Genomic DNA, 110,633 nt, shown 5'->3' with positions numbered 1-110,633 from the left:
CCTGATCGGCGTTCACATTGACGTAGCCGACGGGGATCTGCGCATAGGTCTTGCGGCTCTTCATGCTGACGGGGTCCGCCAGCACACGGCTGCGATCGGTGAGATGACTGCCGTCGCGCCGCGCGAAAGCGCAGACGATCTCGACATCCTTTACGGCATAGTCATTGTCGTTTCGCAGCGTGAACGTCACCAGCGCCTTCGAGCCGAGGCCGCCGCGGCGCCAGGTCTGCGATGAAATCCTGAGACGACCGAGTTCTGCCATTGCCGGCGCCCGAGCTTCGGGGGCCGGCGCGCCCGCGCCGGCCGAATCGCCCGAAGGAGCCGTCTCGACGGCTGCCAGCTCCGACGTCCCCGACTCAGCGCTATTGCTTTTGGAGAGAGGCAGCAGCATCCAGATTCCGCAGCCGACGATGATCGCTGCCAGCAACCACAGCAAACTTCGGCCAAACGAGACGCTCGCAACCGTCACGGTCCGCGCCAATCGCTCGCCGATTCCGGCGAAACGCCTCAACCCGATCCGGTCAAGCCCAGCGTTCATGGTTTTCGTCACCGACAGCGGCTTACGCCCGTCCGACGACGGACCGAGCCGCTGGATACCTTAATCGGGAACACGAACCAAGGTTCCCGGCCGTTGCGAATCGGCAACGACGGTGGTGATCACCGGCAGGGGCCGTTAACATGCGGCGCAACATCCGAAGGTCCCATTGGGAGAGAATGAAATGCCAGTCGTCACTTGGGATCACGTCCATCTGCGCAGCCCTGATCCGGAGGCCACGGCGGCCTGGCTGCGCGACATCCTCGGTGGCGAGATCGTGCGGGCGCCCGGACGGATCGACGTGAACCTTGGCGGGGCCAGGATATTCATCGCGCCGCTCGAAGGCGACAGCGCCGTCAGCCCGCCGCCCGCGCATCCGCATCAGGGCCTCGACCATTTTGGTCTGACGGTAAAGGACATCGACGCCGTCGCCGCCGAGATCAAGGCCAAGGGCGTCACTTTCACACGCGAGCCGACGACGATCAGGCCCGGCGTACGCATCTGCTTCATCCGCGGCCCCGAAGGCATCTCCATCGAACTGCTCGAGCGCGACACCAAGTATACGTGACGCGGCGCGGGCGGCATCAGGCATCAGCCCTCCGGGCGAAGCGTCGCTTGGTGGCCTATGTCATGCTACCAGGCATAAAGCAGCGGATGGTGACGCCCATGGGGCCGTAGATCGGCCAGACCATGGTTCGTCCGACCCGGTTGGGCTCCGAGATCACGGCCTCCTCGGGCACGTCCACCCAGACGAGCTCTTGCGGCTGGCCGTCGATGCCCGAGCCGTAGCGCGGGATGCGGACACGATAGTGCCCGTCCTTGCTGTCCCAGTCGGAATCCGAGACGGCCGAGCCGTCGGCGTCCGAGCAGCAAGGCCCCTTGCCGCTTCGCAAGCCGTCGAACCAGGCCTTCAAGTCCGGATTGGTGTTCGCGAATTGGCCACGGTCACGCGCGTGCCCGAAGGAGGCCGCAAGCGCACTCAGGCCCAAGGCGCACGCGAGCCTTATCAAGCTTCGCCAGCGTGTCGCGGTGCCGCTCCGCCGTCGTTCGCTTTTGCAATTCGCGGGACGCACACTGTACAGACGCGGCTCAACGCCGCCGGAATCGATCCAGTTGCTCACGTTCGTCTTGCTCCAGCACTCCGCGGCCAGTGCGATAATGGCTATGCATTTCGCGGGCCAACTCCAATGCGCAACGTCCGGCCTCGCCTCATCATCAGAGCGTCATGACGGCGTCACGCACAAGCCGGAACAATCACGGCTCGCGACGGCGATGCCCCTGCCGCCCGCTAAACTGCCGCGTTGCGCGTGCGGATGCGCTTTGGCATAAATGCTCTACCGCTTACGCCGTTGGGCGATGGCGGCCGGCCTGCGGGACGTGATGAAGAACGGCCTCTATTCGATTCACGTGAGCCTGCTCGACGGTCGGGTCGGCAAAGGCAGCGGCGTGATCCTTTTCCGCGACGGCAAGATTCTTGGCGGCGACGCCTACCTCTATTACACCGGCAGCTACACCGTGAAGGACAACACCTTCAAGGGCGAAGTGCTGGTGCAGCGCCACACCTCGCCGCGGGGCGACGACAATCCGCTGTTCGGCGGCCCCGCCCCGGTCGGCATCGGCGTCAGTGGCACCTTCACGGAGACGCGCGGGGAGATGACCGGCACGGCGCTGGTCGGCAAGGCCAGCCAGATCTTCGGCGCGACGCTGCACAGGCTCGCCGACGTCGATTAGGGCGTGCCAATAAGTCACGACGCACGGCTCAAAACCAGTCTGCAGCAGCCTCCTGACATCCTGAGCAATAGATCGTATGCAGTGAGGATGCCTAGATCGTGGACATATCGCCCATGGGCACGTGACTCGGCGATCGAGTTCGGCCACCTCGCGGCGGCACAGGCGGTCGCGCTCGCCTGTCACCTTCACCCGAATGTCCAGGTCGCCGCCGTCCACAAGGGATGGCGCATGTACATGACCACATTCGGAGAGTTTCTCGCCATCGCGGGCGATATCGTCGTCATCCCGGCGGGCGTACCGCACGCCTCGCAAGGCGGCGCGGGCTCGATCGTCAACCATCTCTATTTACCGGGCGTTCATGCGGCGGTGAGAAGGATCTCGGGGCCGTTCTGCATCCGTAACTCGCGGGCAACCTTGCCAGAGGAGATGCTCGACGCGATCGGCTCGCATGATCCGTGCCCGAGACGTCTGACGCTGCCGGCCAAACGTGCCGCGCTGACGGAGCTGGTTTCGTGCGACGATCTCGACATCCGCACGATCGCGGCACGCCAGGGCCGATCGACCGACGGCTTCATTCGGCAGTTCAAGCGAGAGATTGGAATGACCCCTGCCGCCTATCGTCTTGCGCTGCGACTGGCAGCGGCACGCTCACGTTTGAAGTGCGGCGACACCGTCGCGGACGTGGCTTATGCCGGCTCGTTCTCCGACCAGAGCCACCTTGGTCGCCTGTTTCGGCGCGCTTACGGCGCAACGCCTGCCGCCTACCGCTGCGCGTTCGCAGATTGAGGCGGTCGATTTCGTTCCAGACGTGAATTGGCTCCAGGCGCTAAGCTGGCGCCACTTCCCATGCCATTACGAGCCGCGCATGAACCTTCTGGCAGCCTTCGTCGTCCTCTCCGCGGGCCTGAGCCTCGCCTTTCAGCAGGTGCTGAACGCCAGTCTTGGCAAGGCCATGCAATCAGGGAGGTGGGCGGCGTTCGTGAGTTATCTTGGCGGGACAATCGCATTACTGCTGGTCCTGATCGTCGTGCGCGAGCCGATACCCGCTGCCGCCCTGGCCGGACGAGCGCCTTGGATCGCATGGACCGGGGGAATTTTCGGCGCGATCTTCATCGCGACCAGCATCCTCATGGTGCCGCGCCTCGGCGTGGCGACGGTGTTGACGTTGATCGTCGTGGGTCAGTTGCTTGGTTCATTGGCGTTCGACCACGTCGGCCTGTTCGGCCTGCCGCACCATCCGATCACGTTGACACGGGCGTTGGGCGCCGGGTGTCTCATCCTGGGCGCGGCTCTCGTTCGCGGGTAACGATCGCCGGCAGCGCGGCGCGCTAGCGAGTCCGCGACCTGATCATTCCGCCGCTTGCTCGAGCGGCGCTGTGCGCGGCAGGATCATCTGGATGCGCGTGCCACCGCCCGGCTCGGAATCTAGGTCGAGCCGGCCGCCGAGCCGGTTGGTGACGATGCTGTAGACAATGTGCAGGCCGAGGCCGGTGCCGCCCTGATCGCGCCGCGTCGTGAAGAACGGATCGAAGGCACGGCGGCGGACGTCGAGCGACATGCCGCAGCCATTGTCGGAGAAGACGATCTCGACATTGTCCTTGCCGGACTCGCGCACCTGGATGTCGATGGTCCCCGGCCGGCCGTCCGGAAAGGCGTGCGCCACCGAATTGAGAAACAGATTGGTCAGCACCTGGCCGTACGGGCCGGGATAGCTGTTCATGGTGAGATCCGGCTGACACTCGACATTGAGCGTCAGATTGTGCTTTCGCAGACCGGGCCGCAGGCTCATCACCACCTGCTCGGTGAGGTCGCCAAGGTCGAAGCTGCGCTGGTCCGAATAGTTGCGGTCGGCCGCGACCTGCTTGAAAGACTGGATCAGCTCGGCGGCGCGGTTGAGATTGGAAACGAGCTGCGAAGAGGCATCGCGGCTGGTGTTGAGAAACTCGTTGAGCGTGGAGCGGCGGAGCTCGCCGCGCTCCACCTCGGCGGTGAACATCGCGGTCTTGCGCTCCAGCGCGGACGCGACCGTGAGGCTGATGCCGACCGGATTGTTGACCTCGTGCGCGACGCCGGCGACCAGGCGCCCGAGCGCGGCGAGCTTCTCCGCCTCGATCAACGAGGCCTGGGTCTCGCGCAGATTGCGCAGCGCGGTCTCGGCAGCTTCCTTGGCTTTGCGCATCTCCTGCTCGCCGCGCTTGCGCTCGCCAATGTCGAGCGCGACGGTGACGATGCGTTCGATCTCGCCTTCGGCGTCGAGCAGCGGCAGCTTGTTGACCAGCCATTGCCGCATGTTGCCGGAGGCGTCCTTGTACTCCTCCTCATAGAAGCCGAGCCCCTTGCGGAGCTTGAGCACGCGCTTGTCGCTCTCGTCAGACTTGGCTGCGCCGTAGCGCGACATCAGGTCGGCCGTGGTGCGGCCGAGCGCGTCGCTCGGCTCGATGCCGAAGATACCGGCCATGTAACGGTTCATCAGCACATAGCGCAGGTCGCGATCCTTGACGTTGATCACCGCCGGCACGGTGTCGATGACCTGCTGGAGCAGGCGCCGGCCTTCGGCGATGGCATCTTCCGCCCGCTTCTGGTCGGTGATGTCGCGCAGCGTGCCCTCGTAGCGGACGATGTTGCCCTGCTCGTCCCGCACGCCCGTGGCGCTGTCGGAGAGCCACAGGATGTTGCCGCTGCGCTGGCGAACCTGATACTCGAACTCGCGTACCATGCCGTCGCGCGCCATTAGCCGCTGATATTCGGCACGCGCCTCGGGGTGGACGTAGATCGTGTGGGCGATGTCGTTGATGCTGTCGATGAGGTGCTGCGGGCTGTCGTAACCCATCATCCGCGCCAGCGCCGGATTGGCGTTGAGGAGGTCGCCGGCCGGCGTCGTCACGTAAATGCCATCGACCGAGCCCTCGAACAGTTTTCGGTAGCTCTCCTCCGCGAGGCGCTGCTCGGTGAGCGCGCGCACCGCCGCCTCGCGCGCCGTGTCGGCCTCCTCGAGCGCGCGGCGGAACACTTCGGCCGCGCGCGCGATATCGCCGATCTCGTTGTCGAGGTCGGCCGAAGGGATCGACGTGTCCTTCTGGCCCGCTGCAAGCGCGCGAATGGAGCGCGCGATCTGGGCGAGCGGACGGACCGTCCTTCGCACCACGAACAACGCGGCGCCGATGCCGATCAGCACGCCGACCGTGCCGAGCACGATGCTCTGCCACCGCGCCTCGGTCAGCGTGCGGGCAAAATCGCGCGACAGCACGTGGCCGCGGCGCGAACTGACCTCGCGCAGCAATTCGGTGACGCGGCCGATCAGGCGGCCCTCGGTGCCCAGCACCTCGCGGTCGATGTCGGCGATCTGCCGCTCGCGGACGGCGACCGCCATGATTGCCTCGGCGTAATCGTTGACAGCCGACCTCAGCTTGCTATCGGCGGTGTCCATCGCCCGCATTCCCTCCGCGGCCTGCTCGGCCGCGGAAGGGTTGCGCGCCAGCAGCCCGAGCGCGATCCGGCTCTGCGCCTCGGACAGGCGGGAGGCCAGCTCGCGGTCCGCGGTGCCGGCGACGGCCGCGTCGAAACGGTCGCGCAGCGGTGGCAGGCCGGCGAGCAGCTGGGCGCGGCGGTCGATCAGGGTCGAGATCCGCTCCAGGCCGGTCCGATAGGTCGCAAGCCGCTCGGTGACCCCGTCGATCATGTCCTGCTGCTCGGGCGCGAGCTCGATGCGGGTCTTCTTCAGGATATCGCTTAAGGCGGAGGCCGCCTCGCCCACCTGCTGGAACTGGATGCCGGCGCCGGGATCGGTGACGAAGTCGCGCGCGGCAAGGCGCAATTCGTTCATGCGGCGATCGATGTCCTCGGCAAGGTCCCCGACGCTCTGGAGCCGCTGCAGCTCGGCGAAGGTGGTGTCGATATGCCGGATCGCAATCACGCTCGCGGTCGAGGTGACGATGATCACCGCCAGCACCAACAGGAAGCTGCCGAAGGTGAGCTGGCCGATGGAGAGCGAGAAGGTTCGCTTTTTCTCTGGGGTCGGCATCAATTCGGCGGACATTGGGGCTTTTGAGGACCAGGCTGCTGGAGGCCCAATATACGACGTATTGCGCCCCCGGGGGAACATGCCTCTGGCCGCCGAATATCCTTAATATCCGGAGCCTGCCGCCCCTTCTTCGTCTCGGACTAAGAGCTCTTGACGCTTGCCGGCCGCCCGGCCGGGATCGTCATGGCGGCAACGCCGAGGACGACGCAGGCCAGACCGATCCAGGCGGTGTGGCTCAAGGTCTCGCCGAGGAACGCGACGCTGATGGCAACCCCGATCGGGACGCGCAGATAGGCCTGCGCCGTGGTCCCGACCGAGCCCAATGTCTGGATCAGGCGGAAGTAGATCGCGAAAGCCGCCGCAGTCGAGAACACGGCCAGCGCGAGCAGCGCCAATACGGAAGTCGGCGAAGGCGACAGCCTCCAGGGCTGTTCGATCGCGAGCGAGGCCGGAATCAGCACGGCTGCGCCCGCCAGCAGCGAGCCGGCGGCCGGCGCCATGGGGTCGAGCCCCTTAAAACTGCGGCCGAAGATCGCGGCGCAGGCATAGCAGATCGTCGCGGCGACGATCGCCGCCTCCGCCAGCAGGCCGCTGTCGATGTCATGGAAGGCATTGACGCCGACGATCAGCAGGATGCCGGCCATGCCGGCGATCACGCCAAACAGCTTTCGCGGCGTCGTCGGCTCGTGACGGGTGATCAGCGCCGTGAGCAGGAAGGTGAAGATCGGTCCGGCCGAATTGAGGATCGTAGCAAGCGCAGCATCGACATGGCGCTCGCCCCAGGCGATCAACGTCCAGGGGATGACGCTGTTGAGCACGGCCTGGAAGGCGAAGCGCTGCCAGGTCTCGCGGTCGGTCGGCATCCCGATGCCGCGCGCCCGCATGACGGCCAGCAGCAAGAGGCCTGCGATCGTGGTGCGCGCCGCGATCAGCGTGACCGGCGGAATGGTGGCAACGCCCAGCTTGATGAAAGTGTAGGAGCCGCCCCAGAGCGTTGCGAGCGCGACCAGCAACGCCAGCTCGACGGCGATGTTGGTACCCTGCCGGTTGTCCATGACTTGCGTCCCATCCATTCGCGATGGACAGAACCTAGCGTGTCCGCGGCCGCCGATACTTCGTTTGGCGTCGAAGTATCTAGCCGACCGCGCCGACCTCGAACACCTCGCCATCGTAGCCGGCCTCGCGGGGGATGCGGAGCTGGCGGCCGGTTTCGGTCTTGGTCATCACAGGCATGACCGTGACGATCGACATCCCGCGGGCGTGCTCCAGTGCAGCACTCACGCTGCCCTGCTTGGCAAGCCGGATCAGATTGCGGGTGGTCGGGAACGGCAGCTTGAAGCGGCCGCTCGCCCCGCCCTCCACCGCCTCGCGCGGCGAGACCCAGATGGAATCGGTGGACTCGCGACCATCATGGGCGCCGAGCTGATCGGGCGGCGCGGCCGCAAGGAAGAACCAGGTGTCGAACCGCTTCGGCATGCCCTCTGGCGTAATCCAGTGCGCATACGGCACGAGCGTGTCGAGCGCGAGCTGAAGACGGTTATCGGCAAGGATATCGAGGAAGCTGACCTTGTGCTCGTTGAGCGCGACGCGATGCGCATCGGCGATCTCGCCGGCACGCTTGGCATCGACCGGTGCGCCCGAATCCTTCGATCGCGCCAGGAGGATGCCGCTCTCTTCAAAAGTCTCGCGGATTGCCGCGATCCGAAAGCCGCGGTCCGCCTCGCTTAAGCCCTCGCCGCCCGAATAGAGGTCGGCGCGGACCACGATCTCCTTGTCGCCTGCATCGACGCTGCCGCCGGGAAATACCAGCGCGCCCGAGTTGAACTCGATCTGATGATGGCGGACCATCATGAAGACCTCGATCTCGCCGCGGTTCTTGCCGTCGACATCCACGCCGTCGCGCAGCAGGAGGATCGTCGAGGCAGGGCGTGATGCGGCGGCTTCAGGCATGCGGCTAACCTGCGGCGCTGGATTGCGGGCCGAGATTGGCGCGCTTGTCGATTCGGGCGACGCGCGACAGCAGGTATTCGACCTCCGCCTTCGCCGCCGGCGTGATTGTCGCGCCGGGCTTGCGCTGCGCGCTGGAGGCGATGATGCCGCGCTTCTGGAGCACGTATTTGCGCACGGCAAGGCCGGCGCCCGGCTGCTGCTCGTAGCGGATCAACGGCAGATGCGCGTCGAACAGATCATGCGCGGCATCGCGCTTGCCTTCCTTCGAGAGGCGCACGACATCGATCAGGAGCTCGGGGAAGGCATAGCCGGTCATAGCGCCGTCGGCGCCGCGCTCCATCTCGAAATCCAAAAAGAGCCCGCCATTGCCGCAGAGGATCGAGAGCGGACGGAGCGAGCCGTCCTTCTGGAAATTGCGCAGCGTCGAGATCTTTTCCAGCCCCGGCCAGTCCTCGTGCTTGAGCATCACGCAGTTCGCATTGTCCATAACGATCTTGCGGATCACGGCGGGGGTGAACACCACCGAGAGCGTCAGCGGATAATCCTGAAGCACCCAGGGCACGTCAGGCCCGATCGCCTCGGCAGCCTGCTTGAAATAGCCGACGATCTGGTCGTCGGTGCGGAGCGATGGTGGCGGTGCGATCATGACGCCGGCCGCGCCGGCGTCCATCGAGGCCTTTGCCAGCGAGCGCATGGTGGCAAAACCCGGCGCCGAGACGCCGACGATCACCTGCATCTTCTTGGCCCGCTTGACGAAGCGCACCGCCACCTGCTCGGCCTCGGCGGCATCGAGCTTCGGCGCCTCGCCGAGAATGCCCAGCACCGTCACGCCGTCACAGCCGACCTCCTCGTAGAAATCGGTCAGGCGGTCGATCGAGCGCTCGTCGATCCGGCCGTCGTCATGGAACGGCGTCGGCGCGATTGCGAAAGTGCCCTTGGCGTCGGCGGTGAGTTTCATGTTCGTCTCGTCTCTCTTTCTTTTGTCATTCCGGGATGGTCCGAAGGACCAGACCCGGAATCTCGAGGTTCCGGGTTCGATGCTTCGCATCGCCCCGGAACGACAACTCAGCCTAAAACCGCCGCGCCCCCATCTTGATCTGCTCATCGGAGAAGAAGATCTCCTTGGCATGATCAACGATGTCCTGGGCCTTCCAGCCCGAGTGCGGCGGTTTCCAGCCTTCCATCTCCATCATCCGCATCTCGCGCACGCCGCGGGGCCCGGACACACCCAGCACCTTGCCGGTCTGGCCGCCCGACAAGTCGCTGACCATGTATAGCACGGCCGGCGCGATGCCGTCCGGCCCCAGCGCCGCGCCGGGGTTCTCCTTATAGCGGGGCAGGTCTGCTGTCATGCGGGTCAGCGCGCCCGGCGCCAGCGTCCATATCCGGATGTTGTACTTGCGGCCCTCGATCGCCAGCACGTTGGACAGGCCCCAGATGCCGCCCTTGGCCGCACCGTAATTGGTCTGGCCGAAATTGCCGATCAGGCCCGAGGTCGAGGAGGTGTTGACGATGACGCCGCCGCCGTTTTCCCGCATCCAGCGAAACACCGGCAGGGTGCAACAGAAGGTGCCCTTCAGATGCACCTTGATGACCTTGTCCCAATCCGCCTCGGAGGCTTTTGCGAAAGTCTGGTCACGCAGGATACCGGCATTGTTCACCAGGATGTCTGCCCGGCCAAAGTGCTTGATGGCGTCGTCGAACACCGATTGGCCGCCCTCCATGGTGGAGATGTCGGCGCCGTTGGCGACGGCCTTGCCGCCCTCGGCCTTGATCGCGTCCACCACCTTCTGGGCCATCGAGGTGTCGGCGCCGGAGCCGTCGCGGGGCCCGCCAAGGTCGTTGACGACGACCGAGGCCCCTTCCCGCGCGAACAGCTTTGCATAGGCCTCACCGAGCCCCCCGCCCGCACCAGTGATCAGCGCAACCTTGCCGTCGAGTAGTCCCATGGTGGCGTCTCCCTGTTTTGTTTTCGTGTTCCGGACAAGATGCAGCGTGAACGCTGCATCGCAGAGCCGGGACCCAGTTCTTCGTCGAGCATTCCCTGCCCCGGCTCAGCAGCGCATCACTGAGTGCTGCGCTGCGCCCGGGGCACGAGACCGACCTAACCCAGCACCGTCTTGCCGTTCTTGATCACGGTGACCCCGCGCGACTTCACCTTGGCTTCAAACGAGATCACGTTGCCGTCCTTCCAGAGGTCCATGGTTACGGTCTCGCCGGGATAGACGGGCGAAGAGAACCGGGCAACGTGCTGGCGGAAGGCCGAGGCGTCGTAATCGGCATAGGTCTGGAGCACACCGCGACAGGTGATGCCGTAGGTGCACATGCCGTGCAGGATCGGGCGCGGGAAGCCGGCCTTCCTGGCGAACTCGGGATCCGAGTGCAGCGGGTTACGGTCACCGCAGAGGCGATAGACCAGCGCCTGGTCTGGGCGCGTGGTGATGTCGATGGTCTTGTCGGGTGCGCGCGATGGAATCTTGTGCGGATCCGGCTGCGTCAGGTTCGGCCCGCCGAAGCCCCCGTCGCCACGGGCGAAGCGCGAAGCGACCAGCGTTGCCAGTTTCTCGCCCTTCTCGTTCTTTAGCACCGTCTGGTGGCTGATCACGACGCCCTTGTCCTTGCCCTTGTCGTAGACCTCGAGCACGGAGGAATCGGCGGTGATGTTCGCGGCGACCGGCAGCGGCTGGTGGAAGGTGATGTCGCGCTCGCCGTCGACCACCATCACGCGGTTGAGGTTCATCTCGCCGGGACCCGAACCCCACGCTGCGACGGACGCAAACGTCGGCACTACCTTGAGCGGCCGCGGCGTCAGCGTGCCCTCGTTGACGAAGGCAAGCTCCTTCTCGTCCATGGGATCGGCGCCTAGGCCGATGCCATAGGCGTAGAGCATTACGTCGCGGTCGGTGTAGGCGTATCTCTGGCCGATGTTTTTCAGGCATTTGAGTTCTTCGTATCTGGCGGACATGTTGTTTGTCTTCCTCCCGAATGTCTTCGGCACCGCCAGTTGAAGTGCCCTCTCCCCTTGTGGGAGAGGGCAGCGAGGACGGTGCGGCAAACTCGTTTGGGTGAGGGGTTGCTTCCGCATCGAGCAATCTCTTCGCGGAGCGATACCCCTCATCCGGCGCCAAAGCCGAAGCTTCGCTTCGGCGTCTTTAAGGGCGGCCGCCGGAGGCGGCCTATGCCACCTTCTCCCGCAAGGGGAGAAGGAAGAAAGCAATCAGGCCGGCGTGAAGAACGGCAGCGGTGCGCCGTCGGTCGGCTTGAACACCACCTTCACCTTTTGACCGATCTTCAGCTTATCGAGATCGCAGTCGACGAAGTTGGTCTGCACCGACGGCCCCTCCTTCAGCGTGACGTAGCCGATCGCGTAAGGACCGCTCGGCGACTTCCGCATCAGGCTGTAAGTGTAGATCGTGCCCTCGCCCGAAGCCTCCTCCCACACCGTCTTGTCCGAATAGCAGAACGGGCAGATCGCGCGCGGGAAGTAATGCGCTTCGCCGCAGGCGGTACAGCGCTTGATCATGAACTTGCCGCGGCCAGCGGCGTCCCAGAACGCTGCGGTCTCGGGATTGGTCACCGGGGCCGGGTATTTTTTTGCTTCGCTCATCACACGCGCTCCAGAATGGCGGTCGAGGCGGCGTGGCGAACACCCAAAAGGCCGCCCGTGCCATGGGCGATGGCGAGATCGCAATTCTTGACCTGCACCTTCGGATGCGCCTCGCCGCGCAGCTGCCTGACGGCCTCGATGATCTTGGTCATGCCGCCGCGGTTGACGGGATGATTGCTGCACAAGCCGCCGCCGTCGGTGTTGAACGGCAGCTTGCCGACGCCCGAGATCAGATTGCCATCGGCGACGAACTTGCCGCCCTCGCCCTTCTTGCAGAATCCGAGATCTTCGAGCTGCATCAAGACGGTGATGGTGAAGCTGTCGTAGATCGAGGCGTATTTGATGTCCTTCGGCGTGATGCCGGCTTCCTCGAAGGCGCGCGGGCCGGACCAGATACCCGCGGAATAAGTGAGGTCGAGATCCTTGCCGCCGCGCGGGCCCTTCATGGCCTCGCCATGGCCGATCAGGCGCACCTGAGGCTTCTTCAGGCTCTTGGCAATCTCTGGCGTCGTCACAATCAGCGCGCCACCGCCGTCGGAGACGACGCAGCAATCCATGCGATGGAGGGGATCGGAGATCATCGGCGAGTTCAGGACGTCCTCGACGGTGACGACGTCCTTGAGCATCGCATGCGGATTGTATTGCGCATGATGCGAGGCCGCGACCTTGATCCAGGCGAGCTGCTCGCTCGTGGTGCCATAGTCGTGCATGTGGCGCATGGCACACATGCCATAGGCATTGTGCGTGGTCGCGCCGTAAGCGGATTCGAAATCAACCTCTGCGCCGGCCGCGCGCGGCGGCATCACGCCGGTGCGTGGCTTGCCGGCCAGCGTGATCAGCGCGATCGAGCACTTGCCTGCCGCGATCGCTTCGGCGGCGTGGCCGAGATGGATGATGTAGGAACAGCCGCCGGTCTCGGTCGAATCGATATGGCGGAGTTTTTTGGTGTTCAGGCCGAGATAATCGACCATCGGCCAAGCGCCGCCGGGCGCATCGCCCGCGCAGAAATAGCCGTCGACATCGTCTTTGGAGAGCCCGGCATCCTCGATCGCGCCCTTGGCGACCTCGGCGTGGAGCTGGGCGGTGGATTTGTCCGGCGCATGCCGGGTCGGGTGTTCAAAAATCCCGGCAATGTAGGCCTTGCCCTTGATGGTCAAACTTCAGGTCTCCGCTCGCGTTTTTTCTTGCTCCGTTTTTCTGAACCGCGGTGGCCTGCTTGGCAAGCGCGGAAATATTCCGCCCTGCGAGAGGGTAGCGGGTGGGCCCAAATGGGGTCCGCCTCTTGTGCTGGATTGCGTCGTCGCAAGAGCTCCTCGCCAATGATGCAGGCGACAGCAGAATCCTAAAGCTGCTTTGCCCGACCGCGCAAGCGATTTTCTTTTTTAACGAAAACAACCCCATGCACAGTAGAACGGGGTTGATTTCAAAGAGGAAAATCGCAGAGCTAGGAGACCTACTCCGCCGCGATCTGCCTTGGCGCGGGCGGCGGGTTGGCGAGGTCAGCGGCGAGCTGGGCGTAGCGGGCCTTGGCGTCGTTTACGGCCTTCTCCTTCACCGGGCCGTAGCCGCGAATGCGGTCGGGCAGCGACAGCAGCTCCACGGCGGTGTCGTGCGTGACCGGCGACAGCAGGCCGAGCACGGTTGAAACGTCCTTCTCGTAGCCGGCGATCAGGTCGCGCTCGAGCTTGCGGTCGGCGCTGCGGCCGAAAATGTCGAACGGCGTGCCGCGCAGGAATTTGAATTTGGCCAGCACGCGGAAAACGTTCAGCATCCACGGGCCGAAGGCGCGCTTCTTCGGACGGCCGAGCGCATCAACGCCGCGGCTGAGGATCGGCGGCGCCAGGTTGAAGTTGAACTTGAACTCGCCCTCGAACTGGTCGCGGAGCTGCTGCTCGAAGGCGCCGTCGGTGTAGAGGCGCGCGACTTCGTATTCGTCCTTGTAGGCCAACAGCTTGGCGTAGTTCACCGCGACCGCGCGCGGCAGCGCTTCGCCATAGCCACCGTTCACCGCAACCTCGCGGACCTGGTCGACCAGCTTGCGATAACGGTTTGCCAGGCGAGCATTCTGATAGGCGGTGAGGTGCTTGGCGCGATGCTCGATGACCTCGTCCAACGTCATCGCCTCCAGCGTCTTGGGTGCAACGACCTCGTCCGTCCCCTTCAGCATGTCGGCGAGGCGCTTGGGATCGGCGACCGCGAGGCGGCCGAGGCGGAAGGCCTCCTTGTTCATCTTGATCGAGACGCCGTTGACCTCGATAGCTTGCTCGATCGACGCCGCCGACAGCGGGAACAGCCCTTTTTGATAGGCATAGCCCATCATCATCATGTTGGTGGCGATAGCATCGCCGAGCAGCTGCTCGGCCGGCTTGGTGAAATCGAAGAACACGGAGTCCTTGTGCAGCGCCGTTTCCAGCACCGCGTTGAGCTTGCGGGTCTGGAAATTGAAGTCGCGGTTGAGGACGAAGTCGGCGGTCGGGATGACGTGGCTGTTGATAATGCCGCGGGTGCGGCTGGAGTCGCAGAGCGAGATCGTGTCCTTGGCAACCGCGACCACCTCGTCGGCTGCGAGCACAAGATCGGCCGTTCCAGTGACGATGCGCGAGCAGGTCACCTCGGCCGGATGATCGGACAGGCGGACGTGGCTGAGCACCGCCCCGCCCTTCTGCGCGAGACCCGACATGTCGAGGATCATCGAGGCCTTGCCCTCGATATGGGCGGCCATGCCGAGCAGCGCGCCTATGGTGAGCACACCGGTGCCGCCGACACCGCCGACCGCCATGTTGTACGGCTTGTCGAGGATCGGGCGTGAGGCCGGCTCCGGAAGCTCGCCGATCTCGCTGAGCTCCGCCGGCGCGCGATGGCGCGGCGCACCGCCGTCGATCGTGACGAAGGACGGACAGAAGCCCTTCAGGCAGGAATAGTCCTTGTTGCAGGAGGACTGGTTGATAGCCCGCTTGCGGCCGAACTCGGTCTCGAGCGGCTCGACCGAGATGCAGTTCGACTGCACCGAGCAGTCGCCGCAGCCTTCGCAGACCGCCGGGTTGATCATGACGCGGCGCGGCGGGTCTTCCATCAAGCCGCGCTTGCGGCGGCGACGCTTCTCGGCCGCGCAGGTCTGCACGAATACGATGGCAGACGTGCCCTTGTATTCGCGGCACATCTTCATGACATTGTCGAGCTCGTCGCGGTGATACTTCTTCACGCCGGGCGCGATGGTGTCGGCCGGGTAAGCATCGGGGTTTTCCGAGACCAGATAGAGCTCGCGGATGCCTTCGGCGTAAAGCTGCTGGGTGATCTGCTGCGGCGAGAGATCGCCGTCATGGCGCTGACCGCCGGTCATGGCAACGGCGTCGTTGTAGAGGATCTTGTAGGTAATGTTCGCCTTGGAGGCGATCGCCTGGCGGATGGCGAGAATGCCCGAATGGAAATAGGTGCCGTCACCGAGATTCGCGAAGATGTGATTCTCCTTGGTGAAAGGCGCGATGCCGACCCAGGGCACGCCCTCCCCGCCCATATGCGTAAACGTTTCGGTCGAGCGGTCCATCCACAGCGCCATGAAGTGACAGCCGATGCCGGCCATGGCGCGGCTGCCTTCGGGGACTTTCGTGGATGTATTGTGGGGGCAGCCTGAGCAGAAATACGGGGTACGGGAGATGGGCGCGACCGCCTGCATCTGCGTGGCCTGGCGGCCGTTGAACCAGTCGGCCTTGACGCGGAGCATCTCCGCAATTTCAGGGTTGAGATTAAGTCGAAGCAGCCGCTCGGTCAGCGAGGTCGCAAGCGAGGCGACGCTGAGCTCGGCGGCGAAGGTCAAAAAGCGCTTGTCGTGCTCGTCCATCTTGCCGACGATGCGTGGGCGGACGTCGTCACGCCAGTTGAACAGCTCCTGCTTGACCTGGTTCTCGACGATCTCGCGCCGTTCCTCGACGATGAAGATTTCTTCGAGCCCCACAGCGAACTGCCGTACGCCCTCCGGCTCCAGCGGCCATGGCATGCCGATCTTGTAAAGGCGAAGGCCGATCTTGGCGGCGACCTCCTCGGTGATCCCGAGCTCGCGCAGCGCTTGGCGGACGTCCTCATAGCTCTTGCCGGATGCCATGATGCCGAAGCGGGCGTTTGGCGAATCCATGGTGACGCGGTTGACCTTGTTGGCGCGCGCAAAGGCGATCGCCGCAAAGCCCTTGTAGTCCTGTAAGCGACGGTCCTGCTCGAAGCGGTCGTCGGGCCAGCGCAGATTGAGGCCGCCGGGCGGCAGCTCGAAATCGGAGGGGATGATAAAGGGCTTCATCTCGTCGGTGAGGTCGATCTCGGCCGTGGTCTCCACCGTCTCCGTGATCACCTTCATGCCGACCCAGCAGCCGGAGTAGCGCGACATCGCGATGCCGAGCAGGCCCATCTCGATCATCTCGTGGATGCTCGAGGGATAGAGATACGGCATCAGCGCCGAGATGAAGGCATGGTCGGACTGATGCGGGACGGTGGAGGATTTTGCGCCATGGTCGTCGCCGGCAAGGCAGAGCACGCCGCCGTTCTTGGCCGAGCCGGCGGCATTGCCGTGGCGGAAGACGTCACCGCAACGGTCGACGCCGGGGCCCTTGCCGTACCAGATGCCGACCACGCCATCATATTGGGCGCCGGGCGAGAGGTTGAGCTGCTGCGAGCCCCACACGGCGGTCGCCGCGAGATCCTCGTTCACGCCGGGCTGGAACTTGATGTTGTACTGTTCGAGATGCTTCCGCGCGGCGAAGAGCTGCTGGTCATAGCCGCCGAGCGGCGAGCCGCGATAGCCGGAGATGAAGCCCGCGGTGTTGAGGCCGTTGGCGCGGTCGCGCCGGATCTGGGCCATGGGCAGGCGCACCAGCGCCTGGATGCCCGTGGTGAAAACGTGTCCGGTTTGCTGGGTGTATTTCTGATCGAGACTGATCGGACCCTGGTTGATGCCCATGCTGTCCTCTTCCGCCCTTCTTGGCCTTTGGCCACTTAAGCCGTTGCCTGCCCGTCATTTTTAGCTAGGGCGCGCCGACCATCTCCGCCACTCTATGTCGGAAATTTCACGCTCCGCATCACAAATCTGGAGCAAAGGGAGCGCCGGGTAAAAATAGCAATTTCGTGGCCTGAAACACGCTGGGCGTTTTCAATTTGTGTCACCATACCCCCGCCGTCGCGAAATGACGTGAGGCCCCTATACTGCGGGACGACGTCGATTGGTCGCAGGAGAGGCTTTCGATGCGGACGATTCTGGCTGGCTCGGCTCTCGTGGGTTTGGCGTTGTGCAGTGCAGTTGAAGGCGCAGCCCGCGCCGCCGAGCCCTCGCCGGAGCTGATCGCCTACGGCAAGACGCTGGTCGAAGCCGGCAACTGCGCGGGCTGCCACACCGCCGATCCGGCAAAGCCGTTCGCCGGCGGAAAGCGCATCGATACGCCCTTCGGTGCGATCTACGCGCCAAACCTGACGCCAGACCGCGACGTCGGGATCGGCGCCTGGACCGATGCCGACTTCACGCGCGCCTTGCGCTATGGCCTCGCGCCTGACGGTTCGAACTACTACCCGGCGTTTCCCTATCCCTATTTCACGCGGATGACGAAGGACGACACGCTGGCGATCCGGGCCTATCTGGGAACGCTGGCGCCCGTCGCCAACCGCAACAAGCCGCCGGAGCTGCGCTGGCCGTTCGGTTATCGCGGGCTGATGCGGGTGTGGAACTATATGTACTTTAAGCCCGGCCTGTTCGAGCCGGACCAGAGCCAGAGCGCCGCGTGGAACAGAGGCGGCTATCTCGTCACCGGTCTCGGCCATTGCGGCGCCTGCCACACGCCGAAGAACTATTTTGGCGCGGACAAGCAAGCGCAGGCGCTGTCCGGCAACGAGGTCGGCGGTTGGTATGCCCCAAGGCTCGACGGCGCCGCGCGCACCGGGCTGAAGTCGTGGAGCGCCGACGATATCACCGAATATCTGCAAAGCGGCCGCAACGCCAAAAGCCATGCCGGCGGGCCGATGGCGGAGGTGATCGTCAACTCGACCTCGAAGATGAGCGATGCCGACGTGCGTGCGATCGCGGTCTACCTGAAGAGCCTGCCGCCGGCGCGGCGCGAGACCATCGTGACGCCGGCTGACGTTGCCGAGATGAAGGCCGGCCAGGCGGTCTACGCAAAGCTCTGTGTCGCCTGCCACGAGGCCGACGGCACAGGCAGCCCACGGATCTATCCGCCGCTGCCCGGCAACGCCCTGCTGCAATCGGTCAATCCGTCCTCCACCTTGCGCATCATCCTCGATGGCGCCCACACCGTGACGACGGCGCGCGCGCCCAACACCGCCGAGATGCCGGCCTATGCCAAGCAATTGTCCGACGACGAGATCGCGGCAGTGACGAACTACATCCGCAATTCCTGGGGCAATGCGGGCCCAATGGTGACGCCGGCGCAGGTGGCAAAGGCGAGGAAGGAAGAGCCGTAAATCCGCGCCGTCGCCTTCTCTCGGTCATTGGCGAGCAATCCAAAGTCTTTCGCGGAGGGATTCTGGATTTGCTTCGCGGAGCCTGTCATCGGGCCGCGCTTCGCGCGTCGGCCTCTCGCAAGCGGAGCGAGGCGAAGAAAGCGCGCTATTTCTTTTCATCCCCGGTGAACACGAATTTCGGCATCTCCCATCTGTAGCGGACCGCGAGCAGACGGAAGCTGAGGCCGAGCACGAAGGTCAGGATCGTCCAGAGCTCGGCATTGAGATTGAGAGCGAAGGCGGTGGCGTAGAACAGCCCGGTCACGACCGAGACGCTGGCGTAGAGTTCGGATCGGAACAGGAGCGGCACGTCGTTGCAGAGCACGTCGCGCAGCACGCCGCCGGCGCAGCCTGTCACCATGCCCGAGACGATCACGATCGGCAGCGAGGCATCCATCTGCCAGCCGACATTGCAGCCGATCATGGTGAAGACGACGAGGCCGATGGCATCGAGAACGATGAAAGCGAGGTGCAGCCGATGCACCAGCCGCGCGATCAGGATCGTCAGCAGCGCTGCCCCGCCCGGCAGCGCGAGGTAGATCGGGTTGGCGACCCACACCAGCGGATAGTGACCGAGAAACAGGTCGCGCAGTGTGCCACCGCCAAGCGCGGTCACGCAGGCGAGAAGACAAACGCCGACATAGTCCATGCTCCCTCGACCGGCGGCCAGCGCGGCCGTCATGCCCTCCGCCGTCAAGGCGACCAACGCCAGAAGATGCAGGACGCCGTCCGTCGGCGGCAGGCTCCACATGGATTTGTTCTCCCTCTGTGGAACCTGGTCCACGGTTCCCGTAGACAAGGTCCTGATTCCCGCGGCGGGAGCAACATGCGACGAAAGCATAAAGCGCCGGGAACGGAATCTCGCATCCACGGGTTGTCCCGCGGCAATAACCCGAGGAGACCAATCGATGGCTGACGACCGTTTTCCCAACGATCCGTACCGCCCGAACCTCGCCGACGATGAGTATCTTCGCGCGGCGCGCCGGGATGCCGACCTTCAGGCCGATCCCGAGCTTGGCGAAGGCCCCGCCTCCAGCGGCAAGGTTGCGCTGTTCGCCGTTGCGATTGCGCTGGTGCTGGGTGCCGTGTTCTACGGCCTGAACAATACCAGCACGACCAACCAGGCCAGCAACGCGCCGACGTCGCAGACCGCGCAGACGCAGCCGACCAATCCGACCGCGCCTCCCGGCATGCGCGACGTGACGCCGCGCAACAACACCGGGCCGGGCGTGACCACGGGTGCAGCACCGAGCAAGCCGGCGCCCGATACGCAGACGCCGTCTGACGGCGCGAAGTAAAAGTAACACGATAGCTCGCCCGCTGACCTGGCGGGACCCAGCACTCCGAGACCGTCGTGGCCAAATCAAAAGCCGCGGCGTACTGGATGCCCGGCCCGTGCGCAATTGCGCACTAGGCGGGGCAGGACACCGAGAGGCTACGAGAGCGGCGGGACCCAAAAAGGTCCCGCCGCTTTTCCTTTGGGTCAGCTGAACATCTTGTTGAGCTCGCCGCCGCAATAGCCATTGCCGAGCTCGGTGAAGGTCCCCTGCTCCGCCATTTCCTTGGCCGCGCGCATGAAACCGCCCCAGGCGGCGCGGGCGAGCGATCCGCCGACGCTGATGCGACGCACGCCGAGATCGGCCGCCTGCTGCAACGACAGGCCGGAGCCGCCGACCAGGAGATTGAACGGTTTTGGATGCACCGCCTTCACCACCGCCGCAATGTCCTCGCGGCTCTTCAGGCCCGGCGCATAAAGGCAATCAGCGCCGGCGTCCGCGTAGGCGGTGAGCCGGTCGATGACGAGCTTGAGATCGGTCGCGCCCCAAAGATAAGCCTCGCAGCGGCCGACCAGCAGCGTGCCGCTGTCGCCGATCGCCTTGCGCGAGGCCTTGATCCGCTCGACCGCGAGCGCGCGGTCGTAGAGCGGCTTGGCCTTGTCACCGGTGGAATCCTCGATCGACAGGCCGGCAACGCCGGTGCGGACACAGCGCTCGACATTGTCAGCGACCTTGTCCGGCTCGACGGCAAAGCCGCCCTCGAAATCCGCATTCACGGGAATGTCGACGGCGGAGCTCAATGCTGCCAGATGCTGACAGACCTCCTCGACGCTGACGTGATTATCGGCCTTGCCGATGGTCCAGGCAAAGCCCGCGCTCGATGACGCAATCGCCTTGAAACCGAGATGCTGCAACGCCTTGGCGCTGCCGACGTCAACCGGATTGGGCAGGATGAAGCAGCCGCTCTCGTGCATCTTCCTGAACGTCGCGCGCTTGTCAGCGGTTGTCACGTGCATGTTTCTCTCCCTTATTGGCCGCGAAGACATAGGCGCGCATTCAGGGCAGCGCTAGTGCGCGCCCGGCAGCACTAGTGCGCGCCCGGCAGCGCAAGTGCGCGCCCGGGCAGCGCTAGTGTGCATCGTGCACGGCGCGGCTGTCCTTCGGCGCCTGCTCGCGATCATTCATGCCGTAGTCACGGATGACGCTGGCGATGCGCAAATGATAATCGGCGAAGATCTTCGCCCTGCCTGTGGCCTGGGTACGGCGATGCTCCATCGTGTTGCGCCAGGCTTGCACGGCCGCCTCATCCCGCCAGAACGATACCGACAGGATCTTGCCCTTCTCGGTCAGGCTCTCGAAGCGCTCGACCGAGATGAAGCCGTCGATGGTTTGCAGGATGGGCTTCAGATCGGCCGCGAGGTCGAAATAGTCCTGGCGGTGTTCCGGCTTCGGCCAGACTTCGAAGATCACGGCGATCATGGGCGTCTCCTGCTAACGATGTCGTGGCCTACAATACCACCTTGCGCAGGAAGGTGCGCTCTTCCGCGAGGATGAACTTGTTCTCCTCGGCGAAATGGAAGTTCGCCATGCCTTCGGCGTCCTGCCGCAGCCGCGCCCGATAGGCTTCATAGGCGGCCAGACTCTCGAAGGTGATCAGCGCGAAGGCGATGTTGTTGGTGCCCTCATGCGGCATGAAGTAGCCGATCAGGTCGCCGCCGCATTTCGGGATGATGGTGAGCCAGCGTTTCGAATATTCCTCGAATTGGGCGCGCTTGAATGGATCAAGCTGGTAGCGGATGAAGACGGTGATGGACATGATGGGCTCCTGTGTTTCCGTCGTCGTTGCGAGCGCAGCGATCACCAAAGTCAGCCCCTCACCCTGAGGAGCCGCGTGCGCGGCGTCTCGAAGGGCGAGGCCACCATCCGGGCCTTCCTCCTTCGAGACGCGCGCAAAGGCGCGCTCCTCAGGATGAGGGTTAAGTAGTGAGGATCGCTTCGCCGTCGTTCGCAATGACGATTTGGTGAAAACCTACCTCCTTGCCGGACGTTGATGCTTCGGCTACCATCGAAGCATGAAATCAGGTCCTGACATCGCCATGGTCGCCTCCCTGGTCGGCGATCCCGCGCGCGCCAACATGCTCACCGCGCTGATGAACGGCCGTGCGCTGACCGCGAGCGAATTGGCACAGGAGGCCGGCATCACGCCGCAGACTGCGAGCTCGCACCTGTCGAAGCTCGAGGCCGGCGGCCTCGTCGAGCCGGAGAAGCAGGGCCGGCATCGCTACTACCGCCTCACCGATGACGACGTCGCCGGCGTGCTCGAGGGCCTGGCGGGGCTTGCCGCGCGGACCGGCCACATGCGCGTGCGCACCGGGCCGAAGGATCCGGCGTTGCGGCGCGCGCGGATCTGCTACGACCATCTCGCCGGCGATCTCGGCGTGCAGATGCTCGACACCATGCGCGCGCGGCAGCTGGTCAGGCAGAAGAAGCAGGAGATCGAGCTGACGGCGGAGGGCGAGCGCTTCCTCGCCAAGCATTTGCAGATCTCGCCCGACATGCTGACCCATCCGCGCCGCCCGGTGTGCAAGGCCTGTCTCGACTGGAGCGAGCGGCGGCATCATCTCGCCGGCACACTGGGGGCGGCCATGATGCAGCGCTTCGCCGAACTCAAATGGGCCGCACGCGACGCCACGCCCGGAAGCCGCGTTGTGAATTTCACCCGCACCGGCGAGAAACAGTTCGCTGCGCTGTTCGGGAATGGCAAGGACTGATCACGAAGCTGCGTGACGGCACACAATGCCGTGTGAACTCCCATTGTTGTCATGGCCGGGCTTGACCCGGCCATCCATCACTTTATGCGCACTGTCGTCCCGGGGCGATGCGGTGCAGCGAACTCGGAACCTCGAGATTCCGGGGTCGCGTCGTCGACGCGCCCCGGAATGACGGCTCCAAACACGAGACCCCCAATGAACCGCTTCCTCCGGGCCGCGCTCTGCGCCGCCCTCCTCGCATTCCCGCTCACATCCGCCCGCGCCGCCGACACCGCGCCGCGCGAGCCCTATGGCGCCGCGCTCGAAGGCTTTGCCTATCCCTATCCCGTGCACCTCTTGCCGCTCGTCAATGACGGCGAGCAGCTCAGCATGGCCTATATGGACGTGTCTGCCGCGGAGCCGAACGGCCGCACCGTGGTGCTGCTGCACGGGCGTAATTTCCCGTCAAGCTACTGGGCCCCCGTGATCAAGATGCTGAGCGAGGCGGGTTATCGCGTGGTCGTGCCGGACCAGGTCGGCTTCGGCAAATCCTCCAAGCCGCAGGGTGAACTCCATTTCGACACGCTGGCGCGCAACACGATTGCGCTGCTCGATCATCTCAAGATCGACAGGGCCGAGATCGTCGCTCATTCGCTCGGCGGCATGCTCGGTGTGCGCCTCGCCCGCGCCTATCCCGACCGCATCGCCCATCTGGTGCTGACCGCGCCGATCGGACTGGAGGACTACCGCCTCTACGTGCCGCCGACGCCGACCGAGAAGATGATCCAGACCGAGGACAAGCTCACGGCGGACGGCTATCGCAAGCAGCTCCAGACCAACTATTCGATCAAGCTGCCGCCGGAGGCGATCACCCCGTTCATCGATGCCCGTTTCAACATCAAGGGCAGCCCCGATTATCCGCGCTGGCTGCGCGCCTTCGTCAGCTCCGGCCAGATGATCTATCGCGAGCCGGTGGCACACGAGATCCCGCTCATCACACTGCCCACGCTGTTTGTGATGGGCGCCGACGATCACAACGCGCCGGGACGAGTGAGCGCGCCGGAGGCGCTGCGCGCCAAGATGGGGCAGAATGCCGAACTCGCGAAAGCGTTCGCCGCAAAGATGCCGAATGCGCGGGCCGAGGTGATCCCGGACACCGGCCATCTCGTCTTCCTGGAGGCGCTGGAGAAGTATCGGGAGCTGGTGCTGGAGTTTCTTGGCCGCTAGTGCCGTCGCCATCGCGTGAAGCGGCATGCGGAGCAATGTTCATGCCGCATTCAGGTCATGATTGGCAGGCTTGGATCGCGATGTGTCGGCACGTCCCCGATTTAACGTGTCGAATCGTGTCTGTTGATTCATTGTTCGCCGCAAGCGCCATCCCCTAAGCCTCTCCCGAAGGACCAGAAGGAAGATCAAATGAAATACCTGTTCGCCGCCGTCATGCTCGCCAGCGCGGTCGTCGGTTTCAGCGAAGCGGCCAGCGCCGCCGGCGGCTGCGGCCCCGGCTGGTATCGTGGCCCCTATGGCGGCTGCCGTCCGATGCGCGGGGCAGTCGTTGTGCGCCCCGCGCCCGTAGTGGTCGCCCCGGCGCCGGTCGTCGTGGTGCCCCGCGCACGCGCGTGCCCCTATGGCTTCCGCTGGTACGCCGGCCGCTGCCGTCCGTTCTGATCCTTTCGCATTGCAAAATGGCCGCGCGGGACCGCCTGCGCGGCCAATTTCGTTTTGGCGCTAGTCGACGGTGTCCCTTGAGCGCGAGACGGGGACCGCCAGCGGCGATCCCCGGTCCAATTCGCGGTTGCCGCGGGCTTACCAGTAACGGCGGCGGTGCCAGCGCCGGCGACGCCAGCCCCAATGGCGGTGGCGCCAGCCCCAATGCCGGCCGCGCCCACGCCAGTGCACCTGCTCAGGTTTCGCCTGCCCGGCTTCTTCGCTGGTAGTGACTGCGGGATGAGCGTCTGAGTGACCTTGCGGCATGCGGGTGGGATCAGCGAGTGGCTGCGGTGACAGCGGCGCGGCCTGCACGGTCGCAGCGAAGGCGGCGGCTCCCGCCGTCACCCCCAGTGCAAGTTTCAAAAAATTTCGGCGCTCCATGACTTCTTCCTCTTGGATCATCGTGCCCGTGATGCCGAGTAAGTCTCGCGGTGACGACATGAACCGAAGCTGAATCATGCGTTCAGTTTCGATGAGAAGCGGACGGTATCGCCTGTCGCCTACGTCGCGAACTCCTGCGCCAGCACCAGCGTCTCGCGCGTGCGCCTCACTTCGGGCCAGTCGCGGTTGAAGTCGGCCGTCAGGCGCTTCAGCGCATCACCTTTCAGCATCGCCGCGAGCTTCGCCTCGTCATCGAACTGATACATGGCCTGATGCAGCGAGGGATCGTCCAGGCTCCAGAACCGCCAGGCCTTGGCTACGCCGAACGCCCTCACCGCATCGGGCAGATGTTCCGTCTCGTACCATCTGTCGAAGGCGGCGCGCTTGCTCGCGTCGGTGAGGGTGGCGCGGACGACGAAGAACGCTGATGGCATCGGGTTTCCTCCCATTGTTTGAGCGAAGACTAGCCGCTTCACTCGCCGGCGACAAAAACAGTTGTCACCGGTGTCGGAATGCGTGCCCTTTGCTCGTCCTTGGTCTGAGCCAAGATACGGAGAGACGACATGGCCGACCTCACGCTGACCACCTTCGACTGGGTTCCCGAGATGCCCAGGGGTTTCGTGCGCGACCTCCGTGTGCGCTGGGCGCTCGAAGAAGCCGCTTTGCCCTATCGCGTCGCGAGCGTGCCGTTCGAGGACCGCGGCGCCGCACATCTCGCGCACCAGCCCTTCGGCCAGGTGCCGTGGCTGACCGATGGCGACCTCTCGATCTTCGAGAGCGGCGCGATCCTGCTGCATCTCGGCGAGCGCAGCGACAAGCTGATGCCATCGGATCCGCGCCGCCGCAGCCAGGCGACGAAATGGGTGTTCGCCGCGCTCAATTCGGTGGAGATGGCGAGCCTGCCCTGGGCGATGCTGAACTTCATGGGCAATGCGGACGGCACGCCGGGATGGAAATTCCTAGACGGGTTCCTTACGGTTCGTCTCAAGCATCTCGAACCGGTGCTGGCCCGCCGCGAATGGTTGGCGGGGTCCTTCTCCGTCGCCGACATCCTGATGTCGGACGTGCTGCGCCCCGTCGACCGTTTCGAGGGACTTGCGAACCACCCGGCCTGTCGCGCTTACCTCGCCCGGGCCACGGCCCGCCCGGCCTTCCTCAAAGCCCGCGCGGACCAAATGGCGCATTTCGCCGCGGGGGATGCGGCCCGCCGAGCGTGACCTGCCGCACATCATTAACCCGGTGGTAAGCGTACGCTCATAGCCATCGGAACGAAGCAATTTGCCTCAAATTATTCGAGGCGAAAGGTGACCCATGGCCCGTATCGCGTATCTCAAAGAACAGATTGCCCGCGCCGAGCGCTTGGCAAAGGCGATCCTCGACCAGCAAACCGCGGAACGCCTTCAGGCCTTCGCAGCCGAATGCCGCGCGGAGTTGCAGGTGCTGACGCTCAGGACTGCGGCGTAGGGCGTGCGACGCGTCGCGTCACACCAGCTTCAGCGGCGTATCGGCAACGACGCGAAGATCGATGCTTCCGATCAGCGCCGAACGACGCGCCTCCGCAGCACTGATGGCCTCGTCCGTCTGCCGCAACGTGCTGACGTTCGAGCCGAGCGAGACGATCCCACCCAACACCAGAGCGATCGATCCGAGCGCGGCGGTCTGGCCTAATCCCAACAGACCGAGGATCGTGACGAGCAGCAGCGCGGTCCCGCCGCCGATGGCGATCTTGGACGCCAGAATGTATTTCCGGCACCGCTCGGCAATCTCGGCGAGCGCTTCGATCCGCGCCTCGATATCGGAGATCTCATCGATCGGATCGTCTTCGGTCATGCGAATTCAGAAGATATTGGTAACCCGCATCAGCGAAGCGAGATGCGGGGCTTAGGCAAAGATCCGGATGTCGCTGCGCGCATCCGGGCTGTGTGCGCTCACAACGGCAAATTGTCGTGCTTCTTCGCCGGCATTTCCGTCTTCTTGTCCTTCAGCATCGCCAGCGCCCGGGCGATCCGCTTTCTTGTCGAATGCGGCATGATGACGTCGTCGATGTAGCCGCGCTCGGCGGCGATGAACGGCGATAAGAACCGGTCTTCGTATTCCTTGGTTCGCGCCGCGATCTTGTCGGGGTCGCCGATGTCACTGCGGAAGATGATCTCGACCGCGCCCTTGGCGCCCATCACCGCGATCTGTGCGGTCGGCCAGGCGTAGTTCATGTCGGCGCCGATCTCCTTGGAGGCCATGACGTCGAAGGCACCACCATAGGCCTTGCGGGTGATGATGGTCACCAGCGGCACGGTGCATTGCGAATAGGCGAACAGCAGCTTGGCGCCGTGCTTGATCAGGCCGCCATATTCCTGCGCGGTGCCCGGCAGGAAGCCCGGCACGTCGACGAAGGTGACGATCGGGATGTTGAAGGCGTCGCAGAAGCGGACGAAGCGCGCCGCTTTCCGCGACGCATCAGAGTCGAGCACGCCGGCCAGCACCATCGGCTGGTTTGCGACGAAGCCAACGGTGCGGCCCGCGATGCGGCCAAAGCCTGTGACGATGTTCTTGGCGAAGGCCTCCGCGATCTCGAAGAAGTCGCCCTCGTCCACGACCTTCAGGATCAATTCCTTCATATCGTAGGGCTTGTTCGGATTGTCGGGGATCAGCGTGTCGAGCGACATGTCGATGCGGCCGATGTCGTCGAAGCTCGGCCATTCCGGCACGCCGTCGGTGTTGTTGGATGGCAGGAAGTCGATCAGACGGCGCATCTGGAGCAGCGTCTCGACGTCGTTCTCGAAGGCGCCATCCGCGATCGAGGAGCGCGTGGCGTGCACCGAGGCGCCGCCGAGCTCTTCGGCCGTGACGACCTCGTTCGTTACCGTCTTCACGACGTCGGGGCCGGTGACGAACATGTAGCTGGTGTTCTTCACCATGAAGATGAAGTCGGTCATTGCGGGTGAATAGACGTCGCCCCCGGCGCACGGGCCCATGATGACGGAGATCTGCGGGATCACGCCCGAGGCGAGCACGTTGCGGCGAAACACGTAGGAATAGCCGGCCAGCGCGGCGACTCCCTCCTGGATACGGGCGCCGCCGGCGTCATAGAGGCCGATGATCGGCGCCCGCGCCTTCATCGCCATGTCCTGCAGCTTCGTGATCTTCAGCGCGTGGGTCTCGGACAGCGAGCCGCCGAACACGGTGAAATCCTTGGCGAAGACGAAGGTCTTGCGGCCATTGACGGTGCCCCAGCCGGTGACGACGCCATCGCCCGGGATCTTGTTCTTCTCCATGCCGAACTCGGTGGAGCGATGCTCGACGAACATGTCGAATTCCTCGAACGATCCCTTGTCGAGCAGGAGCTCGATGCGCTCGCGCGCGGTCAGCTTGCCGCGGGCGTGCTGCGCCTCGATGCGCTTCTCCCCGCCGCCGAGCTTGGCACCGGCACGACGATCTTCAAGGGCGTCCAGGATGTGTTTCATTTGCTCCCGCCAGTTCTTAAGCCTTAAGCGATGCCGGGTTCTAACACGGCATTTTGCGGCCCGGAAAGCGCCTTTCGGCGCCGCAGGGCTGCCCTGCCGCAGCGTGAAAGCGCAAGGAATTACAAAGTTTTGCCTGGGAGGCGAGCATGGCCAGGGGCATCGCCAGGACAGGCCGGGTTCGGCTTCGCCCCTCTCGGCGGGAGCGCCCGATCCTGGCCGTCGCCCGCAAATTGCCGTCCAGCCCGGTTGACCAGGCCAGCCGATTCAGGCTTGCTCCGAACCCACGATCAGGCGCCAATGTTGCGTGAGCCGAGTTGGTACGGCGGCGGTCCTCATGTCTGGCGCAAGCATCGCGCAATGTCCACGATGATCGTCCCAGCGCGCGAGCCTGTTGTTGCACCCGATCAAAATCCTGAGAGGAGATCCGATGCCGAGGGCATTCCGCGTTGCTGTGGCGCTCTTTATATCGACTCTGTTCGCGGGCATTGGCGCCAACGCACAATCGCTTCCGAAAGAGGTCGCCACCCGCGCCGAGATCTACCCGATCCCCTCGCTCACCCTCTCCGACCAGCAATTCCTCAGTGGTGATGCGGCGGCCGGCAAGCCGGTGACGGTCGCGGGCGAACTGCGTGTCGCGCAAGGGACCGGAAAACTCCCCGTCGTGGTGCTGATGCACGGCTCGAGCGGCGTCGGCGCCACTACGGAAGCCTGGGTGCACGCGTTCAACGCTATGGGCATCTCCACCTTCGTGATCGACGGCTTTACAGGGCGCGGCCTGACGGTGGTCGGGCCGAACCAGGCCTTGCTGGGCCGACTCAATTTGATCGTGGACATCTACCGGTCGCTGGAGATTTTGGCGAAGCATCCCCGCGTCGATCCTGACCGCATCGTGCTGATGGGCTTTTCACGCGGCGGACAGGCGACGCTCTATGCGAGCCTCGAGCGCTTCAACAAGCTGTGGAATAAGTCAGGCATCCAGTTCGCGGCCTATATCCCGTTCTATCCGGATTGCTCGACGACCTATGTTGGCGATAGCGAAGTCGTCGCGCGACCGATCCGCATCTTCCACGGCGCGCCCGACGACTACAATCCCGTGAAAAGCTGCAGGGCTTTCGTCGAGCGGCTCAAGGCGGTCGGGCGACGTGGTGCTGACCGAATATCCTGACAGTGCACATGGGTTCGACAGCGGCCTGCTCGGCCTCAACACCGTCACTGTGTCCGCCAACGCGCAAACCGTGCGCAACTGCCATATCAAGGAAGGTGACGGCGGCGTGTTGATGAACGGCGATACCAACGCGCCCTTCTCCTACAAGGACGCCTGTGTCGAGCTCAACCCGCATGTCGGCGGCAATCCGAAGACAGCCGCCGAAGCGCGCAAGGCCGTGGAGGAGTTTTTGCAGGTGCTGTTCAAATTGGGGTGAGACTGTTTGCTCCGCCCCAGCTCTCGTAGGGTGGGCAAAGCGGAGCGTGCCCACCAATCACAGTCATGAGACGAAGGTGGGGCACGGCGCTGCGTGCCTTTGCCCACCCTACGGTACTGCAGTTTGTCGCGAGCTCCTCGCAATGGCGAGCCTTACGGCTCCCCTGGCTTGAACGGCTCCTCCTTGCCAGGCGGCACCGTCTCCTCGGCCATTGCCAGCAGCATCGCGACCATCACGTAATTGCCGGCAACTGCAGTGAGATCGACAATCTGCTGGTCGTTGAACACCTTCTTCGCGCGCGCATAAGTCTCGTCGGTGACTTTCTTGGTGGTGGTGAGCTCGGTGACGAAGTCGTAGACCACCGCCTCGTCATCGGCCATCTTCGACGGCCGCTTGTTGGCCTTCAGCTCCGCGATGATGTCGGCCGACAGCCCTGCCTTCGCCGCCAGCGGCGCGTGCGCGTACCATTCCACCTGCGACCGCCATTGACGCCCGATGATCAGGATCGCGAACTCGTTGAGCTTGACCGGGACCGAGGTCTCCCAGCGCAGATAGTGGAACAGGTCGAACAGGCGCTGGCCGAGCACGGGGCTGCGGATCATCGAATTGTAGGGTCCGCCGATGCCGACGCTCGACACCTTCATGATCTGCTCGCCGAGCGGCTTCTGCCTGGCGTCGAGCTGATCCATGGTGAGCTGCGGAAACCGTGGCTCCTTGCTGGTGGCGGGGCCGGCAAACATCGTGGCAGCGAACCAGCCGCTTGCTGCGGCAAGCGTGAGCGACGACAGCCAGAGCGGCGTTGCATTCATTTTCCATCCTCCCGGTTTTCTTTGGCGGGAGGATGCTAGTCGAGCGGCACCAGCGCGGTAGCGCTAGATCGCACCAATATCGGCAAGGCAGGCTTGCGTCAGCGTCATGCGGGCTTCGATGTGGCGTGGCTCGCGGCAGTCGATGTTGAGCGCGAACACGGTGTGCGCTTCGCCTTTCTCGGCCCAGCCCACCATCCAGCCGAGCGACGGCTCGCCGCGCTCAGCACCAAGCAGGCCGGACTTGGCGCGAATGACGCTTTCGCCCACCTTGGTCACCGGCAGGATGTCGCAGACGAGATCCTGGCTGCGCTTGCTGATCGGCAGCGCGCGCCGGCGCAGCCGGTCGACGAAGTCGATCTGCTCGACGGCATCGATGCGCAAGGCCCCGGTGAGCCAGAACTGGTCGATGCCGCCGCCGATGTCGCGGTTGCCGTAGTCGAACTCGTCAACATACTTTTGCATGCGCTGCTGGCCGATGCGGCGCGCGATCTCCTGATAGACCGGCACCGCACTGACTGCAATCGCAGTCCGCAGCGTGTGATCCTTGTTCCAGGCCTCGATCGGACGCTTCACGCCGTCCCAGGGAAACACGTCCTTGTCGGGGTCAGTGACCACACCGGTCTCGAGCGCAATCAACGAGTTTGGAATCTTGAAGGTCGAGGCCGGCAGCTTCCCCTCGCCCGAGCGCTCCTTGTCGCTGGCGACGATCAGATAGTCCTCGACCTTGTAGCCGACGAAGGTGCCCGATGTGCCGAGATCGGTGAAGCGTTTGGCCAAGCTGTCGCGGATTTCGTTGCGCGGCGGCGCGACGTGAGCGAGCGCGCGTGACGGCACGGTGGCGGCTGCGGCAAGCAGACCGAGGGTGGAACGACGGGTCAGCAAGAGCGGTATCCAATGATGATGAGAGTGGTCGCGACAATGCCGCCGATATCTGGTGAAACGATGACAGGTTATTTCTTGAGCACGATGTTTTTTCGGAAGACCGCTCCACACTTTGCGCTAACGCGGTCCTCCGGGGTCCGGATCATGCTCTACCGCCCGCGACCCGAAAGCCGCAGCACGAACACCAGCACTTCGGCGACGGCCTTGTAGAGGTCTGGAGGGATCTCCTCGCCGAGCTCGAGCTTGGAGAGCGCGCCGGCCAAGACCTCGTTCTCCTCGATCGGAATGTCATGGGCCTTGGCGATCTCGACGATCTTTTCACCGATCGTGCCCTTGCCCTTGGCGACGACGACGGGGGCGTTGGTGCCCTTCTCGTAGTGCAGGGCAATCGCAAGCTTGGAGGCGTCGCTCATGTGGCCCGATCCAGGAAATGTCCGGCGCGGGCCGGCGCCGGTTGCGGCGGGGTGCCCTCGCGCACCACGATATCACCGGGCTTGAGCTCGGCTCTCGTCAGTGCCTGGTTGAGTTCACCGATTCCGGCGCGGAGCTGCTGCGCCGTCGCCGGCCGCTCCGCCCACATCCGCACAAAAGTCTTGTCGCCGCTCAGCGTGATCAGCGCATGCACGGGACCTGCCGGCTCGACATTAAGTGAGAAGCGCGCGCGCCAGGCACGCGTGGCGGGATCGGCGGATTCGTTGCCGCCGTCGCGCGAGATCTCGAACTGCGCCATCGCGGTGCCCTGTTGGGTTGCGAAGGGAATTTCGAAACTCCATTGCGGCACGGCCGGGTCGATGCGATGGCCGGAGGCATCGGCGCGATCGGGGAGCGAGGCGACCTGAAGCAATGTCTGCCGCGCGATCGCGGCATCGGTGTCGTCGAGCAGACGGTGCACGGTTGCAGCGAGCGGGGTATCGGGCGCGAGCGATGGCGAGGCGATGGATTGGGGCACCGGCAATGCGCTGCGGAACGGCGGTGGCGTGGTCGCAGGGGTGGCCACCTCGAAGATGTGGCCATCCGGTACGGCCTTGTTGGAGCCGGGCACGTTGCCGATGATCCGCGGCAGGTTCTGCGTCATCTCCTGCAAGAGGCTGGCGGCAAGGCCGGCCGTCACGGTTCGCGGCATCGCCATTTGTGGCGCCTTGGCAGCCATGTCGGCGAGGACCGCGGCCGCGAGATTAGCGCCGCGCGGATGTTGCGCCGTTTGGGCAATATCGGGGGCCGCTGACGACAATGCGGCCTGCGCGGCCTCACCTGCTGCCTGCGCCGGCGCGGCGTTGACCTGCGGTGTGCCCGTGGCGCTGGCAGGAATGGCGGCGCCTTGCGTCTGAGGCGAGGTTGTCCCGAGCGCGGCCAGCGTCTGGCGCAGCACGAGCAACGCCGCTTTCAAATCGGGCGTTGCGCCGGACGCCGGCGTGCGGCCGGCGGCCAGCGAGGCTTCGAGGAAGAGGCCAGACTTTTGGAAGGCAGTCTCGATATCGCCGCCGTCGAGCCCGGCGTTGAGCGGCGTCTGCTGCGCCAGCACGTCCAGCACGGCCTGCTTCAGCCCCGCCGGCAAATCGCTGCCGACGACGACCGCGGCGAGATTGGCGAATAGCGGCGCTTGGCTGCCCTGCCTGGTCACGGCCTCGGCGGACGCCGCAGTGACGGCAATCTGCTCCGCTGGCGTCAGCGTATTGCGCGCAGCGCTCGTCGACGGCGCAAGCGGCGGGCTATCCATCAGCGAGGCCGCAGCCGGCGTCAGCGTAATCTGATCGGACGCCGCCCCGTCTGCCCCGCCCACGACGACGGCGAGCCGGATGGTGCCGTCGTTCTGCGACACCGCGAGCTGGAGATTCTGCCCCGGCGACAACGCCACTTCCGACATCACGTCCATCGAAAGGTTGGCGATTGCGATCCGCACGAGATTGTCGGCGAGCACGCTGACCACTTTGGCGTCGACAACGCTGCCGGCCTGAAGCACGAGATCGGGCGTCGCCGCGTCAGCCACAGGGCTGGCGGCGCTGATCGGAACGATCGAGCTTATCGGCGTCGGCATCTCGAAGGGCCCAGGGAATGCTGGCGCCACCCTAAGGCCGCCTCGTAAACCTCTCGTTAAGGACCTTCCGGTGCTTGCGGCTTTACCGTCGCCAAGACCGTCACGGCGGCCTCGAAATCCCGCAGGCGCGTGGCGCGGCGAGCGGCCGCTTCCTCGTCCACGCCCCATTGGTCGATGTTCCAGTCCTCATCGACATGGGCGGCGGCCCAGACCTGCCCAGCATCGCGCACGCCATGGGCCAGGGCCAGCGCCAGCAGCGCCGAGCCGGTCAACGTTGTCACCATATGGAGCGCCGCGACCGACCAGGCATCCCCCGGCAGCGCGGCGCGCGCGGCCCTGACCGCCTCGTCCGGCTGCTTCACATGCATGATGCCTTCGGACAGGATGAAATGCGCGCCCAGCGTCTCTGCGGCCCAAAACAGCACGGGGTCCCAATGCGCGGCCTCGCGGGCAACCAGCCCTTCGGGGTGGCCGGCGCGATAGAACAACAGGTCGGTCTCGAAGTATTTTGCGAGGTCGTCGCTGACGAGATCGATCCGGTCGATCACACCCTCGACTACACTGTTGGCGATCCGCGTCAGTGGCATGGTCACGGGATCGATCGTCTCGCCCTGTGCCGCCCATTCGGCAGCAACCGCATCGGCGAGCTCGCGCGAGGGAATCAGCACCTGGCGGCCGGAGGGCGTGCGGATCGGCTTGCCGTCGAGGGCGATGGCGAAACCGCCCTCGGCCTCGACTGCGCCGGCATCCTTGTAGAAGCGCTTGCGCAGGGGCGCGCGCGCGGAGGCGCGCGCCGATTCCTGCGGATCCGACGCGGGTTGCCCCGCAGCTTCTTCGAACAATTCGCGCATGTGAGTCTTCGGTCCCGGTCGCTGAGTGCTAAGCTTTCAAAGATAAGGGCGGCGGGCGACAAAGCGAGCGGCAGGCATAAGGGAACTTGCGGGCATTGCGGCCCGTTCGCCGGGCTTCGGCTTGCCGCGGCGCCTAGCCCTACTCCTCCGGCGCGTTCTCGATCGGATCAAACCGGGTTGCGTCGAGCCCGAGCAGATTCCACGATTGCTGCATATGCGGCGGCAGTGGTGCCGTGGCGTCGATCACGCCGCCGCGCGGATGCGGAATGACGATCCGGCGTGCCAGGAGATGCAGACGGTTTTGCAAGCCACCCGGCAGCTGCCAGTTCTCGATGTTGAAATATTTGGGGTCGCCGACGATGGGATGGCCGATATGGGCCATGTGGGCGCGGAGCTGGTGGGTGCGTCCCGTCACCGGCTTCAGCGACACCCAGGTCAGCTTGTTGCCGGCGGTCTCGACCATCGCATAGTAGGTCACCGCGTGGCTTGCACCCTCATCGCCATGCTGGGCGATGCGCATGATAGTGTCGTCCTCGCCCTCCTCCTTCGCGAGAAAGGTCGAGATGCGGCCCTGCTTCGGCTTCGGCAGGCCCGGGACCAGCGCCCAATAGACCTTTCGCGCCGACCGCGAGCGGAACGCGCCGGTCAGATGCGAGGCGGCAAAGCGCGTCTTGGCGATCAGGAGACAGCCCGACGTCTCCCGGTCGATACGGTGCACGAGGCGCGGCTTCTGGCCTTTGGAATCGCGCATCACCTCCAGCATCTGGTCGATGTGCCGCGTCATGCCCGAGCCGCCCTGCACGGCAAGTCCGGCGGGCTTGTTGAGCACGAGCACGTCATCGTCCTCCCAGATCGTCATCTCCTTCAGCGCGGCCAGCGTCTTCTGCGCGGCTTCCGAGAGTGGGCCGGCGGCCTTCGGCGTGTCGAGCTTCAGCGGCGGAATGCGGACGCTCTGGCCCTCCTCCAGGCGGTCCTTGCTGTCGACGCGCTTGCCGTCGACGCGCAGCTCGCCTTTGCGCACGACGCGCTGGATGTGGGAGAACGACAGGCCGGGAAAGCGTGCTTCGAGAAAGCGGTCGACGCGCATGTTGTTCTCGTCGGCCGTGACGGTGACAGTCTGCACCTTGGTCGGCAGCAATGCCTCGACGGACTTTTCCGGCGCGGTCTTTTCCAGCGCAGCTTTGGGTGCGCGCCGCTCGGCGCGCTCGCCTGCAAAGCGCGGCGGCTTGCTCGCTGCCTTGCCGCCCGGCCGCGGCCCCGCTTTCTGCGCGCTGCGCGCCTTGAAGGGACGCGCGTCACCGCGCTCGTCGCGCGAACGGGGCTTTGGGTTCATTCTCTTGATGCGGCGGCTCATGGCTGCCTGCCTATCCCAAAAGAGCCCTTTCGTCACGACGAAATGGCGATTGGGCCTCAGCCACCCCGCTCCTTGCGCAGCTTGGCCCAGTAATCCAGCCGTGTTCTGATCTCGCGCTCGAAACCGCGCTCGGGCGGGTCATAAAAAGTCTGGCGGCCCAGGGCTTCCGGGAAATAATCCTGGCCGGAGAAGGCTTCCGGCGTGTCGTGGTCGTATTCGTAAGCTGCGCCGTAGCCTTCCGACTTCATCAGCTTGGTCGGGGAATTGAGGATGTGTTTTGGCGGCAGGAGCGAGCCGGCCTGTTTTGCCACCTGCATCGCCGTGCCGAAGGCAGTGTAGACCGCGTTCGATTTCGGCGCGGTGGCGAGATAGACCACGGCCTGCGCGATCGCGAGCTCCCCCTCGGGATGGCCGAGAAAGTCGAAGGCGTCCTTAGCCGCATTGGCGATGACGAGCGCCTGTGGATCGGCAAGCCCGATGTCCTCCACGGCCATGCGCACGACGCGGCGGGCCAGGAACAGCGGATCCTCGCCGGCATCGAGCATGCGCGCGAGGTAATAGAGCGCGGCATCGGGATCAGAGCCGCGCACCGATTTATGCAGCGCCGAGATCAGGTTGTAATGGCCATCGGCCGACTTGTCGTAGATCGGGGCGCGGCGCTGCAAAATCTCCTGCAGCTGCGCGGCGTCGAAAATCTCGTCCTTGCGCGCGGCGCGCCAGACTTCCTCGGCGAGCGTCAGCGAGGCACGTCCGTCGCCGTCGGCCATGCGCACCAGAACCGCGCGTGCCTCGGCATCGAGCGGCAGCTTCTTGCCCTCGACCGCCTCGGCATGGGCGAACAGCTTTTCGATCGCGGCAGCATCGAGCGAGCGAAACACCAGGACGCGCGCGCGAGAGAGCAACGCCGCGTTGAGCTCGAACGACGGATTCTCGGTGGTGGCGCCGACCAGGACCACCGTGCCGTCTTCCATCACAGGCAGAAACGAATCCTGCTGGGCACGATTAAATCGATGCACCTCATCGACGAACAGCAGCGTGCCCTTGCCCGTCTCGCGGCGGGCGCGCGCGGCATCGAAGGCCTTCTTCAAATCGGCGACACCGGAGAACACCGCGGAAATCTGCTCGAAATGCAGGTCGGTTGCATCCGCCAGCAGCCGCGCCACCGTGGTCTTGCCGGTACCCGGCGGCCCCCAGAAGATGAGCGAGCCGAGCGTGCGCGTCTCCAGCATGCGCGTCAGCGCACCGTCCGGACCGAGGATGTGGTCCTGGCCCACAACCTCCGACAGCGCGCGCGGACGCAGCCGGTCCGGCAGCGGATGTGGAGCGTCGTGATCGAGCCCCGCCGCGGCGAAGAGAGTTGGCGTCTCCTGTGGTCGCTTCGAACTCATCCGCCTAGCGTGACGTTGATCTGCTGGCCGCCGCGCACCAGCGTGATGCGCCAGATCCGCGACCGCTCGCCGGCAGCCTTCTCGAGGTCCCCGGTCTTGCTGATCTTTTGGTTGTTGACGGCCAGGATGATGTCGCCTTTCTGAAAACCGACATTTGCGGCCGCGGTATCGCCGCCGATATCGGTGATCACGACGCCTTCGGTGTCGGCATCCAGATGCAATTCGTCGGCGAGCGCCGGCGTGATGGTCGAGACTTTCGCGCCCTGGAATGGTGAGCGCGCGGTCACGACGAGCTCGTTGCGGCCGGTGTCGGGGGCAGTCTCCAGCGTCACCGTCAGCTTGACCGGCTTGCTGCCGCGCTGCACGTCGATCTGCGCGGTACCGCCCAGCGGACGGGTTGCGAAGCGGTAGTCGAAGGCATTGGGATCGTCCACGATCTGGCCGTCGATCCCGGTGATGAGGTCGGAGGATTTCAGGCCGGCCTTCGCCGCGGGGCCATTCGGCACCACGCTTGCGACCAGCGCGCCGGTCGGCGAACGCAAGCCGAGGCTTTCGGCGATCTCGGGCGTCACCGCCTGCAATTTTGCCCCCAGCCACGGCCGCTTCACTGCCTTGCCGCCACTCTTGGCGGAAGCGACGACGACGCGCACCATGTTGGCGGGAATGGCAAAGCCGATACCTTGCGAGCCGCCGGAGCGCGAATAGATCGCAGTGTTGATGCCGGCGAGCTTGCCGCTCATGTCGACCAGCGCGCCGCCGGAATTGCCGGGATTGATCGCCGCATCGGTCTGGATGAAGAACTGGTAATCGGTGATGCCGACCTGCGTGCGCGCCAGCGCCGAGATGATGCCGTGGGTCACGGTCTGGCCGACGCCGAAGGGATTGCCGATGGCGAGGACGACGTCACCGACCAGCAATTCGTCGGAATTGGTGAAGTCCAGGGTCGGGAATTTCTCCTTGGAGTCCTTCAGGCGGAGCACGGCGAGATCGGTGCGGGAATCCTTCAGCAGGATCTCGGCCTCGAATTCGCGCTTGTCCGACAATGACACTTTCACCTGGTCCGCGCCCTCGATGACGTGGACGTTGGTGACGACGAGGCCGGAGGCATCGACGATGACTCCGGAGCCGAGCGAACGCTGCATCTGCTCGGGCTGCTGGCCCGGCACGCCGAAGAAACGGCGGAAGATCGGGTCGTCGAGCAGCGGATTGCGGTTCTGCACCACCTTGGCGGCATAGACGTTGACGACGGCCGGCTGCACACGCTGCACGATCGGTGCATAGGACAGCCGCAGCTCGGCCGGCGACGATGGCACCCGACGGTCCTGCGCAGCAGTCGGATTGAAGTGGGCTGAAAACGCTATGCACAGGGCCGCGACGACGGCGCTCCAGGTCGATCGAAACATTCCTACCTCTTGGAAAAGACGCCGGAATATAGGCGCGTTCGCCCGCCAATAGAAGGGCGCCGGGCGGCAATATTCGGCCTCTTCCCCGTGGTGTCCGAGATGCAAGCACAGCGTACTAAGCGGCAATTTGCCAGAGTGATGGATTGGCATGATGCGCGTCATCCACCATTGTAGTGTCGAGCGGATTCGGTTGCGGCGAATTGGCATCAGTGGGAACCGCGCAACCGGGCGCAGCGTCGCGGGGCAGTCATCGATCACACCTAGGCTCCGCCAGCGACTTGGGGAAGTTCGTCAAACGATGGAGTCATGACATGAGCAGAACAAGGATTGCGGCCACGGCGATCGGTCTCGCCGGCGCGCTGGCGGCCTCGCAGGCCCAAGCCCAGACCCAAACGGTAAGCAGCAGCGAGCAGGAGATCGCGCTGTTGAAGCAGCAGCTGAAGATGCTGGAGCAGAAGCTCGACAAGCTCCAGAGCCAGACCGCGGCGAACACGGCGGCTACGGCGAAGGCCAGAGCCGAAGCGAAGGCTGAAGCCAAGGCCGAGGCGCGCTCGGAGGCAAAGGCCGTCGTTGCCAACGCCAATGCGGCAATCCCCGTCAAAGGACCGGCGCCGGCCTCCGGTGTGGTCGTGACGATGCCGAACAACCGGCCAACTGTCTGCACCGCCGACCAGGCCAATTGCGTCGCCATCACCAGCCGCCTGCACTGGGATGTCGGTGGTTATGACTATCGTCCAAACACCGCGGCGACCGTGCCGCAGAAGCTCGACAGCGGCCAGAACGTTCGCCGCGCGCGCATCGGCCTGACCGGCAAGTTCTTCAACGACTGGAACTTCGCGCTGGTCTACGACTTCGGCGGCTCGTCCGATGGATTTGGCGGCGCGGCGCCGGGATCCCTTCCGGGCGGTGGCGTCTCCGGGGTCGAGAACGCCTATCTCAGCTACACCGGCTTGAAGCCGTTCGGCGGACGGATGGCGATCGAGGCCGGCATCATGGACCTGCCCTACACCATGGACGAGGCGACGAGCTCCAACGACATCATGTTCATGGAGCGCGCCTCGCCCGGCGTGATCGCCACCAACATCGCGGCCGGCGACTTCCGCTCCGCAGCCGGTGCGCGCTGGTTCAACGACCAGCTCTGGATCGGCGGCTATGTCACGGGACCGTCGACCGGTGCGATCCACTCCGCGTCGAGCGCGGCACCACCCGGTACCAGCGAGCAATATGGCGCCGTGGCGCGCGTGGCCGGCAATCCGATCAGCGGCAAGGACTATTCGGTGCATATCGGCGCCGACGCGCAATGGCTGATCCAGCCGCCGCGCAACCTGATCGCCAACACGCAGACGGTCACGCTCAGCGACCGTCCGGAATTGCGTCTCGACCCGACCACGCTGATCTCCACCGGCGCTATCGCCAATGCCTCAGGCGCGCAGGTCTACAGCGTCGAGGCAGCGGCGACGTACGGCCCGTTCATCGTTCAGGGTGAGTACTTTTGGTACAATGTCGATCGCACAGCCAATACCGGCGTGCCGCTGGTCGGCGCACCGAGCCTGAAATTCCAGGGCGGCTATGCCCAGGCCGGATACGTGCTGACGGGCGAAGGCCGGACCTACAATGCGGCGAACGCGGCTTATAGCGGCGTCAAGCCGGCGCACCCGTTCTCGCTCGACGGTGGCGGCTGGGGCGCCTGGGAGATCGCGGGACGTTTCTCCACCATCGATCTCAACGACCAGCTGGCAACCGCCAACGGCGTCGCCGGCGGACGGCAGACGGTCTACACGCTCGCGCTCAACTGGTACGTCAACGGCAACGTCCGCTTCATGCTCGACTACCTGCACGGAACTGTGTCACGGCAGGCCTCGCCGATCTCGACCGCCGATGTCGGCTCGAAGTTCGACGCCGTCGCGATGCGCACACAGTTCGCGTTCTGAGGCAATCTCATCCGGGAGCAGAACGATCCGCTCCCGGATGTTTACGCCGCGCGCTTCGGCTTCTTCACCACGACCGGCGGCGGCGCACAGGACAGCCGCTGCTGGTGGCTCTCGCCCCAGGCCTTCAGGATGTCGATGACTGGCTTGAGGCTCTCGCCGAGTTCGGAGAGGCAATACTCCACGCGCGGCGGCACCTCCGCATAGACCTTCCGAATCACGAGCTTGTCCTCCTCCAGCGCGCGAAGCTGCTTGGTCAGCATGCGCTGGGTGATGCCGGGCATCCGGCGGCGCAATTCGCCGAAGCGCTGGGTGCCGCTCTGGAGGTGGTAGAGGATGACACCCTTCCACTTGCCGTCGATCAGATCCAGCGTCGCCTCGACCGAGCAGCCGGGGCGCCGGGCAAAATTGCGCCGTTTCATGCGTGTTTTCCCGATAGTATCCAAACAGGGACTATATCCCCAAATTTACAGTACTTGCCAAATCGGGGCCAGAGCGACAGTTAGGGCGGCGAGCGAACAGAAGCCATCTGATGGAGACAAGCCATGAAGGCCGTCGGCTACAGGAAATCGCTTCCGATCGAGGACGCGGATTCACTCATTGATTTCGAGACCGCAAAACCCGAGCCTGGAGGGCGCGACATCCGCGTCGCCGTGAAGGCGATCTCGGCCAACCCGGTCGACTACAAGGTGCGCAAGCGCGCCGCCCCGCCCGAGGGCGAGATCAAGATCCTCGGCTATGACGCGGCGGGCGTGGTCGATGCCATCGGTCCCGACGTCACGCTGTTCAAGCCAGGTGATGAAGTGTTTTACGCTGGTTCTATTCTGCGTCAGGGCACCAACTCGGAATACCACCTGGTTGACGAGCGCATCGTCGGCAACAAGCCGAAGAGCCTGTCGTTCGCGCAAGCGGCCGCCCTCCCCCTCACCTCCATCACCGCATGGGAGCTTCTGTTCGACCGTCTCGGCGCAATACCCGGCAAGAGCGTCGATCCGCGCACACTGCTGATCACCGGCGGCGCCGGTGGCGTCGGCTCGATCCTGATCCAGCTCGCCCGCCGCCTCACTGGCCTCACAGTGCTCGCGACCGCGACGCGGCCGGAGTCGCAAAAATGGTGCCTCGATCTCGGCGCCCATGCGGTGATCGACCACGGCAAGCCGATGAAGGAGCAGATCGAGAGCTTGAGGCTGCCGCCGGTCGCGCTGGTCGCAAGCCTCACCTTCACCGACCAGCACTACAAGGCGATCGCTGAGTTCATGGCACCGCAGGGCAAGTTCGGCCTGATCGACGATCCGCCGGAATTCGCCATGAGCACATTCAAGGGCAAGGCGATCTCGGTGCACTGGGAGTCGATGTTCACGCGTTCCTCGTTCCAGACCCCCGACATGATCGCGCAGCATCATCTGCTCAATGACGTCGCCGACCTCATCGACAAGGGCGTGTTGCGCACCACGCTCGACCAGACCTTCGGCACCATCAATGCGGCCAACCTCAAGCGCGCGCACGCGCTGCTCGAAAGCGGCAAGTCGCGCGGCAAGATCGTGCTGGAGGGGTGGTAGCGGCTCCGGCGTCGGTGCGTAGGGTGGGTTAGCCGAAGGCGTAACCCACCCTACGTTTCCGCCACGCCTTCGACGAACATCAGCCGCCGCTCCAGCGCCGTCTGCCGCACTTTTAGCGCTTCGGCATATTCCGTTGAAGCGTACCATTCCTTCAGCCTCGCCATCGACGGGAATTCGACGATGACGATAGCCTTCGGTGGAAGATTACCTTCGGCCAGTTCAGTCTTGCCGCCGCGAACCAGATAACGCCCGCCGTATTGCGCGATCGTCTTCGCGGCCAGCGTACGATAGGCTTCAAATTCATCGGGATCGCGCATCTCGACTTCGGAAATCACATAGGCTGTCATGCCGACCTCACGCAATGGTGTTGACGATGCCGCCTTCCGCCCGCAACGCCGCACCGTTGGTCGCGGATGCTTCCTTGGACGCGACATAGACCACCATGTTGGCGATCTCGTCGACGCTGGCGAAGCGTTGCAGCAGCGAACTCGGGCGATGCTGCCTGACAAAATTGGCGGCGGCCTCTTCCACCGACTGTCCGTTCTGCCTAGCGAGATCCTTGACGAAGGTCTCGACCCCCTCGGACATGGTCGGGCCGGGCAGCACGGAATTAACTGTGACGCCAGTGCCGCGAGTGAGCTGCGCGAGGCCCCGCGCGACCGAGAGCTGGGCCGTCTTACTCATGCCGTAGTGAATCATCTCGACGGGAATGTTGAGTCCGGACTCCGAGGAGATGAAGACGATGCGGCCCCAATTGCGCTTCAACATGCCTTTCATATACGCCCGCGACAGACGGACGCCGCTCATCACGTTGACTTCGAAGAAGCGACTCCAGTCCTCGTCGGGAATCTCGAAAAACTCCTTCGGCTCGAAGATGCCGGCATTGTTGATGAGGATGTCGATCTCGGGAAGCGCCGCCACGAGCGCCTCGCAGCCTGCCGCCGTCGAGACGTCGGCGGCGATGCCACGGATCTTGGCGCCGGTCTCTTCCAGCTTGCGGACAGCGGCATCGACCTTGTTTCGGCCGCGGCCGTTGATCACGACGCTGGCGCCCGAAGCGGCAAGGCCCTTGGCGATGGCGCGGCCGATGCCGGCAGTGGAGCCGGTCACCAGCGCGGTTTTTCCCGAAAGGTCGATGTTCATGCGTTATCTCCATTGAGGTTGGTGGAGATATGTGCCCCGCGTGCCATCGCAATCACCGCTCACCGACGCGTGAGTACCAACGGCCACAACACGGGAATCTTAGGGCGCGCAAAGCGAAAGCGTGCCATCATTCAGAGTGCTCGCGAAGCTTTCTGCAGCGTTCGGTGCGAAACGCACGGTCGCCGAATTCTGCAGATCCGGGTCGGGCGTCTTCCAAACTTCGGAAGAGACATCCACATGCACAAGCCACGTTCCGCGGCTATCGTAGGGCTTGCTGCTGATCCTCAGATGGCTTTGATCGAGCTCCTTCGGATTCCCGCTGCTCCAAAAAAGCGAAGCTCCACCCTTCCGGCGCTCGAAGCAGGGCACGGAAAAAAAGCGGCGCCCGAGGGCGCCGCTTTCAAATTTCGTACTGCCGAAAGGCTTACGCCGCCTCGGCTTCCTTTTCCTCCACCGGACCGGAATCCTGGCCCTTGGCATCGACGTCGCGGTCGACGAACTCGATTACGGCCATCGGGGCGTTGTCGCCGTAGCGGAAGCCGGCCTTGATGATGCGGGTGTAGCCGCCCTGGCGGTCCTTGTAGCGGGCCGCGAGCGTATCGAAGAGCTTCTTGACCATGTCGAGGTCGCGCAGCTCCGCGATCGCCTGGCGGCGTAGCGACAGGCCACCCTTCTTGCCGAGGGTGACGAGCTTCTCGACGATCGGGCGGAGCTCCTTGGCCTTGGGCAGCGTGGTGACGATCTGCTCGTGCTTGATCAGCGCAGCCGCCATGTTAGCGAACATCGCCTTGCGATGCTCGGCCGTGCGGTTGAGCTTCCGATGAACCTTGCCGTGACGCATGTGTTTATTCCTTACGTATGAACTGCCGCGACGGTTCGTCGGACAAGTTGCTCAGGTGGGCTTCCTGCGTTCGCCCATGAAAATCGTGGCCGGATGTCTCCGGCCACGACGGTGAAGTCGATCAGTAGTGATCCTCGAAGCGCTTGGCGAGCTCGTCGATGTTTTCCGGCGGCCAGCCCGGCACTTCCATGCCGAGGTGCAGCCCCATCTGGGCCAGGACTTCCTTGATCTCGTTCAGCGACTTGCGGCCAAAGTTCGGGGTGCGGAGCATTTCCGCTTCGCTCTTCTGCACGAGATCGCCGATATAGACGATGTTGTCGTTCTTCAAGCAGTTGGCCGAACGCACCGACAGCTCGAGCTCGTCCACCTTCTTGAGGAAAGCCGGGTTGAAGGCGAGGTCCGGGATGATCTCCTGGGCAACTTCCTTGCGCGGCTCTTCGAAATTGACGAACACGTTGAGCTGGTCCTGGAGGATGCGCGCGGCGTAGGCCACGGAATCATCCGGCGAGATCGCACCGTTGGTTTCGATCGTCATGGTCAGCTTGTCGTAGTCGAGGATCTGACCCTCGCGGGTGTTCTCGACCTTGTAGGAGACCTTGCGGACCGGCGAGTACAGGCTGTCGACCGGGATCAGGCCGATCGGCGCGTCCTCGGGACGGTTGCGCTCGGCGGGCACGTAACCCTTGCCGGTCGAGACCGTGAACTCCATGCGGATCTCCGCACCCTCGTCGAGGGTGCAGATCTGGAGGTCCGGGTTGAGCACGGTGACGTCGCCGACGGTCTGGATGTCGCCAGCGGTGACGACGCCCGGCCCCTGCTTCTTCACGACCATGCGCTTGGGGCCCTCGCCCTGCATCTTGATCGAGATGTCCTTGATGTTGAGCACGATGTCGGTGACGTCCTCACGGACGCCAGCGATCGAGGAGAACTCGTGCAGCACGCCGTCGATGTGCACCGACTGCACCGCCGCGCCCTGGAGCGAGGAGAGCAGGATGCGCCGCAGCGCGTTGCCGAGGGTCTGGCCGAAGCCGCGCTCGAGCGGCTCGGCGACGATGGTCGCGAAACGGTTCGAGTCGCTGCCGGGCGTAACCTGGAGCTTGTTCGGTCGAATCAGTTCTTGCCAATTTTTCTGGATCGTCACTGTTTCACCCATACAGGCCAGTCAATTTGAAAAACTCAAATACCGGCGTTGGAGAAAGGCCGCGGATGATTCCCGCGGCTTCGCAAAAAACATCGCGAGCGCCGACGCGCTCGCAACTTCATATTAAACGCGCCGACGCTTCCGGGGACGGCAACCGTTGTGCGGGATCGTGGTCACGTCGCGGATCGAGGTGACGGTGAAGCCCGCGGCCTGGAGCGCGCGGAGCGCCGATTCGCGGCCCGAACCGGGACCGGCCACTTCGACTTCCAGCGTGCGCATACCGTGCTCCTGCGCCTTCTTGGACACGTCCTCGGCGGCAACCTGCGCGGCATACGGGGTCGACTTGCGCGAGCCCTTGAAGCCCATCGTGCCGGCGGAAGACCAGGCAATCGTGTTGCCCTGCGCATCCGTGATGGTGATGGTCGTGTTGTTGAACGACGAGTTCACATGCGCGACGCCGGAGGCGATGTTCTTGCGCTCACGACGGCGAACGCGGGTGGCTTCCTTGCCCATTGAGTCCCTTTCCTGACGATCTCAAACGCCGCCGTAATGCCAGCGGCTACACCTGTGGAACGAAAGGCGCGTGGCGAACGGGTCATCCCCCGTTCACCACACGCCGCGATTGGCTGCGAAAACTTACTTCTTCTTGCCGGCGATGGCCTTCGCTGGGCCCTTGCGCGTGCGCGCGTTGGTATGAGTGCGCTGACCGCGCACCGGCAGACCGCGACGGTGACGCAGGCCGCGATAGCAGCCGAGGTCCATCAGACGCTTGATGTTGATACCGACCTCACGACGCAGATCGCCCTCGACGAGATAGTCGCGGTCGATCACTTCGCGGATCTGGAGCACTTCGGCGTCGCTGAGCTGATTGACGCGACGATCCGCGGGGATCTTCACCTTCTCCAGGATCTCACTGGCGATCTTCGGGCCGATGCCATGGATATACTGGAGCGCGATCAGCGCGCGCTTGTTGGTGGGAATGTTCACGCCGGCAATACGGGCCACGGCCTTCTCTCCTGTCGCCGATCCTCGTCAGGATCGGGCTTTAAGTGCTTGTGTTCTCGGGCAGGTGTTCACAAACGCGAACACGACGCCCAACCCCGGTCTTCCTGGGGCCCGGCATCGTCTGAAACTATCCGACTTGGATGCGGGGCTTATTAGGGGATTCCGGGGGCGCTCGTCAACCGCTGCTAGCGTTTGGCTCGCTTTTTCGTGACCTTTTTTGCGGCCTTTTTGGCACCCTTCTTGACGGCCTTCTTGGCAGTCTTCCTGATCGCCTTCTTTGCTGTCTTCCGGGTGGCCTTCCCGGCGCTCTTCAGGACTTTTTTGGCGGCCTTCTTAGTGGATTTGGCTGCCTCTTTGGCCGTTTTTGCCGGCTTTTTGGCCGCTTTCTTCGCTGTCTTGGCCTTCTTGGCCGGCGCAGCCTTGGCCGCACTGCGGGCATGCGTCTTGCCGTGGCTCTTGGGCTCGACCGCCCCGAGCGCCAGGAGTTGGCGGTGGATGGCACGGGTGACCTCGTCGATGGCCATCATGCCGTCGATGGTCGAGAGCTTCCGCCGCTCGGAATAGTAGTGAATCAGCGGTTCCGTCTGGCTGCGGTAGCTGGCGAGGCGCTTGGTCAGGACCTCCGGGGTGTCGTCGACCCGGACCTCCTCCCCGCGCTCGCGCATCTGGGCGACGCGGGTCTCGACGCGGTTCAGGAGCGCGCTCTCGTTGACACGCAGCTCGATCACGGCATCGAGCTTGAGATGCTTGCGCTTGAGCAGTTCGTCCAGCGCCTCGGCCTGCGGCACGGTGCGTGGGAAACCGTCGAGGATGAAACCGTTCTTGGCATCCGGCTGGTCGATGCGGTCGGAGATGATTCCGACCACGACCTCGTCGGGCACGAGGCCGCCACTCGCCATGATCTCCTTGGCCTTCAGCCCGACCGGCGTTCCTGCCGCAACGGCCGCGCGCAGCATCTCGCCGGTCGAGAGCTGGACGATGCCATAGCGCTGCACCAGCAGCTGCGCCTGGGTCCCCTTGCCCGACCCCGGCGGTCCCAGAAGTATAATTCTCATCGGCGTACGCCCCCCGGATTGGTGAGCGATACGTCGCGCACCTGTGTTTGAAGATCAAGGACAGTGCAAACCATAATCGGCGCTGCACCGCTACCCACATCATAGGGGAGCGGATGGGCTGTCGCCAAGAAGGGCTTTGAAATCAGTGATTGTGCTGCTGTGAGAACAGCTCTGCCGATATGACCGAATGGCTGCTGCTGCCGTGCAGGCGCCGCGTGTTGCTGGCGGAGCGAATCGGCGGCGCAATCGCGCCGCCTTCGGGGGACGCTGCGCTTAGCGGCGGCGGCCGCGCAGCTTCGACTTGCGGATCAGGCCTTCGTACTGATGCGCCAGCAGATAGCCCTGCACCTGCGCCACCGTGTCCATGGTGACGCTGACGACGATCAGCAGTGAGGTGCCGCCGAAGTAGAACGGCACCGAGGCGTAGGAGATCAGGATCTCCGGAATCAAGCAGACGATCGCCAGATAAATCGCGCCGAGCACGGTGATGCGTGACAGCACGTAGTCGATATATTCGGCGGTGCGCTCGCCGGGACGGATGCCCGGAATGAAGCCGCCGTGCTTCTTCAGATTGTCCGCGGTCTCGGTCGGGTTGAACACGATCGCGGTGTAGAAGAAGGCGAAGAAAACGATCAGCGCCAGATACATGATCAGGAACAGCGGACGGCCGTGGCCGAGCTGGGTGGTGATCCACTGGAACCATTCCGGTCCGCTGCCGGCGTTGAAGTTCGCCACCGTGGTCGGCAGCAGCAGCAGCGAGGACGCGAAGATCGGCGGAATCACGCCCGAGGTGTTGAGCTTGAGCGGCAGATGCGAGGACTGGCCCTCGAACATCTTGTTGCCGACCTGACGCTTGGGATACTGGATCAGCAGGCGGCGCTGCGCGCGCTCCATGAACACGATGAAGGCGATCACGGCAACCGCCATGATGATGACGACCAGGATCAGACCGGTCGACATCGCACCCTGACGGCCGAGCTCGAGCATGTTGGCGAGCGCCGCGGGCAGCTCGGCGACGATACCGGCGAGAATGATCAGCGAGATGCCGTTGCCGATGCCGCGCGAGGTGATCTGCTCGCCGAGCCACATCAGGAACATGGTGCCGCCGGTCAGTGTGATCGCCGTGGACAGGCGGAAGAATAGACCAGGCTCGCTGACGACGTTGCCGGCGCCCTCGAGGCCCACGGCGATGCCGTAAGACTGGAACGCGGCCAGGATGACGGTGAGATAGCGGGTGTACTGGTTCAGCGTCTTGCGGCCGGCCTCGCCTTCCTTCTTCAGCGCCTCAAGCTGCGGCGAGACGGTGGTCAGGAGCTGGATAATGATCGAGGCCGAGATGTACGGCATGATGTTCAGGGCGAAGATCGCCATGCGGTGGATGCCACCGCCGGCGAACATGTTGAACATGCCGAGGATGCCGCCCGCCTGGGACCGGAACACCTGCTCCCAGATGTTGGGATCGATGCCGGGCAGCGGGATGTAGGTGCCGAGCCGATAAACGAGCAGCGCACCCAGGGTGAACCAGATGCGCTTCTTCAGTTCGTCGGCCTTGGCGAACGCGCCGAAATTGAGATTGGCTGCCAGTTGTTCCGCTGCAGAGACCATCTTGGACTTTCTCCCGCCGCCTGTTGCGCCGTCATGCCCGCGGCCGGGCTACTCTAAAGCGCGATGAGATCAGGATGCCTCACCGTCGCGCTCTAGGTGTCGTTTTCAGCATGATCTTCTCGGAAAACCGCTTCACACTTTGCGCAAACGCGGTCCTTCGGGTCCCGATCATGCTTTAGCGGACGCCGGACATTATCTGGGGCTCGGCTCCGATAAGTCCATCGTCCCGCATGCGTAAAGGCCCGCGAGGCGCGGGCCAATGACGCAGTTGTTACGCCGCCTCGCCTTCTTCCTTGGCAGGGGCGAGGATCTTCACCGAACCGCCGGCCTTCTCGACCGCCGCGATAGCGGTCTTGGAGGCGCCATGCGCTTCGATGTTGAGCTTGGACTTGAGCTCGCCGCGGCCGAGCAGCCGCAGACCGCCCTTGGCGCGGCGCAGCACGCCGCCCTTCACCAGCGCCTCGACGTTCACGACGCTGCCGGCGTCGATCTTCTTGGCATCGACTGCCTCCTGGAGCCGGTCGAGATTGATCTCGGCGAACTCGACGCGGAAGATGTTGTTGAAGCCGCGCTTGGGCAGACGGCGATGCATGGGCATCTGGCCGCCTTCGAAACCCTTGATGCGCACGCCCGAACGCGCGGTCTGGCCCTTGCCGCCGCGGCCCGACTGCTTGCCCTTGCCCGAACCGATGCCGCGGCCGACGCGCATACGCTTCTTGCGCGAGCCGGCGTTGTCGGCGATATCGCTGAGCTTCATCGCCCTTCTCCTTGTGTCTTGCGCACGATCTTCACCGAAAACCGGGTGCCCGCTTTTCGGGATCCTGCGCCGCTTCTTACTTCTCGTCGACGATGCGGACGAGATGGTGAACCTTCTCGATCATGCCGCGAACGGCCGGGGTATCCGGCAGTTCGCTGGTGCGCCCGATCTTGTTGAGCTTGAGCCCGATCAGCGTCGAGCGCTGCGAGTGATGGCGGCGGATCGCGCTGCCGGTCTGCTCGAGCTTGATCGTCTTTGCGGCCTTGGCCATGGGAGTCTACTCCGAAAAGCTTCCGTTAGTCGGCAGTCGCCTCGGCGTCACCGCCGATACGACGGGACTGGAGGGTGGACACCTTGATGTTGCGGCGGGCAGCAACCGAGCGCGGCGAATCCTGATGCTTCAGCGCGTCGAAGGTGGCGCGAACCATGTTGTACGGGTTCGACGAGCCGATCGACTTCGCCACCACGTCCTGGACGCCGAGCGTCTCGAACACGGCGCGCATCGGGCCACCGGCGATGATGCCGGTGCCGGCCGGGGCGGCACGCAGGTAGACACGGCCCGCGCCATGACGGCCGGCGATGTCGTGATGGAGCGTGCGGCCCTCGCGCAGCGACACGCGAGTCAGGTTGCGCTTGGCGGATTCGGTCGCCTTGCGGATCGCCTCAGGCACTTCGCGCGCCTTGCCGTGACCGAAGCCGGCGCGGCCCTTCTGATCGCCGATCACGACCAGCGCTGCGAAACCGAAGCGCTTGCCGCCCTTGACGACCTTGGCCACGCGGTTGATGTGGACGAGCTTGTCGACGAACTCGCTGTCGCGCTCCTCGCGCTCCCTGCGTTCACGTCCGCCGCCGCGTTGATCGCGTCCACCACGTTGTTCGCGTTCAGCTGCCATGGTTTTTCCAATCCTTCAGAGGCTTGCGCCTCAATCCTCAAATTCTGTTAGAAGCTCAGCCCACTCTCACGCGCGGCGTCGGCAAGAGCCTTGACGCGCCCGTGATAGAGATAGCTGCCGCGATCGAACACGACTTCCTTGACGCCCTTCTCGGCAGCGCGCTCCGCCAGCAGCTTGCCGACCGCCTTCGCCGCATCGATGTCGGCGCCGGTCTTGCCGCCGTCCCGCATCGACTTCTCGAGCGAAGAGGCAGAGGCCAGCGTCTCGCCCTTCAGGTCGTCGATGACCTGGGCGTAGATGTGCTTGGACGAGCGGAACACCGACAGGCGCGGACGGCCACCACCGGAGCGGCGCAGCTTCAGCCGCACACTCCGCTTGCGCCGGGCATTCGTAACCTTGGCTTTCGACATGACCGGCTCCGTTACTTCTTCTTGCCTTCCTTGCGGAAGATGAATTCGCCAACATACTTCACGCCTTTGCCCTTATAGGGCTCCGGCGGGCGATAGCCGCGGATCTCGGCTGCGACCTGGCCAACGCGCTGGACGTCGCTGCCGGTCACCGTGATCTCGGTCGGCTTCGGCACGGTGATCGTGATCCCTTCCGGGATCGGATAGATCACGTCGTGGCTGTAACCGAGCGCAAGCTGCAGGTTCTTGCCCTGCATCGCGGCGCGGTAGCCGACGCCGGTGATCTCGAGCTTCTTCTCGAAGCCCTTGGTGACGCCCTCGACGAGGTTCGCGACCTGAGCGCGAGCGGTGCCGTACAGCGCCCGCGCGCGATTGGTCTCGAACCGCGGCTTGACCTTGATCTCGCCGCTCTCGAGCTTCACCTCGACGTCGTCATGGACGACGAACTGAAGCTGGCCCTTCGGCCCCTTCATCTTGACGGTCTGCCCATCAACGGTCGCGGTAACGCCCGACGGAACCGCTACAGGCCTTTTGCCAACACGTGACATGGATCAAAAATCCTTCTCAGAACACCGTGAAGAGGACTTCGCCGCCCACATTCGCGTCGCGCGCGCTGTGGTCGGCCATAATCCCCTTCGGCGTCGACAACACCGAAATGCCGAGTCCGTTGTTGACCCGCGGCAGAGCCTTCACCGAGGCGTAGACACGACGCCCCGGCTTGGAGACCCGTTCGATCTCGCGGATGACGGGCTCGCCGTCGAAATACTTCAGCTCGATCTCGATCTCGCTGCGGCCCGAGGGATGCTCAAGCGTGGCGTAACCGCGGATGTAGCCCTCGGACTTCAGCACCTCGAGCACGTTCTCGCGCATCTTCGAGCCAGGCGTGGAGACCTTGGTCTTGGAGCGCATCTGCGCGTTGCGGATGCGGGTGATCAGATCGCTGATTGGATCGTGCGTAGACATCTAAACGACCCTCCTTACCAGCTCGACTTGACGAGGCCCGGGACCATGCCCTTGGAGCCAAGGTCGCGCAGCGCGATACGGGACAGCTTGTTCTTGCGGTAGTTCGAGCGGGGACGGCCCGACAGCTCGCAACGCAGACGGATGCGGGTCGCCGACGAGTTGCGCGGCATTTCCGCCAGCTTCAACGTCGCAGCGAAGCGCTCTTCCATCGGTAGCTTCTTGTCGGCGATGATCGCCTTCAACCGCTCGCGCTTGGCGGCGGCGTTCTTCACCATCCGCTTGCGCCGGTTGTTCTTCTCGACTGAACTCTTCTTTGCCATGCTTGGCTCCTGGGTATCCGCGTTTGAGAGGCTTTAGCTCAGCGTCTCACTGCCGGAACGGGAAATTGAAAGCGGTCAACAAGGCCCTCGCCTCTTCGTCGGTCTTGGCCGTGGTGCAGACGGTGATGTCCATACCGCGGGCTTCCGTGACCTTGTCGAAGTCGATCTCGGGGAAAATGATGTGCTCCTTGATGCCGAGCGAGTAGTTGCCGCGGCCGTCGAAGCTCTTCGGGTTCAGGCCGCGGAAGTCGCGGACGCGCGGCAGCGCGACCGTCACTAGGCGATCGATGAACTCGTACATGCGCGCCTTGCGCAGCGTGACCTTGCAGCCGATCGGCTGATTCTCACGCAGCTTGAAGGTCGCGATCGCGACGCGCGAATAGGTCACGATCGCCTTCTGGCCGGCGATCTGGGTCAGTTCGGCAGCGGCGGTCTCGGCCTTCTTGCGATCGTTGACGGAATCGCCAACGCCCATATTTAGCACGACCTTATCCAGACGCGGAACCTGCATGACGTTCTCGTAACCGAACTTCTCGGTCAGAGCCGTGCGGATCTTCGCATCATATTCCGCGCGCAGGCGCGGCGTGTAAGCGGCCTCAGCCATCGATCTCAGCTCCCGAGCTCTTGGCGATGCGGACCTTCTTGCCGTCCGCCAGAATCTTGAATCCGACGCGGGTCGGCTTTCCGTCCTTGCCGACATACGCGATGTTGGACAGTTGGATCGGCGCCTCTTTCGAGATGATGCCGCCCTCCTGGGCCTGCGTCTGCTTCTGGTGACGCTTGACCATGTTGATGCCGCGCACGAGCGCGGTCCCGGCGTCGGGGCGCACCTCGAACACCTCGCCGGTCCGGCCCTTGTCGCGACCGGTCAGCACGACGACCTTGTCGCCCTTGCGGATCTTCGCAGCCATCACAGCACCTCCGGCGCGAGCGAAATGATCTTCATGTGGTTCTTGGCGCGCAGCTCGCGCGGCACGGGCCCGAAGATGCGGGTCCCGACCGGCTCGGCCTGGTTGTTGATCAGGACGGCCGCGTTGCGGTCGAAGCGGATCACCGAACCGTCGGCGCGGCGGATGTCCTTGCGGACGCGCACCACGACGGCCTTCATCACGTCGCCCTTCTTCACCTTGCCACGCGGAATGGCTTCCTTGATCGAGACGACGATGATGTCGCCGATCGTGGCGTAGCGGCGCTTGGAGCCTCCGAGCACCTTGATACACATGACACGGCGTGCGCCAGAATTGTCGGCCACGTCGAGGTTGGTCTGCATCTGAATCATTGATGCACCTCGTCCTCTTCTCTTTGCGCCAGCCCAGCCGGCGCTCAACATTTCCCTGAAGTCGGTCGGCTAAAGCCAACAGATCAGGCGCTTTTCTTGTGCTCGCCCCGGATCACGACCCAGCGCTTCAACTTCGAAATCGGCTTCGATTCCTCGATCCACACCACGTCGCCCGGCTTGAACTGGTTGCTCTCGTCGTGCGCGTGATAGTTCTTCGAACGGCGGATCGTCTTCTTGTAGATCGGGTGCGTGAAGCGGCGGTCGACGCGCACCACGATGGTCTTGGCTTGCTTGTCGCTGACGACCACGCCCTGCAGAGTACGTTTCGGCATCTTCGTAAGCCTCTTACTTCTTCTTCGCGCGCGTCTGCGCGGCGACGGTCTTGATCCGGGCGATGTCGCGCCTAGCCTCGCGCAGGCGCGAGGTGTTCTCGAGCTGCCCAGTGGCGCGCTGGAAGCGCAGGTTAAAGCGCTCCTTCTTCAGGTTCAGGATGGCATCATCCTGCTGGTCGGGGCTCATCGCGCGGATGTCTTCGATCTTCATCTGGGCCATGGGCATTACTCCGCAATGCGCTCGACGAAGCGCGTCTTGATCGGCAGCTTGGCGGCCGCCAGGGTCAGCGCCTCGCGCGCGGTCTGGGTGTTGACGCCGTCGATCTCGAACAGCACCCGGCCCGGCTTGACGCGCGCGACCCACAGTTCCGGCGAACCCTTGCCGGAGCCCATGCGGACTTCGGCCGGCTTCTTCGACACCGGAACGTCGGGGAACACGCGGATCCAGACGCGGCCGGCGCGCTTCATGTGGCGGGTCAGCGCGCGGCGGGCGGCTTCGATCTGCCGCGCGGTGACGCGCTCAGGCTCGGTCGCCTTCAAGCCGTACTGGCCGAAGGCCAACGTCGCGCCCGAAGACGCAACGCCGTGGATGCGGCCCTTATGCGCCTTCCGGAACTTCGTTTTCTTAGGTTGCATCATGGCTTTAAGCCCTCAAATTCCTGTGCTGGCTCAGGCTGCAGCCGAATCGCGGCGCTGACGGCCACCACGATCACCACTGCCGCCCGTCTCGCCTTCGGCCATTCTCTTGTCCTGGGCCATCGGATCGTGCTCGAGGATCTCGCCCTTGAAGATCCAGACCTTGACGCCGCACGTGCCGAAGGTTGTGAACGCGGTCGCAACGCCGTAGTCGATGTCGGCGCGCAGCGTGTGCAGCGGCACGCGACCTTCGCGGTACCACTCCATGCGCGCGATTTCCGCACCGCCAAGGCGTCCCGAGCAGTTGATGCGGATGCCTTCCGCGCCGAGACGCATTGCCGATTGCACGGCGCGCTTCATGGCGCGGCGGAACGCCACGCGGCGCTCGAGCTGCTGCGCAATCGACTCGGCCACCAGCGTCGCGTCGAGCTCCGGCTTGCGGATCTCGACGATGTTGATGACGACGTCGGACGAGGTAATGTCCGCGACCTTCTTGCGCAGCTTGTCGATGTCGGCGCCCTTCTTGCCGATCACCACGCCCGGACGGGCCGAGTGGATGGTGACGCGACACTTCTTGTGCGGACGCTCGATCACGATGCGGGCGACGGCGGCCTGCTTGAGTTCCTTGTGCAGGATCTCGCGGATCTTGACGTCCTCGTGCAGCAGCTTGCCGTATTCCTGCTTGCCGGCGAACCAGCGAGAATCCCAGGTCCGGTTGATGCCGAGACGCAGACCGATCGGATTGATCTTTTGACCCATCGTGTTCTCCTGCGCCTTTAAGCGGCTGCTGCTTCGGCTTCGACCTGACGAACGATGATCGTCAGTTGCGAAAATGGTTTGTAGACACGGCCCGAGCGGCCACGGCCGCGGGCGGCGAAGCGCTTCATCACGAGGCCATTGCCGACGAAAGCCTGCGCCACGACGAGATCATCGACGTCGAGGTCGTGATTGTTCTCGGCATTGGCGATAGCCGATTCCAGGCACTTCTTCACATCGACCGCGATCCGCTTGCGCGAAAACTGCAGGTCAGCGAGCGCGGCAGACGCCTTCCGGCCGCGAATGAGCTGGGCGACCAGGTTGAGCTTCTGCGGGCTTACCCGCAGCATCCGGGCGACCGCCTTGGCCTCGTTGTCGGCGAGGCTCCGTTCGCGCTTAGGTTTGCTCATCGTTTAATCCTCAAGCCTTCTTGGCTTTCTTGTCGCCGGAGTGGCCATGGAAGGTCCGGGTCGGCGAGAACTCGCCGAACTTGTGACCGACCATTTCCTCGTTGACGGCCACCGGCACGTGCTTCTGACCGTTGTAGACGCCGAAGGTCAGGCCGACGAACTGCGGCAGGATCGTCGAGCGACGGCTCCAGATCTTGATGACGTCGTGACGGCCGGACGCGCGCGCGGCATCTGCCTTCTTGAGCAGAGAACCCTCGACGAACGGGCCTTTCCAGACTGAACGAACCATGTCCGGCGTTCCTTACTTCTTCCGCTTGTGGCGGCTTAGGAGGATGAATTTGTTGGTCGACTTGTTGGTGCGGGTCTTCTTGCCCTTGGTCGGCTTGCCCCACGGAGTGACCGGGTGGCGACCGCCCGAGGTACGACCTTCACCACCGCCGTGCGGATGGTCGATCGGGTTCATCGCGACACCGCGGTTGTGCGGCCGACGGCCCATCCAACGCTTGCGGCCGGCCTTGCCGATCGAGGTGTTCATGTGATCCGGGTTCGACACGGCGCCGATCGTGCCGCGGCAACGGCCGTGCACGAGGCGCTGCTCGCCCGAGTTCAGGCGGATGATGACGTAGTCTTGGTCGCGACCGACGAGCTGGGCGTAGGTGCCCGCGGAACGGGCGAGCTGGCCGCCCTTGCCGATCTTGACCTCGATGTTGTGGATGATCGTGCCGACCGGCATGTTGCCGAGAGGCATGACGTTGCCCGGCTTCACGTCGACATAGTTGCCGGCGACGATGGTGTCGCCAACGGCCAGGCGTTGCGGCGCCAGGATGTAGGCCTGCTCGCCGTCCTGATACTTGATCAGGGCGATGAATCCGGTGCGGTTCGGATCGTATTCGAGCCGCTCGACCGTCGCGGGCACGTCGATCTTCTCGCGCTTGAAGTCGACGGTGCGCAGCGTCTGCTTGTGACCGCCGCCGCGGAAGCGCACGGTGATGCGGCCGGTGTTGTTGCGACCGCCCGAGGACTTCTTGCCCTCGGTCAGCGCCTTCAGCGGCTTGCCCTTGTAAAGGGCCGAACGATCGACCATGACCAGCTGGCGCTGGCCCGGCGTCGTGGGATTGAATGTCTTCAGTGCCATCGTCGTACGACCTTACAGACCGGTGGTGACGTCGATCCGGTGACCCTCTTCGAGGGTCACGATCGCGCGCTTGGTGTTCGACTGCGAGCCGAGATTGCCGCGGAAGACCTTGGTCTTGCCCTTGCGGACCAGCGTGTTGACGCTCTTGACCTTGACGTCGAACAGCTTCTCGATCGCTTCCTTGATCTGCGGCTTGGTCGCCTTCGCGGCCACCTTGAACAGCACCTTGTTGTGCTCCGAGGCGATCGTCGCCTTTTCGGTCACGACCGGCGACAGGATCACGTCGTAGTGGCGAGGCTCAATGTTCTTCGTCATTTGAAGCGCGCCTCCAGCGCATCGATGGCGGCCTTGGTCAGAACGAGCTTCTGACGGCGCAGGATGTCATAGACGTTGATGCCCTGGATCGGCAGCACGTCCATGTTCGGGATGTTACGCGCGGCCGCGGCAAATCCGTTGTTGAGCTCGGCACCATCGATGATCAGCGCGTTGGTGAGTCCCAGGCCCGAGAAGTGACCGAGCAGCGCCTTGGTCTTGGCGGCTTCCAGCGCGGCCTTCTCGATCACGACGAGATCGCCGTCCTTGGCCTTGGCCGAGAGCGCATGCTTCAACGCGAGCGCGCGGACCTTCTTCGGCAGGTCGGTGGCGTGCGAGCGCACCACCGGGCCGAAGGCACGGCCGCCGCCACGGAACTGCGGCACGCGGGCCGAGCCGTGACGAGCACCGCCGGTGCCCTTCTGCTTGTACATCTTCTTGCCGGTGCGCCAGATCTCGGCGCGGCCCTTGGCCTTGTGCGTGCCGGCCTGGCGCTTGTTGAGCTGCCACTGCACGCAGCGCGCGATGATGTCCTCGCGCGGCTCGAGGCCGAAAATGGCGTCGGAAAGCTGGACCGAGCCGGCTTCCTTACCTTCGAGGGTCGTGACCTTCAATTCCATCTCACGCCTCCTGCGCAGCCGGGGCGACTTCCGCTTCGCCAGCAACCTTGAACTTGCCGGGCTTCGGAGCTTCCTTCGGCAGCGGCTTCTTGACGGCGTCGCGCACGCGGATCCAGCCGCCCTTGGAGCCGGGAACGGCGCCTTCGACGAGGATCAGGCCGCGCTCGACATCGGTCTGGACGACACGAAGATTGAGCGTGGTGATGCGATCGACACCCATGTGGCCGGGCATCTTCTTGTTCTTCCAGGTCTTGCCGGGGTCCTGACGGCCACCGGTCGAACCGATCGAGCGGTGCGAGATCGACACACCGTGCGTGGCGCGCAGACCGCCGAAGTTCCAGCGCTTCATACCGCCGGCAAAACCCTTACCGACGGAGGTGCCGGTCACGTCGACGAACTGGCCGACGACGAAGTGATCGGCCTGGATCTCGGCGCCGACCGGGATCATGGCATCCGCGGTGACGCGGAATTCCTCGACCCGGCGCTTCGGCTCGACCTTGGCGACGGCGAACTGACCGCGCTCGGCCTTGGGCATGTAAACGGTCTTGCGGCTGCCAGAACCGAGCTGGAGCGCGACGTAACCGTTCTTCTCTTCGGTGCGGTGGCCTACGACCTGGCAATTGCCGAGCTTCAGCACGGTCACGGGGATATGTTCGCCGGCCTCCGTGAAGACCCGCGTCATCCCGACCTTTTGTGCGATCACTCCGGAGCGCATCGGCTTGCTTCCTGTTCTTTCTGTCCGCTTGACGCGAACGGGATCCAAAATCTTAGAGCTTGATCTCGACGTCGACACCGGCGGCAAGGTCGAGCTTCATCAAAGCATCGACGGTCTGCGGGGTCGGATCGACGATGTCGAGCAGGCGCTTGTGAGTGCGCATCTCGAACTGTTCGCGGCTCTTCTTGTCGACGTGGGGCGAACGGTTGACGGTGAACTTCTCGATGCGGGTGGGCAGCGGAATGGGTCCGCGGACCTGCGCGCCGGTGCGCTTCGCCGTGTTCACGATCTCACGGGTCGACGTATCGAGGATACGATGGTCGAACGCCTTGAGACGGATACGAATGTTTTGGCCGTTCATTGCCGTGCTTTCTTTGAGTAGAGTGGCGAGTAGCGAGTAGCGAAATAGAACTCCCTATTCGCCACTCACCATTCCCTATTCGCTTGTTTACTCGATGATCGAGGCGACGACGCCGGCACCGACGGTGCGGCCGCCTTCGCGGATCGCGAAGCGGAGCTTCTCTTCCATCGCGATCGGCACGATCAGGTGCACTTCCATCGCGATGTTGTCGCCCGGCATCACCATCTCGGTGCCTTCCGGCAGGTGCACGACACCGGTCACGTCGGTGGTGCGGAAGTAGAACTGCGGACGGTAGTTGGTGAAGAACGGGGTGTGGCGACCGCCCTCTTCCTTGGTGAGGATGTAGGCCTCTGCCTTGAACTTGGTGTGCGGCTTGACCGAACCGGGCTTGGCCAGAACCTGGCCGCGCTCGACGTCCTCGCGCTTGGTGCCGCGGAGCAGCGCGCCGATGTTGTCGCCGGCCTGGCCCTGATCGAGCAGCTTGCGGAACATTTCGACGCCGGTGACGGTGGTCTTCTGGGTCGCGCGCAGACCGACGATCTCGATTTCCTCGCCGACCTTGACGACGCCGCGCTCGACACGGCCGGTCACGACGGTGCCGCGGCCCGAGATCGAGAACACGTCTTCAACCGGCATCAGGAACGGCTGGTCGATCGGACGCTCCGGCTGCGGGATGTACTCGTCGACGTTGCGCATCAGCTCGAGGATGGCGTCGTGGCCGAGCTTCTTGTCGGAATCTTCGAGAGCGGCCAGTGCCGAACCCTTGATGATCGGAATCTTGTCGCCGGGGAATTCGTACTTCGAGAGCAGCTCACGGACTTCGAGTTCGACGAGCTCGAGCAGCTCCGGATCGTCAACCATGTCGCACTTGTTGAGGAACACGACGAGCGCGGGCACGCCGACCTGACGGGCGAGCAGGATGTGCTCGCGGGTCTGCGGCATCGGGCCGTCAGCGGCCGACACGACCAGGATCGCACCGTCCATCTGGGCGGCGCCGGTGATCATGTTCTTGACGTAGTCGGCGTGGCCGGGGCAGTCGACATGGGCGTAGTGGCGGTTCTTCGTCTCATACTCGACGTGGGCGGTCGAGATGGTGATACCGCGCGCCTTCTCTTCCGGCGCCTTGTCGATCTGGTCGTACGCGGTGAACGTCGCGCCGCCGGTCTCGGCGAGGATCTTGGTGATCGCCGCGGTCAGCGACGTCTTGCCATGGTCGACGTGACCGATGGTGCCGATGTTGCAGTGCGGCTTGTTACGTTCAAACTTTGCTTTGGCCATTTGACTCTCCGTTCAATCGTCAGCTTGAGACCGACGACAATCAGGCAAACTTCTTCTGGACTTCTGCCGACACGTTGGCCGGCGCTTCTGCGTAGTGGTCGAACTGCATGGTGAAGGTCGCGCGACCCTGGCTCATCGAGCGCAGATTGTTCACGTAACCGAACATGTTCATGAGCGGCACCATCGCATTGATGACGTTGGCGTTGCCGCGCATGTCCTGACCCTGGATCTGACCGCGCCGGGAGTTCAGGTCGCCGATGACCGAGCCGGTGTAGTCTTCCGGGGTCACCACTTCGACCTTCATGATCGGCTCGAGCAGGACGGACTTGCCCATCTGGAGCGCTTCGCGGAAGCAGGCGCGCGAGGCGATTTCGAAGGCGAGCGCCGACGAGTCGACGTCGTGATACTTGCCGTCGACGAGCGTCACCTTGACGTCGACCACGGGGAAGCCAGCGACCACGCCGGACGACAGCACGCTCTCCAGGCCCTTCTCGACGCCGGGGATGTATTCCTTCGGCACCGCGCCGCCGACGACCTTCGATTCGAACTCGAAGCCCTTGCCGGGCTCGTTCGGCTCGACGATGAACGACACGGCCGCGAACTGGCCGGTACCGCCGGTCTGCTTCTTGTGGGTGTAGCTGTGCTCCACCCGCTTGGTGATGCGCTCACGGAACGCCACCTGCGGCGCACCGATGTTGGCGTCGACCTTGTAGGTGCGCTTGAGGATGTCGACCTTGATGTCGAGATGAAGTTCGCCCATGCCCTTGAGGATGGTTTGGCCGGACTCGTGGTCGGTCGACACGCGGAAGGACGGATCCTCCGCGGCGAGCTTGGCCAGCGCCACGCCCAGCTTCTCCTGGTCGGCCTTGGACTTCGGCTCGATCGCGATCTCGATGACCGGCTCGGGGAATTCCATCTTCTCCAGAATCACCTGCTTGTCGGGATCGCACAGCGTGTCGCCGGTGCGCGCTTCCTTCAGGCCGGCCAGCGCGACGATGTCGCCGGCATAGGCTTCCTTGATGTCCTCGCGGTTGTTCGCATGCATCAACAGCATGCGCCCGATGCGCTCCTTCTTCTCGCGGGTCGAGTTCACGACGCCGGTGCCGCTCTGTAGAACGCCGGAGTAGATGCGGCAGAAGGTGATGGTGCCGACGAACGGGTCGTCCATGATCTTGAACGCGAGCAGCGCCAACGGCTCCTTGTCGTCCGCCTTGCGCACGACTTCGTTGCCCTTGTCGTCGGTGCCCTTGATCGCGGGCACGTCGAGCGGCGACGGCAGATAGTCGACGACGGCGTCGAGCAGCGGCTGCACGCCCTTGTTCTTGAAGGCCGAGCCGCACAGCACGGGATAGAACGCGCCGGTCAGCACCGCCTTGCGGATCAGCCGCTTCAACGTCGCCTCGTCCGGCTCCTTGCCGTCGAGATAAGCGGCCATGGCGTCGTCGTCGAGCTCGACGGCGGCTTCCACCATCTTCTCGCGGTATTCCTTGGCCTGATCGACGAGCTCTTCCGGAATATCGACATAGTCGAACTTCGCGCCGAGCGATTCATCGTTCCAGACGACGCCCCTCATCTTCACGAGGTCGACGAGACCCTTGAAGTTGTTCTCGGCACCGATCGGAAGCTGAATCGCGACGGGCTTGGCGCCGAGGCGATCGACGATGTCAGCCAGGCACTTGAAGAAGTCCGCACCGATCTTGTCCATCTTGTTGGCGAAGACGATGCGCGGAACCTTGTACTTGTCGCCCTGGCGCCAGACCGTCTCGGTCTGGGGCTCGACGCCCTGGTTCGAGTCGAGCACGCAGACGGCGCCGTCGAGCACGCGCAAGCTGCGCTCAACTTCGATGGTGAAGTCGACGTGGCCGGGCGTGTCGATGATGTTCAGGCGCTTGCCGTTCCAGAACGCGGTGGTCGCAGCCGAGGTGATCGTGATGCCACGCTCCTGCTCCTGCTCCATCCAGTCCATCGTCGCGGCACCTTCGTGCACTTCGCCGATCTTGTGGCTCTTGCCGGTGTAATAGAGGATGCGCTCGGTCGTCGTCGTCTTGCCGGCGTCGATATGCGCCATGATACCGAAATTACGGTAGTCCTCGATGGCATGTTGGCGGGGCATGGGTGTTCCTTGCGAGTCCGTTGGTTTCGCCGTTACCAGCGATAGTGCGAGAAGGCGCGGTTGGCTTCCGCCATGCGGTGCACGTCTTCGCGCTTCTTGACGGCGTTCCCCCGGTTGTTCGATGCGTCCAAAAGCTCCGCCGAGAGCCGCTCGGTCATCGTCTTCTCGTTGCGCTCGCGCGCGGCCGCGATCAGCCAGCGAATGCCGAGAGCCTGCCGGCGGGTCGAGCGAACCTCGACCGGAACCTGGTAGGTCGCGCCGCCGACGCGGCGGGAACGCACTTCGATCGTCGGCATGACGTTCTCGAGCGCCTGCTCGAACACGCCGAGCGGGTTCTGCTTGGTCTTGGTTTCGATGATACCGAACGCACCGTAGACGATGCCCTCGGCGACCGACTTCTTGCCGGCATACATCACCGAGTTCATGAACTTCGTGACGATGATGTTCCCGAACTTCGGATCGGGAAGGACTTCACGCTTTTCAGCAGAATGGCGACGAGACATGGACGAGGTTCCCGCTTACTTCGGACGCTTGGCGCCGTACTTCGAACGACGCTGCTTACGGTTCTTGACGCCCTGGGTATCCAGAACGCCGCGGAGGATGTGGTAGCGCACGCCGGGCAAGTCCTTGACGCGGCCGCCGCGGATCATGACCACCGAGTGCTCCTGGAGGTTATGACCTTCGCCGGGGATGTAGCCGATCACCTCGAAGCCGTTGGTCAGGCGCACCTTGGCGACCTTACGAAGCGCCGAGTTCGGCTTCTTCGGGGTCGTGGTGTAGACGCGGGTGCAAACACCACGCTTTTGCGGCGACTGCTGCAGCGCCGGCACCTTCTTGCGCGACTTCTGCACTTCCCGCGGTTGAGCGATCAGCTGGTTGATCGTCGGCATCCTGGCCTTACCCTTTGTTCTGCCGCGGCCCCTTTCGGGTCCGCTGTCTTGCCGCGGCCCGTTGCCGGGACCGCAAATTCTTTCGAGCTACCGGCCCGACGGAGCCGCCTTGCGCAGATCAATCCGCACAAAGCGAAATTGCGCCAACCGCTCCATCACCGAGCGGAAAGCGCTTCGACGCCACAGAGGACCGCAGTATTGGACCGGTCAGCACAATGCCGTGGCCCGCGCACTGAGGTCATGCATCCGAGTTCGATCTCATGAGAACGTGCTCAAGAGAACTAAAATCGCACTGGCATTGCCTAGCTATGATCGACAGCGTTTGAGCGGCATTCGTCGAGGTTGGTGCCCGCCTTAGCGATCCCCTGAGGGATCAAACGGGTGGCCCGTTCCGACGCTGGCGATGCTCACCGCCTGTCGTTAAGTGAGGCGCTTTCTATAAGTGAGAATCGATCAAGTCAAGGTGAAACGACAGTCACAAAGCGCTTCAGGCGCCTGCAGAAACAGCCTCTTGGCCACCTCACTGCCCCTGCCTCACATGGGAATGAAGCGCTCGATTTGCTAGGTCCGAAGACAATTATACCCGGACTAAATGTAGCTTTATTACCAAAGTGAGCGTGTTTTCCAGCCCACACCCCAATCCGCTGGCTCGTGGCAGGCTTTCCAGTCTTCCGTGGCGCGCCACGATGCCCAGTCTCGCCTGGATTTTCGGCTAGCGTTGGTCGATCCCCGATGGGCCGGCGCGCCCAATCCAAGGGCCGAAAATCTGCGGCTTCGCGTCGGCCGAACGCCACGCATCAGGGAATCAGCGACTCGGTGCCGGGGTCCGCGTTCTGGGCGAGGAGACATGGATCGCGCACGGCGATTGCTTTGCAGCCGAACGACCCCGGTCACTCCTCCTCGTCGTCCTCATCATCATCGAGGTCTTCATCCTCGTCAACATCGTCGCTGTCGCCGTCGGCGTGAGCCACCGCGCCATGGGGCTGGTGGACCTGATCGTTCCACAGCTTGCGATAGGTGCCGTTGCTGGCGAGCAGCTCGGCATGGGAGCCGCGCTCAATCGCCTTGCCCCCTGATATCACGATGATCTCGTCCATCTCGACCACCGAGGTCAGGCGGTGGGTCGACCAGATCATGGTGCGGCCCTTGGCGACCTTCAGCAGCGTGCGGTTGATCGCGGCTTCCGTGGTCTGGTCGAGCGCCGAGGTGGCTTCGTCCAGCAGCAGCACCGACGGATTGCGGATGATCGCGCGCGCGATCGCGATGCGCTGGCGCTGGCCGCCCGAAAGCGTATCGCCGCGCTCGCCCACCGGGGTGTCGTATCGCTGCGGCAGGCCCATGATGTAGCGGTGGATCTCGGCCTTTTTGGCCGCCTCCTCCACCTCTTCATCGGTCGCACCCTCCTTGCCGAGCCGGATGTTCTCGCGGATCGACATGTTGAACAGCATGTTCTCCTGAAACACTACCGCCATGCTCCGGCGCAGCGAATCCAGCGTCACCTTGCGGACGTCGACGCCGTCGATGGTGAGGCGGCCTTCGTCGGGCACGTAGAGCCGCAGGATCAGATTGAGCAGCGTGCTCTTGCCGGAGCCGGAGGGACCGACGATGGCAATGCGCTTGCCGGCATTGAGCTTAAGGCTGAGATTGTCCAGCACCGGCGTCTGGCTGCCTTCGTATTGGAACGTCACACGGTCGAAGGTGATGTCGTGGGTGATGCGTGGCAGGTCGGGCGCGCCAGGGCGATCGGCGCCGCGCGTCGGTTCGTCCAGCAATTCCTGGATGTGCCGGATCGCGGCGGCCGAGGAGATCGACACCGGAATGAAATGCATCACATGGGCGATGTTGTAGGAGACCTCCCAGAACGCGCTCTCGAAGGTGACGAAGGTGCCGATGGTGATCTGGCCCTTGGTCGCCAGATATGCGCCGATCGCGAGCACGACCAGGTGCAGGAGCAGCACCGAGATGGTGACCGTCCGCTCCACCATGGTCGACAGGAACGCGGCGGAGGCGATCTTGTTGCGCGTCTCGTCGTTGCGGAAGGTGAAGAAGCCGAACATCTTGCGCTGCAGGCTGAACGCCTTGATCACGGCCTGGGCCGCCACGTTCTCCTGCACCATGCCGAGCAGCGCACTCTCGTTGAGCTTCTGCTCGTAATTGGCCTGCACTGCCTTCGGAGTGAGGATGCGCGGACCGATCAGCGTGATCGGGAACACCAGCAGCGCGACCGCCGCGAGCTGCCAGTTCAGGAACACCATCAGGATGATGCCGGCGATCAGCTCCAGGAACGGCAGCGCTGCGCTATTGGCAAAGGTCTTGACCGAACCTTCGAAGGCCGAGAGATCGACGGAAAAGCGCGACAGGATCTCGCCGCGCCGGGTGCGGCCGAAATAGGCCGCCGGCAGATCCTGGACGTGCTCGAACAGGCGTTTGCGCACGTCGGAAATGATGCAGGCAGCGAGCCGCGCGTCCCAGCGCTCGTACCAGACCGCGACGATCGAGGTGAAGATGCCGGCGACCGCGAGCACGCCGAGGATCTTGTAGAGGGCCTGGAAGTCCTCCTCGCCGAGCGCGTCGTCGATGAGGTACTTCAGGCTGAGCGGCATGATGACGTTGAACAGGGTCTCGACCAAGACGCCGAACGCCACGAATGACAGCATCCGCTTGTAGTTGGTCAGATAGGGCCTGACGAACCCGACAATGGTGGCGAGCGCACCGGCAGCCTCGCGCGCAGTAAAGACGACGAGATCCTCGTCCTCATCGTCCTCATCGAGCTCCAGCTCATGCTTCCCCTTGCCTTCGTCATCCTCATGGTCCTCGAGGTCCGGCTTGGCGCTGGAGGCGAGCCTGTCGTCGCGCTCGGCCGCCTCTTCCACGGCGGGCTTCTGTTTGTCGGGCGAGAGGGGCTTGGACGCCATGAAACCAACCGATGCTGACGGCCGGCATGACCGCAGAGAAAGCAGGAATAGCGGCAACCGCTATTGCACCGATTCTATGCGATCAAGATGAATTCGGCAAACAATTGGCAAATTCGGGGGGGCCGCGGCTTGCTAGTCGTCGTCCTCGTCCTCGACCTTGTCGAAGAAGGAATAGCGCAAGCTGTCAGCGTCGGCATACCACTGGCCCGGCCCCTTGTTGGCGGCGAGCGTGGCCTCCCAGAGCGCATCGGTGCAGTCCTTGCGGTGCATCGACAGATCGAAGCCGTTGCCGAAGAACAGTTCGGACCATTCCCACCAGGTGCCGAGCTTCTTGACCCCGCGCAGCAGGTCGTAGCGGTCGATCAGTGCCGGCGCCATGTCCGAGGTGATCGAGCCGAACACGACGCCGGTCTTGACCACACGATTCAGCTCGCGGATCGCGCGGGCCACCTGTTTCGGGGAAACGTGGCAGAGGCTGGTCTCGAACACGAAGTCGAACGCACCGTCCTTGAACGGCATGTCTGTGATCGAGCCGAGCTTGTTGAACTTCTTCAGTGCCTTCGGCGTCTTGGCATGAATGGCGCGGTTGTTCTCGATTCCCCATGCATCGATGCCGCGATCGCGCAGTGCACCGACCAGTTCGCCGCTGGCGGAGCCCGCGACCAGCAGCTTGGCGCCCCTCGGCTCGCCCCAGACGATGCCGACCAGCTTGGTGAGATAATCGGGATCGGTGAAGTGGCGCCACGCCTCGTGATAGGGACCGAGGCCGCGATAGTTCTCGAAATAATTGCGGTCGATCTTGTCGGAGCGCGGCTTGTCCTCCTGCGCGCGCTCGCGGCGCAGCCGCATCATCTCCGTCAGGATGATGTCGGTCGCCGCATCCGAGGAGTCGAGCAGACCGTTCAACGTCGAGTCGAACAGATAGTCGCCGACCACGACGATACCGGGATGCTCCTTCGGCTCGGGCCGGTGATTGGTCATCACGTCGCGCACCGGCAGACCGCCCGGCAGCGCGTTCACCGACGACAGCCAGCGGTGGATCTTGCCTTCCATAAAATGCGAACGCGCGTTGCCGAGGAATGCCGGCAGCGATTTCAGCGCCGCGTCGATCAGCTCCTGGTCCGACAGATTGGCAAAGGCCAGCGCGTCAGAGCCGGCAATGAGCCAGTTCAAGACGCCATGCTTGCCGACGTCGTGGCGCGCGCCCTCATTGTAGACGCAGCAGCCGCCGAAGGCCTCCGACATGAACCAGGCGCCGGAAATCTTCTGGCCCCAGAACGGCTCGTCGAACAGGATCGAGACGCGCAGGTAATGCGCGGGGCGGTCGAAGTATGAGACGTGCTTGACCATCGACTTGCGCAGCTGCTCGCCTTCCCAGCCGACGGTGGCGAGCCAGGAATGCGGCAGGCACATCAGCACGAGATCGAAATCGCGCGTCTCGGGCCCCCTGCCGTTCATCATCTTGAGCTGGTAGCGACCGGTCGGCGCCTTGCCGACGGTGAGCACCCGGTGGTTGAGTTGGATGTCGGCATTGACTTCCGACTGGAGGCACTCGATCAGTTGCTCGTTGCCGTTCTGGATGGAATAGAGGCCGATATAGCCGTCGACGTCCATCAGATAGTTCTTGAGCGCATTGAGGCCGTTGGTGTTGTGGCTCTCGGTCGCAATGTCCGAGCGCGCCATGACCTTGAAGAAGCGCTTTGCCGTCTCGTCCTCGACCTCCTCGTCGAGGACCTGCTCGGCGGTCTTGTAGGCCCAGGGGTTCTCGTTGTCGTGCGCGCCGACGCCCTCGTAATATTCGATCGGCGACATCACCTCGGTACAGCGCTTGCGGAATGCCTCGATCGCGGCCGCGGTCTTGGCGCCATATTTGCGGCGCATGCCCGCGACGTCGTTGAGGAGCTCGCCGCCGAACTGGACCTGCTCGGCATCCATCGGAATGGTCTGAAGCCCGAAATGCTGGATCAGTTCGCGCAGCGGATCGGGGCCGGTCATCGAGTAGTCGTAGATCTCGGCCACGCCGGCCTCGTACATCGCGGGCGCAGAATCGAATTTGCGCGTGACGATCTTGCCGCCGAGCCGATCGGATGCCTCGAAGATGGTGACGCGGCAGAGGTCGCCGAGCTTGCGCTTCAGATACCAAGCGCTCATCAGCCCGCCGGGGCCGCCGCCTACGATTGCAAGATCAAGCATGTGAGTTCCGTGGTCTCCGGCCCTGCCCCCGACACGGGACCACCGGCCTAAGCTCTCCTAGCAGAAGCGCTTTTGCGGCTGAAGGAAAGATGAACAAGAGCTGATCCCGCATCGCAATAAACATGGAAAGCAGCAAAAAGGCCGGCAAAAGCCGGCCTTTTCATTGTCCTCGGTATTCCTACGGATGAAGCATCATTCCGCCGGCGGCAGCGCCATCGGCTCCGCTTCCGGGGCGGGCGACACGACGGCCGCCTGCTTCTCGCGCTCGTCCAGGATCAGCTTGTCGCGCTTCATGGCGACTTCGCGGATCTTGGCCATGGAGGCGCCGGTGCCTGCCGGGATCAGCCGGCCGACGATGACGTTCTCCTTGAGGCCTTCGAGCGGATCGATCTTGCCGTTGACCGCCGCTTCCGTGAGGACGCGGGTGGTCTCCTGGAACGAGGCCGCCGAGAAGAACGAGCGGGTCTGGAGGCTGGCCTTGGTGATGCCGAGCAGAACCGGCGTTCCCGTGGCGGGCTTCTTGCCCTCTTCCCTGGCCTTCTCGTTCAGCGCGTCGAACTCGATCTTGTCGACCTGCTCGCCCGAGATCATGTCCGTGTCGCCCTGGTCGGTGACTTCCACCTTCTGGAGCATCTGGCGAACAATCACCTCGATGTGCTTGTCGTTGATGAGCACGCCCTGGAGCCGGTAGACCTCCTGGATCTCGTTGACCAGATAGGCCGCGAGTTCCTCGATGCCCTTGATCGCCAGAATGTCGTGCGGCGCCGGGTTGCCTTCCACGATGAAGTCGCCCTTTTCGACGACGTCGCCGTCCTGAAGGTGGATGTGCTTGCCCTTCGGGATCAGGTACTCGCGCGGCTCCTCGGTCTTGTCCATCGGCTCGATCGAGATGCGACGCTTGTTCTTGTAGTCGCGGCCGAACCGGATGGTGCCCGCGATCTCGGCGATGATCGCCGCATCCTTCGGACGCCGTGCCTCGAACAGCTCCGCCACCCGCGGCAGACCGCCGGTGATGTCGCGCGTCTTGGCGCTTTCGGTCGAGATACGGGCGAGGATGTCGCCCGGCTGAACCTTGGCTCCGATGTCGACCGAGAGAATGGCGTCGACCGACAGCATGTAGCGGGCATCGCCGCCACGGGCGAGCTTGAGCACCTTGCCGTCCTTGCCCTTGACCACGATGGCCGGACGCAGGTCCGAACCGCCGCGGGTCGAACGCCAGTCGATGACCACGCGCTTGGCGATGCCGGTGGCCTCGTCCAGCGTTTCCGAGATCGACTGCCCTTCGACCAGATCCTCGAAGCCGATGGTGCCCTCGACCTCGGTGAGGAGCGGACGGGTATAGGGATCCCACTCGACGATGCGCTGGCCGCGCTTGACGTTGTCGCCCTCGTCGACGTGCAGGCGCGAGCCGTACTGGATACGGTGCGTCGCACGCTCGGTACCGTCGGCATCGACGATCGCCACCACCATGTTGCGCACCATCGCGATCAGGTGACCTTCGCTGTTGCGGGCGATGGCCTTGTTCCTGATCATGATCTTGCCGTCGAAGTTGGCTTCGACGAAGGACTGCTCGTTGAGCTGCGCCGCACCGCCAATGTGGAAGGTGCGCATGGTGAGCTGGGTGCCCGGCTCGCCGATGGACTGCGCCGCGATGACGCCGACCGCTTCGCCGTGATTGACCGGCGTGCCGCGGGCGAGGTCGCGGCCGTAGCACTTGCCGCAGATGCCGTTGACGAGCTCGCAAGTCAGTGCCGAGCGGATCTTCACCTCCTGCACGCCACCCTGCTGGATGGCATCCAGATGGCTCTCTTCCATCAGCGTGTCGCGCTTGATGATCACCTTGCCCGAGCTGTCACGCACGTCTTCGCAGGCCGTGCGTCCGAGGATGCGCGAACCAAGCGAGGCGACCACGGTGCCGGCATCGACGATGGCACGCATCTTGATGCCGAGCTTGGTGCCGCAATCGCTCTGCGTGATGATGCAGTCCTGCGCCACGTCGACCAGACGACGGGTCAGGTAGCCGGAATTCGCGGTCTTCAACGCGGTGTCCGCGAGGCCCTTGCGGGCGCCGTGGGTCGAGTTGAAGTACTCGAGCACCGAGAGGCCTTCCTTGAAGTTCGAGATGATCGGCGTCTCGATGATCTCACCCGACGGCTTGGCCATCAGGCCGCGCATGCCGGCGAGCTGACGCATCTGGGCCGGCGAACCGCGGGCACCGGAGTGAGCCATCATGTAGATCGAGTTGATGTCGGCGTCGGCTCCGCTCGCCGTCTTCTTGGTGGCGGAGATCTCCTTCATCATCGCCTTGGCGATTTCTTCCGTGGCCTTCGACCAGGCGTCGACGACCTTGTTGTACTTCTCGCCATGAGTGATCAGGCCGTCGTTGTACTGCTGCTCGAAATCCTTCGCCAGCGTACGGGTGGTATCGACGATCTTCCACTTGCCGTGCGGCACGACCATGTCGTCCTTGCCGAACGAGATGCCGGCCTTGAACGCGTTGTAGAAGCCGAGCGCCATGATGCGGTCGCAGAAGATCACCGTCTCCTTCTGGCCGCAATGACGGTAGACCTGGTCGATCACGCCCGAGATCTCGCGCTTGGTCATCAGCTTGTTGATGATCTCGTACGAGATCCGCGGATTCTTCGGCAGCAGATTGCCCAGCATCACGCGGCCGGCGGTGGTCTCGATCCAGCGCCTGGAGACCTTGCCGGTCTCGTCCATGCCTTCCCACCGGTACTTGATCTTGGTGTGGAGGTGGATGACCTTCGCGTGTAGCGCGTGCTCGAGCTCGGCCATGTCGCCGAAGACCTTGCCCTCGCCGGGCAGGCCTTCGCGCATGATCGAGACGTAGTACAGACCCAGCACGATGTCCTGCGACGGCACGATGATCGGCTGGCCGTTCGCCGGATGCAGGATGTTGTTGGTCGACATCATCAGCACGCGCGCTTCCAGCTGCGCTTCGAGCGACAGCGGAACGTGCACGGCCATCTGGTCGCCGTCGAAGTCGGCGTTGAACGCGGAGCAGACCAGCGGGTGCAACTGGATCGCCTTGCCCTCGATCAGCACGGGCTCGAACGCCTGGATGCCGAGGCGGTGCAGCGTCGGTGCGCGGTTGAGCAGCACCGGATGCTCGCGGATCACCTCGTCCAGGATGTCCCAGACCTCGGGCCGCTCCTTCTCGACCAGCTTCTTGGCCTGCTTCACGGTGGTGGACAGACCCTTGGCGTCAAGCCGCGAATAGATGAACGGCTTGAACAGCTCGAGCGCCATCTTCTTCGGCAGGCCGCACTGATGCAGACGCAGCTCGGGACCGACCACGATCACCGAACGACCCGAATAGTCGACGCGCTTACCGAGCAGGTTCTGACGGAAGCGGCCCTGCTTGCCCTTGAGCATGTCGGCGAGCGACTTCAGCGGGCGCTTGTTGGCACCGGTGATGACGCGGCCGCGGCGGCCGTTGTCGAACAGCGCATCGACCGCTTCCTGAAGCATGCGCTTCTCGTTGCGGATGATGATGTCGGGCGCGCGCAGCTCCATCAGCCGCTTCAAGCGGTTGTTGCGGTTGATGACGCGGCGGTAGAGGTCGTTGAGGTCCGAGGTCGCAAAGCGGCCGCCGTCCAGCGGCACCAGCGGACGCAGGTCCGGCGGGATCACCGGGACCACGGTCATGATCATCCATTCCGGCTTGTTGCCGGAGTGGCGGAACGCTTCCACGATCTTCAGGCGCTTGGCCAGCTTCTTGTGCTTGATGTCGGAGTCGGTCTCCTGCATCTCGAGGCGCAACGAGGCCTCGAGCTTCTCGAGGTCCATGCCCTTGAGCAGCTCGCGGATCGCTTCCGCGCCGATCATGGCGGTGAAGGAATCCTGGCCGTACTCGTCCTGCGCCTTCAGATACTCGTCTTCCGACAAGAGCTGACGGTCCTTCAGCGCGGTGAGGCCCGGCTCCAGCACGACGTAATATTCGAAGTAGAGGATCCGCTCGAGATCCTTCAGCGTCATGTCCAGCAGGAGGCCGATGCGCGAGGGCAGCGACTTCAGGAACCAGATGTGGGCGACGGGGGCTGCGAGCTCGATATGGCCCATGCGCTCGCGCCGGACGCGCGACAGCGTGACCTCGACCGAGCACTTCTCGCAGATGATGCCCTTGTACTTCATGCGCTTGTACTTGCCGCACAAGCACTCGTAGTCCTTGATCGGCCCGAAGATGCGGGCGCAGAACAGGCCATCGCGCTCGGGCTTGAAGGTACGGTAGTTAATGGTCTCCGGCTTCTTGATCTCGCCGTAGGACCAGGACAGAATCTTCTCTGGAGACGCGATCGAGATCCGGATCTGGTCGAAGACCTGAGCCGGCGTCGTCGGGTTGAAGAGATTCATAATTTCTTGGTTCATCGTCTTCTCCTCGCGTGCCGGTCGCCTCCGGCCGCAAATTCGAAAATCACTTAGCGGGGCGCCCTGCCCTCAAGGCCTCAGGCGGGGCGCCAATGCCCGGCCGCGAAGGCCGGGCACGACAGGTCGAATTACTCGGCCGCTTCCGACGTCGGCGCCGGTCCCATCTTGGAGTTGTGCAGGTCGACGTTGAGGCCGAGCGAGCGCATTTCCTTGACCAGCACGTTGAACGATTCCGGAATACCGGCCTCGAACGTGTCGTCGCCGCGCACGATCGCCTCGTACACCTTGGTGCGGCCGGCGACGTCGTCCGACTTCACCGTCAGCATCTCCTGGAGCGTGTACGCCGCGCCGTAAGCCTCGAGCGCCCACACCTCCATTTCGCCGAAGCGCTGGCCGCCGAACTGCGCCTTGCCGCCCAGTGGCTGCTGGGTGACGAGCGAGTACGGACCGATCGAACGCGCGTGGATCTTGTCGTCGACGAGATGGTGCAGCTTGAGCATGTAGATGTAGCCGACCGTCACCTTGCGATCGAACGGATCGCCGGTACGGCCGTCATAGACGGTCGACTGCCCCGAAGCGTCGAGACCGGCGAGCTTAAGCATCTCCTCGATGTCGGCTTCCTTGGCGCCGTCGAACACCGGCGTCGCAATCGGCACGCCGCGGCTCAGATTGTGGCCGAGCTCGATCAGTTCGCTGTCGTTGAGCGACTTGATCGTCTCGTCCTCGCCATAGACCTTCTTCAAGGTTTCCTTCAGCGGCTTGATGTCCTGCTTCGACAGGTAAGCATCGACCGTCTGGCCGATCCGCTTGCCAAGGCCGGCACAGGCCCAGCCGAGATGGGTCTCGAGAATCTGTCCGACGTTCATGCGCGAGGGCACGCCCAGCGGATTGAGCACGATGTCGGCATGCGTGCCGTCTTCGAGGAACGGCATGTCCTCGATCGGCACGATCTTGGACACCACGCCCTTGTTGCCGTGGCGGCCGGCCATCTTGTCGCCGGGCTGGATCTTGCGCTTCACCGCGACGAAGACCTTGACCATCTTCATCACGCCGGGCGGCAATTCGTCGCCGCGCTGAAGCTTCTCGACCTTGTCGAGGAAGCGCTGTTCCAGCCCCTTCTTCGACTCGTCGTACTGCTTCCGCATGGCCTCGATCTCGGCCATCAGCTTGTCGTTCGGCGAAGCGAACAGCCACCACTGCGACTTCGGGTACTCCTCGAGCACCGCACGGGTGATCTTGGTGTCCTTCTTGAAGCCCTTCGGACCGGCGATGCCCTGCCGCCCTTCGAGCAGCTCGGCAAGACGGTTGTAGACGTTGCGGTCGAGGATCGCCTGCTCGTCGTCGCGGTCCTTGGCCAGACGCTCGATCTCTTCCCGCTCGATCGCCAGCGCACGCTCGTCCTTGTCGACGCCGTGACGGTTGAACACGCGCACTTCGACGATGGTGCCCTGCACGCCCGGAGGAACGCGCAGCGAGGTGTCGCGAACGTCGGAAGCCTTCTCGCCGAAGATGGCGCGCAGGAGCTTCTCTTCCGGCGTCATCGGGCTTTCGCCCTTGGGCGTGATCTTGCCCACCAGGATGTCGCCGGCGCGCACTTCCGCACCAATGTAGACGATACCGGCTTCGTCGAGGTTCTTCAGCGCTTCTTCCGAGACGTTCGGAATGTCGCGGGTGATTTCCTCGGGCCCGAGCTTGGTGTCGCGGGCCATCACCTCGAACTCCTCGATGTGGATCGAGGTGAAGACGTCTTCCTTCACGATCCGTTCGGAGAGCAGGATCGAGTCTTCGAAGTTGTAGCCGTTCCACGGCATGAACGCGACCAGCACGTTGCGCCCCAGAGCGAGCTCGCCGAGATCGGTCGAGGGACCGTCGGCGATGATGTCGCCCTTCTTGACGACGTCGCCGACCTTCACCAGCGGACGCTGGTTGATGCAGGTCGACTGGTTGGAGCGCTGATACTTCATCAGCCGGTAGATATCGACGCCCGACTTGGTCGGATCGAGATCTTCGGTGGCGCGGATGACGACGCGGGTCGCGTCGATCTGGTCGATCACGCCCGAACGGCGCGCCGCGATCGCGGCACCCGAGTCACGCGCAACCACGCCTTCCATGCCGGTGCCGACGAACGGCGCCTCGGCGCGAACCAGCGGCACCGCCTGACGCTGCATGTTCGAGCCCATCAGCGCGCGGTTGGCGTCGTCGTTCTCGAGGAACGGGATCAGCGCCGCGGCCACCGAAACGAGCTGCTTCGGCGACACGTCCATGTAGTCGACCTTGTCAGGCGTCACCGGCAAGACTTCGCCGGCGTGACGGCAGACCACGAGGTCTTCGGTGAAGCGGCCCTTCGGGTCGAGCGGCACGTTGGCCTGCGCGACCGTGTAGCGGCCCTCCTCCATCGCCGAGAGGTACACGACCTCGTCGGTGACTCGGCCGTCCTTGACCTTGCGGTACGGCGTCTCGACGAAGCCGTACTTGTTCACGCGCGCGAAGGTCGCGAGCGAGTTGATCAGGCCGATGTTCGGGCCTTCCGGCGTCTCGATCGGGCAGATGCGGCCGTAATGCGTCGGATGCACGTCGCGCACCTCGAAGCCGGCACGCTCGCGGGTCAGACCGCCCGGTCCGAGCGCCGACAGGCGTCGCTTGTGGGTGATCTCGCTGAGCGGGTTGGTCTGGTCCATGAACTGCGAGAGCTGCGAGGAGCCGAAGAACTCGCGCACGGCGGCGGCCGCCGGCTTGGCGTTGATCAGGTCCTGCGGCATCACCGTGTCGATGTCGACCGAGGACATGCGCTCCTTGATCGCGCGCTCCATGCGCAGGAGGCCGATGCGGTACTGGTTCTCCATGAGCTCGCCGACCGAACGCACGCGGCGGTTGCCGAGATGGTCGATGTCGTCGATCTCGCCCTTGCCGTCGCGCAAATCCACCAGCGTCTTGATGACGGAGAGGATGTCTTCCTTGCGCAGGGTACGCTGAGTATCGGGCGCATCGAGGTCGAGGCGCATGTTCATCTTGACGCGGCCGACCGCGGAGAGGTCGTACCGCTCGGCGTCGAAGAACAGCGACTGGAACATGGCCTGCGCCGATTCCAGCGTCGGCGGCTCGCCCGGACGCATCACACGGTAGATGTCGAACAGCGCGTCCTCACGCGTCATGTTCTTGTCGGCCGAGAGCGTGTTGCGAATGTAGGGGCCGACATTGACGTGGTCGATGTCGAGCAGCGGCAGCTCCTTGTAGCCCTGCTCGTTGAGCGCCTTCATCAGCTTGTCGGTGATTTCCTCGCCGGCTTCAGCGTGGATCTCGCCCGTCTTCGGATTGACGAGGTCTTCGGCGACGTAGTTGCCGACCAGTTCCTCATCGGCCATGCGCAGCGCCTTCAGCCCCTTCTCTTGGAACTGGCGGGCGGCACGGACGGTGAGCTTCTTGCCGGCCTCGAGCACGACCTTGCCGGTATCCGCGTCGATCAGATCGTTGACGGTCGAGTAGCCGCGGAAGCGATTGGCGTCGAACGGAACGCGCCAGCCTTCCTTGGTCCGCTTGTAGAGGATCTTCTTGTAGAACGTGGACAGGATCGCCTCGCCGTCGAGGCCGAGCGCGAACATCAGCGACGTCACCGGAATCTTGCGGCGACGGTCGATACGCGCATAGACGATGTCCTTGGCGTCGAACTCGATGTCGAGCCAGGAGCCGCGGTACGGGATCACGCGGGCGGCGAACAGCAGCTTGCCCGAGGAATGGGTCTTGCCCTTGTCGTGGTCGAAGAACACGCCGGGCGAACGGTGCATCTGCGAGACGATGACGCGCTCGGTGCCGTTGACGATGAAGGTGCCGTTCATCGTCATGAGCGGGATGTCGCCCATGTAGACGTCCTGCTCCTTGATGTCCTTCACCGACTTCGCGCCGGTCTCCTCGTCGATATCGAATACGATGAGGCGCAGCGTTACCTTGAGCGGAGCCGCGAAGGTCATGCCGCGCTGGCGGCACTCGTCGACGTCGTATTTCGGCTGCTCGAACTCGTAGCGGACGAATTCCAGCATCGAGGTGCCCGAGAAGTCGGAGATCGGAAACACCGAGCGGAACACCGCCTGCAGACCCTCGTCAAGACGGCCGCCCGGCGGTTCGTCGACCATCAGGAACTGGTCATACGACGCCTTCTGAACCTCGATGAGGTTCGGCATCTCGGCGACTTCCTTGATGTGTCCGAAGAACTTGCGAACGCGTTTGCGACCGGTGAATGTCTGCTGCGCCATCGTGGCCTCTCATTTCGTCGCCCGCTTGGGCGCGCCGTCCGGAACGCGGCTGCCGCCGCTCCCGGGTTGAATTTTTCGAACCCGTCTTGGGGGCCAAAAGCTCAGTTCAGGCGGGAATGTCCTGAATCTGTTCTTCAGACCTTCAAAACGCAAAACGACGCGCGGGGCGCAGAAGCGCGCCCGCCCGTCACAACGATTGTCTTCACGGACTGCAAAAGCCCGAAATAGCCTGCTCTCCCAACGGCTTACAGGGAAATCCGGCATCCCTGCCCACCGCGCTTTCGTGCTGCCGACCCGATATGGGGCGACAATAGTGGAGATTCGAGGGGTAAACCCTCAAATCCCCACACTTTTTCGTGTTCGGCCTGCGTCGGGACGTTCCGTCGCACGCCTTTTGCATCCGGCTCACCCCTTCGATGAGGAGCGGACCAAGACCCCGGGTCGCGCTGATGCTCGCCCGGGACCTCACCAGCAAGCTGCGCTTACTTGAGCTCGACCTTGGCGCCAGCCTTCTCGATCTGCGCCTTGATCTTCTCGGCTTCTTCCTTGTTCACGCCTTCCTTCAGCGGCTTGGGAGCACCCTCGACGAGGTCCTTTGCTTCCTTCAGGCCGAGACCGGTGATGGCGCGGACTTCCTTGATGACCTCGATCTTCTTGTCGCCAGCGCTGGCGAGAACGACCGTGAACTCGGTCTTCTCTTCCGCCGGAGCGGCAGCGGCGCCGCCAGCGGCCGGGCCGGCCACGGCGACAGCCGCGGCAGCCGAAACACCCCACTTCTCTTCGAGGAGCTTCGCGAGTTCGGCAGCTTCGAGCACGGTGAGGCTCGAGAGGTCGTCAACGATCTTCTGCAAGTCAGCCATTGTTCAGTTTCCTTACGTGTAAGTCTGGTTCGGGTTTGAGTTTTGCGAAGGGTGTCAGGCCGCTTCGCCCTTTGAGGCATGAGCCTGGATGACGCGCGCGAGCTTGCCCGCGGGCGCGTTGGCGAGCTGAGCGAGCTTGGTCGCCGGGGCCACGATGAGGCCGACGATCTTGCCGCGCAGTTCGTCAAGCGACGGCAGCGAGGCAAGCGCCTTCACCCCGTCGACATTCAGGACGGTCTTGCCCATCGAGCCGCCGACGATGACGAACTTTTCGTTCGCCTTGGCGAATTCGATGGCGACCTTTGGCGCCGCTACCGGATCGTTGGAAGTCGCGATCACGGTCGGCCCCTTCAGCATGGGGCCGATGGCAACGACGTCAGTGCCTTCAAGAGCAATTTTGGCGAGACGGTTCTTCGAGACCTTCACCGAGGCGCCAGCCTGCTTCATCTGCGTGCGCAGCTTCTGCATCTGGGCAACGGTGAGGCCGGAATATTGAGCAACGATCGCGACGCTCGTGGTCTTGAAGACCTCGTTGAGCTGTTCGACCGCTTCCTTTTTTGCCGCTCGTTCCACAGCAAGCTCTCTCCGGTTGGCGGTCATCGCGAGAAGCGGGACCGCCGGGTTGCACCCATCGTCCCGCCCAAACCTGAACCTCCGGGCCAAACCCATCGGACACGCCGGGCAAGACGACAATTCAAAGCCTGCCCTCCGGGAGCCCATGAGGCCCACGGCGTGTCGAGGTCCGAACCAGACCCCGTTTCGCGAAGCCAGTTTTGAAGCTGGGGCGCGAAGTGAAATCCGGTCTTCACCCGTCTATGCAGGCCATGCGATTAAGCCGTTGAGAAATCGAAATTCCCCGCGGACGCCTGCAGTCTTGGACAGGACAAGGTCAGCCGGCGAACCGTCCGACCTCTGTCCGCATTCCACCAAATGACGGGCTCTCTTTCCTTGTCCGGAAAATCCTTACGGACGTCCTGGAAAGGAATGATCTCCTGTCGTGTCGGGTTTTCGGAATGCGAGCACGAACGCGCCAGCCGAGGCCGGCACGTCCGGAAGCGGTTCTTTAACCGCTCGGAGCCGGCTTGCCAAGAGCAAAATTCGCACCAGTTCCAAGCCGCTGCCGCAAGCGTTTGACCAATTAGGGCAGAGAAGGATCGATTCAGGCCTTTTTGACCTCATAGGGCAGCGGCCTGCCATCGAAAAACGCGGTCAGGTTGGCCAGCACGCAATTCTGCATGGCGACGTGCGATTCGAGGGTATGGCCGCCGAGATGGGGGGCGAGCACCACATTGGGCAGCGCGGTTAGCGCGTCGGGCGCGTGCGGTTCCCTCTCATAGACGTCGAGGCCGGCGCCGGCGATGGTCTTGTCGGTCAGCGCCGCGACCAGGGCCTTCTCGTCGATGACCGAGCCGCGGGAGATGTTGATGACATACCCGTCCGCGCCAAGGCGCCTCAGGATGTCGGCGCTGACGACGTGCTGGGTCTCGGCCCCTGCCCGGACCGCAATCATCAGCACGCTGCACCAGTCGGCGAGTCCTTCCAGCGACGGGAAATATTGATACGGCAAATCGTATTTGGTGCGGCTGAAATAGCCGACTTCGCTCTCGAAAGCGGCGCAGCGCGCCGCGATCTTGCGGCCGATCTCACCCATGCCGTAGACGCCGATGCGGCGGCCGGGCATGCCCGTCTGTGGCCGCATCATCGGCGAGGGTTTTGACGCCGCCCAATCGCCGCTGCGGACATATTGGTCGGCAGCCAGGATCCGCCGCGTCGTCGCCAGCATCAGGGTCATCGCAATATCGGCGACCGAAGCTGCGTTGGCACCCGGACTGTGGCCGACCGCAACGTTGCGCGCGGCGGCCGCCTCCAAGTCGACGCCGTCATAGCCGGTGCCGTAGCAGACGATCGCACCGAGCTTGGGAAACAGGTCCATCGCCTCCGCTCCCAGCGGGGTGCCGCCTGCCGTCAGTACCGCGCGGATGCCGCCGAGCTCGTCGGCCGAAAACACCTCGCGCGCGGGCTTGCCGCCAGTGTCGAGCAGTTCGAAGCGCTCGGCGAAAAGCACCATCATCGTCTTGGGAAAGCGGGAGTAGATCAGGACCTTGTCAGCCATTGTTCTTGTTTCCCGTGAACGCGGTCACAAACGACGAGGGGCGGAATCGGTTGCCCAATTCCGCCCCTCGCCTCATGCAATTTGCAAATCTCAGCCGAGGCAAGCCTTAGCCGAGGATGGTGCCCGGCTCGACCTTCACGCCGGGGCCCATCGTCGAGGACACCGCAACGCGCTGGATGTAGGTGCCCTTGGAGCCGGCCGGCTTCGCCTTGGAGACGGCGTCTGCCAGGGCCTTGATGTTCTCAACCAGCTTCTCCTCGGAGAACGACGCCTTGCCGACGCCGGCCTGCAGGATGCCGGCCTTCTCGACACGGAACTCGACCGAGCCACCCTTGGCACCCTTCACCGCGCCGGTGACATCCATGGTCACCGTGCCGATCTTCGGGTTCGGCATCAGGCCGCGCGGGCCGAGCACCTTACCGAGGCGGCCGACCAGCGGCATCATGTCGGGGGTGGCGATGCAGCGGTCGAAATCGATCGAGCCGTTCTGCACCTTCTCGACCAGGTCCTCGGCGCCGACGACGTCAGCACCCGCCGCCTTTGCCTCGTCGGCCTTGGCGCCACGGGCGAACACGCCGACGCGGAGCGTACGGCCGGTGCCGTTCGGCAGGGTCACGACGCCGCGAACCATCTGGTCGGCGTGACGCGGATCGACGCCGAGATTGATCGCGACCTCGATGGTCTCGTCGAACTTCGCCTTGGCGCGTTCCTTGACCATCTTGATCGCGTCCGCGAGCGGGTAAAGCTTTTCGCGATCAATGCCTTCGCGGGCTTTGTTCAAACGCTTTCCGATTGCCATGACCGCTTACCCCGCAACTTCCAGACCCATCGAACGGGCGGAGCCCTCGACCATCTTCATGGCCGATTCGATGCTGTCGCAATTCAAGTCCTTCATCTTCTTCTCGGCGATCTCGCGCACCTGCGCCTTGGTCACCTTGCCCGCCTTGTCACGGCCCGGTGCTTTCGAGCCGGACTGAATCTTGGCGGCCTGCTTGAGGAAGTAGGACATCGGCGGCGTCTTCATCTCGAAAGTGAAGGAACGGTCCGCATAGATGGTAATGACCACCGGGATTGGGGTGTTCTTCTCTTCCTTCTGGGTCTGCGCGTTGAACGCCTTGCAGAACTCCATGATGTTGAGACCGCGCTGACCGAGCGCGGGACCGATCGGGGGCGAAGGATTCGCCGCACCGGCCGGGACCTGAAGCTTCAGGTATCCGGTCACTTTCTTTGCCATGTATCACTCCTGTTGTGCCGGCATGTCCGCCGGCGGTTTCAGGTTCGTGGTCTGGGTCGGATGCGGCTGGCAACCGCCCTCTCCCTCCCACGGCCTCTTGCTGCGCAAGACCGAAGTCTCACGCCTACCCGGTCAGACCTTCTCGACCTGACCGAATTCCAGTTCGACCGGCGTGGCGCGGCCGAAGATCGACACCGCGACCTTCACGCGCGAGCGCGCCTCGTCGATTTCCTCGACCACACCCGAGAACGAGGCGAACGGGCCGTCGGCCACGCGCACGTTCTCGCCGATTTCGAACGAGACCGACGCCTTCGGCCGTTCCACGCCCTCCTGCACCTGATGCAGGATGCGCATGGCCTCGGCTTCCGAGATCGGCATCGGCTTGTTCTCGGCGCCGAGGAATCCCGTCACCTTCGGCGTGTTCTTGATCAGATGGAACGCCTCGTCGGTCAGCTTCATCTTCACCAGCACATAGCCGGGGAAGAACTTGCGCTCGGCGTCGATCTTGCGGCCGCGGCGCACTTCCGTGACCTTCTCGGTCGGCACCAGTACCAGGTCGAACAGCTCCTCGAGCCCGCGCTGCTTGGCCTGCTCGCGGATCGATTCGGCGACCTTCTTCTCGAAGTTCGAATAGGCGTGGACGATGTACCAGCGCTTGTCGGACACTTGAGCGGTTGCTGTTGCCATCAGTGGATGCCCAGAAGGAAGGTGATGAGGTAACGGATGATCTGGTCGGCGGCGAAGAAGAAGACCGAGGCCACGGCAACCATGACGAACACCATGATGGTGGTGATCGTGGTCTCACGACGGGTCGGCCAGGTGACCTTGGCGGTCTCCGAGCGCACTTCCTGCAAGAACTTGAACGGGCTGACTGCCATCGTTTGATGTCCAACGTCCGTCGCAAGACGGCTACTGATTTCAAAGGGATCCGAACAGCCGCCTTTGGCCCAGCCCTCGTCTGAAGGATGAGCCGGAAACCGGGCTCGATTGTTCGGGGATTTCAAAGCCGCGCCGGAAATCCGCGTCTAACGGGCCGGCTGCGAGTGCGGGGTAAATACTGCGGATGGGGCCAAAGGTCAAGATATGGGGACGGCTTGCGCGGCAAGCGAGCGGATCGAGCCGCCTAATTGATTTTGCTGGCAGGAGTGGCAGGGCTCGAACCTGCGACCCCCGGTTTTGGAGTTCGGCAACCGGTGTCCGCTCCTGTCCTGTTCAGTCCCGAGTAGGCTTGATTTATCTAGCGTTTCCTCGACTACGGTCCCAAGCGTTCCCGCCCTATCCCTCCGGGTTGGGTAGCAAAATGGTAGCAAACCGGTGGCCAGGCGTTCTGCTGGCCGTTCGCATTTTTATCTATAGCACCCGCACCGGATAAGCCCAGGCGGCGTCATCACTTGGCAAGAGGGCGGGGCGGCCATCGCGATTGCCGTTGCGATGTTTGCTTAGCTCTTCTACGTCGCGTTTGGCGTCTCCCTGAAACTCGGGAACGCCGGCGTGAACCGGCCCCCCCTCGCGCTACCGTCAAAGCCAGCCTAACTGATGAAAAAGGCCCGGCGGTAGGCCGGGCCTGTACTCATTTGGATGAAGCGTTGGTGGATCAGGCTCTCGGGGCCGCCTCCATGACACCCTCCAGCTTCTTGATGCGCTCGAGCATATCGTGCAGGCAGAACGACAGTGCTTCGGAGGCCTCCTCGTAGTCCCGGCGGAATACTTCGCCCATGCCGTCCAGCACTCGTATCCCGACAATGGTCATCTGCCGAAGGTCGGATACCGCGTTGTCGATGTCGTTTGTGTTCATCAGCCCCTCCCCTCCTGCCAGAGTTGCGGTAGCACCTCCGAGAGATTCGCCAGCAAGTCGATATGCCAGTAGTCCGGCCAAACGTGGCGGTCCGCTTCGATCTCCACGGCGTACTTGAGGAGAGCCAGCAAGCCCTCTCTTGTGGTGGGGATGACTTCCAGGAGTGCGTATGCTGCGTCGAGCTCGGCATCGCCGGTTAAGTCAATCTCTCGTTCTGCCTCGATCCAGCGAGGGTCATCCGTCGCCACGATGGTCTCTTCGCCGGCGCAGATGGAGGAGAGACGCTTTTCCTGCGGAAGCAAGATCTCAAGTTCGCAGCAACGGTCGACCCATGACAACCACATGGCACGGGCGGCCTTGTGGGCCTCGATCGCAGCAAACATCGGATCTGTTGCCAGATCAGCGCCCCTCGCCGATCCGGGAAGTGCGGCGCCAAGCACGGCGCCCCCGGCGGTGGCGGCCGCGGCTTGGGCAAGGAATTGGCGTCGAGAGGTCTCGACGGGATCAATGGTCGTCGTCCTGGCGAGTTTGTTTGAGGACGAGCTTAGGGGTGGCGTGCTAAGCACGCGGTCAGCTTCGGTCATGGGATAAAGAGCCTCTCTTGATCGGGGTTAGAGCCGGCCAGGAGCTTCCACCTCTTGGTCGGCTCGCGAATTTATGCTAGCCATTATTTATGGAACGTCAAGAAAAAAGGCTAGCCAAAAAGGGCCGTGGTCGGCCCGCGACCGGCCGCGGCACTACCGTTGGTGTTCGGTGTCAAGACGAGATGCTGGCGGAAATCGATGATTGGCGCCGTAAGCAGCCAGACCTGCCAACTAGGGCCACAGCCATCCGTCGACTTACCGAGATCGGGCTAAAGGCGAAAGCCAAATGACCGACCAGCCCACCCCTTCCCGCTTCGTCCTGAGGAAAGGCGCAGTGGCGGGCAAGTGGATGGTCTGGGACAGACAGCTTCGCGGTCCGGCTCGACTGGATCATGGCAAAGCCGCGGAGTTGTCCGAGGAGGACGCCCGAAAGATCATCAAGCAGCTGAACCAGACCTACGAAAAGCAATAGCCGAATCTGCTTGAGCGCATGAGCGAGCAAGGCGGCCCGAATACCGATTGAGTCTGCCACGTTGGGCCAACCAAGCCCGGGATTTGGTGAATTTGTTCTATCCCCTCCGGGGGCGCTTTGGTGCGCCCGGCGGCCAGTGGATTGTGGGCATGGCCCCGGCTGCCCTCTATCGGTAAGTCCAGAGGCGTGCTGGCATGCGCGGCTATGAGCCGCCGCGCACGAGTGACACAAGCTGCGATATGCCAGGCCATCCGCGCCGCCCAACGAACCGGCGCCGGGCCGGTACCCCGGACAAACGATGACCGTGCCATCTCCCGAGACGATTGAACGCGAACAACACAAGCTCTTTCTAACGGACGCCGAGCTGATCCGGCGCCTTGGCGTGCCAGAAAAGAAAGCACGAGAGGCAATCCGAATGGCTGAAGCAAAAGCGGGATTCCCGAAGAAGCAAAAACTTTGGGGGGATAGAAGGTATTGGCCGGCCGTGAAGGCATGGCTGGACAAGCACCACGGGTTGCCCGACCCTTCGAAGTTGGCTCGCTGATCATGCCAATGCTGACGATCAAAGAAGCGGCCATCGCCCTGAGCGTTTCGCCGCAATGGCTGAAATACTGGCTCGTGGACAATCCGGTCGACGCAGCCGGCGTCCCCTTCTACGTCCGAATGGGAAACCGCCTGAAGTTTGAGGAGAAAGACGTCGAGCGAATACTCATTCACCTGCGCGAGCTCGAGGCTGCCCGCCTTGGGCCTAGCATCAAGGCAAAGGCGCGGTTGGCGGGGCTTATGTCCCATGTGGGCGGCTATGATCACTTAGCCGCCGTCCGAGAGGCAGCGGAGAGCAGAAAACGCGAAGCCAAATCGAAGCACGGACCTCGTCGACGAATGACATTGCCCGACTGGCCAAAATGAAGGCAGAATTGCGCGTGCGAAGGCGGCTTCTGAGTCGCGGCGAACGTGACGGCAATAACATGGCGAACCAAACCCGACATATCTACACGGCGAATGGACGCCACGCCTTTTACCGAGTGGGTAACAACATCTACACCGCAACCGGCGGAGAGCGAGCGTTCTGGGTTAGCGGCACTTGGTGGCACTCGTCGGAAGGCGGAGCCGAGTACTACGAAAGTGGAAAGTGGATTTACAGTAAAGACGGTAAGGCCTCATTCTATTATTCATCGTGAAGAGACGCTGACTGATCAACCGTCCTCTTCCCCTTGCGTTCGCCCTCCGGTTGCAGTTGGATACGCCTACTGGGGGGTGTTCAATGCGCAATTTTACCGTCGCGGTCCTCGCGATCGCACTGGCCGGCTGTGCGTTTCAGCTTACGGCAAGGGGCCTATCAATCGTGAAGCAGCCACTCGCTGGAGGCGACTCCGTTGAGAAGCAGATCCGTAAGGCGGATACCGGAGGTGGTTCGAGCTGGTCCAGCATCGGCGACTTGATCGGAGGAATCGCAGGCGGGCTTATCAAGTCCGTATGTTCCGGCTGATCGAGATCGACGTCGTCGTGGATCATCCTGTCATTCAAGAGCTTTCTAAGCTTGCTCTTCAATTCTGTGGGGCTCTCCTGATCGCGTGGCTAGCTGTGCGATGGGCGCTCTCTAGGTTCAAAAGTGAGAAGGCCTGGGAGCGCAGGATCGGCGCTATGGCTGATGTTTTGTCCGCTCTTCGCGAGATGCTTCGCGTGCTAGCGATTTGGGAAGACCGCGAGCTTCGTGGCGTCGACCAAAATGAGGAGTATGAGGAGAAATTGCGAAAACGGTGGCAGGAAGCCGAAGCGAAGTTCAAAGCGGTTTCTGCAATCGCGATCCTGGTCCTGCCGCGAGAAGCAGCTGATAGGATCGAAATGCTAGAGAGGGCCCTGGCAGACAAAAACTACGATTCGTGGATGGAGGAAATCCAGGGGACCGAGGTCGCAGTACGCACCGCAATGACCTGGCTAGTCGATCACTCAAAAGAGTATCGCCCCGCCTAATCAGTAGGCGGGGCCCTGTTCGTAACTCGGCCGAATGCCCAAGCTGTTTGTTGCGTCGAGACGGCACCCGGGTGTCCAATCATACTCATCCAGCACCTCTGATTCTCACCAGAGGCGCAATAGACGAAAATGTTCAACAACATACCTCTATCGAAATCGCGACGATTTTCGCGGACCGGCCACTGCTATGCGTATTCCTGCCAAACCAGATGACATCATCGAAATTTACGCTGACGAAAGCAGCCAGAATAAACATCGCTATCTGGTTTTGGGTGCCATTGTCGTTAGCATGCTAGACACACCCGACCTGATCGAGGCTATCGCAAAAGCCCGGTTACCGGAATTGCCTCAAGGCGAGGCAAAATGGGCAAAAATCTCAAAAGCCAAGCTGGCGGCCTACAAGCGGATGGTGGATGTCGTTTTTGATAATCAGGACAAATGGCACTTCCACTCGCTTTTCGTGGATACAACTCAGCAAAACCACAAAAAGTACAACGATGGCGATAGCGAAATCGGCTTCAACAAGGAGCTGTATCAACTCGCGAACAAAATCGGCCAACTCTACTCGAAGGCTTATTTCCACATCTATCCGGATTACCGCGACACAAAGAGCTCTCCTGAGGAGCTACGACAGATCCTTTGTCACGGCGCTCGAAAACGGGGCGACACGAGAGATTGGCCGGTCAGGCGCTGTCAGTTCCGCGATTCGAAGAAGACAATCGCCCTTCAGGTCGCCGACATTTTGATCGGCGCAATCGCTTATCAGCTTAATGGTCAGCCGCTGACGCAAACCCTGCAAAGGTGGAGCTGGCGAAATACATCATGAAGCGCGCCGGCATAGCCAACGTCACAAACGGCACGAAACGAGAGGCTAAATTCTCGGTCTGGCCGCGCAAGCTGCGAAAGTAAAGGGTGGTCCCTAGCCTCTAGATCGAAGAATCGATCCCCACCTTTGGATGGGTGCCACCGCCTAGGCGGTGGCGTCAGGCTAGGGAGTTACCGACAACATAGTGATTCACGGCCGACCTGTGAATTCTCGGGATAACTATTTTTTCTCTCAGCATTTAGAAGCCGTTAACGATCACTGAAGCAATAGGCGATTCCGCCCATCCCTTATCGGCACCACTTTGTCCGTCTTCTCGGCCGGCGGCTTGGAGCAATAGGTCGCCCAGTCGCCCATCATCGGCCGGCGCTTCGCGCGCCTGTCGCCGCCGCGGTAGGCCACCTCGACCTTGTCGGACAACAACGTGATCGGGTTCGCGGGCGCCCTTTTCTAGCCCATCAGGCGGGCTCCTGGGACCGTCCAGGGTGGACACCGTCACGAGCCTTGTACTTCGGACGGCATCGTCCCCCTGGTCACTGACCGCAAGGCCAGGAACCGCAACTCTGTGGCCGTGGCCGGCGCCCAGCATTGGGAGCGATTTCCGGCTCCAAAAGGCCCATTCATGCTGGGGGCTACCACCCCAGCCCGGGCGTTCGTTCGGCCTCCGCAGACCCTATGAAAATAGGCATTTGAGAGCGCCTCGTCAGCGACCGAGGATGGCGCATTCGCGCCCCCAATCAAGGGTGGGGTAACGCACCGGCGCATTCGGCTCCATCCAAACCCACGAGCGGCAGTAGCTCGCGCGAGTCCCGAGCCACAAGGGATCGATAATTTGCGAGCTGCTTATGTTTGCCGCTTTGATGCGGCAATGCCTCGCCCGAAACGCCATACGCCTACGCACGCAGACAGCCGATCGATGAAGATCACCTTCGGCGAGATGCGCCGCATGGGCGTGCGCGGCGTGCTGGTCTATTGCCACTCCGGCCATCACGTTGCACTGGACGCAGACCGCTGGGCCAATGAGGTGCGGCTGTCTGATATCGAGCCGCGCTTCGTCTGCGTAGGTTGCGGCAGCCGCGGCGCCGACGTCCGGCCTGACTTCGATCGAGGCAACCCACAGCTTGCAATCACAGGCTATCGCAACGCGCGATAGCCCCGCCAAAAAGCGGCCCCAGCTAACAGGCGGCTGCTGGGTCCGTGGGACGCTCCGGCACGCAGGGGGGCTTTGAACCGGAGCACAGCACCAATCCGACCGATTGCCGCGAGTTCCCGTGCTGGAGGACAGCGCCAATGAGCCGCGAGAACCGACCCACCGCCAAACGCGCGTCAGACGATGGGCCGTCCCGGGTGGATGTCGCGACACTTGGAGGATCGCGCCACAGACCGAAAATTCAATTCTCTCAGCTGGAGAGTCGTTCCCTTGCAGATTCTCTCGGGCGTGGCCTAGGAGCCGCCAACTGAGGAAGCCTTACTCTTGGGTCTCGCGCCACATCTGCTCGCCACACTGGCATCTGTAGATGCGCACGGTGCCGCCACTTCGGGCGTTCAGGAACTTCTGTAGCAGTCGGGAACTGCCCGCACAGCGGTCGCACTTGATCTGATTATCTGTCGGAGAAGGTAGGTATTGCGGCGCCTGGAGGGACATGGCTCTCGCTCCGAACTTTAGGCGGGAGCGCGGTAACGTCTCTCTGTCACCGATGGGGTACCACGGGAATCGCGCGGTGATGGAATAGCTGTACGCCTACAATCTAGCTCTGGCTATAGGAACGCATCAAAATATGCCACTCTTTAAATCAAACTAGGCCACTGAGGTCGGAAGCAGGTCAGCGCCCAGCATTCGATAGGAACTCTCCTCTTGGCCCGACTTTGATCCACGTGCGCTCAGGCGCATCAGGCTATCCCCCATAGCCCGAGCGGCCCCAGCCCTGGGTCATTGATCCAGGCCTGGGGTCGTTCTTTAACGCAGGCCAGCCCGCGTGAACCGGCTGCACTGTGAAAGCCAACTGGGATTTCAGTGCTCAGTTTTGAGACAAAGGGCTGCCGGGGGGGACAGGGAATTTTGAGCCCGGCAGCGTTTCTCTCTTAACAAAAAGACGTGGCCCGCCCTTCATCGCTGATGCAGAGGGCGGACCGGCTCCCGACCTTAGGTCAGAGGAAGGCGGCGCGAAAATGAAATCCTGCGGCCTGAGCGGCTCCTCGCTATGCACCACGATATCGTTACCTGCATTGAATGTGATCGTGCTCTGGTGCGTCGTCGGATCGAATGCTGAGATGGTCAGATCGCTGAAGTTCACGATTCCGAGTGTCGAAACATCGATGTGGTCGATTCCTAAATTTGAGAGGCCCTGACCAAAATCCTCGATCTTGTCGTGACCGCTGTTGAAATTGAAGGCGAAGTAGTCGTTTCCTCCTTTCGCGAGGCCGAGCATCACCTGAGCGTCGCCCCACATGTCGTCGTTTCCGGTACCGCTGATCAGCTTGTCATTGCCTCCGTGGGCTTTGTCGGACATGTTCTGTGCATCGCCAACCAAGGTGCTGTAACCACCAGAAAAGACGCTGCCCGCTATAAGCGTATCGTTGCCACCATACGCATAGCCGGACATTGTCAGTGCATCACCGTAAGCCAAGCAGAAAAACGCGTTGGGGCCGCCGATGAATGTGTCATCGCCGCCGACTGAATGATCTCGCATATTCCCGCCGGCGTCACCAAAGAAGGTAGCTTGGCCAAAGTCGTTTGTAGCGCTGTCCATCGTGTCGTTGCCGCCCCGCGCAAATTCCAGCATGTCGCCCCCGGCGTCGGCGTAGAAATAACTGAAGTCGTTCATCGCGCCGCCAGGGTGGGGAAGAAAACTCAAGATATCGTCACCACCCGAAGCATGACCAGACAAATTGCCGCCGGCGTCGCCGTAAAAGAAGTAGTTGTCTTGCACGCCGCTTGTTGTAAACGCGTCATTGCCGCCCAGCGCCCGGTTCGACATGTTTCCGCCGGCGTCGCCATAAAAATAGATGTTGTTGCTATGGCCATTCGTTGCTAGCGCGTCGTCGCCCCCTTTTGTGTACCCAGACATGCTTTCGCCGGCATCACCAAAAAATGTGGTGGGGGTCGCGCCATACCGACTCAGCGCGGGGCCTGTAATGAATGTGTCTTGGCCGCCGCTTGCGTGGTCGGCCATGTTGCCGCCCGCATCGCCATAAAACGTATTGGTGGCCAAAATCCCAGACGTGTAAGTGTCATTACCGCCCCGAGCGTAGCCAGACATACTGTCGTAGACATCACCGTAGGTGATGTTTGTGGAAGGCCGGTCGAAGTGGGCGTCGCCACCAGAAAAGGTGTCATCGCCACCGGTAGCGTGATCGGACATGTTCCCGCCCGCGTCACCGATCAAAATGTTGATCGAGTCCGCCCCACCCGTAAATGTGTCAGCACCACCTGTCGCGTGATTGGTTATGTCTCGACCCGCGTCACCAACGAAAAAGTTGGTCGAGTTCGTGCCGCCAGTAAAAGTGTCATTTCCGCCGATGGCGTAATCGAGCAGGCTTCCACCGGCATCCCCATATAGCAAGTTGATCACGTCGGCAGCGCCGGCCAAAACGTCGTTTGTGCCTATCTCGTGGTGCGTCAGATCACCGGCGGTAATTGGAACTCGTTTGGCCATATCTCGCCTCCCCTTGCTGCATCCCGCGTAAGGAACGAATCACCAGGCCATGATGATCAGCTCAAAAGATCAGTGTTGTTGCTGCCGCTCGATCACCAGTTCAAGCGCAAGAGCCTCAATTGCGAGTTCCTCTGCCAAGCGTCCGAACAGTTCTCGCTTTCCCGCGTCACTCGTCTGTCTGCGAGATTATCGCCGCCTTCAGGGCGCGGCCGGCTGACCAGGAGCGGAGGCAGAAGAGGCGATCTTCTGCTCAGCCTCAAGGACGCGTTCGCGAAGTGCTTCCAATTCAGCAATCTGAGCAGCGAGCGTTTCGAAGCGGAGCCGAAGAACAGCGCCGGCATCCGCTCGACCGCCGCGCTTGCCCGCCTCGGGCAAGTTGGCCCATTCGAAGGGAGCGGCCGATCGCATTGACGCTGGGGAATTCTGGAAATGATGGAGACCAGTCATGGCCGGACCTTCCGAGCGGGCGCAAGGGAAATGGGGTGGGAATGCCGCGCCGCGCTTTTGTTATAAATGAGGCACCAATAAATCACGCAGTGACTCAAAAAGCATAAGTTAAGTTAATTCAAATTAATCACGAATTATAACACTCGCGCCGAAGGCTCTGTCGGCGTTAGTGCCTCCCCGGATGCTTCCGGTCTGCTCTCCGGCCGAGCTGATTAAGGCGCTCTTCAAGGGCGCGCTTTGCTGCGATCAGCTTGACCGCTAGGACCTGCCCCACTGCGGTGTGCAGCGCCCACAATTCATCAATGGACATCGCGTCAAGGTGATCTCGATCCATGCCACCCGACTCCTTGCAGATTATCCCAAGATGCGTGACTGAGGGAGATGCCCAGCATTCTAGGCCAAGTCTCAGGCTACAATTAAGGCCGATAATATTAAATTATTAAATAAATAATATATTAAATTCTGAAGTCGCCATCCCGCAATCGCCTTAAAAAGGGGGCAGCAGAGTGACGCGGCTCCCGGTAGGCTCGGCGAAGCACCGCTCGCAGCCGCTGGCATCGTCGCGTGCACGGCGAAGGCCGCCGCCAGCAGCGGCGCCGACCAGGGCCAGGGCGAGCCAGCCGACCGCGGTCGAGATGCCGTTGTACGCCTCCAAGGCCTGGCCCGATGTGCAGCCAGAAATACCCGTGGCGAGGCGGCAGTTCCTATTTGAAAGTTGGCGCGCGCCATATCTGGGCGTTGTGGGAGGCCGGGGCCGCTGGAGGTGCTTGGCGCTTGGGGAAGCACTGTGAGCCTACTCACAGCTCTAATCGCCGTTCTGGTCGCTTCAGCACCTTGGCAATACTGTTCTTCCCGAACAACTTAATCATTCCGGGACTGCACCAGATCAGCAAGGTTGGCTTTGGCTCGATCTATTCTGGCGCTTCTGCCTGCCGCATGCAGAAGCCAGTTGTGGTGAGATCACGCCGCGCGGCCTGCACCTCGTGCAGCGCATGATCGATTGCCTCGGTAACGTTGTTGCCAGCCGACTGCCCTCGCTTCGAGGAAGATCCGCCCTATCAATTCCGAAAGCGTCGATACCTTTGCGACGGCGATTCAACGTTCGACAAGTCGTCTTTACCCAGGATCGCAGGAACGAGTTCGTCGTTCACAACCTTTTCCATTACAAATCGCACAAGCTTGGAGCGGGAGATTCCACGTTCCTTTGCTGCCTTCTGTAGATACTCGACTTCCAAGGGAATAACGATGTTCTTGATGGCCACAACGTGTCCGATGCTCTTTGTTTGCTCTCGTTTCTTGACCAGCAAAGTTGGTGAGAATTGGAAAGCACTGTGACAATCGACTAACGTATACACACCTAAGTTCTGCAGGATGCTGCATTGAAACGGTATGAATTTACGTCACACCAGCAAAGAATACCTTCAATCATCGCGGCGCTGGTGTCCTGGTCTATTGCCATTGCGATCATCACATCGCTCTGAGCGCCGATCGGTGGCCAGGCGAGGTGCGGCTGTCTAACGTCGAGCCCCGTTTCGTTTGCGGAGGTTGCGGCAGCCGCGGCGCTGAGGTCAGGCCAGATTTCGATAGCGGCAGACCACCCCAATTTGCAATTCAGAAATGAAGCATTGCCCGCGTGAGCATGCGACAGCTGGACAGTCCACAAAAAGACGACCTCAGCAGCTGGGCGCAGCTGAGGCCGTTAGGATGTGCTCCGGAGCTCTTGGGGACACCGGAGCAGAGGCCCAATTGCCGAAATTGCCACTTGTTCCCGACTCGTAAAAAGCTTCGAAATTCCTATCTTTCGCCCATGCGTATGGCGTACGAGCTCTGCCTGGCCACGGCCGGCAAGCAGGTCCCGGACGGGCCGGATTGGATTCACGAAGTAAAGCACGACGGCTACCGGATGCTGGTCATTCGGGAGGACACCCGGGTGCGTCTACTCTCCCGCAACGGGACCGACTGGACCAAGCGCTATCCCTGGATCGCTGAGGCGGCGCTGAAGAACCGAGAGAAGCACTTCGTCATGGATGGTGAAGCCGTGATCCTCGGCGTCGACGGTATCTCTGATTTCAACGCCCTGCACTCCCGCAGGCACGACCATGAAGTCCAGCTCTACGCTTTCGACGTGCTGGCAGTTGGTGGCAACGACCTACGCGACCAACCGCTCCACCTGCGAAAGACGAACCTCGCGCGGCTGTTGGCGCGCCGGCCCGACGGCATCACCGTTGCGCCGTTTGAGCGCGGCGAGATCGGCCCTGAACTATTCCGGGCCGCCTGTCGAATGGGCCTTGAGGGGCTGGTCTCTAAGCACCGCGATAGGCCGTACCGTGGCGGTCGGCAGAAGCACTGGATTAAGGTGAAGAACCGGGCGCACCCCGCGATGGAAAGGGAACTGTGATGGCTTACAGGCAAGGCGCTCGCGAGACAATGGCGAAGAGATCAGGCGTGACGTGGGTGACTCCTGATCGCGTTCCCGACATCCACACCGGCGAACCGTGGTCGGACATGGCCGTTGAGGACTTGCAAGAGCAATGGCGGACAGGTGCTGATCTGGAAGAACTCAGCCGTTATCTCTGCCGCGATTGGCGAGACATCAGTCGGAAATGCGCGGAGCTTGATCTTGATCTGGTCCACCAGCCGCAGCGTCGCAGGGGCTTTTTGCAAAAGCAGAAACGTCTAGCCGCGAAACAGGGTAATGTGGAGAATAGTGAAGATGGCGCACCTCACCCCCGCCGAGCAGATCGAACAGAGCTATGACCTCGCCATGATGGCGCTGGCCAACTATCTCACGCAAAAGCGCGACGCCTCAGCTACGGTCGACAGACTGATCAGCATCCTCGACCGCGATAGCCTGCGCGATGCCATCACCGAGGTGTTGGTCGATTCCCGCGTGCATCCCAGGCCAAAGGCGGACGAGACCGCCCGGCGAAAGAATCGAGCCGCTGGCCCGTCAGCGTAAACCGGCGGGCTAAAAACAAGGCGGACCCTTAGTTCAATCGTGGCGGAGCTTGTTGGCTAGCGCCAGCAGGTCATTGGCGGCCCCTTTGGCGACCTGCCGAGCTTTCTTGGTGCGATCCCGGAAAGTGTCTCGAGGAGGCATCTTTGCTATCGCTTCTTCAAGCTCGACCGCGATAGCCGTGTAGCGCGCGAGCAGCCTCGCGAGCGCATTGCGCTCGAGTTCACTCTTTGCAGCCCGCTGCATGCGCTCGCATTCTGCAATTTGCCCGCGAAGTAGCTCGAGGTGCGCTCGCATGTAATTCATGGCGTTCAGCGCATTGTACCACAAGAGGCCCGCCAGCGTGAACCGGCGGGCCTTGGCACTGTCTTTTACTTACGGCGCGGTTGACTTTTTCACCGCGGCTTAGGTGTGCCGCTCTTCGATGGTCCGTAATGTGCTGAGTTTCGCCCTCCACCCGGCTTACCATCCATTTTGCCGGCTGAGGCCGGCGATGTCATGAAACCCGCCGCCACTACGGCGGCTCCAAATGCGACGATGACGAATAGGGCGATAGCTCTGCAAAGTGCCATGTACTGCTCCTAATTCGGTTTACACAAAATGCTACAGGTCGTGTAGCTCACCAGCCTATTCCAGAGCAGCTTCGCCAGCGAGTCCTTCCTCAATGTTTCCCGCTCCCGCTGTTGCCGTCTACTCCCAAAGGCCGCGGCTCACGTTGTCGCCCCTGGTACCTCTCGACCTGTCGAACACCATGATGGAAAACCTGATTGACCCCGACCGCCCGAAGTGGGTCGAAAAACGCTCAGAGCAGTTCCTTGCTGTTACTCAATTTTACAAAGAGGCCGCTTCGCTCTTCGCTCCCTATATGAAGGCGCACCAAAAGGCCTAGGCGGAACTAGGCAATTCCTGGGTTCGGATACACGATTCGCCGATTAAACCCGCCCAGGTCGTCGCTCATGGCTTGGCCTTGAAGGGCATTGGCTCGAGCAGTTCAACCGCATCGCCTCGCCGGTACTCAGGTCCGTTTCCTCGCTTGCGCCTGCCCAGCGAGGAGCGAGCGCGGATGATCTCGGTGCCGGTGACGCGCTCGCCGCAGGGCCGCTCCTGGATCGACGATAAAGAGCGCGCCGGGTGACGGGCAGCCTGTCTTTCAGACGTTCAAACAGGCTTGCCGCAATAGCCGCGCGAGGCTGCACAGCCTTGCGATTTGCCTTCACACTCTCGTGGAGGGCGGAGAGATCGATCTTATCCAGAGCGTCCAACCAGTCGCTGCCGAACCAAGCTGGGTGAGCGAGCAAGAGATCCGACACGGCAGAGATAACCGGTGCGGTCAGCGCCCGTTCGTTACCTGCGCTCTCCACAATCGACAGCAGAACCTCGCGTAGATGGGACTCGCCCCAGTCTAACAGCAGCCTTTGTAACGTTGCCGCCGCACACGTTTCTAACGCCTTGCCCCCGAGACGACGTTGGGCAGGCGCTACAACGGCGATTCCAAATTCGGAGCAGATTTTGGCAACATCGGACATTGCAGGCATCGGCGTACAACAACTCTGCGTACTGCGGTACAGGATTATGCGCGACCACAGGTCTAACGATGGCGTGCCCTTGGCTGGAAGTCGCCTCGATCAGTGGCGCGTGCCTTCCCTAATTAATGCGTCGGCACAGCTGATTCCGTTCTGCCAAACCCCCACCTAAAACCGTGCTTCGAGCGGGCCTTCGCAGACCCTGTAGGGGTCCAGAGCTGAGAAGGTCCGCCCCCCGGGCGCGGTTACATCCGCCGTCGCCCGGGTTTGATGGCTAGGGCGAAGCCCGCCCCGCCAAATGGTTAAAGGCCTCACATCCAGATCTGCGGCGTCAGGTTATCGACAGGAGCGCCAGCCTGCTGGATCGCGTCGGCAATGGAGCCATTGTTGGTTTCGCCGCCGGTATCGACGCTGAGCGCGCTCTGGGTCGCGCTGACGATCTTGTACTGGACCAGGCAGAAGTCGGTGTTGTCCTGGATCTCCGTCCAGCCGGTGGCCGGCGTTCCATTGCCGGTGTTCAGGCGCGCGCAATGGATCAGGAAGTCGTTGGCATTTGACGTGGTGATTGACCGCGCGCCGGACGTCCCTGTATTCGGCAGCGCTCCGTTAGGGTCGAACGGCGTGAACGTATCCGCCCCGCTGATGCCCCAAGCCGTGGCCGTGAGGAAGCTGCTGTCCCCCGCACCGAGACTGACCGTGATGGCGTTGTTGAACGCCGCAACTGACGTGGTCCACCATAGCTCGATGATGAACGGATCGGCGCCGGCCGTTGCGCGTCGCTGCCAGGCGTGGCCTCCGGTGTCGGTAACGCTGTCGACCGGGGTGCCGTTGATCTGGATCGCGATCAGAACGACGACATTGCCGCTTGACGTCGTCAGCGTCCCGACAGCCAGCGATGAGCCGGAGCCAACGGCATGGACTGAACCGTCTAGTAAGAGAGCCATTTATCCTCCCATGTTGGCGGGCATGAGCTGCCCGGTGTCGAGGTTGTAGTTGTCGTGCCAATCCACGATGGGCGGCCCGGTGGGAGCCGCGCCGCAGGAAATGGTCATGGCGGCGTGTCCCCACTGCTCCAGAAGGTGAAGGCGGTACCTGTAACCATGTTGACGTTGTCGTGGAAATTTCCGTCAGGCCCTGAGGCGGCGTAGTTGAACACGACAGAATTCGGGAAACCGCCACCCTTTAGTCTCGCGTAGTTGTGGTGGACGTCGATCAACTGACTTCCTGGCGTGTACGGCGACACGTAGAAGTTAACATGCTGCGTGTCCGAGACATAGAACGTATTGTGATTGATCGTTCCTCCGTACCACGGACCACCCGGATCGCCGCAGATGCCCTGCACGGCCCCACCACCACTGATCTCGGCACAGGTGTTGTACGAAAAATCAATTTCGGTAATTGCACCGCCATAGGTCTGCACCCAATCTGGATGCCAGCCTAGGGACGAATTGTATCCGGTGTCGTTCCAGACGTTGTACCTGCAGGTCCACTTCGAGATGGTGCCGTCGTCGTAGTACGACGAGATACTGAAGATGTCGCACGCGACATTGTGAATCCAGTTGTACTCGAAGATGTGATCCCCGTTCGCCCGGTAGTCTATCAAGAACTCAGGAGCGTTTGCGTCTGCGCTCGTGACGCCGCCATCAAACTCGCAGTAGCGAATTGTCGTGCCGGGATTGCCAGCGCCGGGTTGGTTCCTGATCCAGAGCGTGTTGTATCTGAATTTGCAGTTGGTGATGGTGGCGTTGTTTCCACCAATTTGGCTCACGCTTCCGACATTGAGGTACCAACCACCTCCCATGCTGAAGTCGTATCCACTGATGGTTACGTTATCGCCGAGAATAGTGACTATGCGCGAGCCCGTGTCGACGCTGACGCCAGACATGCTGATGGTCGCCGGATCTTTCAGTGTGACGCCGGTATTGATGCCGGTGCGATAGTCAACGCCAGCAACATTCCAGGGCGGTCGCACTGCCATGCCGCTCAACAAGTTTGGAAATTGCGCCGTTCCGGTCGGAGCATTCGCTGCTCCATCACCAGAGCTGACCCCGGTCGACGCCGTGATGGTGACGGTCCCAGTGTTGCTGCCGAGCGCGTTGGTCGCCTGCACCGTGAGGCTGTATGTCTGCGCCGTCAGGCCCGATGCGCCTGCGGAGGTGACGGTGATCAGCCCGGAATTGTCGATCGCGAAATAGCCGGCGGAGTTACCAGCGGTAATTGCCCAAGTCGTCGGGGTGCCGCCTGATGCTGACACTGTCCCGATGGCCGTCCCTGCCGCCGCCGGGATCGAAAGCGCGAAAGAGAAAGTGCTGACAACAGGCGCCGTGCCGACGGTTACGCTGATCGCCTTCGGCGGGCTCGTGCCGAAACTGTTCGATGCGGTGACCGTCAGATTATAGATGTTGTCGGGCGGCGCCGCCGAGAGACCGGTACGCATATTGCCGCTGGAATAGATGGCGAAGAAGCCCGAGGGATTCCCGGCGGTGATCGCGTAGGACGTCGGGCTGTTGGTGGCATCGACGTGCCCGATGAGCGCGTCGAAGCCGGGGTTGGTGCCAAGCGTGAATGAGGTCGAGGTGATGACCGGGACGCTTCCCAGCCCGGACCGCCATGACCAGCGCGCGGTTGCCTTGCCGGACAATGGCGTCGTCCCGCCGGAGGCGGCCCTCACCCGACTGCGGGAGAAGGCCTTGCCGACGAGCGAGATCATGCCCGGAACGGGAAAGCGGACGCCAACACCAAAGCGCATTGTTATGCTCCGTCACTATCTCGATGCGGAGGGAGCAACCGCCCGGCCCGTCGGCGGCCGTCTCGCGTCGGCCAAGGTTCGTACTCGAGGCGCATCCCCAGCTTGGGAATGAGGCCAATCTCTTTGAAGGCCTTGGCGTGAACGAAAACATCGGCGCCGCCGTCGTCTGGCCTGATGAAACCGTAGCCCTTCAGGTCGTTGAATAATTTCAAAGTACCGCCGTTCATTTCGTCCTCGACAGGTGTTCGATCTGGTCCAGAAGCCGGTCAAAACGTTCTTCCGTTTCCAGCACCAGGCGCTCGGCCTGGCCCGCATCTGGCGCGCTGGCGTCGACGTGAAGGTTCGCGCGCAGCTCCCGCATTAACTCCCTGCGCAAGGCGTCTGGCACCGAGCGCAGCAGCATGCTGAGCGATGTCGCCAGCATCACTTCGCCAACCATCTGACGGATCGCCACGCGGTCGAGCCGGTCTTCGAGGGACTTCACGCGGTCCTCGAGCTTTCGTCGTCGTCTCCACATCGTCACAGCGGCGAATTCCCCGCCGAGCCGACATGCGGTGCAGCCGGAGCCGCGGCGTCGGGACTCGACTTACCGGTCGAGCCGACGCCGTTGGCGGTATACTGCCCGACAAGCTTGATCGCGTTCTGCGCGCCCTGGACCAAAGCCTCAAAATATTGAGACGCCTTCACCTCGATGATGTTCTTGACCTCACCGTGCACTTCGGCAGACCCGGTAAGTGTGGCCTGTACGTTAGCTCCTTCGAGCGATTGCACCGGTGGCATCGCAGACTTTCGAGGGTCCGCATTCGGCATCGGGATGGTCGGCCCACCGCCACCAAGTCCCGTGCGCTTCGCTGCTGCCGCGAGTTCTTCCTTGGTAACGACCGGTGGCATCGTTGCCAGGTCATTGGACTGATCGATCGCGCGCTGAAGATCGAACTGGCGTATCCTGAGACGCCCCTTTGCCTCATCGCCGATTGCCCACGAATCCAGCTTGGAGTCGAGGTCCCGGCGCTGCGCTTCCATATTTTCACGACGGTTGCGCTCATCCGTTGGCGTGTTCCACCAATTCTGGATCGCATGCAGGCCGGGCGACGACTCCGGCATCTTCCCGGTGCGCGTGAACGTCGCATAGTTCGCGAAGTCGCCCGCTACTGTATTCATCGCGCTGGTTATGGTTTCGAGACCCATAAATGCGCCGCCGAGATCCAGCGCTTGCGTCTTCAATCCCTCAAGCGCCAGCGCCGCGTCTTTGGCTTGCAGATCAGGAACGCCCTCCAGCCCCGTCGTCTTGCGTCCGCGGGCGCGCTCTACGAGCGACTCGTCGATCAAGTTCGTAGCCATGAGGTCGGCGGCGTTGCGGGCCGAGAAGTGACTTTGCAGCCATTTGACGGTCTTGCCCTTGTCCTCCTCGCTCATGTGCTCGCCGAAATGGACGCCCTGCTTTTCCAGTAGCGGCTTGATGTGCTTTTGCGTCCACTCGTAATTATTTGAGATGTAACCTTCAGTATCGACGAGCTTGCCGTTCTTGAGCAGCCCGCTCTCAGTGAGTTCGCCCTTGACCTTTTTTGTCATGCGGCCACCGACCAGCGCCGAAAGCCCCGTCGCCAGCTTGTTGCCAAACCCGGAAGTGTGCGATGCCAGGATCGGGAAAACATTCTCCATGTAGTCCTTGGACAATCCGTACTTGGCCGAGGATGCCGCCGACAGGTCCGACCGGAATTGCTCGCCGGTATAGTCCGGGTTGGCCGCCTTCGCCTTCGACCACATGTTCATGCCGGATGCGAATTCGGCAGCGCTGTTCGCCTTACCAGCACCTTCGAGCGCTCGGACGACCTGCTCCAGTTCGTGCTCGTCACCGCCGGATATCCGGTTGGATATCCTTGCGCGCGCGTATGTGTCCGCGATCTCCTTGGCCCGGTCGAAACTCCCGAGGCGCGATGCATTCTTGCGGAGATCGTCGAGGACGTCGGCCCTGGAAATGGTCGGGTACCTCGCTGACAGGCTATCGGCGAGGATGTTGGCTTCGCCGAGCTGGCTATCGCTCAGGCCCATCTGTTCATAGCGGACTGCTGCACGGTTCTGGGCGCCGGCCGTCTTGACGGTGGCCCTGACCGCGTGACCGGCCATATAGGCGCCGCCTACGAGTCCTGCGGCGTGCAGGCCGAAACGTGCCGCACTAGATGCTGCGCTAGCGAAGAACCTCTTATGTGCCTTCTCGGCGTCGTCGACACCAGCCTTGATGTTTCGCCAATGGTCGACCGTCTTGCCTTGCCATTCGTGGATCGCGCGAAAATAATGATCAGCCTTTGGCCGGCTCTGCTTCAGCGTATCGTTAAACAGCGCGAACTCTTTGCGCACGCCCTGCAGTTGCTTCTCGGATAGCTGAAGGCTTTTGAGCTCCTCGAACATATCGCCCGTAAACTTCAAGGGCTTGATGCCTTCGAGCGCCTTCGCGTTCTTCTCGACCGACTTGAACTTGGACGCGATCTTGTCGAGCGTCGACCCGGTTTTGTCCGACGCCTGAATGACGGCGGTAGCGGTAATTGTCTTGCTCAAACGAGCGGCTCCTCAGTCGTGTTGTCGGAATGGCCCCCTCCTGGCCATCCGGGTACAAGGGTAGGAGGGGCGCCGCGCGGCGTCTGACAACCGCGCGGCGCGGACGCCGGCAGCTCGAGATGCGTGCCCGCCGGCGGCGATTGATTTCGGGGCTCAGGTCAGGCTGCCACGCTCTCCGCCGGCTCGGCGGGAGCATCGTCGACGAGTTCGATCAACTCGCGCCGCTCCGCGGCCTCGACGATGCGGCCGCGGTCGAACAGCAGGCCGGGGCCATCGAACCGCGGCAGCCGCAGGACCGTCGCCAATGGCTCGACATACAAGCGCTCGCCGCCTTCGAGATAGCGGACTTGCCGAAACCGTTTGCGGACCACTGGTGTCGCTCTCGAGCTGACGCCGCCGGCGGGCGGTATGATGCCGCGCTGCTCCGAAATCTCATGGATCAAGTCCGGATCTCCGACGAGCTCGCCGGTACGCTCGAAAACCCAGAGGTCGATGACGTCCTCTGCGAGATTCTGTCGGGGAGCTGGGGCGCGATAGCGGGCGATGTGGTCGCCAGAAAGCAGAGGCGCATCGTCGTCACCAAGTTCACGATTGAACAGCTCGACGGCCTCGGCATTGAGCTTTGCCTGCTCGGCCAGCGCCAACAGAACCGCTGCCGCCTGTGCGCCTTCCTCGGCAATGCGGCTGGCGAGCGCCTTCGATTGCTGTTCTAGTTCTACGCGACGCGCTGCCCTGGCTGCGACGGCGGCATCGGTTTGTTCCTGCTGTAGGTCGGCCTCGAGCTTCTCAACGAGAAGCGCCAGCCGCTCGGCTTCAAGTGCTGCTGCCTCGTGCGATAGGCGCCACTGCGAATATGTTTTCGAGCTTTTGACGGCCTCGGCCTGCTGCTCGTCCGAGGCCGTCAGCGCCGCGGTTGCCGCTGCTAGATCGGCGCGGGCCTCCTCGAGTTGTCGTTGAATCTTTGTCACGTGACGCTCTCGTTTCCATGTGCATCTGATTGCTGATCAAAAGTTATCGCAAGCTGCGCGTCCGCCGCCACCGACACCGCGAACTTCGCGGACACCGCGAACGATGCCACGCCAGCCTCGACCAGATCCGCGAACGGATCGAACAAATCCACGTTGACGAACCATTGGCCATCTCGAAACTTCTTGGCCCACTCAGGGTGATCGGCGCAGATTCGCCTGACCGTATGCGGCTCGAACGGAAAGCGCCGAAAGGCTCTCGCGGCCAACTCCCATCGGGGACGTGCCGTCGGCTGATTTCTCCGTATAGCGGGCGCCGGTTTGACCGGTGCCGTCGGGGTGCGGGCCTGTGACCGCATGTCTTCAAGGGCCTGTATCGCCGCCCGGTGAACCTCGATTGCCGCGGCGATACGCTCGTCGTCGATCATTGCGTCGGTCACAGTTCGACCTCCTGCAACGTGAATACCTTCCATCTTCGGCGGCGGTACAGGACCCGGATCTTACCCTTGGCGACCAATGCACGAAGCGCACGCCGCACCGAGACAAGCTGCGCCTCGGTAACGTACCGGCGATGCGCGGGTCTGACGATGAGCCGCCGACCGTAGGCGACGCCGGCGATGTCGTGCGCGCTGAGCATGTCACGGCGTGTCAGGATCTCGACAATGCATCGGCGAAGCGCGAACGGTCGTCCCGCGAAACCTGTTCTGCACCTATATGGCGCTACCACCGCCGCCTCCGCTGACAACAAAACCAGGATTTCGGCCGGCCCGGCTACGCTGAATCCATGCCGCGGTCGCCGCCGCATGGGCCAAGCCCGCCTTACGGTCCCTTGGAAATTTCGCGCGAATTCGCCCTCTCGCCGCCCCTGGCGCTGCCGCTGGTGCGTTGGCTCCGCGCGAGGTCGAGAAACAGCGGACTGCGCATGAACGCTCGCAAGCGGCGATTGTAGGAGGCCGATTGCCGTCGATGTGGTGGTCTATGGCGAGGGTTTGCCCGACGGCGGCGAAGCGGCCCTCACTGTCGCACTGCATCCCGCCTACACCATTCATCCAGAGCCTGCACGGGTCAGCGCGTAGGCGGCGTGCGCACTGGCTTGGGCTGGCTTGCATCACGCTGCACCGCCACGCGACTTGGCCTCAGAACCGGCGAACCTAGTGGCTAACCTAGATATGGGCTGCACGTCGGTACCATCCCGTTGCACCGATATGGGCTGCACGTGGGAGCCACTTCCCCCGCCAGGTGGTACGAGCGTGCAGCCCACCTCTGGTACCGACGTGCAGCCCACTGTGGTACGAACGTGCAGCCCGGGATTCTGTTTTTTGATGACGGTCTGCTTGTGGGCGTTCCAGCGGCGTGACGGCGCGACATGGGGTTCAAACACCACGCCGTCCCATCGCAAAAAGTCTTTGGTCGGCGTTTCTAGTTCGTTATTGCCCTTCCGGGTTGGCATGTCGGTGATGCGCCAGTGTGTCGCTTTACCCCTGCCCTCGATGCCAAGGCTTGCGGCCTCGGTCTGCACGATGAAGCCGTAGTGAACCAGCTCGCGGTACCAGTTCGCGATGTCGTTCCGACTCTTATGCCCGAGCTCTTCGCAGGCATCGCGGTGACTGAGGTAAACGTGTCCATTGTTTTTGACGCAATGCGTTCGCAGCGCGGTGAACAGCGCCCTAGCCCCGAAGGAAAGCTGCCGATACGCAGGCGTCGCCAAGGTTTCCCGGAACAGGGGCACGAACGGCGGGAGTTTATCGCGCGATCTGTCCTTCCCGCTCACGCGCCACCCATGACAGATTTTGCCTGGAGGAACTCTGCATACATGGCCGCCGTCATGCCGTGCAGTTCACGGTCGATCAGGGTCTCAGCAATGCCGCGTCTGCGCATCGAGTCACGTTGAGCCAGCAGCTGGCGCTCGACATATCGCACAGCAGCGTCCGGATTCATGCGCGCGGCATGTGTAGCCTGCTTCCGGATAAAGTCACGGCGCCTTGCGATCGGAAACGGAAGGACTTCAGCCATTGGTGATTTCCTCTCGGTGTCGGGAATCTCGCCGCAGCCAGGCGGCCCGCGCGACCTCGTGGGCTGCCACGGACTCGGCGAATTGCCGCGTCTCGAATGGCCCAAGCGGCTCGATCAGGTCGACCTCGAACAGGCCGTCGTCACGCTGGACTATCGGCTGGGGCTGCATCACGGCGCCTCGGCCGCTTGCGCACCGACGAAGCATCGAGTGCCGTCAGAACTAGTGACCTCGCGCCACTCGGCATTCTCGAAGTGGCCGTTCGCCTCGATCTCGGCCCCCTCGTCCGCGATCCGGTGGCGTCTGTTCAGCTTGCGGTCTTGCTCGAAGGGACAGTTGCCGAAGGCGGCGCCGCTGGTGGCCAGCCTCACTTGTTCTGGGGTCAGCGATCCGGCGACAATTCGGTAGGTCCGACGGCCTTTGAGGGCTTCGGAAAGCGCTTGTTTTATAGATGTTCCGGAGCCCAACTTTTTACGGCCGGTAGGTAGTAGCCTCCCCATGGTCCCGTAGCGTTTTTTGGCCGCTAACTCTGATCGGCACCTTGGGTGATGGCAGGCCAGCCCCCTGCTCGATTTCCGGCCCTCGCAGATGACGCACTTGGCCTCGAAGTGGAGCCGGGCGCACCCCTTGCAGCAGAATGCGGAGAGCGGGTTCTCCTCTGGAGCGGGAAGCTTCACGCGGCAGCGCCGGCAGTGATGCTTGGCTTCCCCCGTTGGCCGCAAACTCATGTCTCGATCCCCAGCATCCGCCGCAGTGAAGCGGTGACGACCGCCTTGCGGTGACCGAGGTCGATCACCTCAATCTTTCCGCGCTTGATCGCGTCATAAATGCCATTCCGTTTGAGCGGCAAAATGCCTGACGCGATCAGCTCGGCAGGCGTAATCGTCGGGCGGTTCAGCAATTCCTTGACTTCATGTGGCGTCATTTGACGAGCCCTCTTTGGTGGTTGAGGAAAATGTGAGCACTCGGGGCGTTTCCCCGGTTAGGTGTTCGCTGTGACTATGGATATTGCAGAGTGCCGGCGCTTGTGCTATGGGTAGCCTTCATTTTGTTATGACAAAATAAGGCAAATCATGACAGCAACGCCGAAGAAGAGGCGACCTGGCGGGGGGCGTAAGGCTACACTCCACAAGGTCTCCACATTCTCGACGCGCATCACCGCGGAAACGCGGGGAGCTCTCGAGGTAGAGGCTACGAGATCCGGACTCTCGATTTCGCAATTGGCGGAAAAATTGCTCGAGACTGGCTTAAAAGGTCGACGCTACCGAAGTGACGTGGGCAGCCCCGTACGCGCACTGGCTTTAGTGATTGAGAACATCGACCAGGAGAGTAAATCGAGCTCGGCGGATGGAAGAGATTGCGAGTGGCATACGGACCCCACGATTTTCGAGACGTTCCGCATCGCCGTCGGCAAAATGCTTGAAAAGCTTCGGCCTGCCGGTGAGATCGATACTTCGCTGGACGGGCCTCTCATCGGACGATCTCCGGAGGAACAGGCGGAGGCCATCGTTCGCCGCGTTTGGTCGGGCTTATTGGCGGCCGAGCCACTCACGCCCAAGCAGGTTTCCGAATTGCTGGAGCAGCGAGGCTGGAGCCGTCGCTCGCAGGAGGCCACAGCCGCGTGGCTGGACGGAATGTACAATGCAGTGGACGTGCGCAAGGCGTTGAACATCAAACCAGACAGGAGCCAGGAGAAATGAAGGGACATGTCCGAGAGCGTGGCGCCGGTCACTGGTACGCCGTCATCGATACGCGCGACGTCAAAACGGGCGCTCGCAAGCGGAAATGGCACTCCCTGCCCGGCTGTACCGGCAAGCGTCAGGCCCAGGTTGAGGTTGCTCGGCTGGTTTCAGAGTTGAAAGGTGGGACGTACATAGATCCGTCAAAGCTGACCGTCGGCCAGTGGATCGATCAATGGATTGAGGCCGGAGCACCGGGGCGTCGGCAGAAGAAGCCCAGTCAACGGACATTAGAGAGATACGGGCAACTACTGCGCACGCATGTTAAGCCCTCGCTCGGCAATCGGCTGTTGCAGAAGTTGCAGGCGACCGAGATCGATAAGCGATACGCCGATATGGCCGAGGCCAAGGCCATTTCCCCGCGCACGCAGCATCACGTTCACATCGTCTTCGGTGCATGCCTGGCGACCGCGCACCGCAAAGGCCTTCTTCTCGTCAACCCCATGACGCGCGTCGAGCAGGTCCCGAACCCCGAGGGGCACATCTACGAGACAGACGAGGAGACGGATTCGGACGATATTGGCGAGGGCCTGACCGAGGCCGAGCTTCGGACGCTGGTGGCGGGATTCGAATCCACAAGCCAATATCCCGTTGTTGTGCTGGCGGCCGCCACGGGGGCTCGCAGAAACGAACTGTTGGCCCTCCGCTGGAGCGATCTTGACGTCGAGAAAAAGAGCCTCCGCATAGAGCGAGCCTTGGAGCAGACGAAAAAGTTCAAGATCCGGATCAAGCCGCCGAAGACGAAACGCGGGCTGCGCACGATCGATTTGGACGACGCCACCATTGCCATCCTGCTGAAACAGAAGGAACGGCACCTGCGGATCGTGGCGGGCATCCCCAAGGATGCCGGTACCGTTGACCTCTCTCTCGTGCGCCTGCCCGGTGCGGCCCTGATGTTTCCGGCACTGTTCGGCCCCGGCCGCGGCGTGTCATTCACGACGCCACGCGACCCGCGCAACTTCTCGAGGGAGTTTGCGGAGCGGGCCGGGCCCCTCGGGTTCGGCAAGACCCGATTCCATGATCTGCGGGGCATCCACAGCACCGCCCTCCTCGATGCTGGCATTCCCGTGCACACGGTTGCCCAGCGGATCGGCGATGATCCGGCCACCCTGCTGCGGAGCTACACGAAACGAAAGCGCCTGAAGCAGGCAGACGAAAAGCTCTCCAGCACCATCACAGGATTGGCGGCCGGATTTCTCGGTGCTGGAACGATTCGGTAGCAAAGCGGTAGCAGCACCCGCCTGGACCGTAAGGAAGTTCGTCTAAGACGTTGATTTCATGGCAGGAGTGGCAGGGCTCGAACCTGCGACCCCCGGTTTTGGAGACCGGTGCTCTACCAATTGAGCTACACTCCTACAGACCCCGCGTCGCCTTAGGATCAGGGCCGCTTTCAAGCACAGGGGACGGCCGGTTTGCAAGGGTGAACCGCGCCGGCTTCGCTTGTTTGTGCCGGGGTTTTGGGGCCACAGTCCATTCCAGATAATCAAGAGCAACCGGGAGCGCCCATGACCGCCACAGCCGCCCAACACGCCACGATCGCGCCGCAGACCCCGCCTCTGCCGGAAGCCCGCCCCGAGACGCTCGGGCTGTCGCGTCCCCGCCTCCAGGCCATGTCGGACGCCTTCAAGCGCGAGATCGACAGGGGAACCGTTCTCGGCGTCACCGTGCTGGTGGCCCGCCGCGGCCAAATCGGCTGGTTCGAGGCACTGGGACGGCAGAGCCCGACGGGCGCGGCGCCGATGGCGCGCGATTCGATCTTCCGGATCTTCTCGATGACCAAGCCGATTGTCTCGGTCGCTATCATGGCGCTGATCGAGGATGGCCATCTCCTTCTCAGCGACGCGGTCGCCAAGTTCATTCCGGAGTTCGCCGAGCAAAAGGTCGGCGTGGTCAGCGGCGGCCGGCTCAACCTGGTTCCGCCGAGGCGGCCGATGACGGTGCAGGACCTGCTCCGTCACACCTCGGGCCTGACCTACGAGCACCAGGGCGACGGCCCGGTGCACAAGCTCTACCAGGAGTCCCGCGTCCGCAGCCGCAAGATCACCAATGCCGAGCACGCCGCGCTGGTGGCGAGCTTTCCGTTGATCTGCCATCCCGGCGACGAGTTCAACTACAGCCGCTCCACCGACATCCTCGGCCGCATCGTCGAAGTCGTCAGCGGCAAGTCGCTCGGCGCGTACCTCGCCGAACGCGTCCTCGCGCCCTTGCAGATGGCCGAGACCGGCTTTGCGACGCCCGAGACCAATTCCGGCCGCCTCGCCGAACCGTTCGCGGCCGATCCCTGGACCGGCGACAAGGTCGCGCTCTTCAACATGCTCGAGCAGCCGGTGATGGAGTCCGGCGGTGGCGGGCTGGTCTCGACCACGATGGATTATGCGCGCTTCTGCCTGATGCTGCGCAACGGCGGCACGCTCGACGGCAACAGGATCATCGGCCGTAAGACGCTGGAGCTGATGGCGTCCGATCATCTCGGGCCGCATGTTGCAACAAATGGCACGCTGCTGTCGCCCGGCCACGGCTTCGGTCTCGGCTTTGCCGTGCGCCGCGAGGCCGGCATCGCGCCCTTCCCCGGCAGCGTCGGCCAGTATTTCTGGAGCGGCATTGCGGGCACGTTCTTCTGGATCGATCCGAAGGAGGATCTGTTCGCGGTGTTCATGAGCCAAGGCCCGGGCCAACGCGACTATACGCGTACGCTGGTGCGGGATCTGGTTTACGCGGCGGTGGAGTGACCCGAAGGGTCATTCCGGGGCGATGCAAAGCATCGAACTATGGTGCGCAATTGCGCACCTGAGAATCTCGCGATCCCGGGTTCACGCTTCGCGTGCCCCGGGATCACGCCAAAGCCTCAACTGATCGTCGCGCCGCCGTCGATCACCATGGTCTGCCCGGTCATGAAGTCGCCGGCCTTCGAGCCGAGGAACACCGCCGCGCCCGCGATCTCGTCTGGCATGCCGATGCGCAAGAGAGGCGAGCGCGAGGTCGAGGCTTTCAGATTCTCCGGATTGTCCCACAGCGCTTTCGCAAAGTCGGTCTTGATCAGGCCGGGCGCGATGCAGTTCACGCGGATATTGTGCTTGCCGTATTCGCAGGCGAGGTTGCGCGCGAGCTGCATGTCGGCGGCTTTCGAGATCGCGTAGGCACCGAGGATGGTCGAGCCCTTGAGGCCGCCGATCGACGAGACGATGATGATCGAGCCGTCCTTGCGCTCGATCATCTGCGGCACCACCATCGAGATCAGCCAATTGTTGGCGACGATGTTGTTGTCGAGGATTTTTCTGAACTGATCATCGGAGATGCCGGCGAGCGGACCGTAGTACGGGTTCGACGCCGCGTTGCAGACCAGCACGTCGATCTTGCCGAAAGCGCGGTTGCTCTCGTCGACGAGGTTTTGCAGATTCTCTTTCGAGGAGATGTTGGCGGCGATCGCGACCGCGGTGCCCTTGCCGAATCTATCGTTGATGCTATTGGCCACCTGCTCGCAAACGTCGGCCTTGCGCGAGGAGATCACCACCTTAGCGCCGTGCTCGGCCATACGCTCGGCGATCGCGAGCCCGATGCCGCGGGTCGAGCCGGTGATGACGGCAACTTTCCCCTTCATGTCGAACAAGGTCATGTTTCTCTCCCAGAGTATGATTTGACTTGGCTTTGAACCTTACGCCGCAGCCGCGCGGCCGGACAACGGCTCACGCAAGCTTCTTGACTTCCGGTCCCGCAGGCTGGTGCATCGCTGCGTGCGCAGCATCGGCGATCCACGGCTGCTGGTTCACCATCGGCAACCGCCAGACCGTGCGCTTGGGGCTTGCGAAATGATCGAGCCGCGTCACCGAGCAATTGTCGATATCGAATGCGAGCCCCTGCTCCGGCAAGCCGCCGAGCGCAAGGCCTACGGCCGCCTTGATGGTGCCACCATGCGCGACCGCGATGATGTCCTGCCCGGCCGCTTCCACATTGATCCGTTCGATGGTGCGCCGCGTGCGATTATAGAGGTCCATGAAACTTTCGCCGCCGGGCGCGGGCTCGTTGATGTCGGCGAACCAGCTGGCGCCGACGGGGCGGCTCGCGATGAACTCGGCGCGGTTCATGCCCTGCCAGCGGCCGAGATTCTGCTCGGCGAGATCCGCTTCCCATTTCATCGACGCAGGCCGTGGAAAGCCTGTTGCCCAGATCGCCTCGGCCGTCTGATGTGTGCGCATTAGATTGCTCGAATACCAGACTGCGTTGCGTGGCAGCACCTTGGCAACAGCGTTGAACACATAGGTGTCGCTGATGTCGCAGGCGATGTCGGACTGGCCGTAGATGTTGCCGCCGTCATCGCGCACCGGCGCGTGCCGGACCCACCACCACCGTGTCGTGACCACATTCGGCTTGTCTGCGCCTGCCATCGAAACCCTTCCATCCCGCGTGATGTCGCTGTACGTCAGTAGCGAACGTGTCTCAAGACACTTTGCCGTTTGAAATGTTGTTTGAAATTCCGTCGCGCGGCAAGGGCCGCGTGCGAGCCAAAGGGAGAAGCGCATGGGCCGCTTGCAAGGCAAATCCGTCATCATCACCGGCGCCGGCAGCGGCATCGGCCGCGCCGCTGCGCTGCTTTTCACCAGGGAAGGCGCAAAGCTCATCGCCGTCGATCGCACCGAAGCGGTGAAGGAGACCGTCGAGGAGATCAAGAACGCCGGTGGCATCGCGGAAGCCATGATCGCGGATGCCGGCTCCGAGACGGACGTCATCGCAATGATCGACAAGGCCGTGAAGGCGCATGGCCGGCTCGACGTGATCTGGGCCAATGCCGGCATCTCGGGCGGGCTCATCCCGCTCGCCGAGCAGACGGTGGAGCACTGGCAGGAGATTTTGCGCGTCAACCTCATCGGGCCGTTCCTCGCGGTGAAATACGCGATGCCGCACATGGTCAAGCAACAGTCCGGCGCGATCGTGCTGACGGCGTCCGTCGCCGGCCTCAAGGCCGGCGCCAGCGGACATCCCTATGCGGCGAGCAAGGCGGGCGTGATCAGCCTGGTGCAGACCACAGCCTATTCGCTCACCGGCACCGGCGTGCGCATCAACGCGGTGTGCCCCGGCCTGATCGAGACCGGCATGACCAAACCGATCTTCGACCGCGCCAAGGAGCGCGGCACTCAAGACAAGATCGGCCAGCTCAACCCGCTCAAGCGCCCCGGCCAGCCGCACGAGCTCGCGGCGATGGGACTGTTTTTGGCCAGCGACGAGGCCTCGTACGTGAATGGTCAGGCATTCCCCGTCGACGGCGGCCTGACGGCATCGATGCCGTATACGGGCAAGCCGGTTTAACTGAAGGTCTCGTGTCCCGGACGCGACGCAGCGCGCAAGCGATGTGGCGCAGAGCCGGGACCCAGCAGGCCACCGCACTAGCGGATGGGCCCCGGCTCGGCAGCGCACCGCTGAAGAAGCGCTGCGCTGCGTCCAGGGCACGAGCGGAGAGTTTTGTCGCGCGCCTGTATCAACATCGTCATTGCGAGCGCAGCGAAGCAATCCAGAATCTATCCGCGGATACATTTTTGGATTGCTTCGCTGCGCTCGCAATGACGGAGTGTGGGGTGATGGCATCGCGCTTTCAATTCGCTTTCAATTGCAGACACACCTTCGCATCTTCGCGGCTTGTTCGCCCGAGCTCTGCTTCGATGCCTTGCCCTCATCATGAAAGAGGGCGCAGGGAAGACCGGGAGCCGGTTGGCTCCCATGGGCCGCCATGCCAAGAGCAGATTGCGTGTGCTTCATGCATAGCGGACAACAGGGCAACCGGAGACATCCCGGCCTTCCCTGCGCGGATGGTTGGAACGGCTTATGTCGCGCTCTTGTGTCTGGGAAATCTGCCAGAATGTGCAAACGGGCGGTTCTCGCAAAACCGCCCGTTGCTGGATCTGAGCCCGGTCGCGCTCAAAGGCCGTGA

At 63.0% G+C, this 110,633-nt stretch carries 118 protein-coding genes, 1 tRNA gene and 1 pseudogene (1 of these 120 running past the window's edge); 27 read left to right on the top strand and 93 right to left on the bottom strand.

What is annotated here, in order from left to right; genetic code table 11:
• Positions 1-481: the 5' portion of a hypothetical protein gene (locus IVA78_RS01395; RefSeq protein ID WP_247416855.1), read on the bottom strand. The gene continues 35 nt to the left of window position 1, outside the view; the window shows 481 of its 516 coding nt (coding positions 1-481); the start codon lies at positions 479-481; its stop codon lies off the left edge, out of view.
• Between the two features lie 238 nt (positions 482-719).
• Between IVA78_RS01395 and IVA78_RS01390 the strand changes: the two genes are divergently transcribed.
• Positions 720-1,103 carry a VOC family protein gene (locus IVA78_RS01390; RefSeq protein ID WP_247276227.1) on the top strand — a complete coding sequence of 128 codons (384 nt, stop codon included), beginning with the start codon at positions 720-722 and terminating at the stop codon, positions 1,101-1,103.
• Positions 1,104-1,158: 55 nt separating this feature from the next.
• On the opposite strand, the gene IVA78_RS01385 is transcribed toward IVA78_RS01390, so the two are convergent.
• Positions 1,159-1,656 carry a hypothetical protein gene (locus IVA78_RS01385; RefSeq protein WP_247276226.1) on the bottom strand — a complete coding sequence of 166 codons (498 nt, stop codon included), beginning with the start codon at positions 1,654-1,656 and terminating at the stop codon, positions 1,159-1,161.
• A 259-nt stretch (positions 1,657-1,915) separates the two neighbouring features.
• Here IVA78_RS01385 and IVA78_RS01380 point away from each other — a divergent pair, with 259 nt between their 5' ends.
• The 3 genes from IVA78_RS01380 (at position 1,916) to IVA78_RS01370 (ending at position 3,572) form a co-directional block, all read left to right on the top strand.
• Positions 1,916-2,266, top strand: coding sequence for a GrlR family regulatory protein (locus IVA78_RS01380; protein ID WP_247276239.1), 351 nt, complete (start codon positions 1,916-1,918; stop codon positions 2,264-2,266).
• Positions 2,267-2,269: 3 nt separating this feature from the next.
• A complete protein-coding gene (locus tag IVA78_RS34500) occupies positions 2,270-3,052 on the top strand; it encodes an AraC family transcriptional regulator (RefSeq protein WP_247416853.1) in 783 nt (260 codons plus the stop codon).
• Positions 3,053-3,131: 79 nt separating this feature from the next.
• Positions 3,132-3,572 carry a DMT family transporter gene (locus IVA78_RS01370; protein WP_247276224.1) on the top strand — a complete coding sequence of 147 codons (441 nt, stop codon included), beginning with the start codon at positions 3,132-3,134 and terminating at the stop codon, positions 3,570-3,572.
• Positions 3,573-3,614: 42 nt separating this feature from the next.
• Here IVA78_RS01370 and IVA78_RS01365 read toward each other — a convergent pair whose 3' ends face one another.
• The 9 genes from IVA78_RS01365 to IVA78_RS01325 form a co-directional block, all read right to left on the bottom strand.
• Positions 3,615-6,302 (bottom strand): PAS domain S-box protein, encoded by a 2,688-nt coding sequence (locus IVA78_RS01365; protein WP_247276223.1) that lies wholly within the window; start codon positions 6,300-6,302, stop codon positions 3,615-3,617.
• Between the two features lie 125 nt (positions 6,303-6,427).
• A complete protein-coding gene (locus IVA78_RS01360; RefSeq protein WP_247276222.1) occupies positions 6,428-7,342 on the bottom strand; it encodes an EamA family transporter in 915 nt (304 codons plus the stop codon).
• A 79-nt stretch (positions 7,343-7,421) separates the two neighbouring features.
• Positions 7,422-8,237, bottom strand: a complete 816-nt coding sequence (locus tag IVA78_RS01355; protein WP_247276221.1) for an NUDIX hydrolase — start codon at positions 8,235-8,237, stop codon at positions 7,422-7,424.
• 4 nt (positions 8,238-8,241) lie between these two features.
• Positions 8,242-9,195 carry a dihydrodipicolinate synthase family protein gene (locus tag IVA78_RS01350; protein WP_247276220.1) on the bottom strand — a complete coding sequence of 318 codons (954 nt, stop codon included), beginning with the start codon at positions 9,193-9,195 and terminating at the stop codon, positions 8,242-8,244.
• Between the two features lie 112 nt (positions 9,196-9,307).
• Complete coding sequence (locus tag IVA78_RS01345) at positions 9,308-10,186, bottom strand: SDR family oxidoreductase (protein ID WP_247276219.1); 879 nt, start codon at positions 10,184-10,186, stop codon at positions 9,308-9,310.
• A 155-nt stretch (positions 10,187-10,341) separates the two neighbouring features.
• Positions 10,342-11,202, bottom strand: a complete 861-nt coding sequence (locus IVA78_RS01340) for a MaoC/PaaZ C-terminal domain-containing protein (protein ID WP_247276218.1) — start codon at positions 11,200-11,202, stop codon at positions 10,342-10,344.
• Between the two features lie 252 nt (positions 11,203-11,454).
• Positions 11,455-11,844 carry a Zn-ribbon domain-containing OB-fold protein gene (locus IVA78_RS01335; protein ID WP_247276217.1) on the bottom strand — a complete coding sequence of 130 codons (390 nt, stop codon included), beginning with the start codon at positions 11,842-11,844 and terminating at the stop codon, positions 11,455-11,457.
• Positions 11,844-13,001, bottom strand: a complete 1,158-nt coding sequence (locus IVA78_RS01330) for a thiolase domain-containing protein (RefSeq protein ID WP_247276216.1) — start codon at positions 12,999-13,001, stop codon at positions 11,844-11,846. Before IVA78_RS01330 ends, IVA78_RS01335 begins: the two co-directional genes overlap by 1 nt.
• Positions 13,002-13,297: 296 nt before the next feature.
• Positions 13,298-16,789 carry an indolepyruvate ferredoxin oxidoreductase family protein gene (locus IVA78_RS01325; protein WP_247463812.1) on the bottom strand — a complete coding sequence of 1,164 codons (3,492 nt, stop codon included), beginning with the start codon at positions 16,787-16,789 and terminating at the stop codon, positions 13,298-13,300.
• A gap of 281 nt (positions 16,790-17,070) precedes the next feature.
• Between IVA78_RS01325 and IVA78_RS01320 the strand changes: the two genes are divergently transcribed.
• Positions 17,071-18,297: a c-type cytochrome gene (locus IVA78_RS01320; protein ID WP_247276214.1), complete on the top strand. Its 1,227-nt coding sequence runs from the start codon at positions 17,071-17,073 to the stop codon at positions 18,295-18,297.
• Between the two features lie 145 nt (positions 18,298-18,442).
• On the opposite strand, the gene IVA78_RS01315 is transcribed toward IVA78_RS01320, so the two are convergent.
• A complete protein-coding gene (locus IVA78_RS01315) occupies positions 18,443-19,087 on the bottom strand; it encodes a trimeric intracellular cation channel family protein (RefSeq protein ID WP_247276213.1) in 645 nt (214 codons plus the stop codon).
• Between the two features lie 157 nt (positions 19,088-19,244).
• Here IVA78_RS01315 and IVA78_RS01310 point away from each other — a divergent pair, with 157 nt between their 5' ends.
• Positions 19,245-19,634 carry a hypothetical protein gene (locus IVA78_RS01310; protein WP_247276212.1) on the top strand — a complete coding sequence of 130 codons (390 nt, stop codon included), beginning with the start codon at positions 19,245-19,247 and terminating at the stop codon, positions 19,632-19,634.
• 185 nt (positions 19,635-19,819) lie between these two features.
• On the opposite strand, the gene IVA78_RS01305 is transcribed toward IVA78_RS01310, so the two are convergent.
• The 3 genes from IVA78_RS01305 to IVA78_RS01295 all read right to left on the bottom strand — a co-directional run bounded on the left by IVA78_RS01305 (position 19,820) and on the right by IVA78_RS01295 (position 21,429).
• Complete coding sequence (locus IVA78_RS01305) at positions 19,820-20,629, bottom strand: isocitrate lyase/phosphoenolpyruvate mutase family protein (protein WP_247463810.1); 810 nt, start codon at positions 20,627-20,629, stop codon at positions 19,820-19,822.
• A gap of 112 nt (positions 20,630-20,741) precedes the next feature.
• Positions 20,742-21,092, bottom strand: a complete 351-nt coding sequence (locus IVA78_RS01300; RefSeq protein ID WP_247276210.1) for an antibiotic biosynthesis monooxygenase — start codon at positions 21,090-21,092, stop codon at positions 20,742-20,744.
• Positions 21,093-21,120: 28 nt separating this feature from the next.
• Positions 21,121-21,429, bottom strand: a complete 309-nt coding sequence (locus tag IVA78_RS01295; RefSeq protein ID WP_247276209.1) for an NIPSNAP family protein — start codon at positions 21,427-21,429, stop codon at positions 21,121-21,123.
• 256 nt (positions 21,430-21,685) lie between these two features.
• Here IVA78_RS01295 and IVA78_RS01290 point away from each other — a divergent pair, with 256 nt between their 5' ends.
• From IVA78_RS01290 to IVA78_RS01280, 3 genes are all read left to right on the top strand, one after another.
• Entirely contained in the window at positions 21,686-22,384 is a 699-nt protein-coding gene (locus IVA78_RS01290) for a winged helix-turn-helix domain-containing protein (protein WP_247276208.1), read from the top strand.
• Between the two features lie 195 nt (positions 22,385-22,579).
• Positions 22,580-23,590 carry an alpha/beta hydrolase gene (locus tag IVA78_RS01285; RefSeq protein ID WP_247276207.1) on the top strand — a complete coding sequence of 337 codons (1,011 nt, stop codon included), beginning with the start codon at positions 22,580-22,582 and terminating at the stop codon, positions 23,588-23,590.
• A 189-nt stretch (positions 23,591-23,779) separates the two neighbouring features.
• On the top strand, positions 23,780-24,031 hold the full coding sequence (locus tag IVA78_RS01280; protein ID WP_247276206.1) for a hypothetical protein: 252 nt from the start codon (positions 23,780-23,782) through the stop codon (positions 24,029-24,031).
• 138 nt (positions 24,032-24,169) lie between these two features.
• On the opposite strand, the gene IVA78_RS01275 is transcribed toward IVA78_RS01280, so the two are convergent.
• Together IVA78_RS01275 and IVA78_RS01270 are read right to left on the bottom strand one after the other, a co-directional pair.
• Entirely contained in the window at positions 24,170-24,454 is a 285-nt protein-coding gene (locus IVA78_RS01275) for a twin-arginine translocation signal domain-containing protein (RefSeq protein ID WP_247276205.1), read from the bottom strand.
• Between the two features lie 119 nt (positions 24,455-24,573).
• Positions 24,574-24,888 (bottom strand): hypothetical protein, encoded by a 315-nt coding sequence (locus tag IVA78_RS01270; RefSeq protein ID WP_247276204.1) that lies wholly within the window; start codon positions 24,886-24,888, stop codon positions 24,574-24,576.
• 129 nt (positions 24,889-25,017) lie between these two features.
• On the opposite strand from IVA78_RS01270, the gene IVA78_RS01265 reads away from it, so the two are divergent.
• Both IVA78_RS01265 and IVA78_RS01260 read left to right on the top strand, forming a co-directional pair.
• A complete protein-coding gene (locus IVA78_RS01265; protein WP_247276203.1) occupies positions 25,018-25,671 on the top strand; it encodes a glutathione S-transferase family protein in 654 nt (217 codons plus the stop codon).
• Positions 25,672-25,765: 94 nt separating this feature from the next.
• Positions 25,766-25,918: a hypothetical protein gene (locus tag IVA78_RS01260; RefSeq protein WP_247276202.1), complete on the top strand. Its 153-nt coding sequence runs from the start codon at positions 25,766-25,768 to the stop codon at positions 25,916-25,918.
• Positions 25,919-25,936: 18 nt separating this feature from the next.
• Here IVA78_RS01260 and IVA78_RS01255 read toward each other — a convergent pair whose 3' ends face one another.
• Both IVA78_RS01255 and IVA78_RS01250 read right to left on the bottom strand, forming a co-directional pair.
• Positions 25,937-26,284 (bottom strand): hypothetical protein, encoded by a 348-nt coding sequence (locus IVA78_RS01255; protein ID WP_247276201.1) that lies wholly within the window; start codon positions 26,282-26,284, stop codon positions 25,937-25,939.
• 98 nt (positions 26,285-26,382) lie between these two features.
• Positions 26,383-27,915, bottom strand: a complete 1,533-nt coding sequence (locus IVA78_RS01250; RefSeq protein WP_247276200.1) for an acyl-CoA carboxylase subunit beta — start codon at positions 27,913-27,915, stop codon at positions 26,383-26,385.
• 427 nt (positions 27,916-28,342) lie between these two features.
• On the opposite strand from IVA78_RS01250, the pseudogene IVA78_RS01245 reads away from it, so the two are divergent.
• A pseudogene (locus IVA78_RS01245) lies at positions 28,343-29,336 on the top strand (dienelactone hydrolase family protein).
• Between the two features lie 152 nt (positions 29,337-29,488).
• Here the strand turns inward: IVA78_RS01245 and IVA78_RS01240 are convergent.
• From IVA78_RS01240 to IVA78_RS01205, 8 genes are all read right to left on the bottom strand, one after another.
• A complete protein-coding gene (locus IVA78_RS01240) occupies positions 29,489-30,145 on the bottom strand; it encodes a carboxymuconolactone decarboxylase family protein (RefSeq protein WP_247276199.1) in 657 nt (218 codons plus the stop codon).
• Positions 30,146-30,208: 63 nt separating this feature from the next.
• Positions 30,209-31,027 (bottom strand): class D beta-lactamase, encoded by an 819-nt coding sequence (gene blaOXA / locus IVA78_RS01235; protein ID WP_247276198.1) that lies wholly within the window; start codon positions 31,025-31,027, stop codon positions 30,209-30,211.
• A gap of 149 nt (positions 31,028-31,176) precedes the next feature.
• The gene (locus IVA78_RS01230) at positions 31,177-31,440 is read right to left on the bottom strand and encodes an EscU/YscU/HrcU family type III secretion system export apparatus switch protein (protein WP_247276197.1); all 264 of its coding nucleotides are present in this window, start codon (positions 31,438-31,440) and stop codon (positions 31,177-31,179) included.
• Positions 31,437-33,062 (bottom strand): flagellar hook-length control protein FliK, encoded by a 1,626-nt coding sequence (locus IVA78_RS01225; RefSeq protein WP_247463807.1) that lies wholly within the window; start codon positions 33,060-33,062, stop codon positions 31,437-31,439. The genes IVA78_RS01230 and IVA78_RS01225 overlap by 4 nt, the downstream gene beginning before the upstream one ends.
• A 56-nt stretch (positions 33,063-33,118) precedes the next feature.
• A complete protein-coding gene (locus tag IVA78_RS01220) occupies positions 33,119-33,913 on the bottom strand; it encodes an ATP12 family protein (RefSeq protein WP_247416832.1) in 795 nt (264 codons plus the stop codon).
• 139 nt (positions 33,914-34,052) lie between these two features.
• Complete coding sequence (locus IVA78_RS01215; RefSeq protein ID WP_247276194.1) at positions 34,053-35,267, bottom strand: RluA family pseudouridine synthase; 1,215 nt, start codon at positions 35,265-35,267, stop codon at positions 34,053-34,055.
• A gap of 56 nt (positions 35,268-35,323) precedes the next feature.
• On the bottom strand, positions 35,324-36,655 hold the full coding sequence (locus IVA78_RS01210; protein WP_247276193.1) for a replication-associated recombination protein A: 1,332 nt from the start codon (positions 36,653-36,655) through the stop codon (positions 35,324-35,326).
• Positions 36,652-38,058, bottom strand: a complete 1,407-nt coding sequence (locus IVA78_RS01205) for a DegQ family serine endoprotease (protein ID WP_247463804.1) — start codon at positions 38,056-38,058, stop codon at positions 36,652-36,654. The genes IVA78_RS01210 and IVA78_RS01205 overlap by 4 nt, the downstream gene beginning before the upstream one ends.
• A 311-nt stretch (positions 38,059-38,369) precedes the next feature.
• Here IVA78_RS01205 and IVA78_RS01200 point away from each other — a divergent pair, with 311 nt between their 5' ends.
• Positions 38,370-39,989: an OprO/OprP family phosphate-selective porin gene (locus IVA78_RS01200; RefSeq protein ID WP_247416829.1), complete on the top strand. Its 1,620-nt coding sequence runs from the start codon at positions 38,370-38,372 to the stop codon at positions 39,987-39,989.
• 41 nt (positions 39,990-40,030) lie between these two features.
• Here IVA78_RS01200 and IVA78_RS01195 read toward each other — a convergent pair whose 3' ends face one another.
• Positions 40,031-40,408 carry a helix-turn-helix domain-containing protein gene (locus tag IVA78_RS01195; protein ID WP_018647266.1) on the bottom strand — a complete coding sequence of 126 codons (378 nt, stop codon included), beginning with the start codon at positions 40,406-40,408 and terminating at the stop codon, positions 40,031-40,033.
• A gap of 123 nt (positions 40,409-40,531) precedes the next feature.
• Between IVA78_RS01195 and IVA78_RS01190 the strand changes: the two genes are divergently transcribed.
• Positions 40,532-41,545 carry a zinc-binding alcohol dehydrogenase family protein gene (locus IVA78_RS01190; protein WP_247463802.1) on the top strand — a complete coding sequence of 338 codons (1,014 nt, stop codon included), beginning with the start codon at positions 40,532-40,534 and terminating at the stop codon, positions 41,543-41,545.
• A gap of 50 nt (positions 41,546-41,595) precedes the next feature.
• On the opposite strand, the gene IVA78_RS01185 is transcribed toward IVA78_RS01190, so the two are convergent.
• From IVA78_RS01185 to IVA78_RS00960, 46 genes are all read right to left on the bottom strand, one after another.
• On the bottom strand, positions 41,596-41,892 hold the full coding sequence (locus tag IVA78_RS01185) for a DUF1330 domain-containing protein (protein ID WP_247463840.1): 297 nt from the start codon (positions 41,890-41,892) through the stop codon (positions 41,596-41,598).
• Between the two features lie 7 nt (positions 41,893-41,899).
• The gene (locus tag IVA78_RS01180) at positions 41,900-42,688 is read right to left on the bottom strand and encodes an SDR family oxidoreductase (RefSeq protein WP_247463798.1); all 789 of its coding nucleotides are present in this window, start codon (positions 42,686-42,688) and stop codon (positions 41,900-41,902) included.
• Positions 42,689-43,112: 424 nt separating this feature from the next.
• Positions 43,113-43,529, bottom strand: coding sequence for a 50S ribosomal protein L17 (gene rplQ / locus IVA78_RS01175; RefSeq protein ID WP_247463795.1), 417 nt, complete (start codon positions 43,527-43,529; stop codon positions 43,113-43,115).
• Positions 43,530-43,650: 121 nt separating this feature from the next.
• Complete coding sequence (locus tag IVA78_RS01170; protein WP_247279372.1) at positions 43,651-44,682, bottom strand: DNA-directed RNA polymerase subunit alpha; 1,032 nt, start codon at positions 44,680-44,682, stop codon at positions 43,651-43,653.
• Between the two features lie 111 nt (positions 44,683-44,793).
• Positions 44,794-45,183 carry a 30S ribosomal protein S11 gene (gene rpsK / locus IVA78_RS01165; RefSeq protein WP_007603045.1) on the bottom strand — a complete coding sequence of 130 codons (390 nt, stop codon included), beginning with the start codon at positions 45,181-45,183 and terminating at the stop codon, positions 44,794-44,796.
• Positions 45,184-45,306: 123 nt separating this feature from the next.
• Entirely contained in the window at positions 45,307-45,675 is a 369-nt protein-coding gene (gene rpsM / locus IVA78_RS01160) for a 30S ribosomal protein S13 (RefSeq protein ID WP_247279371.1), read from the bottom strand.
• A gap of 185 nt (positions 45,676-45,860) precedes the next feature.
• Complete coding sequence (locus tag IVA78_RS01155) at positions 45,861-46,730, bottom strand: adenylate kinase (protein ID WP_247463792.1); 870 nt, start codon at positions 46,728-46,730, stop codon at positions 45,861-45,863.
• A gap of 273 nt (positions 46,731-47,003) precedes the next feature.
• Positions 47,004-48,335, bottom strand: a complete 1,332-nt coding sequence (secY, locus tag IVA78_RS01150) for a preprotein translocase subunit SecY (RefSeq protein WP_247279369.1) — start codon at positions 48,333-48,335, stop codon at positions 47,004-47,006.
• A gap of 271 nt (positions 48,336-48,606) precedes the next feature.
• The gene (rplO, locus tag IVA78_RS01145) at positions 48,607-49,092 is read right to left on the bottom strand and encodes a 50S ribosomal protein L15 (RefSeq protein WP_247279368.1); all 486 of its coding nucleotides are present in this window, start codon (positions 49,090-49,092) and stop codon (positions 48,607-48,609) included.
• Positions 49,093-49,168: 76 nt separating this feature from the next.
• A complete protein-coding gene (gene rpmD / locus IVA78_RS01140; RefSeq protein WP_011088137.1) occupies positions 49,169-49,363 on the bottom strand; it encodes a 50S ribosomal protein L30 in 195 nt (64 codons plus the stop codon).
• A 25-nt stretch (positions 49,364-49,388) separates the two neighbouring features.
• Complete coding sequence (rpsE, locus tag IVA78_RS01135) at positions 49,389-49,985, bottom strand: 30S ribosomal protein S5 (protein ID WP_247279367.1); 597 nt, start codon at positions 49,983-49,985, stop codon at positions 49,389-49,391.
• 47 nt (positions 49,986-50,032) lie between these two features.
• Positions 50,033-50,395, bottom strand: coding sequence for a 50S ribosomal protein L18 (gene rplR / locus IVA78_RS01130; protein WP_007603036.1), 363 nt, complete (start codon positions 50,393-50,395; stop codon positions 50,033-50,035).
• 11 nt (positions 50,396-50,406) lie between these two features.
• A complete protein-coding gene (gene rplF / locus IVA78_RS01125; protein ID WP_247279366.1) occupies positions 50,407-50,940 on the bottom strand; it encodes a 50S ribosomal protein L6 in 534 nt (177 codons plus the stop codon).
• Positions 50,941-50,956: 16 nt separating this feature from the next.
• Positions 50,957-51,355, bottom strand: a complete 399-nt coding sequence (rpsH, locus tag IVA78_RS01120) for a 30S ribosomal protein S8 (protein WP_008549240.1) — start codon at positions 51,353-51,355, stop codon at positions 50,957-50,959.
• 14 nt (positions 51,356-51,369) lie between these two features.
• Complete coding sequence (gene rpsN, locus IVA78_RS01115) at positions 51,370-51,675, bottom strand: 30S ribosomal protein S14 (protein WP_018647251.1); 306 nt, start codon at positions 51,673-51,675, stop codon at positions 51,370-51,372.
• Between the two features lie 46 nt (positions 51,676-51,721).
• A complete protein-coding gene (gene rplE / locus IVA78_RS01110) occupies positions 51,722-52,279 on the bottom strand; it encodes a 50S ribosomal protein L5 (protein WP_247279365.1) in 558 nt (185 codons plus the stop codon).
• Positions 52,272-52,586 carry a 50S ribosomal protein L24 gene (rplX, locus tag IVA78_RS01105; protein ID WP_011088142.1) on the bottom strand — a complete coding sequence of 105 codons (315 nt, stop codon included), beginning with the start codon at positions 52,584-52,586 and terminating at the stop codon, positions 52,272-52,274. Before rplX ends, rplE begins: the two co-directional genes overlap by 8 nt.
• The gene (gene rplN / locus IVA78_RS01100; RefSeq protein ID WP_008549246.1) at positions 52,586-52,954 is read right to left on the bottom strand and encodes a 50S ribosomal protein L14; all 369 of its coding nucleotides are present in this window, start codon (positions 52,952-52,954) and stop codon (positions 52,586-52,588) included. The genes rplX and rplN overlap by 1 nt, the downstream gene beginning before the upstream one ends.
• An 83-nt stretch (positions 52,955-53,037) precedes the next feature.
• A complete protein-coding gene (gene rpsQ / locus IVA78_RS01095) occupies positions 53,038-53,286 on the bottom strand; it encodes a 30S ribosomal protein S17 (protein ID WP_008549247.1) in 249 nt (82 codons plus the stop codon).
• Between the two features lie 13 nt (positions 53,287-53,299).
• Positions 53,300-53,506 (bottom strand): 50S ribosomal protein L29, encoded by a 207-nt coding sequence (gene rpmC / locus IVA78_RS01090; protein ID WP_011088144.1) that lies wholly within the window; start codon positions 53,504-53,506, stop codon positions 53,300-53,302.
• Between the two features lie 5 nt (positions 53,507-53,511).
• Positions 53,512-53,925 carry a 50S ribosomal protein L16 gene (gene rplP, locus IVA78_RS01085; protein WP_018647247.1) on the bottom strand — a complete coding sequence of 138 codons (414 nt, stop codon included), beginning with the start codon at positions 53,923-53,925 and terminating at the stop codon, positions 53,512-53,514.
• A gap of 30 nt (positions 53,926-53,955) precedes the next feature.
• Positions 53,956-54,681, bottom strand: a complete 726-nt coding sequence (gene rpsC / locus IVA78_RS01080) for a 30S ribosomal protein S3 (RefSeq protein ID WP_247279364.1) — start codon at positions 54,679-54,681, stop codon at positions 53,956-53,958.
• A gap of 17 nt (positions 54,682-54,698) precedes the next feature.
• Complete coding sequence (rplV, locus tag IVA78_RS01075; RefSeq protein WP_035729589.1) at positions 54,699-55,088, bottom strand: 50S ribosomal protein L22; 390 nt, start codon at positions 55,086-55,088, stop codon at positions 54,699-54,701.
• 10 nt (positions 55,089-55,098) lie between these two features.
• The gene (gene rpsS / locus IVA78_RS01070; RefSeq protein ID WP_008136357.1) at positions 55,099-55,377 is read right to left on the bottom strand and encodes a 30S ribosomal protein S19; all 279 of its coding nucleotides are present in this window, start codon (positions 55,375-55,377) and stop codon (positions 55,099-55,101) included.
• 12 nt (positions 55,378-55,389) lie between these two features.
• Entirely contained in the window at positions 55,390-56,223 is an 834-nt protein-coding gene (gene rplB, locus IVA78_RS01065) for a 50S ribosomal protein L2 (protein WP_194467932.1), read from the bottom strand.
• A gap of 12 nt (positions 56,224-56,235) precedes the next feature.
• Positions 56,236-56,538 carry a 50S ribosomal protein L23 gene (locus IVA78_RS01060; protein ID WP_247279363.1) on the bottom strand — a complete coding sequence of 101 codons (303 nt, stop codon included), beginning with the start codon at positions 56,536-56,538 and terminating at the stop codon, positions 56,236-56,238.
• Positions 56,535-57,155, bottom strand: a complete 621-nt coding sequence (gene rplD, locus IVA78_RS01055) for a 50S ribosomal protein L4 (RefSeq protein WP_018647243.1) — start codon at positions 57,153-57,155, stop codon at positions 56,535-56,537. The genes IVA78_RS01060 and rplD overlap by 4 nt, the downstream gene beginning before the upstream one ends.
• Before the next feature lies 1 nt (position 57,156).
• A complete protein-coding gene (gene rplC, locus IVA78_RS01050) occupies positions 57,157-57,870 on the bottom strand; it encodes a 50S ribosomal protein L3 (protein WP_247279362.1) in 714 nt (237 codons plus the stop codon).
• Positions 57,871-57,922: 52 nt separating this feature from the next.
• Positions 57,923-58,231: a 30S ribosomal protein S10 gene (rpsJ, locus tag IVA78_RS01045; protein ID WP_002712302.1), complete on the bottom strand. Its 309-nt coding sequence runs from the start codon at positions 58,229-58,231 to the stop codon at positions 57,923-57,925.
• An 87-nt stretch (positions 58,232-58,318) separates the two neighbouring features.
• A complete protein-coding gene (tuf, locus tag IVA78_RS01040) occupies positions 58,319-59,509 on the bottom strand; it encodes an elongation factor Tu (RefSeq protein ID WP_211406468.1) in 1,191 nt (396 codons plus the stop codon).
• Between the two features lie 40 nt (positions 59,510-59,549).
• Positions 59,550-61,622: an elongation factor G gene (fusA, locus tag IVA78_RS01035; RefSeq protein WP_247279361.1), complete on the bottom strand. Its 2,073-nt coding sequence runs from the start codon at positions 61,620-61,622 to the stop codon at positions 59,550-59,552.
• Positions 61,623-61,654: 32 nt separating this feature from the next.
• On the bottom strand, positions 61,655-62,125 hold the full coding sequence (gene rpsG, locus IVA78_RS01030) for a 30S ribosomal protein S7 (RefSeq protein ID WP_035709569.1): 471 nt from the start codon (positions 62,123-62,125) through the stop codon (positions 61,655-61,657).
• Between the two features lie 15 nt (positions 62,126-62,140).
• Positions 62,141-62,512, bottom strand: coding sequence for a 30S ribosomal protein S12 (rpsL, locus tag IVA78_RS01025; protein WP_007603006.1), 372 nt, complete (start codon positions 62,510-62,512; stop codon positions 62,141-62,143).
• Positions 62,513-63,402: 890 nt separating this feature from the next.
• Complete coding sequence (locus IVA78_RS01020) at positions 63,403-65,427, bottom strand: ABC transporter ATP-binding protein (RefSeq protein ID WP_247279360.1); 2,025 nt, start codon at positions 65,425-65,427, stop codon at positions 63,403-63,405.
• A gap of 132 nt (positions 65,428-65,559) precedes the next feature.
• Entirely contained in the window at positions 65,560-67,620 is a 2,061-nt protein-coding gene (locus IVA78_RS01015) for an FAD-dependent oxidoreductase (RefSeq protein ID WP_247279359.1), read from the bottom strand.
• A gap of 192 nt (positions 67,621-67,812) precedes the next feature.
• On the bottom strand, positions 67,813-72,009 hold the full coding sequence (gene rpoC, locus IVA78_RS01010; protein WP_247416824.1) for a DNA-directed RNA polymerase subunit beta': 4,197 nt from the start codon (positions 72,007-72,009) through the stop codon (positions 67,813-67,815).
• Between the two features lie 128 nt (positions 72,010-72,137).
• Positions 72,138-76,256, bottom strand: a complete 4,119-nt coding sequence (gene rpoB / locus IVA78_RS01005; protein WP_247279357.1) for a DNA-directed RNA polymerase subunit beta — start codon at positions 76,254-76,256, stop codon at positions 72,138-72,140.
• A gap of 482 nt (positions 76,257-76,738) precedes the next feature.
• Positions 76,739-77,116, bottom strand: a complete 378-nt coding sequence (gene rplL / locus IVA78_RS01000; RefSeq protein WP_124157674.1) for a 50S ribosomal protein L7/L12 — start codon at positions 77,114-77,116, stop codon at positions 76,739-76,741.
• Positions 77,117-77,170: 54 nt separating this feature from the next.
• Positions 77,171-77,689: a 50S ribosomal protein L10 gene (gene rplJ / locus IVA78_RS00995; RefSeq protein ID WP_247279356.1), complete on the bottom strand. Its 519-nt coding sequence runs from the start codon at positions 77,687-77,689 to the stop codon at positions 77,171-77,173.
• A gap of 586 nt (positions 77,690-78,275) precedes the next feature.
• Positions 78,276-79,229, bottom strand: coding sequence for a 2-hydroxyacid dehydrogenase (locus IVA78_RS00990; protein ID WP_247279355.1), 954 nt, complete (start codon positions 79,227-79,229; stop codon positions 78,276-78,278).
• Positions 79,230-79,335: 106 nt separating this feature from the next.
• Positions 79,336-80,028, bottom strand: a complete 693-nt coding sequence (rplA, locus tag IVA78_RS00985) for a 50S ribosomal protein L1 (RefSeq protein ID WP_018647230.1) — start codon at positions 80,026-80,028, stop codon at positions 79,336-79,338.
• A 6-nt stretch (positions 80,029-80,034) separates the two neighbouring features.
• The gene (gene rplK / locus IVA78_RS00980) at positions 80,035-80,463 is read right to left on the bottom strand and encodes a 50S ribosomal protein L11 (RefSeq protein WP_012045056.1); all 429 of its coding nucleotides are present in this window, start codon (positions 80,461-80,463) and stop codon (positions 80,035-80,037) included.
• Positions 80,464-80,595: 132 nt separating this feature from the next.
• Complete coding sequence (gene nusG, locus IVA78_RS00975; RefSeq protein WP_247279354.1) at positions 80,596-81,150, bottom strand: transcription termination/antitermination protein NusG; 555 nt, start codon at positions 81,148-81,150, stop codon at positions 80,596-80,598.
• Positions 81,150-81,341: a preprotein translocase subunit SecE gene (secE, locus tag IVA78_RS00970; protein WP_027564420.1), complete on the bottom strand. Its 192-nt coding sequence runs from the start codon at positions 81,339-81,341 to the stop codon at positions 81,150-81,152. The genes nusG and secE overlap by 1 nt, the downstream gene beginning before the upstream one ends.
• A 716-nt stretch (positions 81,342-82,057) precedes the next feature.
• Entirely contained in the window at positions 82,058-82,258 is a 201-nt protein-coding gene (locus IVA78_RS00965; RefSeq protein ID WP_247463789.1) for a hypothetical protein, read from the bottom strand.
• A complete protein-coding gene (locus tag IVA78_RS00960; protein ID WP_247463771.1) occupies positions 82,258-82,842 on the bottom strand; it encodes a twin-arginine translocation signal domain-containing protein in 585 nt (194 codons plus the stop codon). The genes IVA78_RS00965 and IVA78_RS00960 overlap by 1 nt, the downstream gene beginning before the upstream one ends.
• Positions 82,843-83,128: 286 nt before the next feature.
• Here IVA78_RS00960 and IVA78_RS00955 point away from each other — a divergent pair, with 286 nt between their 5' ends.
• The 5 genes from IVA78_RS00955 (at position 83,129) to IVA78_RS00935 (ending at position 86,114) form a co-directional block, all read left to right on the top strand.
• Entirely contained in the window at positions 83,129-83,314 is a 186-nt protein-coding gene (locus IVA78_RS00955) for a hypothetical protein (protein WP_247463769.1), read from the top strand.
• A 298-nt stretch (positions 83,315-83,612) separates the two neighbouring features.
• Positions 83,613-83,858 (top strand): winged helix-turn-helix domain-containing protein, encoded by a 246-nt coding sequence (locus IVA78_RS00950; protein ID WP_247463766.1) that lies wholly within the window; start codon positions 83,613-83,615, stop codon positions 83,856-83,858.
• Positions 83,859-83,866: 8 nt separating this feature from the next.
• The gene (locus IVA78_RS00945; RefSeq protein ID WP_247463763.1) at positions 83,867-84,223 is read left to right on the top strand and encodes a hypothetical protein; all 357 of its coding nucleotides are present in this window, start codon (positions 83,867-83,869) and stop codon (positions 84,221-84,223) included.
• Positions 84,224-84,790: 567 nt separating this feature from the next.
• Entirely contained in the window at positions 84,791-85,288 is a 498-nt protein-coding gene (locus IVA78_RS00940; RefSeq protein WP_247463760.1) for a hypothetical protein, read from the top strand.
• A gap of 187 nt (positions 85,289-85,475) precedes the next feature.
• Positions 85,476-86,114, top strand: a complete 639-nt coding sequence (locus IVA78_RS00935; RefSeq protein WP_247463757.1) for a DUF3800 domain-containing protein — start codon at positions 85,476-85,478, stop codon at positions 86,112-86,114.
• Between the two features lie 255 nt (positions 86,115-86,369).
• Here the strand turns inward: IVA78_RS00935 and IVA78_RS00930 are convergent, their stop codons facing one another.
• Positions 86,370-86,531 carry a hypothetical protein gene (locus IVA78_RS00930; protein ID WP_247463754.1) on the bottom strand — a complete coding sequence of 54 codons (162 nt, stop codon included), beginning with the start codon at positions 86,529-86,531 and terminating at the stop codon, positions 86,370-86,372.
• 448 nt (positions 86,532-86,979) lie between these two features.
• On the opposite strand from IVA78_RS00930, the gene IVA78_RS00925 reads away from it, so the two are divergent.
• The gene (locus IVA78_RS00925) at positions 86,980-87,264 is read left to right on the top strand and encodes a hypothetical protein (protein WP_247463823.1); all 285 of its coding nucleotides are present in this window, start codon (positions 86,980-86,982) and stop codon (positions 87,262-87,264) included.
• 865 nt (positions 87,265-88,129) lie between these two features.
• Here the strand turns inward: IVA78_RS00925 and IVA78_RS00920 are convergent.
• A complete protein-coding gene (locus IVA78_RS00920; protein WP_247463751.1) occupies positions 88,130-89,767 on the bottom strand; it encodes a calcium-binding protein in 1,638 nt (545 codons plus the stop codon).
• A gap of 2,254 nt (positions 89,768-92,021) precedes the next feature.
• Between IVA78_RS00920 and IVA78_RS00910 the strand changes: the two genes are divergently transcribed.
• Together IVA78_RS00910 and IVA78_RS00905 are read left to right on the top strand one after the other, a co-directional pair.
• Complete coding sequence (locus tag IVA78_RS00910; protein ID WP_247463820.1) at positions 92,022-92,612, top strand: RNA ligase family protein; 591 nt, start codon at positions 92,022-92,024, stop codon at positions 92,610-92,612.
• A 315-nt stretch (positions 92,613-92,927) separates the two neighbouring features.
• Positions 92,928-93,173 (top strand): hypothetical protein, encoded by a 246-nt coding sequence (locus IVA78_RS00905; RefSeq protein ID WP_247463746.1) that lies wholly within the window; start codon positions 92,928-92,930, stop codon positions 93,171-93,173.
• A gap of 33 nt (positions 93,174-93,206) precedes the next feature.
• Here the strand turns inward: IVA78_RS00905 and IVA78_RS00900 are convergent, their stop codons facing one another.
• The gene (locus tag IVA78_RS00900; RefSeq protein WP_247463744.1) at positions 93,207-93,500 is read right to left on the bottom strand and encodes a hypothetical protein; all 294 of its coding nucleotides are present in this window, start codon (positions 93,498-93,500) and stop codon (positions 93,207-93,209) included.
• Positions 93,501-93,834: 334 nt separating this feature from the next.
• On the opposite strand from IVA78_RS00900, the gene IVA78_RS00895 reads away from it, so the two are divergent.
• On the top strand, positions 93,835-94,059 hold the full coding sequence (locus tag IVA78_RS00895; RefSeq protein ID WP_247463741.1) for a hypothetical protein: 225 nt from the start codon (positions 93,835-93,837) through the stop codon (positions 94,057-94,059).
• A gap of 945 nt (positions 94,060-95,004) precedes the next feature.
• On the opposite strand, the gene IVA78_RS00890 is transcribed toward IVA78_RS00895, so the two are convergent.
• The 13 genes from IVA78_RS00890 to IVA78_RS00830 form a co-directional block, all read right to left on the bottom strand.
• Complete coding sequence (locus IVA78_RS00890) at positions 95,005-95,637, bottom strand: hypothetical protein (protein WP_247463737.1); 633 nt, start codon at positions 95,635-95,637, stop codon at positions 95,005-95,007.
• 104 nt (positions 95,638-95,741) lie between these two features.
• Positions 95,742-97,442, bottom strand: a complete 1,701-nt coding sequence (locus IVA78_RS00885; protein ID WP_247463734.1) for a cadherin repeat domain-containing protein — start codon at positions 97,440-97,442, stop codon at positions 95,742-95,744.
• Positions 97,443-97,444: 2 nt separating this feature from the next.
• Positions 97,445-97,669, bottom strand: coding sequence for a cold shock domain-containing protein (locus tag IVA78_RS34465; RefSeq protein ID WP_276017348.1), 225 nt, complete (start codon positions 97,667-97,669; stop codon positions 97,445-97,447).
• Entirely contained in the window at positions 97,666-97,926 is a 261-nt protein-coding gene (locus tag IVA78_RS00875; RefSeq protein ID WP_247463731.1) for a hypothetical protein, read from the bottom strand. The genes IVA78_RS34465 and IVA78_RS00875 overlap by 4 nt, the downstream gene beginning before the upstream one ends.
• A 35-nt stretch (positions 97,927-97,961) precedes the next feature.
• A complete protein-coding gene (locus IVA78_RS00870) occupies positions 97,962-99,998 on the bottom strand; it encodes a hypothetical protein (protein WP_247463728.1) in 2,037 nt (678 codons plus the stop codon).
• A gap of 158 nt (positions 99,999-100,156) precedes the next feature.
• Entirely contained in the window at positions 100,157-100,966 is an 810-nt protein-coding gene (locus IVA78_RS00865; RefSeq protein ID WP_247463725.1) for a hypothetical protein, read from the bottom strand.
• Positions 100,963-101,403, bottom strand: a complete 441-nt coding sequence (locus tag IVA78_RS00860; protein ID WP_247463722.1) for a hypothetical protein — start codon at positions 101,401-101,403, stop codon at positions 100,963-100,965. Before IVA78_RS00860 ends, IVA78_RS00865 begins: the two co-directional genes overlap by 4 nt.
• Positions 101,400-101,600 (bottom strand): hypothetical protein, encoded by a 201-nt coding sequence (locus tag IVA78_RS00855; protein ID WP_247463720.1) that lies wholly within the window; start codon positions 101,598-101,600, stop codon positions 101,400-101,402. Before IVA78_RS00855 ends, IVA78_RS00860 begins: the two co-directional genes overlap by 4 nt.
• A 471-nt stretch (positions 101,601-102,071) precedes the next feature.
• On the bottom strand, positions 102,072-102,734 hold the full coding sequence (locus IVA78_RS00850) for a helix-turn-helix domain-containing protein (protein WP_247463717.1): 663 nt from the start codon (positions 102,732-102,734) through the stop codon (positions 102,072-102,074).
• Positions 102,731-102,976, bottom strand: coding sequence for a DUF6074 family protein (locus tag IVA78_RS00845; RefSeq protein WP_247463712.1), 246 nt, complete (start codon positions 102,974-102,976; stop codon positions 102,731-102,733). Before IVA78_RS00845 ends, IVA78_RS00850 begins: the two co-directional genes overlap by 4 nt.
• A complete protein-coding gene (locus IVA78_RS00840) occupies positions 102,969-103,145 on the bottom strand; it encodes a hypothetical protein (protein WP_247463709.1) in 177 nt (58 codons plus the stop codon). Before IVA78_RS00840 ends, IVA78_RS00845 begins: the two co-directional genes overlap by 8 nt.
• The gene (locus IVA78_RS00835; protein ID WP_247463706.1) at positions 103,145-103,345 is read right to left on the bottom strand and encodes a hypothetical protein; all 201 of its coding nucleotides are present in this window, start codon (positions 103,343-103,345) and stop codon (positions 103,145-103,147) included. Before IVA78_RS00835 ends, IVA78_RS00840 begins: the two co-directional genes overlap by 1 nt.
• Before the next feature lie 353 nt (positions 103,346-103,698).
• Entirely contained in the window at positions 103,699-103,875 is a 177-nt protein-coding gene (locus IVA78_RS00830; RefSeq protein WP_247463703.1) for a hypothetical protein, read from the bottom strand.
• A gap of 319 nt (positions 103,876-104,194) precedes the next feature.
• Here IVA78_RS00830 and IVA78_RS00825 point away from each other — a divergent pair, with 319 nt between their 5' ends.
• Together IVA78_RS00825 and IVA78_RS00820 are read left to right on the top strand one after the other, a co-directional pair.
• Positions 104,195-104,674, top strand: coding sequence for a hypothetical protein (locus tag IVA78_RS00825; protein ID WP_247463701.1), 480 nt, complete (start codon positions 104,195-104,197; stop codon positions 104,672-104,674).
• Positions 104,671-105,933: a site-specific integrase gene (locus IVA78_RS00820; protein WP_247463698.1), complete on the top strand. Its 1,263-nt coding sequence runs from the start codon at positions 104,671-104,673 to the stop codon at positions 105,931-105,933. The genes IVA78_RS00825 and IVA78_RS00820 overlap by 4 nt, the downstream gene beginning before the upstream one ends.
• A 59-nt stretch (positions 105,934-105,992) precedes the next feature.
• On the opposite strand, the gene IVA78_RS00815 is transcribed toward IVA78_RS00820, so the two are convergent.
• Positions 105,993-106,068 (bottom strand) — tRNA-Trp (locus IVA78_RS00815).
• A 150-nt stretch (positions 106,069-106,218) separates the two neighbouring features.
• Between IVA78_RS00815 and IVA78_RS00810 the strand changes: the two genes are divergently transcribed.
• Positions 106,219-107,442: a serine hydrolase domain-containing protein gene (locus tag IVA78_RS00810; RefSeq protein WP_247279353.1), complete on the top strand. Its 1,224-nt coding sequence runs from the start codon at positions 106,219-106,221 to the stop codon at positions 107,440-107,442.
• Between the two features lie 116 nt (positions 107,443-107,558).
• On the opposite strand, the gene IVA78_RS00805 is transcribed toward IVA78_RS00810, so the two are convergent.
• A complete protein-coding gene (locus tag IVA78_RS00805) occupies positions 107,559-108,326 on the bottom strand; it encodes an SDR family oxidoreductase (protein ID WP_247279352.1) in 768 nt (255 codons plus the stop codon).
• Between the two features lie 70 nt (positions 108,327-108,396).
• Positions 108,397-109,095, bottom strand: a complete 699-nt coding sequence (locus IVA78_RS00800) for a histidine phosphatase family protein (protein ID WP_247279351.1) — start codon at positions 109,093-109,095, stop codon at positions 108,397-108,399.
• Between the two features lie 133 nt (positions 109,096-109,228).
• Between IVA78_RS00800 and IVA78_RS00795 the strand changes: the two genes are divergently transcribed.
• Positions 109,229-110,014 (top strand): SDR family oxidoreductase, encoded by a 786-nt coding sequence (locus IVA78_RS00795; protein WP_247279350.1) that lies wholly within the window; start codon positions 109,229-109,231, stop codon positions 110,012-110,014.
• The last annotated feature ends 619 nt before the right edge of the window (positions 110,015-110,633 follow it).

Source organism: Bradyrhizobium sp. 137 (assembly GCF_023074095.1).
In the GTDB taxonomy this organism is placed as follows: Bacteria; Pseudomonadota; Alphaproteobacteria; order Rhizobiales; family Xanthobacteraceae; genus Bradyrhizobium.
This window is presented reverse-complemented; position numbering and strand designations above follow the sequence as displayed.

Excerpts from the sequence above, each read along its gene's own strand:
- rplV (WP_035729589.1), bottom strand. The coding sequence starts at position 55,088 with ATGAGCAAACCTAAGCGCGAACGGAGCCTCGCCGACAACGAGGCCAAG.
- IVA78_RS01320 (WP_247276214.1), top strand. The coding sequence starts at position 17,071 with ATGCGGACGATTCTGGCTGGCTCGGCTCTCGTGGGTTTGGCGTTGTGC.
- rpsJ (WP_002712302.1), bottom strand. The coding sequence starts at position 58,231 with ATGAACGGCCAAAACATTCGTATCCGTCTCAAGGCGTTCGACCATCGT.
- IVA78_RS01230 (WP_247276197.1), bottom strand. The coding sequence starts at position 31,440 with ATGAGCGACGCCTCCAAGCTTGCGATTGCCCTGCACTACGAGAAGGGC.
- IVA78_RS01290 (WP_247276208.1), top strand. The coding sequence starts at position 21,686 with ATGAAATCAGGTCCTGACATCGCCATGGTCGCCTCCCTGGTCGGCGAT.
- rplK (WP_012045056.1), bottom strand. The coding sequence starts at position 80,463 with ATGGCAAAGAAAGTGACCGGATACCTGAAGCTTCAGGTCCCGGCCGGT.
- fusA (WP_247279361.1), bottom strand. The coding sequence starts at position 61,622 with ATGCCCCGCCAACATGCCATCGAGGACTACCGTAATTTCGGTATCATG.
- IVA78_RS00940 (WP_247463760.1), top strand. The coding sequence starts at position 84,791 with ATGTTCCGGCTGATCGAGATCGACGTCGTCGTGGATCATCCTGTCATT.
- rplD (WP_018647243.1), bottom strand. The coding sequence starts at position 57,155 with ATGGAATTGAAGGTCACGACCCTCGAAGGTAAGGAAGCCGGCTCGGTC.
- nusG (WP_247279354.1), bottom strand. The coding sequence starts at position 81,150 with ATGGCAACAGCAACCGCTCAAGTGTCCGACAAGCGCTGGTACATCGTC.
- IVA78_RS01325 (WP_247463812.1), bottom strand. The coding sequence starts at position 16,789 with ATGGGCATCAACCAGGGTCCGATCAGTCTCGATCAGAAATACACCCAG.
- IVA78_RS00990 (WP_247279355.1), bottom strand. The coding sequence starts at position 79,229 with ATGGCTGACAAGGTCCTGATCTACTCCCGCTTTCCCAAGACGATGATG.
- rpsC (WP_247279364.1), bottom strand. The coding sequence starts at position 54,681 with ATGGGTCAAAAGATCAATCCGATCGGTCTGCGTCTCGGCATCAACCGG.
- rplN (WP_008549246.1), bottom strand. The coding sequence starts at position 52,954 with ATGATTCAGATGCAGACCAACCTCGACGTGGCCGACAATTCTGGCGCA.
- IVA78_RS01355 (WP_247276221.1), bottom strand. The coding sequence starts at position 8,237 with ATGCCTGAAGCCGCCGCATCACGCCCTGCCTCGACGATCCTCCTGCTG.
- rpsE (WP_247279367.1), bottom strand. The coding sequence starts at position 49,985 with ATGGCAGCTGAACGCGAACAACGTGGTGGACGCGATCAACGCGGCGGC.
- rpsL (WP_007603006.1), bottom strand. The coding sequence starts at position 62,512 with ATGCCGACGATCAACCAGCTGATCGCTCAACCGCGGGAAGTGCAGAAG.
- IVA78_RS01270 (WP_247276204.1), bottom strand. The coding sequence starts at position 24,888 with ATGCCATCAGCGTTCTTCGTCGTCCGCGCCACCCTCACCGACGCGAGC.
- IVA78_RS01350 (WP_247276220.1), bottom strand. The coding sequence starts at position 9,195 with ATGAAACTCACCGCCGACGCCAAGGGCACTTTCGCAATCGCGCCGACG.
- IVA78_RS00935 (WP_247463757.1), top strand. The coding sequence starts at position 85,476 with ATGCGTATTCCTGCCAAACCAGATGACATCATCGAAATTTACGCTGAC.
- rplE (WP_247279365.1), bottom strand. The coding sequence starts at position 52,279 with ATGGCTGAGGCCGCTTACACGCCGCGCCTGCGCGCGGAATATGATGCG.
- rplC (WP_247279362.1), bottom strand. The coding sequence starts at position 57,870 with ATGCGCTCCGGAGTGATCGCACAAAAGGTCGGGATGACGCGGGTCTTC.
- IVA78_RS00795 (WP_247279350.1), top strand. The coding sequence starts at position 109,229 with ATGGGCCGCTTGCAAGGCAAATCCGTCATCATCACCGGCGCCGGCAGC.
- rplR (WP_007603036.1), bottom strand. The coding sequence starts at position 50,395 with ATGTCGAAAGCCAAGGTTACGAATGCCCGGCGCAAGCGGAGTGTGCGG.
- IVA78_RS01210 (WP_247276193.1), bottom strand. The coding sequence starts at position 36,655 with ATGAGTTCGAAGCGACCACAGGAGACGCCAACTCTCTTCGCCGCGGCG.
- IVA78_RS01225 (WP_247463807.1), bottom strand. The coding sequence starts at position 33,062 with ATGCCGACGCCGATAAGCTCGATCGTTCCGATCAGCGCCGCCAGCCCT.
- IVA78_RS01295 (WP_247276209.1), bottom strand. The coding sequence starts at position 21,429 with ATGTCCATCACCGTCTTCATCCGCTACCAGCTTGATCCATTCAAGCGC.
- IVA78_RS01240 (WP_247276199.1), bottom strand. The coding sequence starts at position 30,145 with ATGAATGCAACGCCGCTCTGGCTGTCGTCGCTCACGCTTGCCGCAGCA.
- IVA78_RS00910 (WP_247463820.1), top strand. The coding sequence starts at position 92,022 with ATGCGTATGGCGTACGAGCTCTGCCTGGCCACGGCCGGCAAGCAGGTC.
- IVA78_RS00800 (WP_247279351.1), bottom strand. The coding sequence starts at position 109,095 with ATGGCAGGCGCAGACAAGCCGAATGTGGTCACGACACGGTGGTGGTGG.
- rpsH (WP_008549240.1), bottom strand. The coding sequence starts at position 51,355 with ATGTCTACGCACGATCCAATCAGCGATCTGATCACCCGCATCCGCAAC.
- IVA78_RS00960 (WP_247463771.1), bottom strand. The coding sequence starts at position 82,842 with ATGACCGAAGCTGACCGCGTGCTTAGCACGCCACCCCTAAGCTCGTCC.
- IVA78_RS00820 (WP_247463698.1), top strand. The coding sequence starts at position 104,671 with ATGAAGGGACATGTCCGAGAGCGTGGCGCCGGTCACTGGTACGCCGTC.
- IVA78_RS01280 (WP_247276206.1), top strand. The coding sequence starts at position 23,780 with ATGAAATACCTGTTCGCCGCCGTCATGCTCGCCAGCGCGGTCGTCGGT.
- secY (WP_247279369.1), bottom strand. The coding sequence starts at position 48,335 with ATGGTCTCTGCAGCGGAACAACTGGCAGCCAATCTCAATTTCGGCGCG.
- IVA78_RS01380 (WP_247276239.1), top strand. The coding sequence starts at position 1,916 with ATGAAGAACGGCCTCTATTCGATTCACGTGAGCCTGCTCGACGGTCGG.
- rplF (WP_247279366.1), bottom strand. The coding sequence starts at position 50,940 with ATGTCACGTGTTGGCAAAAGGCCTGTAGCGGTTCCGTCGGGCGTTACC.
- rpmD (WP_011088137.1), bottom strand. The coding sequence starts at position 49,363 with ATGGCCAAGGCCGCAAAGACGATCAAGCTCGAGCAGACCGGCAGCGCG.
- IVA78_RS01300 (WP_247276210.1), bottom strand. The coding sequence starts at position 21,092 with ATGATCGCCGTGATCTTCGAAGTCTGGCCGAAGCCGGAACACCGCCAG.
- rplL (WP_124157674.1), bottom strand. The coding sequence starts at position 77,116 with ATGGCTGACTTGCAGAAGATCGTTGACGACCTCTCGAGCCTCACCGTG.
- IVA78_RS00855 (WP_247463720.1), bottom strand. The coding sequence starts at position 101,600 with ATGCTCAGCGCGCACGACATCGCCGGCGTCGCCTACGGTCGGCGGCTC.
- IVA78_RS00905 (WP_247463746.1), top strand. The coding sequence starts at position 92,928 with ATGGCGCACCTCACCCCCGCCGAGCAGATCGAACAGAGCTATGACCTC.
- rpsK (WP_007603045.1), bottom strand. The coding sequence starts at position 45,183 with ATGGGCAAGGAAGCCACCCGCGTTCGCCGTCGTGAGCGCAAGAACATC.
- IVA78_RS01305 (WP_247463810.1), bottom strand. The coding sequence starts at position 20,629 with ATGCACGTGACAACCGCTGACAAGCGCGCGACGTTCAGGAAGATGCAC.
- IVA78_RS01020 (WP_247279360.1), bottom strand. The coding sequence starts at position 65,427 with ATGGCGTCCAAGCCCCTCTCGCCCGACAAACAGAAGCCCGCCGTGGAA.
- IVA78_RS01360 (WP_247276222.1), bottom strand. The coding sequence starts at position 7,342 with ATGGACAACCGGCAGGGTACCAACATCGCCGTCGAGCTGGCGTTGCTG.
- rpoC (WP_247416824.1), bottom strand. The coding sequence starts at position 72,009 with ATGAACCAAGAAATTATGAATCTCTTCAACCCGACGACGCCGGCTCAG.
- IVA78_RS01180 (WP_247463798.1), bottom strand. The coding sequence starts at position 42,688 with ATGAACATCGACCTTTCGGGAAAAACCGCGCTGGTGACCGGCTCCACT.
- IVA78_RS00950 (WP_247463766.1), top strand. The coding sequence starts at position 83,613 with ATGACCGTGCCATCTCCCGAGACGATTGAACGCGAACAACACAAGCTC.
- IVA78_RS01315 (WP_247276213.1), bottom strand. The coding sequence starts at position 19,087 with ATGTGGAGCCTGCCGCCGACGGACGGCGTCCTGCATCTTCTGGCGTTG.
- IVA78_RS01015 (WP_247279359.1), bottom strand. The coding sequence starts at position 67,620 with ATGCTTGATCTTGCAATCGTAGGCGGCGGCCCCGGCGGGCTGATGAGC.
- IVA78_RS01170 (WP_247279372.1), bottom strand. The coding sequence starts at position 44,682 with ATGGGTGAAACAGTGACGATCCAGAAAAATTGGCAAGAACTGATTCGA.
- IVA78_RS34465 (WP_276017348.1), bottom strand. The coding sequence starts at position 97,669 with ATGAACGGCGGTACTTTGAAATTATTCAACGACCTGAAGGGCTACGGT.
- IVA78_RS01335 (WP_247276217.1), bottom strand. The coding sequence starts at position 11,844 with ATGAGCGAAGCAAAAAAATACCCGGCCCCGGTGACCAATCCCGAGACC.
- IVA78_RS01275 (WP_247276205.1), bottom strand. The coding sequence starts at position 24,454 with ATGGAGCGCCGAAATTTTTTGAAACTTGCACTGGGGGTGACGGCGGGA.
- rpsS (WP_008136357.1), bottom strand. The coding sequence starts at position 55,377 with ATGGTTCGTTCAGTCTGGAAAGGCCCGTTCGTCGAGGGTTCTCTGCTC.
- IVA78_RS01220 (WP_247416832.1), bottom strand. The coding sequence starts at position 33,913 with ATGCGCGAATTGTTCGAAGAAGCTGCGGGGCAACCCGCGTCGGATCCG.
- IVA78_RS01345 (WP_247276219.1), bottom strand. The coding sequence starts at position 10,186 with ATGGGACTACTCGACGGCAAGGTTGCGCTGATCACTGGTGCGGGCGGG.
- IVA78_RS01155 (WP_247463792.1), bottom strand. The coding sequence starts at position 46,730 with ATGAGAATTATACTTCTGGGACCGCCGGGGTCGGGCAAGGGGACCCAG.
- rplB (WP_194467932.1), bottom strand. The coding sequence starts at position 56,223 with ATGGCACTGAAGACATTCAATCCCACGACGCCGGGCCAGCGCCAGCTG.
- rplP (WP_018647247.1), bottom strand. The coding sequence starts at position 53,925 with ATGATGCAACCTAAGAAAACGAAGTTCCGGAAGGCGCATAAGGGCCGC.
- tuf (WP_211406468.1), bottom strand. The coding sequence starts at position 59,509 with ATGGCCAAAGCAAAGTTTGAACGTAACAAGCCGCACTGCAACATCGGC.
- IVA78_RS00885 (WP_247463734.1), bottom strand. The coding sequence starts at position 97,442 with ATGCGCTTTGGTGTTGGCGTCCGCTTTCCCGTTCCGGGCATGATCTCG.
- secE (WP_027564420.1), bottom strand. The coding sequence starts at position 81,341 with ATGGCAGTCAGCCCGTTCAAGTTCTTGCAGGAAGTGCGCTCGGAGACC.
- IVA78_RS01195 (WP_018647266.1), bottom strand. The coding sequence starts at position 40,408 with ATGAAACGGCGCAATTTTGCCCGGCGCCCCGGCTGCTCGGTCGAGGCG.
- IVA78_RS00920 (WP_247463751.1), bottom strand. The coding sequence starts at position 89,767 with ATGGCCAAACGAGTTCCAATTACCGCCGGTGATCTGACGCACCACGAG.
- rplX (WP_011088142.1), bottom strand. The coding sequence starts at position 52,586 with ATGGCTGCGAAGATCCGCAAGGGCGACAAGGTCGTCGTGCTGACCGGT.
- IVA78_RS01190 (WP_247463802.1), top strand. The coding sequence starts at position 40,532 with ATGAAGGCCGTCGGCTACAGGAAATCGCTTCCGATCGAGGACGCGGAT.
- IVA78_RS01205 (WP_247463804.1), bottom strand. The coding sequence starts at position 38,058 with ATGTTTCGATCGACCTGGAGCGCCGTCGTCGCGGCCCTGTGCATAGCG.
- IVA78_RS01340 (WP_247276218.1), bottom strand. The coding sequence starts at position 11,202 with ATGTCCGCCAGATACGAAGAACTCAAATGCCTGAAAAACATCGGCCAG.
- IVA78_RS00805 (WP_247279352.1), bottom strand. The coding sequence starts at position 108,326 with ATGACCTTGTTCGACATGAAGGGGAAAGTTGCCGTCATCACCGGCTCG.
- IVA78_RS00965 (WP_247463789.1), bottom strand. The coding sequence starts at position 82,258 with ATGAACACAAACGACATCGACAACGCGGTATCCGACCTTCGGCAGATG.
- IVA78_RS01285 (WP_247276207.1), top strand. The coding sequence starts at position 22,580 with ATGAACCGCTTCCTCCGGGCCGCGCTCTGCGCCGCCCTCCTCGCATTC.
- IVA78_RS01370 (WP_247276224.1), top strand. The coding sequence starts at position 3,132 with ATGAACCTTCTGGCAGCCTTCGTCGTCCTCTCCGCGGGCCTGAGCCTC.
- IVA78_RS00810 (WP_247279353.1), top strand. The coding sequence starts at position 106,219 with ATGACCGCCACAGCCGCCCAACACGCCACGATCGCGCCGCAGACCCCG.
- IVA78_RS01365 (WP_247276223.1), bottom strand. The coding sequence starts at position 6,302 with ATGTCCGCCGAATTGATGCCGACCCCAGAGAAAAAGCGAACCTTCTCG.
- IVA78_RS00840 (WP_247463709.1), bottom strand. The coding sequence starts at position 103,145 with ATGCAGCCCCAGCCGATAGTCCAGCGTGACGACGGCCTGTTCGAGGTC.
- IVA78_RS01255 (WP_247276201.1), bottom strand. The coding sequence starts at position 26,284 with ATGACCGAAGACGATCCGATCGATGAGATCTCCGATATCGAGGCGCGG.
- rpmC (WP_011088144.1), bottom strand. The coding sequence starts at position 53,506 with ATGGCCCAGATGAAGATCGAAGACATCCGCGCGATGAGCCCCGACCAG.
- rpsN (WP_018647251.1), bottom strand. The coding sequence starts at position 51,675 with ATGGCAAAGAAGAGTTCAGTCGAGAAGAACAACCGGCGCAAGCGGATG.
- IVA78_RS00890 (WP_247463737.1), bottom strand. The coding sequence starts at position 95,637 with ATGGCTCTCTTACTAGACGGTTCAGTCCATGCCGTTGGCTCCGGCTCA.
- IVA78_RS01215 (WP_247276194.1), bottom strand. The coding sequence starts at position 35,267 with ATGAGCCGCCGCATCAAGAGAATGAACCCAAAGCCCCGTTCGCGCGAC.
- IVA78_RS00955 (WP_247463769.1), top strand. The coding sequence starts at position 83,129 with ATGACCGACCAGCCCACCCCTTCCCGCTTCGTCCTGAGGAAAGGCGCA.
- IVA78_RS00945 (WP_247463763.1), top strand. The coding sequence starts at position 83,867 with ATGCTGACGATCAAAGAAGCGGCCATCGCCCTGAGCGTTTCGCCGCAA.
- IVA78_RS01200 (WP_247416829.1), top strand. The coding sequence starts at position 38,370 with ATGAGCAGAACAAGGATTGCGGCCACGGCGATCGGTCTCGCCGGCGCG.
- rplA (WP_018647230.1), bottom strand. The coding sequence starts at position 80,028 with ATGGCAATCGGAAAGCGTTTGAACAAAGCCCGCGAAGGCATTGATCGC.
- IVA78_RS00895 (WP_247463741.1), top strand. The coding sequence starts at position 93,835 with ATGTTTCCCGCTCCCGCTGTTGCCGTCTACTCCCAAAGGCCGCGGCTC.
- rplQ (WP_247463795.1), bottom strand. The coding sequence starts at position 43,529 with ATGCGTCACGGCAAGGTTCATCGGAAGCTCAACCGCACGGCCGAGCAT.
- IVA78_RS01260 (WP_247276202.1), top strand. The coding sequence starts at position 25,766 with ATGGCCCGTATCGCGTATCTCAAAGAACAGATTGCCCGCGCCGAGCGC.
- IVA78_RS00845 (WP_247463712.1), bottom strand. The coding sequence starts at position 102,976 with ATGGCTGAAGTCCTTCCGTTTCCGATCGCAAGGCGCCGTGACTTTATC.
- rpsG (WP_035709569.1), bottom strand. The coding sequence starts at position 62,125 with ATGTCTCGTCGCCATTCTGCTGAAAAGCGTGAAGTCCTTCCCGATCCG.
- rplO (WP_247279368.1), bottom strand. The coding sequence starts at position 49,092 with ATGAAGCTCAGCGATATCGCCGACAACGCCGGCTCGCGCAAGAAGCGT.
- IVA78_RS01310 (WP_247276212.1), top strand. The coding sequence starts at position 19,245 with ATGGCTGACGACCGTTTTCCCAACGATCCGTACCGCCCGAACCTCGCC.
- IVA78_RS01265 (WP_247276203.1), top strand. The coding sequence starts at position 25,018 with ATGGCCGACCTCACGCTGACCACCTTCGACTGGGTTCCCGAGATGCCC.
- IVA78_RS01250 (WP_247276200.1), bottom strand. The coding sequence starts at position 27,915 with ATGAAACACATCCTGGACGCCCTTGAAGATCGTCGTGCCGGTGCCAAG.
- IVA78_RS00925 (WP_247463823.1), top strand. The coding sequence starts at position 86,980 with ATGCCTCGCCCGAAACGCCATACGCCTACGCACGCAGACAGCCGATCG.
- IVA78_RS01060 (WP_247279363.1), bottom strand. The coding sequence starts at position 56,538 with ATGACGAAGAACATTGAGCCTCGCCACTACGACGTGATCCTGTCGCCG.
- rpoB (WP_247279357.1), bottom strand. The coding sequence starts at position 76,256 with ATGGCGCAGCAGACATTCACCGGTCGCAAACGCGTTCGCAAGTTCTTC.
- IVA78_RS01390 (WP_247276227.1), top strand. The coding sequence starts at position 720 with ATGCCAGTCGTCACTTGGGATCACGTCCATCTGCGCAGCCCTGATCCG.
- rpsQ (WP_008549247.1), bottom strand. The coding sequence starts at position 53,286 with ATGCCGAAACGTACTCTGCAGGGCGTGGTCGTCAGCGACAAGCAAGCC.
- IVA78_RS01185 (WP_247463840.1), bottom strand. The coding sequence starts at position 41,892 with ATGACAGCCTATGTGATTTCCGAAGTCGAGATGCGCGATCCCGATGAA.